The sequence below is a fragment of the Streptomyces sulfonofaciens genome (genome assembly GCF_014656295.1).
Lineage (GTDB): Bacteria > Actinomycetota > Actinomycetes > Streptomycetales > Streptomycetaceae > Streptomyces > Streptomyces sulfonofaciens.
In genome coordinates this window covers 228,572-343,914 of the sequence record NZ_BNCD01000002.1, presented here as the reverse complement: position 1 = coordinate 343,914, position 115,343 = coordinate 228,572, and the positions used below count along the sequence as shown (strand labels likewise).

The 115,343-nt window shown below is 73.1% G+C and carries 95 protein-coding genes and 4 pseudogenes (2 of these 99 running past the window's edge); 48 read left to right on the top strand and 51 right to left on the bottom strand.

The window, feature by feature from the left end; all coding sequences use genetic code 11:
* Positions 1-758, top strand: partial view of a phosphotriesterase family protein gene (locus tag IE313_RS04480; RefSeq protein WP_189929568.1) — the 3' portion only. The gene continues 190 nt to the left of window position 1, outside the view; the window shows 758 of its 948 coding nt (coding positions 191-948); the start codon falls outside the window, past its left edge; it ends in the stop codon at positions 756-758.
* Between the two features lie 138 nt (positions 759-896).
* Here IE313_RS04480 and IE313_RS04475 read toward each other — a convergent pair whose 3' ends face one another.
* The gene (locus IE313_RS04475) at positions 897-2,141 is read right to left on the bottom strand and encodes an ROK family protein (protein WP_189929567.1); all 1,245 of its coding nucleotides are present in this window, start codon (positions 2,139-2,141) and stop codon (positions 897-899) included.
* A 235-nt stretch (positions 2,142-2,376) separates the two neighbouring features.
* The gene (locus IE313_RS04470) at positions 2,377-3,060 is read right to left on the bottom strand and encodes an alpha-ketoglutarate-dependent dioxygenase AlkB family protein (RefSeq protein WP_189929566.1); all 684 of its coding nucleotides are present in this window, start codon (positions 3,058-3,060) and stop codon (positions 2,377-2,379) included.
* A gap of 231 nt (positions 3,061-3,291) precedes the next feature.
* On the opposite strand from IE313_RS04470, the gene IE313_RS04465 reads away from it, so the two are divergent.
* Positions 3,292-4,092, top strand: coding sequence for an ArsR/SmtB family transcription factor (locus tag IE313_RS04465; protein ID WP_189929565.1), 801 nt, complete (start codon positions 3,292-3,294; stop codon positions 4,090-4,092).
* A gap of 71 nt (positions 4,093-4,163) precedes the next feature.
* Here the strand turns inward: IE313_RS04465 and IE313_RS04460 are convergent, their stop codons facing one another.
* Together IE313_RS04460 and IE313_RS04455 are read right to left on the bottom strand one after the other, a co-directional pair.
* Positions 4,164-5,039 (bottom strand): class II fructose-bisphosphate aldolase, encoded by an 876-nt coding sequence (locus IE313_RS04460; RefSeq protein WP_189929564.1) that lies wholly within the window; start codon positions 5,037-5,039, stop codon positions 4,164-4,166.
* A 74-nt stretch (positions 5,040-5,113) separates the two neighbouring features.
* Complete coding sequence (locus tag IE313_RS04455) at positions 5,114-6,004, bottom strand: SIS domain-containing protein (protein ID WP_189929563.1); 891 nt, start codon at positions 6,002-6,004, stop codon at positions 5,114-5,116.
* 290 nt (positions 6,005-6,294) lie between these two features.
* Between IE313_RS04455 and IE313_RS04450 the strand changes: the two genes are divergently transcribed.
* The 3 genes from IE313_RS04450 (at position 6,295) to IE313_RS04440 (ending at position 9,560) form a co-directional block, all read left to right on the top strand.
* Entirely contained in the window at positions 6,295-7,077 is a 783-nt protein-coding gene (locus tag IE313_RS04450; RefSeq protein ID WP_189929562.1) for a DeoR/GlpR family DNA-binding transcription regulator, read from the top strand.
* A 303-nt stretch (positions 7,078-7,380) separates the two neighbouring features.
* Complete coding sequence (locus IE313_RS04445; RefSeq protein ID WP_229924371.1) at positions 7,381-8,640, top strand: MFS transporter; 1,260 nt, start codon at positions 7,381-7,383, stop codon at positions 8,638-8,640.
* Between the two features lie 191 nt (positions 8,641-8,831).
* Positions 8,832-9,560 (top strand): maleylpyruvate isomerase family mycothiol-dependent enzyme, encoded by a 729-nt coding sequence (locus tag IE313_RS04440; protein WP_189929560.1) that lies wholly within the window; start codon positions 8,832-8,834, stop codon positions 9,558-9,560.
* A 303-nt stretch (positions 9,561-9,863) separates the two neighbouring features.
* On the opposite strand, the gene IE313_RS04435 is transcribed toward IE313_RS04440, so the two are convergent.
* From IE313_RS04435 to IE313_RS04425, 3 genes are all read right to left on the bottom strand, one after another.
* Positions 9,864-10,529 (bottom strand): response regulator, encoded by a 666-nt coding sequence (locus tag IE313_RS04435; RefSeq protein ID WP_189929559.1) that lies wholly within the window; start codon positions 10,527-10,529, stop codon positions 9,864-9,866.
* Positions 10,526-11,899 carry a sensor histidine kinase gene (locus IE313_RS04430; protein ID WP_189929558.1) on the bottom strand — a complete coding sequence of 458 codons (1,374 nt, stop codon included), beginning with the start codon at positions 11,897-11,899 and terminating at the stop codon, positions 10,526-10,528. The genes IE313_RS04435 and IE313_RS04430 overlap by 4 nt, the downstream gene beginning before the upstream one ends.
* A gap of 406 nt (positions 11,900-12,305) precedes the next feature.
* Complete coding sequence (locus IE313_RS04425; RefSeq protein ID WP_189929557.1) at positions 12,306-13,040, bottom strand: TetR/AcrR family transcriptional regulator; 735 nt, start codon at positions 13,038-13,040, stop codon at positions 12,306-12,308.
* 504 nt (positions 13,041-13,544) lie between these two features.
* Between IE313_RS04425 and IE313_RS04420 the strand changes: the two genes are divergently transcribed.
* The gene (locus tag IE313_RS04420; protein WP_189929556.1) at positions 13,545-13,994 is read left to right on the top strand and encodes a nitroreductase family deazaflavin-dependent oxidoreductase; all 450 of its coding nucleotides are present in this window, start codon (positions 13,545-13,547) and stop codon (positions 13,992-13,994) included.
* 480 nt (positions 13,995-14,474) lie between these two features.
* On the opposite strand, the gene IE313_RS04415 is transcribed toward IE313_RS04420, so the two are convergent.
* Complete coding sequence (locus IE313_RS04415) at positions 14,475-15,677, bottom strand: geranylgeranyl reductase family protein (RefSeq protein WP_189929555.1); 1,203 nt, start codon at positions 15,675-15,677, stop codon at positions 14,475-14,477.
* Positions 15,678-15,998: 321 nt separating this feature from the next.
* Here IE313_RS04415 and IE313_RS04410 point away from each other — a divergent pair, with 321 nt between their 5' ends.
* A complete protein-coding gene (locus IE313_RS04410) occupies positions 15,999-17,354 on the top strand; it encodes a dipeptidase (protein WP_189929554.1) in 1,356 nt (451 codons plus the stop codon).
* 552 nt (positions 17,355-17,906) lie between these two features.
* Here IE313_RS04410 and IE313_RS04405 read toward each other — a convergent pair.
* From IE313_RS04405 to IE313_RS34965, 3 genes and pseudogenes are all read right to left on the bottom strand, one after another.
* Positions 17,907-18,944 (bottom strand): NUDIX hydrolase, encoded by a 1,038-nt coding sequence (locus tag IE313_RS04405; protein WP_189929553.1) that lies wholly within the window; start codon positions 18,942-18,944, stop codon positions 17,907-17,909.
* Between the two features lie 147 nt (positions 18,945-19,091).
* Positions 19,092-19,310 (bottom strand): holin, encoded by a 219-nt coding sequence (locus tag IE313_RS04400; protein WP_189929552.1) that lies wholly within the window; start codon positions 19,308-19,310, stop codon positions 19,092-19,094.
* Between the two features lie 454 nt (positions 19,311-19,764).
* A pseudogene (locus IE313_RS34965) lies at positions 19,765-20,316 on the bottom strand (glycoside hydrolase family 25 protein); the annotation flags it as partial.
* Between the two features lie 334 nt (positions 20,317-20,650).
* On the opposite strand from IE313_RS34965, the gene IE313_RS04390 reads away from it, so the two are divergent.
* The gene (locus IE313_RS04390) at positions 20,651-23,332 is read left to right on the top strand and encodes a hypothetical protein (protein WP_189929550.1); all 2,682 of its coding nucleotides are present in this window, start codon (positions 20,651-20,653) and stop codon (positions 23,330-23,332) included.
* Positions 23,333-23,797: 465 nt separating this feature from the next.
* Here IE313_RS04390 and IE313_RS04385 read toward each other — a convergent pair whose 3' ends face one another.
* The gene (locus tag IE313_RS04385; RefSeq protein ID WP_189929549.1) at positions 23,798-24,754 is read right to left on the bottom strand and encodes an ROK family protein; all 957 of its coding nucleotides are present in this window, start codon (positions 24,752-24,754) and stop codon (positions 23,798-23,800) included.
* Between the two features lie 134 nt (positions 24,755-24,888).
* Between IE313_RS04385 and IE313_RS04380 the strand changes: the two genes are divergently transcribed.
* Positions 24,889-25,935 (top strand): LacI family DNA-binding transcriptional regulator, encoded by a 1,047-nt coding sequence (locus IE313_RS04380; protein ID WP_189929548.1) that lies wholly within the window; start codon positions 24,889-24,891, stop codon positions 25,933-25,935.
* A gap of 189 nt (positions 25,936-26,124) precedes the next feature.
* Here IE313_RS04380 and IE313_RS04375 read toward each other — a convergent pair whose 3' ends face one another.
* The 8 genes from IE313_RS04375 to IE313_RS04340 all read right to left on the bottom strand — a co-directional run bounded on the left by IE313_RS04375 (position 26,125) and on the right by IE313_RS04340 (position 34,297).
* A complete protein-coding gene (locus IE313_RS04375) occupies positions 26,125-27,453 on the bottom strand; it encodes a DUF6986 family protein (protein WP_189929547.1) in 1,329 nt (442 codons plus the stop codon).
* Positions 27,454-27,620: 167 nt separating this feature from the next.
* Positions 27,621-28,583, bottom strand: coding sequence for an electron transfer flavoprotein subunit alpha/FixB family protein (locus IE313_RS04370; RefSeq protein ID WP_189929546.1), 963 nt, complete (start codon positions 28,581-28,583; stop codon positions 27,621-27,623).
* Positions 28,584-28,658: 75 nt separating this feature from the next.
* A complete protein-coding gene (locus IE313_RS04365; protein ID WP_189929545.1) occupies positions 28,659-29,444 on the bottom strand; it encodes an electron transfer flavoprotein subunit beta/FixA family protein in 786 nt (261 codons plus the stop codon).
* Positions 29,445-29,693: 249 nt separating this feature from the next.
* On the bottom strand, positions 29,694-30,209 hold the full coding sequence (locus tag IE313_RS04360) for a flavin reductase family protein (RefSeq protein ID WP_189929544.1): 516 nt from the start codon (positions 30,207-30,209) through the stop codon (positions 29,694-29,696).
* A gap of 211 nt (positions 30,210-30,420) precedes the next feature.
* Positions 30,421-30,774, bottom strand: a complete 354-nt coding sequence (locus IE313_RS04355) for a TlpA family protein disulfide reductase (protein ID WP_373316915.1) — start codon at positions 30,772-30,774, stop codon at positions 30,421-30,423.
* Positions 30,775-31,044: 270 nt separating this feature from the next.
* Entirely contained in the window at positions 31,045-32,115 is a 1,071-nt protein-coding gene (locus IE313_RS04350; RefSeq protein ID WP_189929543.1) for a threonine aldolase family protein, read from the bottom strand.
* Positions 32,112-32,861 (bottom strand): SDR family NAD(P)-dependent oxidoreductase, encoded by a 750-nt coding sequence (locus tag IE313_RS04345; RefSeq protein WP_189929542.1) that lies wholly within the window; start codon positions 32,859-32,861, stop codon positions 32,112-32,114. Before IE313_RS04345 ends, IE313_RS04350 begins: the two co-directional genes overlap by 4 nt.
* A 26-nt stretch (positions 32,862-32,887) precedes the next feature.
* Complete coding sequence (locus IE313_RS04340) at positions 32,888-34,297, bottom strand: DUF6421 family protein (protein ID WP_189929541.1); 1,410 nt, start codon at positions 34,295-34,297, stop codon at positions 32,888-32,890.
* Positions 34,298-34,763: 466 nt separating this feature from the next.
* On the opposite strand from IE313_RS04340, the gene IE313_RS04335 reads away from it, so the two are divergent.
* Positions 34,764-35,447: a glycerophosphodiester phosphodiesterase gene (locus IE313_RS04335; protein ID WP_189929540.1), complete on the top strand. Its 684-nt coding sequence runs from the start codon at positions 34,764-34,766 to the stop codon at positions 35,445-35,447.
* 269 nt (positions 35,448-35,716) lie between these two features.
* Here the strand turns inward: IE313_RS04335 and IE313_RS04330 are convergent, their stop codons facing one another.
* Positions 35,717-36,268 (bottom strand): GNAT family N-acetyltransferase, encoded by a 552-nt coding sequence (locus IE313_RS04330; protein ID WP_189929539.1) that lies wholly within the window; start codon positions 36,266-36,268, stop codon positions 35,717-35,719.
* A 220-nt stretch (positions 36,269-36,488) separates the two neighbouring features.
* Between IE313_RS04330 and IE313_RS04325 the strand changes: the two genes are divergently transcribed.
* From IE313_RS04325 to IE313_RS04305, 5 genes are all read left to right on the top strand, one after another.
* Entirely contained in the window at positions 36,489-36,875 is a 387-nt protein-coding gene (locus tag IE313_RS04325) for a VOC family protein (RefSeq protein ID WP_189929538.1), read from the top strand.
* A 420-nt stretch (positions 36,876-37,295) separates the two neighbouring features.
* Positions 37,296-37,874 (top strand): DUF5134 domain-containing protein, encoded by a 579-nt coding sequence (locus IE313_RS04320; RefSeq protein WP_189929537.1) that lies wholly within the window; start codon positions 37,296-37,298, stop codon positions 37,872-37,874.
* A 106-nt stretch (positions 37,875-37,980) separates the two neighbouring features.
* Complete coding sequence (locus IE313_RS04315) at positions 37,981-38,916, top strand: M56 family metallopeptidase (protein ID WP_189929536.1); 936 nt, start codon at positions 37,981-37,983, stop codon at positions 38,914-38,916.
* Positions 38,917-39,292: 376 nt separating this feature from the next.
* Positions 39,293-40,021, top strand: a complete 729-nt coding sequence (locus tag IE313_RS04310) for an HAD family hydrolase (protein WP_189929535.1) — start codon at positions 39,293-39,295, stop codon at positions 40,019-40,021.
* A 168-nt stretch (positions 40,022-40,189) separates the two neighbouring features.
* Complete coding sequence (locus IE313_RS04305) at positions 40,190-40,873, top strand: TetR/AcrR family transcriptional regulator (protein WP_189929534.1); 684 nt, start codon at positions 40,190-40,192, stop codon at positions 40,871-40,873.
* 151 nt (positions 40,874-41,024) lie between these two features.
* Here IE313_RS04305 and IE313_RS04300 read toward each other — a convergent pair whose 3' ends face one another.
* A complete protein-coding gene (locus tag IE313_RS04300) occupies positions 41,025-41,378 on the bottom strand; it encodes an ArsR/SmtB family transcription factor (protein ID WP_189929533.1) in 354 nt (117 codons plus the stop codon).
* Positions 41,379-41,558: 180 nt separating this feature from the next.
* Between IE313_RS04300 and IE313_RS04295 the strand changes: the two genes are divergently transcribed.
* From IE313_RS04295 to IE313_RS04270, 6 genes are all read left to right on the top strand, one after another.
* Positions 41,559-42,638, top strand: a complete 1,080-nt coding sequence (locus IE313_RS04295) for an NADH:flavin oxidoreductase/NADH oxidase (RefSeq protein WP_189929532.1) — start codon at positions 41,559-41,561, stop codon at positions 42,636-42,638.
* Between the two features lie 245 nt (positions 42,639-42,883).
* Complete coding sequence (gene mmuM, locus IE313_RS04290; protein ID WP_189929531.1) at positions 42,884-43,801, top strand: homocysteine S-methyltransferase; 918 nt, start codon at positions 42,884-42,886, stop codon at positions 43,799-43,801.
* 175 nt (positions 43,802-43,976) lie between these two features.
* Complete coding sequence (locus tag IE313_RS04285; RefSeq protein WP_189929530.1) at positions 43,977-45,062, top strand: WD40/YVTN/BNR-like repeat-containing protein; 1,086 nt, start codon at positions 43,977-43,979, stop codon at positions 45,060-45,062.
* Between the two features lie 115 nt (positions 45,063-45,177).
* The gene (locus IE313_RS04280) at positions 45,178-45,855 is read left to right on the top strand and encodes a uracil-DNA glycosylase (protein ID WP_189929529.1); all 678 of its coding nucleotides are present in this window, start codon (positions 45,178-45,180) and stop codon (positions 45,853-45,855) included.
* Entirely contained in the window at positions 45,852-46,871 is a 1,020-nt protein-coding gene (locus IE313_RS04275) for an N-acetylglucosamine kinase (RefSeq protein ID WP_189929528.1), read from the top strand. Before IE313_RS04280 ends, IE313_RS04275 begins: the two co-directional genes overlap by 4 nt.
* A 277-nt stretch (positions 46,872-47,148) precedes the next feature.
* The gene (locus tag IE313_RS04270) at positions 47,149-48,075 is read left to right on the top strand and encodes a sirohydrochlorin chelatase (protein ID WP_189929527.1); all 927 of its coding nucleotides are present in this window, start codon (positions 47,149-47,151) and stop codon (positions 48,073-48,075) included.
* Positions 48,076-48,317: 242 nt separating this feature from the next.
* Here the strand turns inward: IE313_RS04270 and IE313_RS04265 are convergent, their stop codons facing one another.
* Positions 48,318-49,355 (bottom strand): lactonase family protein, encoded by a 1,038-nt coding sequence (locus IE313_RS04265; RefSeq protein WP_229924369.1) that lies wholly within the window; start codon positions 49,353-49,355, stop codon positions 48,318-48,320.
* Between the two features lie 112 nt (positions 49,356-49,467).
* Here IE313_RS04265 and IE313_RS04260 point away from each other — a divergent pair, with 112 nt between their 5' ends.
* Positions 49,468-50,238, top strand: coding sequence for an HAD family hydrolase (locus tag IE313_RS04260; protein WP_189929525.1), 771 nt, complete (start codon positions 49,468-49,470; stop codon positions 50,236-50,238).
* Here the strand turns inward: IE313_RS04260 and IE313_RS04255 are convergent.
* Both IE313_RS04255 and IE313_RS04250 read right to left on the bottom strand, forming a co-directional pair.
* Positions 50,201-53,368: a glycoside hydrolase family 2 TIM barrel-domain containing protein gene (locus IE313_RS04255; protein WP_189929524.1), complete on the bottom strand. Its 3,168-nt coding sequence runs from the start codon at positions 53,366-53,368 to the stop codon at positions 50,201-50,203. The genes IE313_RS04260 and IE313_RS04255 overlap by 38 nt on opposite strands.
* Positions 53,369-53,515: 147 nt before the next feature.
* Positions 53,516-53,938 carry a YjbQ family protein gene (locus IE313_RS04250; RefSeq protein WP_189929523.1) on the bottom strand — a complete coding sequence of 141 codons (423 nt, stop codon included), beginning with the start codon at positions 53,936-53,938 and terminating at the stop codon, positions 53,516-53,518.
* 604 nt (positions 53,939-54,542) lie between these two features.
* Here IE313_RS04250 and IE313_RS04245 point away from each other — a divergent pair.
* Positions 54,543-55,595 (top strand): NAD(P)-binding domain-containing protein, encoded by a 1,053-nt coding sequence (locus IE313_RS04245; protein ID WP_189929822.1) that lies wholly within the window; start codon positions 54,543-54,545, stop codon positions 55,593-55,595.
* A 2-nt stretch (positions 55,596-55,597) separates the two neighbouring features.
* Here the strand turns inward: IE313_RS04245 and mltG are convergent, their stop codons facing one another.
* Together mltG and IE313_RS04235 are read right to left on the bottom strand one after the other, a co-directional pair.
* Positions 55,598-56,446, bottom strand: a complete 849-nt coding sequence (gene mltG / locus IE313_RS04240) for an endolytic transglycosylase MltG (protein WP_189929522.1) — start codon at positions 56,444-56,446, stop codon at positions 55,598-55,600.
* Between the two features lie 43 nt (positions 56,447-56,489).
* Positions 56,490-58,289, bottom strand: a complete 1,800-nt coding sequence (locus IE313_RS04235) for an ABC transporter ATP-binding protein (RefSeq protein WP_189929521.1) — start codon at positions 58,287-58,289, stop codon at positions 56,490-56,492.
* Between the two features lie 144 nt (positions 58,290-58,433).
* On the opposite strand from IE313_RS04235, the gene IE313_RS04230 reads away from it, so the two are divergent.
* On the top strand, positions 58,434-58,940 hold the full coding sequence (locus IE313_RS04230; RefSeq protein ID WP_189929520.1) for a MarR family winged helix-turn-helix transcriptional regulator: 507 nt from the start codon (positions 58,434-58,436) through the stop codon (positions 58,938-58,940).
* 274 nt (positions 58,941-59,214) lie between these two features.
* Here the strand turns inward: IE313_RS04230 and IE313_RS04225 are convergent, their stop codons facing one another.
* The gene (locus IE313_RS04225) at positions 59,215-59,955 is read right to left on the bottom strand and encodes a L,D-transpeptidase family protein (protein ID WP_229924404.1); all 741 of its coding nucleotides are present in this window, start codon (positions 59,953-59,955) and stop codon (positions 59,215-59,217) included.
* A gap of 313 nt (positions 59,956-60,268) precedes the next feature.
* Here IE313_RS04225 and IE313_RS04220 point away from each other — a divergent pair, with 313 nt between their 5' ends.
* Together IE313_RS04220 and IE313_RS04215 are read left to right on the top strand one after the other, a co-directional pair.
* Positions 60,269-62,194, top strand: a complete 1,926-nt coding sequence (locus tag IE313_RS04220) for an ABC transporter ATP-binding protein (protein ID WP_189929518.1) — start codon at positions 60,269-60,271, stop codon at positions 62,192-62,194.
* The gene (locus IE313_RS04215; RefSeq protein ID WP_189929517.1) at positions 62,191-63,978 is read left to right on the top strand and encodes an ABC transporter ATP-binding protein; all 1,788 of its coding nucleotides are present in this window, start codon (positions 62,191-62,193) and stop codon (positions 63,976-63,978) included. Before IE313_RS04220 ends, IE313_RS04215 begins: the two co-directional genes overlap by 4 nt.
* An 80-nt stretch (positions 63,979-64,058) precedes the next feature.
* Here IE313_RS04215 and IE313_RS04210 read toward each other — a convergent pair whose 3' ends face one another.
* On the bottom strand, positions 64,059-64,853 hold the full coding sequence (locus tag IE313_RS04210; RefSeq protein ID WP_189929516.1) for a metal-dependent hydrolase: 795 nt from the start codon (positions 64,851-64,853) through the stop codon (positions 64,059-64,061).
* A 145-nt stretch (positions 64,854-64,998) separates the two neighbouring features.
* On the opposite strand from IE313_RS04210, the gene IE313_RS04205 reads away from it, so the two are divergent.
* Positions 64,999-67,512, top strand: coding sequence for a DEAD/DEAH box helicase (locus tag IE313_RS04205; protein WP_189929515.1), 2,514 nt, complete (start codon positions 64,999-65,001; stop codon positions 67,510-67,512).
* Between the two features lie 73 nt (positions 67,513-67,585).
* Complete coding sequence (locus tag IE313_RS04200; RefSeq protein WP_189929514.1) at positions 67,586-68,452, top strand: acyl-CoA thioesterase; 867 nt, start codon at positions 67,586-67,588, stop codon at positions 68,450-68,452.
* Between the two features lie 33 nt (positions 68,453-68,485).
* Here IE313_RS04200 and IE313_RS04195 read toward each other — a convergent pair whose 3' ends face one another.
* Positions 68,486-69,466: a DUF6397 family protein gene (locus IE313_RS04195; RefSeq protein ID WP_229924368.1), complete on the bottom strand. Its 981-nt coding sequence runs from the start codon at positions 69,464-69,466 to the stop codon at positions 68,486-68,488.
* Positions 69,467-69,667: 201 nt separating this feature from the next.
* Positions 69,668-70,081: a roadblock/LC7 domain-containing protein gene (locus IE313_RS04190; protein ID WP_189929513.1), complete on the bottom strand. Its 414-nt coding sequence runs from the start codon at positions 70,079-70,081 to the stop codon at positions 69,668-69,670.
* Between the two features lie 433 nt (positions 70,082-70,514).
* On the opposite strand from IE313_RS04190, the gene IE313_RS04185 reads away from it, so the two are divergent.
* On the top strand, positions 70,515-71,114 hold the full coding sequence (locus IE313_RS04185; protein WP_189929512.1) for a class I SAM-dependent methyltransferase: 600 nt from the start codon (positions 70,515-70,517) through the stop codon (positions 71,112-71,114).
* Between the two features lie 155 nt (positions 71,115-71,269).
* Entirely contained in the window at positions 71,270-72,127 is an 858-nt protein-coding gene (locus IE313_RS04180) for a hypothetical protein (RefSeq protein WP_189929511.1), read from the top strand.
* A 132-nt stretch (positions 72,128-72,259) separates the two neighbouring features.
* Here IE313_RS04180 and IE313_RS04175 read toward each other — a convergent pair whose 3' ends face one another.
* Entirely contained in the window at positions 72,260-72,442 is a 183-nt protein-coding gene (locus IE313_RS04175; protein WP_189929510.1) for a tail-anchor membrane protein, read from the bottom strand.
* A 137-nt stretch (positions 72,443-72,579) separates the two neighbouring features.
* Positions 72,580-73,662 carry a fatty acid desaturase family protein gene (locus IE313_RS04170; RefSeq protein WP_189929509.1) on the bottom strand — a complete coding sequence of 361 codons (1,083 nt, stop codon included), beginning with the start codon at positions 73,660-73,662 and terminating at the stop codon, positions 72,580-72,582.
* 468 nt (positions 73,663-74,130) lie between these two features.
* Here IE313_RS04170 and IE313_RS04165 point away from each other — a divergent pair, with 468 nt between their 5' ends.
* Positions 74,131-74,289, top strand: a complete 159-nt coding sequence (locus IE313_RS04165) for a hypothetical protein (RefSeq protein ID WP_189929508.1) — start codon at positions 74,131-74,133, stop codon at positions 74,287-74,289.
* A gap of 790 nt (positions 74,290-75,079) precedes the next feature.
* On the opposite strand, the gene xylA is transcribed toward IE313_RS04165, so the two are convergent.
* Positions 75,080-76,246 carry a xylose isomerase gene (gene xylA, locus IE313_RS04160; RefSeq protein ID WP_189929507.1) on the bottom strand — a complete coding sequence of 389 codons (1,167 nt, stop codon included), beginning with the start codon at positions 76,244-76,246 and terminating at the stop codon, positions 75,080-75,082.
* 179 nt (positions 76,247-76,425) lie between these two features.
* On the opposite strand from xylA, the gene xylB reads away from it, so the two are divergent.
* From xylB to IE313_RS04135, 5 genes are all read left to right on the top strand, one after another.
* Positions 76,426-77,859, top strand: a complete 1,434-nt coding sequence (gene xylB, locus IE313_RS04155; protein ID WP_189929506.1) for a xylulokinase — start codon at positions 76,426-76,428, stop codon at positions 77,857-77,859.
* Between the two features lie 64 nt (positions 77,860-77,923).
* Positions 77,924-79,117 carry an ROK family transcriptional regulator gene (locus IE313_RS04150; RefSeq protein WP_189929505.1) on the top strand — a complete coding sequence of 398 codons (1,194 nt, stop codon included), beginning with the start codon at positions 77,924-77,926 and terminating at the stop codon, positions 79,115-79,117.
* 340 nt (positions 79,118-79,457) lie between these two features.
* Positions 79,458-80,951 carry an APC family permease gene (locus IE313_RS04145; protein ID WP_189929504.1) on the top strand — a complete coding sequence of 498 codons (1,494 nt, stop codon included), beginning with the start codon at positions 79,458-79,460 and terminating at the stop codon, positions 80,949-80,951.
* Positions 80,948-81,961 carry an acetamidase/formamidase family protein gene (locus IE313_RS04140; RefSeq protein ID WP_189929503.1) on the top strand — a complete coding sequence of 338 codons (1,014 nt, stop codon included), beginning with the start codon at positions 80,948-80,950 and terminating at the stop codon, positions 81,959-81,961. The genes IE313_RS04145 and IE313_RS04140 overlap by 4 nt, the downstream gene beginning before the upstream one ends.
* 337 nt (positions 81,962-82,298) lie before the next feature.
* A complete protein-coding gene (locus tag IE313_RS04135; RefSeq protein WP_189929502.1) occupies positions 82,299-82,913 on the top strand; it encodes an N-acetylmuramoyl-L-alanine amidase in 615 nt (204 codons plus the stop codon).
* Between the two features lie 104 nt (positions 82,914-83,017).
* Here the strand turns inward: IE313_RS04135 and IE313_RS04130 are convergent, their stop codons facing one another.
* The 11 genes and pseudogenes from IE313_RS04130 to IE313_RS34960 form a co-directional block, all read right to left on the bottom strand.
* Positions 83,018-83,212 (bottom strand): hypothetical protein, encoded by a 195-nt coding sequence (locus tag IE313_RS04130; RefSeq protein ID WP_189929501.1) that lies wholly within the window; start codon positions 83,210-83,212, stop codon positions 83,018-83,020.
* Positions 83,213-83,554: 342 nt separating this feature from the next.
* The gene (locus IE313_RS04125; protein WP_189929500.1) at positions 83,555-84,454 is read right to left on the bottom strand and encodes a phosphatidylinositol-specific phospholipase C/glycerophosphodiester phosphodiesterase family protein; all 900 of its coding nucleotides are present in this window, start codon (positions 84,452-84,454) and stop codon (positions 83,555-83,557) included.
* 262 nt (positions 84,455-84,716) lie between these two features.
* Complete coding sequence (locus tag IE313_RS04120; RefSeq protein WP_229924367.1) at positions 84,717-86,111, bottom strand: acyl-CoA dehydrogenase family protein; 1,395 nt, start codon at positions 86,109-86,111, stop codon at positions 84,717-84,719.
* Positions 86,108-86,887, bottom strand: a pseudogene (locus IE313_RS36310) (acyl-CoA dehydrogenase family protein); the annotation flags it as partial. The gene IE313_RS04120 and the pseudogene IE313_RS36310, both read right to left, overlap by 4 nt.
* 141 nt (positions 86,888-87,028) lie before the next feature.
* Positions 87,029-87,433 (bottom strand): annotated as a pseudogene (locus IE313_RS36305) (acyl-CoA dehydrogenase family protein); the annotation flags it as partial.
* Positions 87,430-88,431, bottom strand: a complete 1,002-nt coding sequence (locus IE313_RS04110; RefSeq protein ID WP_189929819.1) for an NADPH:quinone oxidoreductase family protein — start codon at positions 88,429-88,431, stop codon at positions 87,430-87,432. The gene IE313_RS04110 and the pseudogene IE313_RS36305, both read right to left, overlap by 4 nt.
* Before the next feature lie 308 nt (positions 88,432-88,739).
* The gene (locus tag IE313_RS04105; RefSeq protein ID WP_189929498.1) at positions 88,740-89,813 is read right to left on the bottom strand and encodes a LacI family DNA-binding transcriptional regulator; all 1,074 of its coding nucleotides are present in this window, start codon (positions 89,811-89,813) and stop codon (positions 88,740-88,742) included.
* Positions 89,814-89,932: 119 nt separating this feature from the next.
* A complete protein-coding gene (rhaS, locus tag IE313_RS04100) occupies positions 89,933-91,021 on the bottom strand; it encodes a rhamnose ABC transporter substrate-binding protein (protein ID WP_189929497.1) in 1,089 nt (362 codons plus the stop codon).
* The gene (locus IE313_RS04095; RefSeq protein WP_229924366.1) at positions 91,021-92,058 is read right to left on the bottom strand and encodes an ABC transporter permease; all 1,038 of its coding nucleotides are present in this window, start codon (positions 92,056-92,058) and stop codon (positions 91,021-91,023) included. Before IE313_RS04095 ends, rhaS begins: the two co-directional genes overlap by 1 nt.
* Positions 92,051-93,091 carry an ABC transporter permease gene (locus IE313_RS04090; RefSeq protein WP_189929496.1) on the bottom strand — a complete coding sequence of 347 codons (1,041 nt, stop codon included), beginning with the start codon at positions 93,089-93,091 and terminating at the stop codon, positions 92,051-92,053. Before IE313_RS04090 ends, IE313_RS04095 begins: the two co-directional genes overlap by 8 nt.
* Positions 93,088-94,791 carry a sugar ABC transporter ATP-binding protein gene (locus IE313_RS34960; protein ID WP_229924365.1) on the bottom strand — a complete coding sequence of 568 codons (1,704 nt, stop codon included), beginning with the start codon at positions 94,789-94,791 and terminating at the stop codon, positions 93,088-93,090. Before IE313_RS34960 ends, IE313_RS04090 begins: the two co-directional genes overlap by 4 nt.
* Positions 94,792-95,161: 370 nt before the next feature.
* Here IE313_RS34960 and rhaI point away from each other — a divergent pair, with 370 nt between their 5' ends.
* The 9 genes and pseudogenes from rhaI to IE313_RS04035 all read left to right on the top strand — a co-directional run bounded on the left by rhaI (position 95,162) and on the right by IE313_RS04035 (position 104,759).
* Positions 95,162-96,322 (top strand): L-rhamnose isomerase, encoded by a 1,161-nt coding sequence (gene rhaI / locus IE313_RS04075; RefSeq protein WP_189929495.1) that lies wholly within the window; start codon positions 95,162-95,164, stop codon positions 96,320-96,322.
* Between the two features lie 3 nt (positions 96,323-96,325).
* Positions 96,326-98,443 carry a bifunctional aldolase/short-chain dehydrogenase gene (locus tag IE313_RS04070; RefSeq protein WP_189929494.1) on the top strand — a complete coding sequence of 706 codons (2,118 nt, stop codon included), beginning with the start codon at positions 96,326-96,328 and terminating at the stop codon, positions 98,441-98,443.
* 91 nt (positions 98,444-98,534) lie between these two features.
* Positions 98,535-100,001, top strand: coding sequence for a rhamnulokinase (locus tag IE313_RS04065; protein ID WP_189929493.1), 1,467 nt, complete (start codon positions 98,535-98,537; stop codon positions 99,999-100,001).
* A gap of 93 nt (positions 100,002-100,094) precedes the next feature.
* Positions 100,095-100,850, top strand: coding sequence for a (Fe-S)-binding protein (locus IE313_RS04060; RefSeq protein ID WP_189929818.1), 756 nt, complete (start codon positions 100,095-100,097; stop codon positions 100,848-100,850).
* The gene (locus IE313_RS04055) at positions 100,847-102,397 is read left to right on the top strand and encodes a lactate utilization protein B (protein WP_189929492.1); all 1,551 of its coding nucleotides are present in this window, start codon (positions 100,847-100,849) and stop codon (positions 102,395-102,397) included. The genes IE313_RS04060 and IE313_RS04055 overlap by 4 nt, the downstream gene beginning before the upstream one ends.
* On the top strand, positions 102,394-103,041 hold the full coding sequence (locus IE313_RS04050; protein WP_189929491.1) for a LutC/YkgG family protein: 648 nt from the start codon (positions 102,394-102,396) through the stop codon (positions 103,039-103,041). The genes IE313_RS04055 and IE313_RS04050 overlap by 4 nt, the downstream gene beginning before the upstream one ends.
* Before the next feature lie 79 nt (positions 103,042-103,120).
* Positions 103,121-103,576, top strand: coding sequence for a hypothetical protein (locus IE313_RS04045; protein ID WP_189929490.1), 456 nt, complete (start codon positions 103,121-103,123; stop codon positions 103,574-103,576).
* Positions 103,577-103,579: 3 nt separating this feature from the next.
* A pseudogene (locus IE313_RS36300) lies at positions 103,580-103,765 on the top strand (molybdopterin cofactor-binding domain-containing protein); the annotation flags it as partial.
* A 478-nt stretch (positions 103,766-104,243) separates the two neighbouring features.
* Positions 104,244-104,759 carry a hypothetical protein gene (locus tag IE313_RS04035; protein WP_189929488.1) on the top strand — a complete coding sequence of 172 codons (516 nt, stop codon included), beginning with the start codon at positions 104,244-104,246 and terminating at the stop codon, positions 104,757-104,759.
* Positions 104,760-105,039: 280 nt separating this feature from the next.
* On the opposite strand, the gene IE313_RS04030 is transcribed toward IE313_RS04035, so the two are convergent.
* Positions 105,040-107,484 (bottom strand): FUSC family protein, encoded by a 2,445-nt coding sequence (locus tag IE313_RS04030; RefSeq protein ID WP_189929487.1) that lies wholly within the window; start codon positions 107,482-107,484, stop codon positions 105,040-105,042.
* 145 nt (positions 107,485-107,629) lie between these two features.
* Between IE313_RS04030 and nhaA the strand changes: the two genes are divergently transcribed.
* Together nhaA and IE313_RS04020 are read left to right on the top strand one after the other, a co-directional pair.
* Positions 107,630-109,555: a Na+/H+ antiporter NhaA gene (gene nhaA, locus IE313_RS04025; RefSeq protein ID WP_189929486.1), complete on the top strand. Its 1,926-nt coding sequence runs from the start codon at positions 107,630-107,632 to the stop codon at positions 109,553-109,555.
* Between the two features lie 178 nt (positions 109,556-109,733).
* The gene (locus IE313_RS04020) at positions 109,734-110,621 is read left to right on the top strand and encodes a TIGR03620 family F420-dependent LLM class oxidoreductase (RefSeq protein WP_189929485.1); all 888 of its coding nucleotides are present in this window, start codon (positions 109,734-109,736) and stop codon (positions 110,619-110,621) included.
* A gap of 202 nt (positions 110,622-110,823) precedes the next feature.
* Here the strand turns inward: IE313_RS04020 and IE313_RS04015 are convergent, their stop codons facing one another.
* The 4 genes from IE313_RS04015 to IE313_RS04000 form a co-directional block, all read right to left on the bottom strand.
* On the bottom strand, positions 110,824-112,005 hold the full coding sequence (locus tag IE313_RS04015) for a phosphodiester glycosidase family protein (RefSeq protein ID WP_189929817.1): 1,182 nt from the start codon (positions 112,003-112,005) through the stop codon (positions 110,824-110,826).
* A gap of 452 nt (positions 112,006-112,457) precedes the next feature.
* A complete protein-coding gene (locus IE313_RS04010; protein ID WP_189929484.1) occupies positions 112,458-113,441 on the bottom strand; it encodes an aldo/keto reductase in 984 nt (327 codons plus the stop codon).
* A gap of 5 nt (positions 113,442-113,446) precedes the next feature.
* The gene (locus IE313_RS04005; protein WP_189929483.1) at positions 113,447-113,860 is read right to left on the bottom strand and encodes a MerR family transcriptional regulator; all 414 of its coding nucleotides are present in this window, start codon (positions 113,858-113,860) and stop codon (positions 113,447-113,449) included.
* A 95-nt stretch (positions 113,861-113,955) separates the two neighbouring features.
* Positions 113,956-114,471: an Lrp/AsnC family transcriptional regulator gene (locus IE313_RS04000; protein ID WP_189929482.1), complete on the bottom strand. Its 516-nt coding sequence runs from the start codon at positions 114,469-114,471 to the stop codon at positions 113,956-113,958.
* Between the two features lie 123 nt (positions 114,472-114,594).
* Between IE313_RS04000 and IE313_RS03995 the strand changes: the two genes are divergently transcribed.
* On the top strand, positions 114,595-115,059 hold the full coding sequence (locus IE313_RS03995) for a DUF2000 domain-containing protein (RefSeq protein ID WP_229924363.1): 465 nt from the start codon (positions 114,595-114,597) through the stop codon (positions 115,057-115,059).
* 24 nt (positions 115,060-115,083) lie between these two features.
* On the opposite strand, the gene IE313_RS03990 is transcribed toward IE313_RS03995, so the two are convergent.
* Positions 115,084-115,343, bottom strand: partial view of a sensor histidine kinase gene (locus tag IE313_RS03990; protein WP_189929816.1) — the final stretch only. It continues 1,528 nt past the right edge of the window; only the last 260 of its 1,788 coding nucleotides appear in the window; its start codon lies off the right edge, out of view; the stop codon is at positions 115,084-115,086.

Below are 115,343 nucleotides of genomic sequence, written 5' to 3'. Positions count from 1 at the left end.
TGGGCGGCCGTGCGGTGGTGCAGTGGACACCGCACGGACTCGGCCGGCACGCTGGGGACCTGGCCTCGCTGGCGCACGGAACGGGCGTACGGATCGTGGCGGCGACCGGACTGCACCAGGCGGTGCACTACGCCCCCGACGCACTCGGCGCGCTGCGCCCCGGCGGCCGCCTCGCCGAGGTGTTCGCCCGGGAACTGACCGAGGGGATCGGGACATCGGGGGTGCGGGCCGGCCTGATCAAGGTCGCCGGCGGCTTCCACGCGCTGGACGGGCACGCACGCTGGACGATGCGCGCGGCGGCCGAGGCGCACCACGCCACCGGTGCCCCCATCGCCGTCCACCACGAACTGGGCACCGGGGTCCTGGACGTACTCGACCTGCTCTGCGGTGCCCTCGCCGTGCCACCACAGCGGGTGATCCTGGGGCATCTCAACCGCTGTCCGGACTTCGTCCTGCACCGCCAGGCCGCCGAGGCGGGCGCGTTCCTCGCCTTCGACGGGCCCTCGCGCGCCCATCACGCCACGGACTGGCGGATGCCGGAGGCGCTGCGCGCGCTCGCCGACGCGGGCTTCGGCGACCGGCTGCTGCTCGGCGGCGACACCACCACCGCTGCCGCCCGCTCGGTGAACGGCGGCCCCGGCATGCCGTACCTGCTGCGCAGGGTGAGGCCGCGGCTGTCGGCCGCGCTGGGCGAGGAACTGGTGGAGCGCATCTTCACCGAGAACCCGGGGCGCGCCTTCGCGGTGCGGTGGCGGTGAGCCGTCCGGGTTGCACGCCGCACGGCGCGGTCCTGTGCGGCACCGCTCCCGGTGGGATGCGGGGACGGCACGGCGGGGAGCGGCGCGACGAGAGGCGGTGCGGCGCGGGAACGGCTCGGCGCGGGAACGGCTCGGCGGTCAGTCAGTGGGTGGGGCGAGTGCGGTGAGCGGGTCGTCGAGTACCGGCTGCCACGCCAGTTCCGCCGCTCCCACCAGGCTGTTGTGGTCCAGCGTGCACGGCATGATCGGTACGCCGCCGCTGTTGCGGCTCCACAGGCTGCGCTCGGCGACCACCGCACGCAGCCGCTCCGGGTCGGCGGCGAGCAGCTCGCGGTGCAGGCCGCCGAGGATGATCCGGTCCGGGTTGAGGATGTTCACCAGGCCGGCGAGCCCGAGGCCCAGCCGGTCGATCAGCTCTCCGGCGGCGGCACGTACGCGCGGCTGCGCGTACTCCGCACGGAGCAGGGCCCTGGCCTGGTCGAGCAGTGAGGGTTCTGGTCCGGGTTCGCGGCCGGCGGCCGTGAGGAGGGCCAGCGGGTCGGCCTCCACGTCCAGGCAGCCGCGGCTGCCGCAGTGGCAGGGGCGGCCCTCGGGGTTGACGGTGAGGTGCCCCACCTCCAGGGCGAGACCGGAACTGCCGGTGTGCAGCCGCCCGTCGAGCACCAGCGCCCCGCCGACTCCCCGGTGCCCGGTGGCGACGCAGAGCAGGTCGCGTGCGCCGCGGCCCGCACCGTGCCGGTGCTCGGCGAGCGCGGCGAGGTTGACGTCGTTCCCGGCGAACGCGGGCCCGCCGAGGCCGGCCGCACGGACCTGCCGGGCGAAGATCTCCCGTACCGGGGCCCCCACCGGCCAGGCGACGTGGAGCGCGTTGAGCGCGGTGCCCTCGGGCTCGGCGACCGAGGACGGCACGGCCAGGCCCGCCCCGATGCAGCGGCGCCCGGTCTCCCGCAGCAGCCGTGCGCCGGCCGCCACCACCGCACCCAGCACCTGCGCCGGATCGGGGTCGATGATGTCGCAACCGGGCGAGGTGGCGACGATCCGGCCGCCGAGTCCGACGAGGGCCGCCCGGTAGCCGTCGGCGTGCACCTGGGCGGCCAGCGCGACGGGCCCCTGTTCCGCGACGTCGAGGCGGTGCGAGGGCCGGCCGTGCGTGCCGGCCGCGGCTGCGGGACGGGCGTCGACGCGGATCAGGCCGAGGGCCGCCAGCTCCGCGGCGACCGCACCGGCCGTGGCACGCGTGACGCCGAGCTCGGCGGTGAGGACGGCGCGGGTCGGGGCACGGCCGGTGTGCACCAGCTCGAGCGCGGGGCCGAGTGCGCCGCGCCCCCGCTCCAGCCTGGTCTGGGTGGGTCCCGTGGCGCGGGGGGCCGCCTTGCCGTCCATGTGAGCGAGTCTCCCATGATCAGTGTCCGCTGCCACCGCCCAGGGGCGGGACTCCGACACGGTACGGGATGGCGGCGGCCGACGGGGCGGGCCGGCGGAACGGGGCCTGCACGGCGGGCCTGCGGGCCGTCCGGCCCCGGTGGGCCTCCACGCCTCCCGGATCCCCGTGTCCCCTGTCCCTGCGTCCCTACGTCCCCGCGCGCCTGCGTCCCCGCGTCCCTGGTCCCCGCGTTCCTCAGGACACTGCCGGCAGTCCGCTGACCCGCAGCGTGATGTTGAGGCGTCCGTGCAGCCCCAGTGCGGGCGGGCCGGTGTCCGGCTCGATGCGCGGCACCCCGTGGTAGGCACCGCGCGCCGGACCGCCGAAGACGAACAGGTCCCCGCTGCGCAGCCGCACGTCCGTGTAGGGCCGCCCGCGGGAGGCCGTGTTGCCGAACCTAAAGACGCAGGTGTCGCCGAGGCTGATCGAGACCACCGGGGCGTCGGAGCGTTCGTCGCTGTCGCGGTGCATGCCCATCCTGGCGTCCGCGTCGTAGTAGTTGACGAGGGCGATGTCATACGGCTCCGTGCACGGCCCGGCCGCGTACGCCGTCCCGACCGCACGGCGTGCCAGCTCGCCGAGCTCCGCGGGGAACGGTTTGACGGGGGCGCCGTCGCCGTCCACCACGGTGCGGGCGTAGCCGTAGGGGTACCAGTGCCAGCCGAGGCAGACCTGGCGCGCGCTCATGGTGCCACCGCCCGGGGTGCGCACCGTGCGGAGACCGGCGGGTGGCCGCGCCCAGGCCCGGCAGGACTCCAGCAGTTCGCGCTGCCCGACGGCGTCGAGCAGTCCCGGGAGGTGCACCGCACCCGGGGCGACCTCCGCGCGGTCACGCGGGAAGAATTCACCGCCGTCCGCCGCAGGCGCTCCCCCGCGCATCGTCCCGCCTCTTCTCCGCTCTCCTCGTCTCCCCGCCCATTCTCGCACCGCAGCCGCCCAGCGGACCCACCAGACCCAGCGGACCCTCAGCGGGCTCGGCGGGCTGAGCGCGCCACCAGACCCAGCGGACTCGGCGGAGCGTTTGACAGGCAGCCAATCGGCTGCCTTAAATGGACAGGCAGCCAATTGGTTGCCTATCACAGCCGGGCAGAGCCCGGGACGGGATACGCGATGGACGACGTGTTCAAGGCTCTGGCCGACGTCAGCCGCCGCCGGCTGCTGGACAGTCTGAGGGACCGCAACGGCCAGAGCCTGCGCGAGCTGTGCGCCGGGCTCGACATGGCCCGGCAGTCCGTGAGCAAGCACCTGGCGGTCCTGGAGTCGGCGGGCCTGGTGACCACGGCGCGCCGCGGCAGGGAGAAGTTGCACTACCTCGACGCCGCACCGATCAACGCCGTCGCGGACCGCTGGATCAACCGGTACGACCGCGACCGGGCCGGCGCGCTCGCCGACCTGAAGACAGCACTGGAGCAGACGCCCATGGACACCGGAACCAACCCGTTCGTCTACACCACCTACATCCGCACCACTCCCGAGCGGCTGTGGCAGGCGCTCACCGAACCGGCGTTCACCCGGCGCTACTGGGGCCACGCCTTCGAGTCGGACTGGGAGAAGGGATCGCCCGTGGTCTGGGCCGGCGCCGGCGGCAGGATCTCCCACCCCGAGCAGATCGTGCTGGACGCCCAGCCAGGCCGCCGCCTCTCCTACACCTGGCACACCTTCACCCCCGAGTGGGCCGAGGCCTCCGGTCTGCCCCAGGACGTGCTCGACAGGATCGCCGGGGAGCGCCGCTCGAAGGTGACCTTCGAGATCGAGCCGGCCGGCGAGCTGGTGAAGCTGACGGTGGTGCACGACGACCTGGAGGCGGGCGGCACCCTGCGCGAGCTGATCAGCCAGGGCTGGCCCTCGGTGCTGTCGAGCCTCAAGACGCTCCTGGAGACGGGCGAGCCGCTGCCGGAGCCCGCGCGCTGAGCACCACCGCGCCTCCCGCGCCTCCCGCGCCTACCACGCCGGAGGGCCTGCCCACCCGACCGGTCGCAGCGCTATGACGCCGCGCTCACCACGCCGATCAGCCGTGTCACCGTCTCGGCCATCGCCGCACGTCCCGCGGTGAGGTAGGCCCTGGAGTCGACGGCTTCAGGGTGGGCGGTGAGGAACGCGCGCAAGGCGGTGGTCATCGCCAGGTTGAGCGCCGTACCGATGTTGACCTTCGCGATGCCGCCTGCGACGGCCGCGGCGAGTTCCGCGTCCGGCACCCCCGAGGAGCCGTGCAGGACCAGCGGGACGCCCGCCGCGGGGGCGATCCGGCGCAGCAGGCCGTGGTCGAGGGCCGCGGTGCGGTGCGTCATGGCGTGCGTGCTGCCGATCGCGACGGCCAGCGCGTCGACACCGGTACCGGCCACGAACGCCCTGGCCTCCTCCGGGTCGGTGCGGGCGCCGGGCGCGTGCGCGCTCAGCGGGGCCGCCGGGGCCGGCCGGCCGGGCACGGCCTTGCCGCCCACCTCGCCCAGCTCCGCCTCGATCCACAGCCCGTTGGCGTGCGCCCAGTCGGCGGCGGCGCGGGTCGCGGCGAGGTTCTCCTCGTACGGCAGCCGGGCCGCGTCGTACATCACGGAGCTGAAACCGGCGTCCGCGGCCTGCCGCAGCAGTTCGCCGCTCTGGACGTGGTCGAGGTGGAGCCCGACCGGCACCGACGCCTGTTCCCCGGCCGCCGCGGCCGCCCGGGCCAGCGGCAGCAGCCGCCCGTGCCTGAAGCCCACCGCGTTCTCGCTGACCTGGAGGATCACGGGGGCCCCCGCGGCCTCGGCACCGCCGATCACGGCCTCCACGTGTTCCAGCGTGATGACGTTGAACGCGGCGACGGCGGTACCGGCGGCCGCGGCACGGCTGACCAGCGTGCCGGATGCTGCGAGGGGCACGGCCCCTCCTTCCCTCGTTTTCCCTCGATCTTGCGGCGACGGGTGCGGCGGCCCGCGGCAGGGCCGCCGGGGCGTCAGGACGCGGGCGGCACCAGGATCACCGAGCGGGTGAGGTGGCGCGGACGGTCGGGGTCGAGGCCCCGGGCGGCGGCGACGGCAACCGCGAGGCGCTGGACACGCACCAGCTCGGCCAGTGGGTCGAGTTCGCCTGCGACCCACATGCCGCCGGTGGCGCGCACCTGCTCGGCCAGCCCGTCAGGGGCCCTGCCCAGCATCCAGGTGGCCGTGCCCCGGGTGGTGATGCTGATGGGGCCGTGGCGGTACTCCATCGCCGGGTACGCCTCGGTCCAGGACAGTGAGGCCTCCCGCATCTTCAGCCCCGCCTCGTTCGCGAGGCCCACGGTCCAGCCGCGGCCGAGGAAGGTGAACTGCGTGCAGTCGACGAGACCGTCCGGCAACGGCTCGCGCAGGGCGGTGCGCGCGTCGTCGACGACCGCTTCGCCGTACAGGCCCAGATGGGCGCGGAGCAGCGTCAGCGCGGTGGTGGCGAACCTGGTCTGGACGACGGAGCGCTCCTCGGCGAAGTCGAGCACGACCACCTCGTCGGCCGCCTCCATCACGGGGGTGCGGGGGTCGGCGGTGACCGCTGTGGTGCGGATGCGACCCTTGAGCGCCGTGAGGAGTTCGAGGACCTCGGTGGTGGTGCCGGACCGGGTCAGGGCGAGCACCCGGTCGTAGCGGCGGCCGGCCTGGAACTCCGACGCGGGAAAGGCGTCGGTCTCACCCTGCCCGGCACCCTCGCGCAGCGCCGCGATCGCCTGCGCCATGAAGTACGAGGTACCGCATCCGACGATCGCGACCCGCTCACCGGCGCCGGGCAGCGCGGCGGCCTGCCGGCCGGCGAGTTCGGCCGCGCGCGACCAGCACTCCGGCTGGCTGGTCAGCTCGTTCTCGACATGACTCATGCCACGCCTCCTCGGTGTGATTGTTTCTGCAAGATATAGGCACGTTACAAGCAGCATCAAGCATGCATCGGGCCGCCCTGCGCTAAGGTCACCGTCGTCGGACCCTGCGAAGCGGCCCTGCCCCGGTCCTGACCGGCGTCGGGTGGACCGGGTCGGCCCACCGGGTCGGCCCGACGGGCTTGCACCGCCGACGGTGCCGGCTGCCGATTCGACACGCCCGGACGATCCTGGACGAGCGCTTCGCGGACGCCAGGGACATGAGCGCCGGTGAGCGCGGAGGGAGGCACGCCATGTCGCGCGATGCCCGCTGGCAGGAGCTGCTGGAGCTGCTGGCGGCCCACGGCCGGCTCGACGTGGAGAAGGCGGCGGCCCGGCTCGGGGTCTCGTCCGCGACGATCCGGCGCGACTTCGACGGGCTGGCCGAGCAGCAGTTGCTGGTGCGCACCCGGGGCGGCGCTGTGGCGCATGGCGTGTCGTACGAGCTGCCGCTGCGCTACAAGACGGCACGGCGTGCCTCCGAGAAGCAGCGGATCGCCGAGGCGGTGGCCGCTCTCGTCGCACCGGGCGAGGCCGTGGGGCTGACCGGTGGCACCACCACCACCGAAGTGGCGCGCGCCCTCGCCGTACGCCCCGATCTCGGCTCCGGCTCACCCGCGCTGACCGTGGTGACCAATGCGCTCAACATCGCCAACGAGCTCGCGGTGCGCCCGCAGTTCAAGATCGTGGTGACCGGCGGGGTGGCCCGGGCCCAGTCGTACGAGCTGATCGGCCCGCTCGCGGACGGGGTGCTCGGCCAGATCACACTGGACGTCGCCGTCCTGGGCGTGGTCGGCTTCGATCCCGTGCACGGGGCCGCGGCGCACGACGAGGCGGAGGCCGCGATCAACCGCCTGCTGTGCGACCGGGCCCAGCGGGTGATCGTGGCGGCCGACTCCAGCAAGCTGGGCCACCGCGCCTTCGCCCGGATCTGCGGCACGGACCGGGTGCACACACTCATCACGGACGCCGCCGCACCGCCCGAGACGCTGGAGCGGTTCGAGGAGGCGGGCGTCGGCACGGTCGTGGCGGTGTGACCGGGCGCCGCGGGACGGCCGCGGCGCCGCGGGAGGGACGGGGAGGGGGCTGGGGAGGGCAGGGCAGGGGAAGAGCGTTTCCCGGCGGGACGGGACCGGTGGGACGACGCCGGGCGGCACGGGGGCAGACGGGACGGGAGCCGACGGGGAGGGGAGCGGGCAGGGACGGGAAGAGGCAGGGCGGCCAGGGATGGGGCGGATCCTCGGCGCAATTCCCTTGCCCACCCGGAGGCACGTCTCTAATCTGATTTTGTGCCGATAGTAAACAAAATCGGAAGCGCCGCGTCCCGTACCCCTGAGGCGGTGGCCCTGACGGGGCTGCGTGCCGCGGTGACCGTCTTCTTCGCGCTCGACGGGTTCGTCTTCGCGGGCTGGGTGGTGCGCATCCCGGCCGTCAAGGAGCAGACCGACGCGTCCGCGAGTGCGCTGGGGCTCGCCCTGCTGGGGGTCTCCGGAGGCGCGGTGGTGACGATGATGGTCACCGGCCGGCTCTGCCGGCGGTTCGGCAACCATCCGATGACCGTGGCCTGCGGTGCGCTGTTGTCCCTGAGCGTCGCCCTGCCGCCGCTGACGCACTCGGCACAGGCGCTGGGCGGGGTCCTCCTGCTGTTCGGCGCGGCGTTCGGCGGGCTCAACGTGGCGATGAACAGCGCCGCCGTGGATGTCGTCGCCGCCCTGCGGCGGCCCGTCATGCCGAGCTTCCACGCCGCGTTCAGCCTGGGCGGCATGCTCGGATCCGCCGTCGGCGGCCTGCTGGCGAGCCACCTCTCCGCAACCCGGCACCTGTTCGCCCTCACCGTGGTCGGCCTGCTGGTGACCGCGGCGGCAGGCCGCACCCTGCTGCGCCGTACGGCACCGGTCCCCACGCGGATCGCGCCGGCCGCTGCGCAAACGACCGCGCGGACCCCCGGCACGGACGCCGACCCGGCCGCCGGTACGGCCTCGGGCACGGCCGCCGCCGGTACGGCCCCCGCCACGGAGCCCGTCGCGGGGCGCCCTGCGCGCCGCCTCGACGCGGGGACCCGCGGCCTGGTGATCGTGTTCGGCCTGATCGGCCTGTGCACCGCCTACGGGGAGGGCGCGCTCGCCGACTGGGGCGCCCTGCACCTGCAACAGGACCTGGCCACGGACGCGGGCGTCGCCGCCACCGGATACGCGTCCTTCGCGCTGGCCATGAGCATCGGGCGGATCACCGGCACCACCCTGCTGGAACGCCTCGGCCGTACCCGCACGCTGGTGGCGGGCGGTGCCACGGCCGCCGTCGGAATGCTGCTCGGCTCCCTGGCACCAGCTCTGTGGGCGGCCCTGATCGGCTTCGGCATCACCGGCCTGGGACTGGCCAACATCTTCCCGGTCGCGATCGACCGGGCGGGCGCGCTCGCCGGGCCCAGCGGGGTGGCGGCCGCCTCCACACTCGGTTACGCCGGCATGCTGATGGGCCCGCCGGCGATCGGCTTCATGGCCGACTGGTTCTCCCTGCCCATCGCGCTCACGAGCGTGGCGGCACTGGCGGCACTGGCCGCCCTCGTCGGTCATGCCACCCGGCACGCCGCTCCGGCCTGAGCGCCCAGCCGCAGGCATCCGGCCGCCCGGGCCGTGCGGGCGCGGGCCCGCACGGCCCCGGCGGCCGCAGGAGCGGACTCCCGTCCCGGCCGCCCCAGGGCGCAGGCCCGGGTCCGCGGCATCGGACGCGCGCGAGCCGCCATGGTGCGGCACGCCGTGGTAGAGCCATCCCCGCGGGGCACAATCCCCGCATGGAGACAGCCGATCACATAGAGATCCTGGCCCGGCAGGGCACGGCCATGGCTCGGACGGCAGCCGATGCGGGCCTCGCGGCCACGGTGCCGACCTGCCCCGGTTGGCGGGTCGCCGACCTGCTGCGACACACCGGGCAGGTGCACCGCTGGGCCACGGCGTTCATCACCGGGGGACTCACCTCGCACCACCCCGCCCCGCCCGCGCCGGAAGCCGACGCGGACCTGCTCTCCTGGTTCGCCGACGGGCACGCGGCGCTCGTCGCCGCCCTCCGTGCCGCCCCCGCCGAGCTGGAGTGCTGGACGTTCCTGGCCGCGCCGTCCCCGCTCGCGTTCTGGGCCCGCAGACAGGCCCACGAGACCACGATCCACCGGGTGGACGCCGAGGCCGCCCGCGGCCGACGGGTCGAGGACATCGGCGCGGAACCGGCCGTCGACGGCATCGACGAACTGCTCTCCGGCTTCCACCGGCGGTCCCGGAGCAAGCTGCGCACGGACCGCCCCCGGGTGCTGCGGGTGCGGACCACGGACACCGGCGACCTCTGGACGGTACGGCTGTCCGCCGAGCCTCCGGTCACCGAGCGCGGCACCACGACCGACCCGGACTGCGAGCTGTCCGGCCCCGCCGCCCAGCTCTACCAGGCCCTGTGGAACCGCCTGCCCATCCCCTCCGTCGAGGGCGACCGGGCGCTGGCGGAGCTGTGGCAGGAGAGGTCCTGCATCATGTGACGGGTGCTCGGGCGCCCGGTGGCGGTGCCCGGGGCCGCGGAGCCGCGCTCCGTTCGCGGGACGGCCGTCTTCCGCTCGGCAGCCGGCTGCTGCTCGGGGCGGCCGGCCTCGGCTCCGCGGAACGGCGGCATCGGCTCCGCGGGTGAGGCGGCTGCGCGGCTGCGGGACGGACGCTCCGGCACTCCGGCACTGCCGGTCGGCGGCATCGGGGCGACCGCCGCGACTGGTACGGCCCGTGCGACCCGTGCGACTGCCAGATAGTTGCACGGTCTGCCCGGCAGGAGTGCGGTGGCGTGCCGATGGTCAGCCGAGCCACCCGGGCCGGACGAGGCCGGACTCGTACGCGAGCACGACGAGCTGGGCACGGTCGCGGGCGCCGAGCTTCACCATCGTCCGGCTGACGTGCGTCTTTGCGGTGAGTGGGCTGACCACCAGGCGGCGGGCGATCTCCTCGTTGGACAGGCCGATGCCCACCAGGGCCATCACCTCCCGTTCGCGCTCGGTGAGTTCGGCGAGCGCCCCGGCCGCGGCCGGCTCCTTGGAGCGCGCGGCGAACTCCGCGATCAGGCGGCGCGTCACACCGGGAGACAGGAGCGCGTCACCGTCCACCACGGCACGCACCGCCCGCAGCAGCTCCTCCGGCTCGGTGTCCTTCACCAGGAAGCCGGAGGCGCCCGACCTGATCGCCTCGAAGACGTACTCGTCCAGCTCGAAGGTGGTCAGGATGACCACCCTGACGTCCCCGAGCTCCGGATCCGCAGTGATCCCGCGCGTGGCGGCCAGCCCGTCGAGCAGCGGCATGCGGATGTCCATCAGCACGACGTCGGGGCGCAGCTCGCGCACCGCGCGCAACGCCTCCTCGCCGTCCGCGGCCTCCCCCACCACCCCGATGTCGCGCTGCGCGTCGAGCAGTGCCTTGAAACCTGCCCTGACCAGCAACTGGTCGTCGGCGAGCAGTACCCGGATCAACGGTCCTCCTTGAACGGCAGTGCGGCGGACACCCGGAAGCCGCCGTCCGCGCGCGGGCCCGCGTCGATCGTTCCGCCCAGGGCCGCGGCACGCTCCCGCATCCCGGCGAGACCGTTGCCCGTGCCGCCCGCGTCGGCGCCGGTGGCGGGACCGTCGTCGTCGATCCGCAGCCGCAGCCCACGCGTCCCGTACCAGATGTGCACGCGTGCCCGCCGCGATGCGGAGTGCCGCACCACGTTCGTCAGTGCCTCCTGGACGATGCGGAAGGCGGCGAGGTCGAGTCCCACAGGAAGCGGAGGGCGGGTGGCCGCAGCCGCAGTGGTCGCGGGGGCGGCGTACGGCTGGTCGCCGCCCCGCTGGTCGCCGCCGAGGAGGACGGCGCGGCCGGGGACGTCGTCCGGGGCCTCGTCGCCGACGTGGGTGTCCACAAGCACCGTGAGGCCCATGCCGGCCGCCTGGTCGACGAGTTCGCCGAGGCGGTCGAGCCCGGGCGCGGGCGCGCGCGGTGCGTCACCCGGTGTCCGGAGGGTGTCGAGCACCTGGCGCACCTCGCCCAACGCCTCCTTGCCGGCGGCCTTGATGGTGGTCAGCGCGGTACGGGCCTGCTCGGGATCCGCGTCGAGCAGCGCAAGGCCCACACCTGCCTGGACGTTGATCACGGAGATGCTGTGCGCGAGCACGTCGTGCAGCTCGCGGGCGATCCTGAGCCGCTCCTGGTCGGCCCGGCGCCTGGCGGCCTCGACCTGCTCGGCACGCTCCTTCGCCCACTGCTCGCGACGGACCCGGACGAGTTCGCAGACCGCGACGATGGCCAGCGCCCAGGCGGCGACACCGACCTCGGTGGGCCAGGCCGCGGCCCCGTCACCGGACGGTGGCAGATGCGGGTAGAGCCAGTGCGCGACGAGCAGATGCCCGGTCCACAGCAGCCCGATGGCCGCCCAGGCCGCCTTGCGGTGCCCGGTCACGACGGCGCTGAAGCAGCCCAGGGCCGCGATCAGGAACACGGGCCCGTACGGGTACCCCGCCCCGAGGTAGACGAGGGTGGCGAGGGAGGTGCCGAAGGCCACCAGGACCGGATGGTGCCACCGCCACAGCAGGAGCAGACCGCCGCCCGCCAGCAGGGCGGTGGCGAACGGGTCCAGCGCCTCCCGGGTCCCCTGGCCCCGCGCGGCGAGGTGGGAGCCGGCGATGACGAAGGCGGTGACCAGCAACGTGGAGACCCAGGGCCACCGGTCCGCGCCGGTCCCGTCCTCGTCGTCCCGCGCCCCGGCCCACGGCGGACTGTACCGCCACCGCGACGGCGGGCCGCCCCAGGCGAGGCCCTCACCCATGCGCCGGCCCGGGCGCGGGCGCCTGCGCTCTTCTGCCATGCCGCCACGCTAGACGCCGCGGGACGTGCGCGGCGTCCGTCGGACGGGGTGGTCGCGGGTACTCCGTGGGGAGTAGACGAGCGGGCCGATTCGGGGGTCCGGGGGGCCAGGGGGCTGGGTGGGTCCGGGGGGCGGGGGGCGGGGGGCGGGGAGCCGAACGGCCGGAGCGCCGGGGGGCCGGGCTCCGAGGGGTCGGGGGGTCGGGGGCGGGAGTCATTTACGTGACGGCCGGTTCCGCGACGGTCCGGCCCCGGGCACTCCTGCCCGGGGCCGGCGCCGTTCGTGCCGCTGCGTGCGCCCCTGCGTACGCCGACGCGGGCGGCGCGGGCCCGAGGCGGGGCCGGGGATGCCGCGGGGGCCCGGCGCAGAGCCCGGCGCGGGGGCCTGGCGCGGTGCGTGAGCCCGTTCAGGAAACCCGTGGTCCACGGCCCGCACTTCCACCCCACGGCCCCACGAGGCCGACCCCGTGCGCGAGCTGCCCCACGGCATGGGCGAAGAACACCTCCCGGTCCTCCACCACGCGGTTGAACTGCCCGAACAACTCGAACCCGATGAGCCCGAAGAGCTGCGCCCAGGCCGCGACCAGTGCCGTCACCACGCCGGGCGGCAGGTCCGGAGCCAGGTCCGCCGCCATCCGTGCCGCCTCGGCCCGGGCTTCCTCCGGCACCACGGGCACCGCGACCCCGCGCCCCCGCGAGGCGTCCCGGACCACGTCGATGAGCAGCAGCCCGACCCGTGAGGCCGGGGGCACCGTCGCCTTGGGCGCGACGTACCCCGGCACGGGCGTGCCGTAGATCAACGCGTACTCGTGCGGATGCCCCAGCGCCCACCACCGCGTCGCCGTACAGACCGCGATCCAGCGCTCCCGCGGATCCGCCCCCCTCTTCACGGATTCGGCGTCCGCCTTCTCCGCGGACGCTCCGATGCTGTCGTAGGCGTCGATGATGAGGGCGGTGAGGAGATCGTCACGGCTGGGGAAGTACCGGTAGAGCGCCGAGGAGACCATGCCGAGCTCCCGGGCCACCGCACGCAGCGACAGCCTTGCGGCGCCCTCCGCAGCCAACTGCCTGCGGGCCTCGTCCTTGATCGCCGCCGTGACCTCGCTCCGCGCCCGCGCCCGGGCCCCATTCGTCGCACTCATGGTGAGGAGTCTGCCACGCTCGCGTGAGCATTGCCCACAAACGAAAGCACTGCTCTACGACGAGATCAGCGCTCACGCGCAGGCGACCCCCGCACGCACCAAGGCCGCGCTCGCCACACCGCCACACCCGCCACACCGGCGCCCCGGTGCCCCGGTGCCCCGGCACACCGCCACCGCGGCGCGGTGGCCTTCACACTCGCCGTCGTGGCGAAGGGCGCGAAGACCGTCGAGCCGCGAGGCCGCCGACCCGTCCGGGGCGCGCAGTTTGGATCACCGCACACGTTTCAGATCACCGCACACGTTTGTGAGCACTGCTCTTGCCAGCAGCCCACCGTATCCGGCACACTGCTCCACAGAGCAGAGCGAGAGCACTGCTCACAAAAGAGATCGGCGCACTCGACCGAGATCAGCGCTCCGCCCCACGGCCGACCCCGTCCCCGTCCCCCTCACCAGCACCAGCACCAGCACCAGCACCACAGGTCACTCACCCCATGGAGGCAACCCATGTCCACGCCCCACTATCTCCGGCCTAAGCGTCTCGACAAGGCGATGAACGGACTGGTCGGCTGGCTGGCACGGCACGGCGTCAGCCTGGTCGGCGCCGCGGAGCTCTCCGTGCGGGGCCGCACCAGCGGCGAGTGGCGCCGCCTCCCGGTCAACCCGCTGCCCTACGACGGCGGGCCCTACCTGGTCTCGGCGCGCGGCGACTCCGAGTGGGTACGCAACATGCGGGCGGCAGGAGGCGGCCGGCTGCAGGTGGGGAGAAGTACGCGGGAGTTCACCGCCGCCGAGCTGACCGACGACGAGAAGCCGGCCGTGTTGCGGGCCTACCTGGCCAAGTGGGGCTGGCAGGTGGGCCGCTTCTTCGGCGGTGTCACCGCGGACTCCACCGACGCCGAGCTGCTGGCCGCCGCGCACCGGCACCCGGTGTTCCGCCTCGCGGTCACCACGTGACCGGGGCACCCGCCACGGGCGCGACCCACCGGCCCACCCGTCCGCCGACCATCCGGATCACCGGTGCGCCCGCCCATCCGCCGGCCCGTCCGCGCGGCCCCCCCTACGATCCCGCTGGCGGCGCTGCACGCCGATTGCCGTCCCTGGTGACATGCCTTGCTGCGGCCCGGCAACGGCGCCGGGTCCGGCGTCCGGCTTCCCGCGCCCCTCCTCGCCCCCGCGGGACGGCACACGCCTGGTGCCACAGGCCCGACCACGGACCACGCGCAGCGCACCTCACGCGCAGGACAACTCATGCGCAGCGCAGCTCACGCACAACGCACCTCACGCGCGACGCAGGCCACCCACAACGCGGGCACGCAGCGCAGGCCGCACACGACGCGAGCCACGCGCCGCCGCCGGTACAGCACACCGCCGGCCCACCGCACCGCCCGCACCGCACACCCGCCGCGGCGGCCCGAGGCGGCGGCCCGCCGCGCGCTAGCGGTCCATCGCGCTCAGCACGCGCCCCGCCATGGGGTGCGTGCGCACGATCTCCGCCAGTGACGTCGACCCCCGCGTCAGACGGGTGAACGCCTTCCAGGCGGGCCTGAAGCCGGTGATGGCGGCGTGGAACATACCGGGGCGGCGCTCGAAGACGCTCAACAGCCGCTTGCCGACGCTCATCTCGACGCCGAGACCGGCCTTGATCGCGAAGGTGTAGTTCAGGGCCTGGCGCCGCGCGTCCACGGCATCGGTGGCCTCGGCGATCCGCACCGCCCACTCCCCCGCCAGCCGTCCGGAGCGCAGCGCGAAGGAGATGCCCTCGCGCGTCCACGGCTCCAGCAGCCCCGCGGCGTCACCGCAGACGAGGACACGGCCGCGGGACAGCGGCGAGTCGTCGCTGCGGCAGCGGGTGAGGTGCCCGGACGAGATGCTCGGCTCGAAGCCCGCGAGCCCCAGACGGGCGATGAAGTCCTCCAGGTACCGCTTGGTCGCCGCGCCCTCGCCGCGGGCGGAGATCACCCCCACCGTCAGGGTGTCCCCCTTGGGGAACACCCAGCCGTAACTGCCGGGCATCGGACCCCAGTCGATCAGCACCCTCCCCGCCCAGTCCTCGGCGACCGGCTCGGGCACCGGGACCTCCACCTCCAGGCCCAGGTCCACCTGGTCGACCTTCACCCCGACGTGGGCTCCTATACGGCTCGCACTGCCGTCCGCCCCGACCACGGCCCGGGCGAGCAGCGTCTCCCCGCCCTGCAGGACGACCGCCACCGTGCGCCGGTCCGGCACCGCGGGCCCGTGCTGCTCCACCCGCGAGACGGTGGCGCCGGTGCGCAGCTCGGCACCGGCCTTCTGTGCGTGCATGACCAGTTGCTGGTCGAACTCGGGCCGGTTGACCAGGCCGAAGAGCATCTGCGAGGAGCGGCGGGTGCGGCTGTACCTGCCGTCGAGCGAGAACGTCACGGCCTGCACGCGGTCCCGCAGGGGCAGCTCGAAGCCGGGGGGCAGGGAGTCGCGGGAGGGGCCGATGATGCCCCCGCCGCACGTCTTGTAACGGGGCAGCTCGGCCTTCTCCAGCAGCAGCACTCGGCGCCCGGTGACGGCTGCCGCGTACGCGGCACTGGCTCCCGCGGGTCCCGCTCCCACCACGACGACGTCCCACACCTGCTGAGCGTCGTCCGAAGAGTTGTCGCTGCTCACGTTGGTCTACCGCTCCCGATCACGCTGCCTGGCACGTCTTTCCCCGGCATCCTACGGTGGCACCGTCCGCCGGCCCCGGTGGGAGGATCATCATCGTGTTCACCGGTGCGGTCGGCGCCGTCGGAGCACCGTACACACAGGCGCACGGCGGCAGCAGCGGGGCCGGGCGCCGTGTCCCGCCGGGGGCGCGGGCCGGTCGCCCGGACCCGGCCGTGGCCCCGGGCCGGCCGGGTCCGAGAATGGACCGGCCCACTGTCCGATCCCGTCCGTTCTTCCCCCCTCTTCTCCCTTCCCTTCCCCGCACCCACGAGGAGCGAGCCCATGCCGTCGCACACCATCGCCGAGACCGTCGCCTCCCTGCTGCCCCGGGCCAGGTCGGAGCTCGCGGAGCTGGTGGCCTTCAGGTCGGTGGCGGACTTCGACCAGTTCCCCAGGGGCGAGAGCGAGGCGGCGGCGTCCTGGGTCGCCGACGCGCTCGGCGCCGAGGGCTTCCAGGACGTCGCCGTGCTCGACACGCCGGACGGCACGCAGTCGGTCTACGGCTTCCTGCCCGGTCCCGAGGGTGCCCCGACGGTACTGCTGTACGCGCACTACGACGTGCAGCCGCCGCTGGACGAGGCGGCCTGGGCCACGCCCCCGTTCGAGCTGACCGAGCGCGACGGCCGCTGGTACGGGCGTGGCGCCGCCGACTGCAAGGGCGGCATCGTGATGCACCTGCTCGCGCTGCGCGCCCTGCGTGCGGCGGGCGGCGTCCCGGTGGGCGTGAAGGTGATCGTCGAGGGCTCGGAGGAGCAGGGCACGGGCGGTCTCGAACGGTACGCGGAGGCGCATCCGGAGTTGCTGGCGGCGGACGCCATCGTCATCGGCGACGCGGGCAACTTCCGTGTCGGTCTGCCGACGGTGACCACCGCGCTGCGCGGCATGACCCTGGTACGGGTCCAGGTGGACACCCTGGAGGGGAACCTGCACTCCGGACAGTTCGGCGGGGCGGCGCCCGATGCGCTGGCCGCGCTGATCCGCATCCTCGACTCGTTGCGCGCGCAGGACGGTTCCACGGCGGTCGACGGCCTGGACGGCGGCGGGGCCTGGGACGGCCTGCAGTACCCGGAGGACGCCTTCCGCCGGGACGCCAAGGTGCTCGACGGTGTGCGGCTGACCGGCTCCGGCTCCGTCGCCGACCGCATCTGGGCGCGGCCCTCTGTGACGGTGCTCGGCATCGACTGCCCGCCCGTCGTGGGGGCCACCCCGTCGGTGCAGGCGGGCGCCCGGGCCCTGGTCAGCCTGCGGGTGCCGCCGGGGGTGGAGGCGGCGGAGGCCACCGGGCTGCTGATGGCGCACTGCGAGGCCCGCGCTCCGTGGGGGGCGCGGGTGCGGTGCGAGCAGATCGGCCAGGGCCAGGCGTTCAGCGCCGCCACGCAGAGCCCCGCCTACGCGGCGATGGCGCGTGCCATGAGCGCGGCCTACCCGGGCCAGGAGATGCAGTACGCGGGCAACGGCGGTTCGATTCCGCTGTGCAGCACCCTCGCGGGTCTCTACCCCGAGGCGGAGATCCTGCTGATCGGCCTGAGCGAGCCGGAGGCGCAGATCCATGCCGTGAACGAGAGCGTGTCGCCGGAGGAGCTGCGGCGGCTCGCGATCGCCGAGGCCCTGTTCCTGCAGAACTACGCGGCCGGCTGAGCCGCTCCGCCGCGGCGGGGTGCCCGGCTGCGGTCCGGTGTGCTCCCAGCGGTCGGCGCACGGACGGTGTGGAGGTCGTCGACGTCCCTCGCCGCCGTCCGTGCGGCGGGCGCGGCCGGATGCCGTCCCCGAGCTGCGTGTACGGCGATGTGACAGGCGGCGGCGCCCCGGTGGCGCGGCGGGCGGGGCGCGAGCTGGGCCGGGCGGCCGGACGGCACGGCGTCCCCTCGTGACCGCGGCGGGACGGACGTCCCGGTGCATCCGACGGGACGTCCCCCTGGCGCATCCGACGGGCGGGGGCCGCCGGCCGCGCCGCAGCCCGGCGCCGAACCTCGTCGGACCTCGTCGGACCTCGTCGGACCGCCGTCGAACCGCCGTCACCGGCGAGGACCGGCACCGCCGCCCCACCGCGGCACGACGCATCCGGGCCGGGTACCGCAGCCCCGGACCGCCACTCCCCCGGCCCGCACCCGCATTCCCGAGCCGCACCCGCCGGCGCGGACCGCACCTGCAGCCCGGAGCCGTACCCGCTGCCCCGGCCGGGGCTGTGCCTCAGACCGGCACCCCGGCCTCCAGGTACACCGCCGCGCCCCGCTGCCGGGCGCGCAGCGCCCAGCGCAGCCGCTCGTAGCGCACCGGCGGGAGCAGGTCCGCGGCCTCCTCCTCGGTGACGAAGCGCCAGTCGCGCAGTTCGGGCCCGGGCAGCAGCACGCCGCGGGCGGCGCCGCTGTTCAGCCGTCCGCCGTCGAAGAGCAGCCGCAGGCCGCCGTACCCGGGGGGCACGGGCGACTCCCAGTCCACGACGAGCAGCCTGGGTACGTCGTCGAGCCGTATCCCGGTCTCCTCGGCGACCTCGCGCATTCCGGCGCGCGCGGGCGCCTCGCCGGGTTCGACGACCCCGCCGGGGAACTCCCAACCGGCCTTGTAGGTGGGGTCGACGAGCAGCACCCGGTCCTGCTCGTCGAAGAGCAGCACCCCGGAGGCGAGGGTCTCGGACGTGGGCTCGGGGGTCTGCACGATGTCGCAGACGGGCGCGGCTCCGGAGCGAACCGCGTCGGCGATGCGGACCGCGGCCTCGCGGGCGGTGAGTGCGCTGGTGTCGAGGAGGTACGCGTCGGCGGCGAGCCAGGTGGCCAGCGCGGTGCGGTACGGCTCGATGTGATCGTGCGCCCACTGGCGCACGCGTATCTCGTCGCCGGGCAGGGCACCTGGGGCTCCCCGTCCGGCGGCACGGGCCCGCAGGATCGTTTCGGCCGGTGCGAGCACGACATGGCGCACCGCGATCCTGCGGGCGGCGAGAGCGCCGAAGATCTCGTCACGGTACTCCTGGCGGAGCAGGGTCATGGGCACCACGAGGACGCCCCCCAGTTCGGCGAGGAGCGCGGCGGCGGTGTCCACCACGAGCCGTCGCCAGATGGGCAGGTCCTGGAAGTCGCTCACCTCGGCGAGGTGCTTGGGCGGCAGCAGACAGGACAGTCCGCCGTCGATGACCTCAGGGTCGAACAACGTGCTGTTCGGGATCAGATCGATCAGTTCGCGTGCGGTGGTGGTCTTGCCCGCACCGAACGCACCGTTGACCCAGACGATCACGGCTCCCCCTCTACTGTCGGCCCCCTGTGGCTTGCCCGCAACACCCTGCCACGGAAACCAGCCGCTGATCAGATCGCCCGCGCCGGGCCGCCAGGTGCCTCCTCCCTCTCCTGGCGGACACGATTCAGCGACCGGGACCGGGGTCGTTCAGGTCCCGGCCTCGCGGGGCGTGTGCTTGGCCTGCCAGCCGCTGAGGAACGTCAGTACGGGCGGCGCCGCGGCGAGGATGACCGATTGGAGCCACTCCGGCAGCGAGCCCAGCAGGTGCGCGTCGGCGACGCCCGCGTTCAGCACGGCGATGACGACGCCGACGGCCGACGAGGCGGCGGTGGCCGCCGTGACCTTCCTCTCGACGGGTGCCGCCACCTCAGTCCTCTTTCCAGACCATGGCCTTGAGGACGGCGGACTTCACGGTGACCGGGGTGTCCTGGAACGCCTTGACGCGGATCCGCATCTGCCGTCCCGAGCCGACGCGGCCGACGAGGGGCACGATGCCGTACGTGCCGCCCTCGGTGCCGATCAGCTCCGCGATCGGGTGGTCGGCCACGTACTTGCCGGAGGAGTCGACCTCCGACTGGCGCACCTGGAACTGCGTGCCGACCGGCACGCCGGTGAGCACCAGGCTGACCTGGCCGGTGTAGCGGGCGGCCCCGCGGACGAACACCGAGCCGTCGTTGGCGTGGCCGCCGGGTTCGTCGGTCCACTCCTTGGTGAACTCGATCGCGTCCCAGTCCTGTCCGGGCGCGAGAGTGAAGGGCTTGTCGATGCCGAGGTTCACGTACTGGGGCATGTCGTCCTCCGTGGATGATCCTGTGCCGGTGGCCCACTTCCGCAGGGCGGCTCTGCTCGCGAAGTTCCCGAGGTTGGTGTCGACCGGTGTACTGGTGTACTGGTGGAAGACCCACGGCGCCTCGACGCCGGGGCGGCCGGGGTTCTCGTTGTAGTCGGCGATCCACAGACCGTCCCCGGCGAACGCGGTGCTGTCGTGGTTGAGCCAGAAGTCGCGGTTGCAGTAGAGGCCCACGCGGTGCGACTTGCCCCGCAGACGCTGCACGGCCCGGATGAACGCGTCCTTCTCCGCCCCCGAGGCGCGCGTGCCCGAGGAGGTGTTCTCCCAGTCGACGAAGAGCAGGTCGCCCTTTATGGACAGGCACTTCTGCACGAAGTACTCGGCCTGGTCCTGGATGTGGCCCGGCCACAGGAAGTGGTAGAAGCCGACGACGCATCCCGCGTCGCGTGCTCTCTTCACCTGCGCGGCCTGCTTCGGGTTGATGTAGGAACGGCCCTCCGTGGCCTTCACTATGACGAAGTCGAGGCCACTCGTGGAGAATCCGGTCCCCTGGTAGTCACTGACGTCGATCCCTTTGATCACAGCGGCTCCCCTTACACGTTGGGCGGTACGGCGCCTGCCGTGACGCACACCCGGTGACCACCGCCGGTGCCGCCTGCCTCACCGTGCTCCGGCACGCCGTTGTCGTCCGACATCGGCGTGCCGCCCCACCAGCCACTTCGGCGCCGAGCGGAGCCGCAGGAGAGGTTCACCGCCGTTACTCCGGGTGTGTGCCCGCTTATCCGTGGGGGCCAAACTACCCCCCGCTCCGGCGGGTGGGGCACCATGTTCCTTCCATCGCGCGTTGTGGAGGGGCGAGTTGGTGCGGTCGGGGGCGGCAAGGGCGTGTGCCCGTCTCGTCGGCGCCCTGCTGGTCGTGGCAGCGGTCGCGGGCGCCGGGCTGTGGGCCCGTGCCCAGTGGGTGGCCGGGGCCGCTCCCGGGGCCGGCCAACTGCTGCGCACGGACCGCAACGACCTGCGCACCGGCGACCCCTGGTACACGGCGGGGGCGCCCTACCGGGTGTACCGGCCGCAAAGGCCGTTCAGCGGGACGACCACGGTCCGCGTCACCCCCGCCGACGACGGGTCCTGGTACGTCGCCACCGGCTACCGCCTGGTGCTGGACCCGGCGGACCGCGTCGCCGTGAAGCTGCGCGGTGACGTCTCGGCGTTCCGGTACGTCCTGCCGAACCTGCCGGGCGGGTATGCCGCCGCGCACGCTCTGGGCCCGGCGCTGCCGCCCGGGTCGTGCGTCGTCACGCAGGAACGCCCCGGGGCCGATGTCGTGGTGACCGCCTCCCGGCGGGCGCGCCTGTGGCCCGACACCCTGAAGACGCTCGACTACCGGCTGGGGCAGGACCCGACCGGCACCTACCGGAGCGCTACCTTCCGGGGCCGTCCGCCGCGTTGGACGTTCCAGGCCGACGTGCCGAGCGGCTGGAAGCTCGACGTGGCCGGACAGCCGACCCGGCAGACCGGCCGCGAGATCACCGCCGACCTCGCGGCCCGGGACGGCGTGACACGGGTCCGGCTGGTGCCGCCGATCGGTTCCGGACCGCGCAGCGCGGCGCCGGGCGCGACGGCCGAAGCACTGGCCCTGGCGACTGTCGGCGGCCTCGCCGCCACGGGCGCGCTCCTGGCGCGTGCCGGGTTTCTGACGGCCCTGCCCACGGCCACCCACCGCCGCTGGGGCGCCGCGTTCGCAGGCTCAGCGCTGGTCACCGCCCTGGCGGCCGCCGCGGTGCTCGCCGCCGCGTTCGCCGAGGCCCGGGCCGGCGACTCGGGATGGAACTGGATCTCCTGGTCCACCGGCGGGACGGTGTCCGCGCCGGCCCCGTACGTCGCCGGGCAGCAGGCCGTGCTCGCGCTCTTCTGGTTCGTCCTGCCCGTGGCGGTGCTCGCCGTGCTGCTGCGCCTGGCCGGCGGACGGCCGCCGGGTGCCCGGGAGCTCGCCGGGGCCGCACTCGCCGGGCCCGCCCTGCTCGGCGTGGAGAGCGCGGTGGCCGCGTTCGCGCCCTGGTCGCTGCTGGCGGAGTCGGTCGCCGCGGGTGCGGCGGCCGGCGTCTGGGGGCTGCTGCGCTCGGGTGTCCTCGGGCCCGCGGGCCGACGGTGGGCGGTGACCTGCGCAGCCGTCACCCTGGCGCTGGTGTCGGGTCTGAGCGCCCTGAGTCTGCTGCCGGGGCCGGGCGCGCGGTGGCTGCCGGGCGCGGACACCACGTGGACGGCGGCCGCCTGGCCCGCCGCACTGGCCGTGGCGGCGCCGTGGACGATCGTCGTGCTGCGCACCGTGCGCGCCCTGCACGGTGCCGCGCCCCGCAAGGCGGCGGCGTCCTGGCCGCTCGGCGTGGTGCTCGCGGCCCTGACCCTGCCCTGGAACGGCTCCGTGGACAGGTACCCGCAGAGCATCGGCGTGCTGGCCTGGCTGACCAACCTCCTGCCGGGGACCGCGGACATCACCGATGTCACCACGCTGGCACTGCCCTGGCAGACCGCCTGGGTCGGCGCCGTGGTCTGCCTGGTGTGCTGGCTGAGGCTGCAGGGCGGTCGGCCGCGGCAGTGGCCCAGGGGCGCCCGGCCGGCCTGCCTGGCGCTGGTCTGGCTGACCGCGACGGCGCCGGTCGTCGGCGCCGTGGACAGCCGCGTCGGCCACCACTACGCGCCGCTGGTCGCCGTGCTCGGCTGCCTGGCCCCGCTCTGGCTGGTCCCGGCCCGGCGGGAGGCGGGGGCGCGGCGGCTGCACGCCGTGTCCAGGGCGGCCCACGTCCGGCTGACGCAGACCCTGCTGCGGACCCAGCTCCTCGCCCGCAGCCGGCACCGCTTCTTCCGTGACTCGCTCATGTCCCTGGCGGACGGTTCGCTGGCGCCGTCCGCGTGGGACGCCCGGTGGCACTCGCTCAGCGAGACGTCGCCGTCCCAGCGCGCCGATCCGGCCGGACGCCTGCGGCGGCTGAAGAACACCGCGCTGGGGACGTCCGGCGGGTTCCCACCGTGGCGCAACGGCCTGGCGTGTGCCACGGCCGCCGCCCTCCTCTCGCTGCCCTGGACCGTCTCGGAGTTCTGGTCCAGCGGCGTCTTCGCCTCACTTCCGCAGACACTCACGGCGGCCGGTGGTGCGCCCGGGCTGTGGATCTCGGCCGGCTTCTGCTACGGCTACCTCCACCCGTGGCTGCGGGGCGTCGGACCGCTCGGCAGGTCCGGCTGCCTCTTCGCGGTGCTGTGGCCGCTGCAGGTGCTCCTGCTCCTGATCGACCTGACCGGCCCGCCCGGCGGGGTCGCCAGGGTCGTCTGCGTGCTGACCGCCCAGCACCTGCTGGTCGCCCTCGGGCTCGGCCTGTACTGGGAGGTGCGGATGGTGCGTGCCGCCGGACTGCCCTGGGGGCACATCCGCAATTTCCGCAGCCTGTCGTCCCTGGCCGTGCCCACCACCACGGTCCTGGTCGCCGCGGTCACCGCCGTCGCCACGGTCCTGGCCGGCTCGTGGGCGACCTCGCTCACCGATCAGCAGGACACGTCCCCGACGGTGGTCAACAACGCCCCCCAGTCCGGCCCCGGCCCCTGACGCCGCCCCGGGCGCGGTGACGCCGCGCCGGTCTCGGCGCAGTCCTCGCGGAGGTCGTCGCGGATGCCGATCCGAGTGGGGTCCTGAACGGGAGCGGCCAACGCCTTCTTCGCTACCGAGTCCGAGGCGTTCGAGCCCGTTCCGAGGCGTTCGAGCCCGTCATGACGGACTCGCCGTCACCTGGGCCCTCGCCTCGGGGCGGCCTGCGGAGCAGGCAGCGTGACGGCGCCCGCCGCCACCGCCGTGGTGCGCAGCAGGCCCCCTCCGGACACCGGTGGCGCCCCCTGTCGCGCCACGGTCCGACCGGCCTCGCGGTCCCGGAGCGATGACTGCGCCCTGGCCCCATCCTCGGTAATCGCTCATCCCGCCCGCACGAGGCCCGGATCCCGCCGCGAAGCCATCGGCGCACCACGGGTTTCGACGGGCTTTCGGGACGGACGCGTCCTCCCGGTCCGCCGCCGCGGCTCAGCCGACGCCGGCGGCGGTGGTGTCCGGTGCGGCGTGCAGTGCCGCCGCGGCCGCACCCACCAGCCCGGCGTCCGTCCCCATCAGTGCCGGTGCCACCGTCAGGCGCTGCACGAAGGACAGCGTGGCGTAGTCGCGCAGGGCCCGGCGCAGCGGCGCGAAGAGCACGTCCTGGGCCCGGGCCACCCCGCCGCCGATCACGGCGATGTCGATCTCGACCAGAGTGGCCGTGGCGGCGATCCCGGCGGCCAGTGCCTGGGCGGCACGCTCGAAGGACGCCACCGCGTGCGGATCGCCGGCCCGGGCGGCCGTGGCCACCGCGGCCGCGGAGGTGTCGCCGTCCGGGCCAGGGCGCCAGCCGGCCGCCAGAGCGCGCCGGGCGATGTTCGGGCCGCTCGCGATGCGCTCGACGCACCCGCGCGCCCCGCAGGGACACGGGTCGCCGTCCAGGTCGACGCTGATGTGGCCGATGTGCCCGGCGTTCCCCGTGGGTCCCGGGTGGAGCCGGCCGCCCAGCACCAGGCCGCCGCCGACGCCGGTGGAGACCACCATGCACAGGGCGTTGTCATGGCCGCGGGCCGCGCCCTGCCAGTGCTCGGCGGCGGTGATCGCGACGCCGTCGCCGATCAGTTCGACCGGCAGCCCGCCGGTGACCGCGCGCACCCGGTCCACGAGTGGGAAGTCCCGCCAGCCGGGCACGTTCACCGGGCTGACGGTGCCGGTCGTGGCGTCCACGGGGCCCGCGCTGCCGATGCCGATCGCCCGGGCCCCGGCCCACGACGGGGAACCCGCCAGGTCCCCGAGCACCTCCTCGACGGCGCCCATGACGGTGTCGCCGTCCTCCTGAGCAGGGGTGGGGCGCTGCGTGCGCTGCAGTATCCGGCCGTCGCCGTCCACCAAAGCTCCGGCGATCTTGGTGCCGCCGATGTCCAGCGCGGCGACGAGGTCGGTGTGCATCAGGTGAGGTCTCCAGGTGAAAGGGCAGGCCGGAGAATGGGTCGGACCAGTCTCTCCTGCATCTGACAACGTTGTCCAGGCCGTATGCTCGACGCCACATCCTCATACATTCATGAACGACAGGACAGATCACCGTGGGCGAGACCACCCGCAGAGCCGAGACCCGCTACGGCAACCGTCCGACGATGAAGGACGTAGCCGCACGGGCCGGAGTGGGCCTCAAGACGGTCTCCCGTGTGGTCAACGGCGAACCGGGCGTGACCGCGGACACCGAACGGCGCGTCCAGGAGGCCATCGACGCGCTGAACTTCCGGCGCAACGACTCGGCACGGGTGCTGCGCAAGGGACGCACCGCCAGCATCGGCCTGGTCCTGGAGGACCTCGCCGACCCGTTCTACGGACCGCTCAGCCGTGCCGTGGAGGAGGTCGCACGGGCCCATGGCGCCCTGCTGATCAACGGGTCGAGCGCCGAGGAACCGGAGCGTGAGCAGGAGCTCGCGCTCGCGCTGTGCGCCCGCCGGGTCGACGGACTGCTGGTCATCCCCGCCGGTGACGACCACCGCTATCTGGAGCCCGAGATGCGGGCGGGCGTCGCCACCGTCTTCGTGGACCGGCCCGCCGGGCGCATCGACGCGGACGCCGTGCTCTCGGACAGCTTCGGCGGCGCCAGGGACGGCGTGGCCCACCTGGTCGCTCAGGGGCACCGACGGATCGGCTTCATCGGCGACCAGCCCCGCATCCACACCGCGGCGGAGCGGCTGCGGGGCTACCGGGCCGCCATGGAGGACGCCGGCATCCCGATCGAGGACGCCTGGATGTCGCTCGGCCTCACCGACCCCGAGCGGGTCCGCCGGGCCGCCGAGGAGATGCTGTCGGGGCCGGACGCGGTCACCGCGGTCTTCGCGGGCAACAACCGGGTCACCGTCACGGTGGTGCGGGTGCTCTCCGGGCTCGCCGAACGCGGCCGCAGCGTCGCCCTCGTGGGCTTCGACGACTTCGAGCTCGCCGACCTGCTCCAGCCGGGGGTCACCGTCGTCGCCCAGGACGCGGCCCAGTTGGGCCGCACCGCGGCGGAGCGCCTGTTCAGCCGGCTCGACGGCCTCTCGCTCGACCCGGAGCGCATCGAGCTGCCGACGCGTCTGATCACCCGGGGTTCGGGCGAGATCCCGCCGGCGTTCTGACCACGTGTTCGGCCGCCCGTCCGTCAGGCGGGCGGGGTGGGCGCGGTGTCCGGGCCTGGTGGGGACGGCGCGTCGGCAGACGGGCGGGGACCAACTCCGGCGCACCCGGCGCGGGCCGGGCCGCGGGCCCGTCGTGGGCGGGGGCCCCGGTCCGGCCCCGACCGGCCCCGTCCGCCGACCGGTGCCGGGTCAGGCCGTCATGGGCCCGGGCGCCGCGGGTCCGGGCGCCGCGGGTCCGGGCGCCGCGGGTCCGGGCGCCGCGTACGCCTTGAGGTCGGCGCGGGTGAGTCCGGTGCGCCGGGCGACCTCGGCGGTGTCCAGGGCGCCGCAGTCGAGACCGCGGAGCAGATGGCCGGCGAGCGCCCGTGCCGTGGCGGGCTCGTCGAGCACGCCGCCGCCGGTCTGCTGGGCGTAGGCGACCAGCCGGCCGGCGGCCGGGGCGAAGCCTTCGCGGTAGAAGGCGAACACGGCGGCGTAGCGGGTGGGCAACTGGCCGGGGTGCATGTCCCAGCCCTGGTAGTAGGCACGGGCCAGGGCGCGGCGGGCGAGGCGGTAGTGCTGCCGCCAGGCGTCGTGCACGCGCGCGGTGGACCCGACGGGCAGCACGTTGCTGGAGCCGTCGCAGACGCGTACCCCGGTGCCGGCGGCCGCGACCTGCATCACGGCCTTGGCATGGTCGGCGGCCGGGTGGTCACCGGCCTGGTGGGCAGCGCTGACGCCGAGGGCGGCGCTGTAGTCGAAGGTGCCGTAGTGCAGTCCGGTGGCGCGGCCCCGGGCGGCCTCGATCATCCGGGCGACGGTGGCGGTGCCGTCGGCGGCGAGGATGGCCCGGCTGGTCTCGATCTGCACCTCGAAACCGATCCGCCCGGCCGGCAGCCCGTGCACCTCCTCGAAGGCGTCCAGGACCCTGGTGAAGGCGGCGACCTGCTCGGCGTAGCCCACCTTGGGCAGGGTCAGCACCAGGCCCGCGGGCAGCCCGCCCGCCGCCATCAGGCCGGTGAGGTAGATGTCGAGGGTGCGGATGCCGCGGTCGCGCACGGCGGCCTCCATGCCCTTGGTCCGGATGCCCGTGTAGGGGGCAGCGGTACCGTCGGCGGCCATCCGGGCGGTCAGCCGGGCAGCGCGGGCGGCCGCCTCGTCCTCCTCCGCGTCCGGGCGGGTGCCGTAGCCGTCCTCGAAGTCGATGCGGAGGTCTTCCACGGGTTCGCGCGCCAGCTTGGCGCGCACCCGGTCGTGGACGGGCTCCGCGAGGTCGTCGTGCAGACCGAGGACGGCGGCGAACGAGGCGGCGGTGGGCGCGTGTTCGTCGAGGGTGCGCAGGGCCTGCTCGCCCCAGGAGCGGGGGGTGTCCGCGGTGAGGGCGTCGGCGGGGACGTAGACGGTGTGGACCGGCTGGCGGGTCCCGGGGTCACCCGGGTAGCGGCGGGCCAGGTCCGCGTCGACGGGGGCGAGGAGGGTGCCGATGTCCGCACCGAGGCCCGCGGGGAGGGAGGTCGTCACGTTCTCCTGCGGGGCCATGGGGCGCCTCCTGCCGCTGGACGGTCCGCATACCGGATCAACAACCTGTTGAAGGAACGTAGTCGGCGGCGGTGATCCGCGTCAACGGCGGCAGAGCAGGTGCCGGGGCCGCGCGGTGGTGGTCTCCCGCTCGGCCCGGCCCGTCGCATCCCGGCCCGGGGGCCGTGTCAGCCCTTGCGGGTGGTGATCTCCTCGGTGAGCTGGGGGACGACCTGGAAGAGGTCGCCCACCACGCCGTAGTCCACGAGGTCGAAGATCGGGGCCTCGGCGTCCTTGTTGATCGCGACGATGGTCTTCGAGGTCTGCATGCCCGCCCGGTGCTGGATCGCGCCGGAGATGCCGGAGGCGATGTAGAGCTGCGGGGAGACCGACTTGCCGGTCTGGCCGACCTGGTGGGAGTGCGGGTACCAGCCGGCGTCGACGGCGGCCCGCGACGCGCCCACCGCGGCACCCAGGGAGTCGGCGAGCGCCTCGATGACCGAGAAGTTCTCCGACCCGTTCACCCCGCGGCCGCCGGAGACCACGATCGCGGCCTCGGTCAGCTCCGGGCGCCCGCTGGACTCGCGCGGGGTGCGCGAGACGACCTTGGTACCGGTGGCCGCGGCGCCGAAGGTCACGGCGAGCGGTTCGACGGCACCGGCGGCCGGCGCGGGCTCGACGGGTGCCGAGTTCGGCTTCACGGTGATGACGGGAGTGCCCCTGGTGATGCGGGACCTGGTGGTGAACGCCGCCGCGAAGACGGACTGGGTGGCGACCGGGCCCTCGTCGCCGCTCTCCAGGTCGATGGCGTCGGTGATGATGCCGGAGCCGACGCGCACCGCCAGGCGCGCGGCGATCTCCTTGGCCTCCGCGGAGGACGGCACCAGCACCGCGGCGGGCGTGACGGCCTCGTACGCGGCCTGCAGCGCGTCCACCTTCGGCACGACGAGGTAGTCGGCGAACTCGGGGGCCTCTGCGGTCAGGACCCGCACCGCGCCGTGCTCGGCGAGCACGGCGGCCGTGTCGCCGGCACCGGGGCCGAGCGCGACGGCGACCGGCTCGCCGATGCGGCGGGCCAGGGTCAGCAGTTCCAGGGTGGGCTTGCGGACGGCGCCGTCCACGTGGTCGACGTAGACGAGAACTTCAGCCATGGGATTGCTCTCCTGCGAGTACGAAGTGGCTCGGGCGGTGCGTGCGGCAGCGGGGCGCGGTGGCCGGGCCCGGCCTCAGATGAACTTCTGAGCGGCCAGGAACTCGGCCAGTTGCCTGCCGCCCTCGCCCTCGTCCTTGACGATCGTGCCGGCGGTGCGCGCGGGGCGCTGCTCGGCGGAGTCGACCTGCGTCCAGGCGCCCTTGAGGCCGACGTCGTCCCCGTCGATCTCCAGGTCCTCCAGGTCCAGGACCTCCACGGGCTTCTTCTTGGCGGCCATGATGCCCTTGAAGGAGGGGTAGCGGGCCTCGCCCGACTGGTCCGTCACCGACACCACCGCGGGCAGGGACGCCTCCAGTTGCTCGGAAGCGGCATCGCCGTCGCGGCGGCCCCGCACGGTGCCGTCCTCGACCGACACCTGCGACAGCAGAGTGACCTGCGGGACGCCCAGCCGCTCGGCGAGCATCGCGGGCAGCACGCCCATGGTGCCGTCGGTGGAGGCCATACCGCAGATCACCAGGTCGTACCCGGTGCGCTCGACGGCCTTCGCCAGCACCAGGGAGGTGCCCATGACATCGGTGCCGTGCAGGTCGTCGTCCGCCACGTGGACGGCCTTGTCGGCACCCATCGACAGCGCCTTGCGCAGCGCGTCCTTGGCGTCGTCGCCGCCGACGGTGAGCACGGTGATCTCGGCCTCGTCGGCCTCGTCGGCGATCTGCAGCGCCTGCTCCACCGCATACTCGTCCAGCTCCGACAGCAGCCCGTCGACATCGTCACGGTCGACGGTCAGGTCCTCGGCGAAGTGCCGGTCGCCGGTGGCGTCGGGCACGTACTTCACACAGACAACGATCCTCAAGCTCACGCCGGCTCTCCTACTGCGTCGTCAATCCTTCGGCTGCCTTCTGCAGGCAGCATAAGCGCCTGAAGCGGCAGATCCCGGTCGGGGCGACCGCGCCTCCGACCACGATATTACTCGCCAGTACATCCAAGGTGATTCCCCCTGAGCAAGCGCTTTGAACTGTGACGTTCGCAACGCTGCGTAGTCGAGGAGAGCCGTGACGCGGTGGGCGGTACCGCTGTTACGTCGGTGTTCGGCAGGTGCGCCCGTTGTTCAGTCGCGCAGCGTACGGAAGCCGCCCTCGTGGTACAGCAGCGGCCTGCCCCCGCCCGTGTGGTCGCCGGCGAGCGGCTCGGCGAGGACGATGTGGTGGTCGCCCGCGGGCACCCGGCCGGCGATCCGGCAGACCAGCCAGGCCGGCACGTCCGCGAGCACGGGCACGCCCTCGGGGCCCGCGCTCCACCGGGTGGGCGAGGCGAACCGGTCGGCACCGCTGCGCGCGAAGGTGGCGGCGAGCTCTCGCTGGTCCTCGCCCAGTATGTGCACGCCGACGTACTCGGCCGTGGAGATCACCGGCCAGCAGGAGGCGATCATGCTGATCCCGAAGGATATGAGCGGGGGCTCGGCGGAGACGGAGGTCAGCGAGGTGGCGGTGAAGCCGACCGGGCTCTCCCCCTGAGCGGTGATCACGGCGACCCCGGCCGCGTGGCGGCGGAAGACGGCACGGAGCAGGTCGGGTGCGTCGAGGGGGGTGCGCCGGGGCGTACCGAGATCGGACGAGGCCGTCATGGAGATGTCCTTCTGCCTGGGCGGGAGATGGCCGGATCCTTGGCTGCTCAGCCGGCCGGACAGCGGGCGCTTGCAGTGCGGGCGAGGTCCACGTGGACCCGCGCGTGCAGGTGGAGTTCTCTGGGCATGCGCTCAGGCTGTCGACCGGTCGTCGGTTCGGTCAAGTCCCCACGGGTGGCGGGCGATGGCGCGGGTGCGGCGGTGCGCTCGTTCACCGGACGCCCGCCGCGGGACCCACGGCGTCTGCGAGCGCCGCGATCACATCGGCACGGCGCGGCTGGCCCGCGGCACGGCGCACCACGCGGCCGGTGGCGTCGAGCACCAGGACGGTGGGCGTCCTGCGGATGTCCAGGGCACGGACCAGGGCGAGGTGCCCCTCGGCGTCCAGGTCGACGTGGGCGACACCGGGCACCATGGCGGCGACGTCGGCGAGCACGCGCCTGGTCGCCGCACAGGGGCGGCAGAAGGCGGAGGAGAACTGCACGAGGGTGGCCCGCTCCCCGGGCGCGCACCCCAGCTCTGCCGCGCCCAGCCGCTGTGCGTCGTCGTCTCCGCGCACGCCCACTCCCGCTCTCCCTCCGCTCGCCACCGGCGCACAGTGCAGCGCTCGGCGGCCGCCGAAGATTCCCGGCGGGGCGGAATCCCGCCGCCGTGCGGGCGGACCGCGGCCCACCGCCGGCCGCGGACCCCACGGGGGACCCTGCGCCGTGCAGGGCAGGGCTCGCCGCCAGGAACCCGGCTCGCCGCGGATCCGGCGCGGGCCCCCGGCTGCCGGCTGCGCCTCACGGTCCCGGTCCGTCGGCCCCGCGGCCCGGTCAGCCGGCCGCGGGGGTGGTCAGCGGGCCATCTCCTCCTTGAGTGCCGCCACGAACGCGTCGACGTCCTCCTCCGTGGTGTCGAAGGCGCACATCCAGCGCACGTCGCCCGCGGCCTCGTCCCAGAAGTAGAACCGGTAGCGCTTCTGCAGGCGCTCGCTCACGTCGTGCGGAAGCCTGGCGAAGACGGCGTTGGCCTGGACGGGATGGAGGATCTCGACGCCGTGCACCGTGCGCACTCCTTCGGCGAGCCGCTGGGCCATGGCGTTGGCGTGCCGGGCGTTGCGCAGCCACAGGTCCCTGGCGAGCAGCGCCTCGAGCTGGACGGAGACGAAGCGCATCTTGGAGGCCAGTTGCATCGACAGTTTGCGCAGGTGCTTCATGTGGCGCACCGCGTCCTGGTTGAGGACGACGACGGCCTCGCCGAACAGGGCGCCGTTCTTGGTGCCGCCGAACGAGAGGATGTCCACACCGGCGGCATTGGTGAAGGCCCGCATCGGCACGTCGAGCGCGGCCGCGGCGTTGGCGATGCGCGCTCCGTCCATGTGTACCAGCAGGCCAAGCTGGTGGGCGTGGTCGCAGACGGCCCTGATCTCCGCCGGGGTGTAGACGGTGCCCAGCTCGGTGTTCTGGGTGATCGAGACGACCTGGGGCATCGCGCGGTGCTCGTCGTCGAAGCCGAAGGCCTGCCGGTCGATCAGCTCGGGTGTCAGCTTGCCGTCCGGGGTGGGGACGGTGAGCAGCTTCAGTCCCGCGACGTGTTCGGGGGCGCCGCACTCGTCGGTGTGCACATGGGCCGTCTCGGCGCAGATGACGGCGCCCCAGCGGTCGGTGACCGCCTGGAGGGCGATGACGTTGGCGCCGGTGCCGTTGAAGACCGGGAACGCCTCGGCGGTGGCGCCGAAGTGGCTGCGGACGACCTGCTGGAGGTGGGTGGTGTAGTCGTCCTCGCCGTAGGAGATCTGGTGCCCGCCGTTGGCGACGGCGAGCGCGGCCAGCACCTCCGGGTGCGCGCCGGCGTAGTTGTCGCTGGCGAATCCGCGTATGTCCGGATCGTGCCTGCGCCGGGCATCGGTCCTGGGAGGGTTCACGGCTTCTCGGTCAGCCACAGGCGTTGTCCGTTCACTTCCGGGGCGGGCCTCTCCCAGATCCCGGCGATGGCGTCTGCCAGCTCCTTGACGTCGGTGAAGCCCGCGAACTTGGCTTGCGGCCGCTCGGCCCGCATCGCGTCGTGCACGAGTGCCTTCACCACCAGGATGGCAGCCGCTGCCCGCGGACCCTGCTCGCCCCCCGCCTTGCGGAAGTCGTCGGCGAGCGCCAGCGTCCATGCCTCGGCCGCGGCCTTCGCCGCGGCGTACGCGGCGTTGCCCGCGGTCGGCCTGCTCGCGCCCGCCGCGCTGACCAGGACGTAGCGACCGCGGTCGCTGCGGCGGAGCGGGCCGTTGAAGGCCAGCGAGGTCTGCTGGACGGTGCGGACCAGCAGCTTCTCCAGAAGGTCCCAGTCCGCGAGGTCGGTGGCCGCGAAGGTGGCGCTGCCGCGCCAGCCGCCGACCAGGTGGACGAGACCGTCGACGTGCCCGAAGTCCTTCTCGATCCGCTCCGCCCACTTCCGGGTGGCGGCGGGGTCGAGCAGGTCGACCGTGTCACCGGTGACGGTGGCGCCGCCGCGCACGGACTCCGCGGCGTCGACCGCCTCCGCCAGGCGCTCGGGATCGGCGTCGGCGCCCGCGACGACGGCGCCCGCCTCCGCGAGCCTGAGCAGCGCGGCCCGTCCCGCGGGTCCCGCCGCGCCCGCAACCGCGATCACCGCGCCGTCGAGTGGCCCGTTGCCGTCCATCGTCCTCACCTCCGGCCCCTGGCGGCTCACGCGGCCCTGCCCCGCACGGGCCCTGCCGCGTCCGCCGCCGTGATTCCCCTGGTCGAGGCGATCACCTTCCTGAGCTTCTTGGCAAGCGCCTCGTAGAACATGCTCAGGGGAAACTCGTCCGCGAGCACGTCGTCGACGAGCTTCCTCGGCGGCTGGCTCAGGTCGAGCGCCTCGGGGCCCCTGGCCCAGCGCGAGCCCGGGTGCGGGGCCAGGTAGCGGGACACCAGCTCGTAGCCGGCGAACCAGTGGACCAGCTTGGGGCGGTCGATGCCGTCCCGGTAGAGCCGCTCGATCTCGGCGCACAGCTCCTTGGTGACCTCCGGGGCCCGCTCCCAGTCGATCCTGAGGGTGTTGTCGGTCCAGCGCACCACGTCGTGCTGGTGCAGGTAGGCGAAGAGCAACTGGCCGCCGAGCCCGTCGTAGTTGCGGACCCGCTGGCCGGTGACGGGGAAGCGGAACATCCTGTCGAAGAGGACCGCGTACTGCACGTCGCGGCCCTGGGGGACGCCGTCGGCCTCCAGCGCTGTGGCCTCCCGGAAGGCGGTCAGATCGCAGCGCAGCTCCTCCAGGCCGTACATCCAGAACGGCTGGCGCTGCTTGATCATGAAGGGGTCGAAGGGCAGGTCGCCGTGGCTGTGGGTGCGGTCGTGGATCATGTCCCACAGCACGAAGGCCTGCTGGCAGCGGTCCTGATCGCCGATCATCTCGCGGATGTCGTCCGGCAGCCGCACCCCGAGGACGTCCACGGCCGCCTCGACCACGGTGCGGAAGCGGGCCGCCTCGCGGTCGCAGAAGATGCCGCCCCAGCCGAACCGCTCCGGCGCCTCGCGCACCGCGATGGTCTCCGGGAAGAGCACGGCGGAGTTGGTGTCGTAGCCGGCGGTGAAGTCCTCGAAGGTGATGCCGCAGAAAGCGGGGTTGTCGTAGCGCGTCCGCTCCAGCTCGGCGAGCCAGTCGGGCCACACCATGCGCACCACGACCGCTTCGAGGTTCCGGTCGGGATTGCCGTTCTGCGTGTACATGGGGAAGACGACGAGGTGCTGCAGCCCGTCCTCGCGCCGCGCCGCGGGCTGGAAGGCGAGCAGCGCATCGAGGAAGTCCGGAACCTGGAAACCGCCGTCGGCCCACCGGCGCAGATCGGTGACGAGGGCCTCGTGGTAGGCGGCGTCGTGCGGCAGGAGGGGCGCCAGGCGCTCGATGGCCGAGATGACGCGCCGGACGGCTTCCCGGGCGGCGGCCGGCGTGGGCGCGCCCTCGGCGTCGAAGTCGATGGAGCCGTCGGCGGACTGCCAGGGCCTGATGTCCTCCACGGCCTTCTTCAACAGCGGCCAGGCGGGATGCTCGACCACCCGCATTGCCGAAGGAATCCCCTCTGCCTCGCGAGCCCGCGCCAGCATTTCCGTCATGACCCCTCCTCCACAGGAGAACCTCTCGTCACACCACCGTATGCAGCCAGGGCCACTCCCCACAAGTCGGCCTCGGTAAATCATCCGGCGATCAGACGCTACAACGCATGTTTTTCCTGTTGCATAAATGTTTCACGGATACTTCTACGGAAAGGATGGGGGCGTTGGCTTGATGTCACCCAGGCGTCCCACCCTTCCGCCGCCCGTGCGTCAACCTGCCCGGGACACGCCCACGCGCGGGTGAAGCGATGTGCGTGTGGGAGGGGCGTGCAGGCCCCTGGAAAGGCCGTGCGGCCGGACTTCGGCCACTCCCGTTCGAGCGGTTCCCTCTCCCAGGGGGGCCATTAGGCTGCCAGCCTGGCCGCGTGGGCACGCTTCCCCTTCCCCCTGCTCCCAGCGCCACTCCGAGCCGGGGCCCCCGAACACCACGCGGGAGCCGAACCGTCTCGACGGAAGCGAGTGAACCTTGAACTTCCTCACCATCGGTCATCGCGGAGTCATGGGTGTCGCCCCCGAGAACACCCTGCGCTCCTTCATCGCCGCGCAGCACGCCGGCCTCGACGTCATCGAACTCGATCTCCACCTGAGCAAGGACGGCGCACTGGTCGTCATGCACGACGCGGAGGTGGACCGTACGACCGACGGCAAAGGGCGGATCGCCGAGAAGACGCTGGACGAGCTGCGCGCGCTGGACGCCGGCGGCGGCGAGCGCGTCCCGGTCTTCGAGGAGGTGCTGGACGCCGTCACCGCACCGCTCCAGGCCGAGATCAAGGACATCACCGCGGCCCGGGCGCTCGCCGAGGTGATGGTCCGGCGCGACCTGTGCGCACGGGTGGAGGTGCTGTCGTTCCAGGACGGCGCGCTCACCGAGATCAGACGCCTGGTCCCCGGCGTACGGACGACGCTCGTGGCCGACCACTACGGGACGGACGTGGTGGGCCGTGCGACGGCCGTCGGCGCCACCGCGCTGGCGCTGGACATCCGTCGGCTCACCCTGGAGGTCGTCGAGGAGGCCAGGAAGGCGGGGCTGAAGGTCTACGGCTGGGTCGTCAACACCCAGGAGCACCTGCGGCTGGTGCGCGCCCTGGAGCTGGACGGCGCGACCACCGACTACCCGGAGATCAAGCGCACCGCCCGCTTCACCGCCTGAACCGCCACCGCCCGCAGCGCCACCAGCGGTGCCTCCACCATCCGCACCGCCGACATCCGCACCGCCACCGCCTGCGCCGCCACCCGGTCGAGCGCCGCCCGCCCGACGGCCCGGCCCCGGGGGCGGCGCCCGGGTCCCGGGGCCGGCGTGAGGGGCTGACCAACGGCTCGCGGCTCGGCCGGAGACCACCGCGGTCACGGCGGTCACCGGCGGCACGTGCCCGCAACGGCGCCTTGCCCGGCGCGCGCACCGTGCCCGGCTCGCCCCGCTCAGACCAGCGGCTTGACCAGCAGTTCGAACTCCAGGTCCGGCCGCTGCGGGATCCCGAACCGCTCGTCACCGTAAGGGAAGGGGGTCGTCCTGCCCGTACGGCGGTAACCGCGCCGCTCGTACCAGGCGATCAGGTCCTCGCGGACCGAGATGACCGTCATCTGCATCTCCCGCGTGCCCCAGTCGGCCCGCGCGGTGCGCTCCGCCTCGGCGATGACCGTCTTGCCCAGGCCCGCGCCCTGAAGTTCCGGACGGACCGCGAACATGCCGAAGTAGGCGCGCTCACCACGGCGTTCCAGTTGGCAGCAGGCCACGATCACACCGTCCCGCTGCACCGCGATCAACCGGCTGCCGGGGTCCTCGATGACCTCCAGCACGCCCTGCGGGTCGGTGCGCTGCCCCTCCAGGATGTCGGCCTCCGTGGTCCAGCCCGTCCGGCTGGACTCCCCACGGTAGGCCGACTCGATGAGCGCCACCAGCGCGTCGACGTCGCTGCCGAGCGCGTCCCGGAAGACGAGCTCGCCGGGGGCGGGGGACGGTGCGGTTGCCATGGGGGGTTCTCCGATCTTCGCTGCTTCTCGCTGCTCTTCGCTGCTCTGCTGAGGCCCGGTGCCCGGTGCCCGGTACCTGCGGCGCGCGGAGGTGCGCGGTACGGCCCTCGGCGGGGCGGGGCGCGGAAGTGCCTTGCGCGCCGGGTCGGGCGCCGCATCCGGCTCCTGCACGGCCCGAGTGAGACTAACCCGGCGCCTTCGCGGCCCGTAAGGTCGGCCCATGGTGCACGTACTGAGCAGCAGGACCCTCCTCAGTCCTACCGACCCCGAGCGCTCCCGCGCCTTCTACGGTGAGCAGCTGGGCCTTGAGGTCTACCGCGAGTTCGGCACGGGCCCGGAGCGCGGCACCGTCTACTTCCTCGGCGGCGGTTTCCTGGAGCTGTCGGGCCGCTCCGAGCACCCGCCGTCGCCGGCCCTGCGGTTGTGGCTCCAGGTGGCGGACGCCGCGGCGGCCCACGACGAGCTCAGGGCACGCGGCGTCGAGATCCTTCGCGCGCCCCGGCAGGAGCCCTGGGGACTCGTCGAGATGTGGATCACGGACCCGGACGGCTGCAGGATCGTCCTCGTGGAAGTGCCCGGGGACCATCCCTTGCGGTACCGCCCCTGAGACCATCTCCCGCGCCGTCGCCCCTGAGACGCCGCCGGGCGGTTCCCGGGCACGGACGTCCGCGCCCGGTCGGGCTGAAGCCCTGCCCGGCTCCGTCCGCCACCCCTGCGTCGGCGTGCGCCCGCGGCGTGCTCGCGCGTACGCGTACGCGCGAGCACGCCGCGGGCGCACGCGAGGCGGATACGGGTGCGCACGTTTCTCGTACACGCCCGCATACACGTACGCGGGCGCGTGCGCCGGTGCGGGCCGCCGGTGCGCGTGCTGCGCGTCCGAGGTGGCCGCCGTCCGCCCGGCGGTGGACGCGGTGGCGATGTGCGGCGCACTCCCTCGGTGTCCTGCTCCCCCCGCACCTCCGTGCGCTCGGTTGTGCCGCCGGCCGCACGGGCATCGCTCCTGCGGACGGGGTCGAGGGGGTGCGCCGTGCACGGACCGGTGTCAGCGGCATGGCTCGTCGTGGCGGTGTGCGCGGGCAGCGGTGCCTACTGCCTGCTGCGGATGCGCAGCGCGGTACCGGGGCAGCGCCACACCGCGGGCGGGGACGCCCTGATGGGCCTGGGCATGGCGGCCATGGCCGTGCCCGCGGCCGTGCTGACGCCGCCGCGCCAGGCATGGCTCGCGTGCGCGGCCGTCTTCGCCGCCGCCGCCCTGCACGCGGCCTGGTCGGCCCGGCGCGACCACCGCCACCTGCACCATCTGATCGGCTCCTGCGCGATGGTCTACATGTCGGCGGTGATGGCCTCGATGCCGCCGATGCCGGACGCGCACACCGGCCACGGCGGCGCCGGCACACCCGCGCTGACCGGGCCGCTGCTGCTGTACTTCGCCGGGTACGCGCTGTGGGCCGGCGTCCGGCTGCTGCCCGCCGCGGCACCGGTCGCGGCGGTGCCGGTACGCGCCGGCAGCACTCCCGCACCGGCCTGGACGGACCGCCCCGAGCTGGCACGTGCCTGCCGGCTCTGTATGAGCGTGGGCATGCTGGCGATGCTGCTCGCGATGTGACGTCCGCGGCGGCCGGCACGGTGACTGGCGCGCCGGTGATCGTGGCGTACGTCACTTGCCCGGGCATCCCGTATCGCGGCGGGTCCCCCGCTCATAGGCTGACTTCATGATGGTCCCCGTGGCATTGCTGCTGCTCGGCGCGCTGATCGCCATCGTCGGACCGCGGTTGCTCGCCCGGGCCGACTGGCCGGAGCGCGAGCCCGTCGTGGCCCTGTGGGCCTGGCAGTGCGTGGTGGCCGCGGTCCTGCTGTGCTGTGTGCTCTCGATGACGCTGAGCGCGTCGGTCGCGTGGCAGGAGGTGCGGGGCCCGGTGTTCGCGCCCGCACCGCCCCCGGTCGTCGAGGCGTACGCCCTTAAGGCTTCCCGTCCCTGGGCTGCGGCGGTGGCGGTGCTGCTGGCCTGCGGCGGGCTGTGGACCGCGGCGATGCTGGTCCGTGAGGTCGGCCGGGCCCGGGCGAACAGGCGTCGCCGGGGGGCCGAACTCCTCGTGCGCGCACCTGCGCTGCCGGGTGAGGAGCCGGGTGCAGAGCGTCTGGTGGTGCTGGAGGGCGAGCGTCCCGATGCCTGGTGGCTGCCCGGCACCCCGCCCCGGCTCGTCGTCACCACGGCAGCGCTGCGGCGCCTGAAGGGGCGCCAGCTCGACGCGGTCGTCGCCCACGAGCAGGGCCACGCACAGGCGCGGCACGACTGGCTGCTGCACTGCTCGGGGGCGTTGGCGGAAGGGTTCCCGCAGGTCCCGGTGTTCGCCGCGTTCCGCAGGGAGATGCACCGGCTGGTCGAGCTGGCCGCGGACGACACCGCGTCCCGCCGCTTCGGCCGGCTCACGACCGCGCTGGCCCTGGTCGAGCTCAACGAGGACCGGGGGGTCTTCGGCCCCGGCGCCGTCCCCGAAGCCCACCTCCCCCAGCGGGTGCACCGCCTGCTGACGCCGCAGTCCCGCCTCCCCGCCGCCCACCGTCTGCGGCTCACCGCGGTCGCGGCACTGGTTCCGGTCGTACCCCTGCTGGTGGCGCTCTGGCCGGGGCTGCAGGCCCTGCGGTAGTCCTGCGGGGACTGCGGGCGTGCGGCAGCGGGCGCACGAGGGCTCGGCCGGGTGCCGTACGGCGGGAGTACACCGCAGGGGCCCCTCGGACCGGACGTCATCCCCTTGCCGCCCCGGCCACGCCTTCCCCGGCACCCACCAGGCCCGGACACCGTGCTGTCCGGATGCCGGGCCCGGCGTCCGGACAGCAGTGTGCGCCCAGCACCGCACGGGCGGCACCGGGGCGCCCGGCCGGGCGGGCCGGGACCCCCCGCACCGGCTCCCCGCAGCCGCTCCCGGTGTCCGAAGCCACCGAGGCCGCTCACACCACTCGCGATCACTCACTATCGCGCGTGGCCCCCTTGACCCGTGCCCCCGGGTGCCAAAGGATCTTGGCATGGTCACAGGCGTGCTGTTCGACTTCTCCGGGACCCTCTTCCGCGTCGAGCCGGTCGAGAGCTGGCTGCGCGCGGTGCTCGACGCCTGCGGGGTGCGCATGTCCGGGGCGGAGGTCCAGCGGACGGCGGCGGCGCTCGCGGCGGCCGGCGCGCTGCCCGGCGGCTCCACACCCCAGCGGGTGCCGGACGAACTGGCCGGCGCCTGGGCCGCCCGGGACAGCACCGCGGCCCTGCACCGCACGGCGTACACCGGCCTGTCCCGCCAGGTTCGGCTGCCGGACCCGGGCCTGCACGACGCCCTGTACGACCGCCACAAGACCCCCGAGGCCTGGCAGCCCTACCCGGACACCGCGCCGGTGCTCGCCGAGCTGCACGCGCGCGGGGTGGCGGTGGGCGTGGTCAGCAACATCGGCTGGGACCTGCGCCCGGTCTTCAGCGCACACGGACTCGCCCCGTACGTCGACGCGTACGTGCTGTCGTACGAGTACGGCATCCAGAAGCCCGACGCCCGCATCTTCGCCCTCGCCTGCAAGGAGTTGGGGCTGGCGCCCGAGGAGGTGCTGATGGTCGGGGACGACCGAGGGGCGGACGGCGGAGCGGCCGGGATCGGGTGCGGGGTCTTCTTCGTGGACCACCTGCCCCGGAGCGAGCGACCGGACGGCCTGCGGCCGGTCCTGAAGCTGGCCGGGGACGGAACCGGACGGCAGTCGGACACCCGCAGCCCCTGAGGCATATGCTTTCGGCATACCGCAGACCGGAATAAAGCCGTCTGCATGGACGATCCCCCGCGTCGCCCATGCAGACGGCAGCCTCGCACACCTGTCCCCCGAGAACGGCCCGGTGGCGCGACGTACTGAGTATATTGGCTGTGAGCCAGTCAACGCAGGAGTTACAGGATGTCCCCTCGAAGCGCATCGGTCAATGAAGAGTTGCGCCGGCGCTCGCGGGAGCGACTTCTGCAGGCTGCCGTGGAGTTGGTGAGCGAGCGCGGATACGACTCCACGACCCTGGCGGGAATCGCCGACCGTGCGGGGTCGGCGCGCGGCCTGGTCTCCTACTACTTCCCCGGCAAGCGCCAGCTCGTGCAGTCGGCGGTGCACCGGCTGATGCACCGCACCCTGGAGTCCGCCCTGGAGCGCGAGCCGCGCACCGACGACGGCCGGGAGCGGATGGCGCGGGCCATCGACGCGATCCTGGGCCTGGCCCAGGACCGTCCCGTGCTGATGCGCACGCACATGGCGGGCATCCTCCAGGCCGAGGGCTTCGTGCAGTGCCCGGAGCAGCAGAGGCTGGCCGAGCTGCTGCGCGAGACGGTCCAGCGGTACGGATCCGACACGGTGGACAGCGACTACCCGATGCTGAGGGCGCTGCTCATGGGCGCCGTCTTCGCGGCGCTCGTGCCGGGCGCCCCGATGCCGCTGCCGATGCTGCGCACCGAGTTGTTCCGGCGCTACCGGCTCGACTGGGAGCTCGGCTCACCGCCGAAGGAGCGGGCCCCCGGCGGTGCGGCCGCCGACGAGCCCGCGGACTTCTCCGCGTTCTTCGACCCGTGCCCGGCACCCGAGGAGCAGCCGGGCTGACCGGACGCCCGCGCCGCGCCCACCCGGATCCGCGCCCAGGAGGCGGACGGCCGGGGTGGCCGGAACCTCCGGGCGTGAGACCGCGCGCGCCAGGCGCCCGCGGGGCGCATACCGCGCCGACGAGTCGGCGGGCGCACCGGCCGACGGAGGGTCAGACATGCTCCAGGCGGTCCGCCTGGAGCCGGGCGGCGCCGAGCACGCTGTCCAGCAGGCCGGGGAAGAGGGCGTCCAGGTCGGCCCTGCGCAGGGCGTTCATCTTGGCGGTGCCGCGGTAGGCCTGCTGCACGACTCCGGACTCACGCAGCACACGGAAGTGGTGCGTCGTCGTGGACTTGGTGACGGGCAGGTCGAAGTACGAGCAGGGCAGCTCGCCGTCAGCGGCCGCCAGGTCGAGGACCACACTGAGCCGTACGGGGTCCGACAGCGCGTGCAGCACCGCCTCCAGGCGGACGGCGTCCCGGGCGGGGTGGGCGAGCGTGCGGCTGCCGAGGGCTGCGGTGGTCACGGCGGCTCCACTTCGTCGGGGGTGGACGGCGAACGCCGCTCCTCGACGGTCGCCCGGGCGCTCATTGTACGAGAGTCCTCGTAGTTTGACATGCGCCGTACTACGAGAGGTATCGTACATCGCGCTCCGGAGCCGTCCGGGGCCGTCCTTTCCTCCGTCCCGCGATCCGAGGAGTCCGCCGTGAGCGCCCTGTTCGAGCCCTGCACGTTGCGTTCGCTGACCGTTGCCAACCGCGTCTGGATGTCGCCCATGTGCCAGTACAGCGCCGCCGCCGAAGGACCGGAGCAGGGGGTGCCCACGGACTGGCACTTCCAGCACCTGGCGGCGCGGGCAGTCGGCGGTGCGGGCCTGATCTTCACCGAGGCGACCGCCGTCAGCCCCGAGGGCCGCATCAGCCCCTACGACCTGGGGCTGTGGAACGACGCCCAGACCGAGGCGTTCAAGCGGATCACCGCCTTCCTGAAGGACCAGGGCACGGTGCCCGCGATCCAACTCGCCCACGCGGGCCGCAAGGCCGCGACCGACGCACCCTGGAACGGCGGTGCGCCGCTCGGCCCGGACGAAGGCGGCTGGCAGCCGGTGGCGCCGAGTCCGCTGGCGTTCGACGAGGGGCACCCGGTGCCCACGGAACTGACCGCCGAGCGGATACGGGAGGTCACCGAACAGTTCGCCGCGGCCGCCCGGCGCGCCCTGGACGCCGGCTTCGAGGTCGTCGAGGTGCACGGGGCGCACGGCTACCTGGTCAACGAGTTCCTCTCGCCGTACTCCAACCACCGCACCGACGAGTACGGCGGCTCCTTCGAGAACAGGGCGCGCTTCGCGCTCGAGGTCGTGGACGCCGTGCGGGCCGTGTGGCCGAAGGACAAGCCGCTGTTCTTCCGGATCTCCGCCACCGACTGGCTGGAGGAGGGCGGTTGGACGGACGACGACACGGTCCGCCTCTCGGCCCTGCTCAAGGAGCACGGCGTGGACGTCCTGGACGTGTCGACCGGCGGCAACGTACCGGGCGCCCGCATTCCGGTCGGCCCCGGCTACCAGGTGCCCTTCGCGGCCCGGGTCAGGAACGAGGCCGGCCTGGCGGTCGCCGCGGTCGGAATGATCACTGACGCCGACCAGGCGGAGAAGATCGTCTCCGGCGGCGAGGCGGACGCGGTGCTGCTCGGCCGCGAACTGCTGCGCGATCCGTACTGGCCCCGGCACGCGGCCGAGGCACTCGGCGCCTCCGCGCACGTGCCCGACCAGTACCTGCGCTCCGTCTAGGCCGGGCCCCCGCGGCCTCCTCGTCGTCGGCGGTGGCGTCGTCCGCGGCGATTGCGTCGTCGTCCGCGAGCGATGGGGACGGCCGCGGACCGCGCGGAGGACCGGCCGGGTGGACCCCGCGGCCGCGCGGGCAGCCCTCCGGTGCGGCCGCGCACAGCGGCCGACCGCGAGGCGACCGGGGGCGGGGCCCCTCGCCGGCCGTCCGCGCCCTTCCCACCGTGCGGCGTTCGGCTAGCGTCGGTGGTGTGGACGGTGCAGGGACATTCGCAAACGCGCTCGCCGAAGGTGCTCTCGTGCTCGACGGCGGCCTGTCGAACCAGTTGGAGCACACGGGGCACGACCTGGGCGACGCCCTCTGGTCGGCAAGGCTGCTCGCGGATCGGCCCGAGGCGATCACGGCGGCCCACCGCGCGTACGCCGACGCGGGCGCCGACGTCGTGATCACGGCCAGCTACCAGGCCACCTTCGAGGGTTTCGGGCGCCGTGGCATCGACCGCGGCCGCGCCGCCGAGCTGCTGCGGCTGAGCGTGCGGCTGGCGCGGGACGCGGCCGGGGACGGGGACGGGGCACGGCGACCGCGCTGGGTGGCGGCCTCCGCGGGCCCGTACGGGGCGATGCTCGCCGACGGCTCCGAGTACCGCGGCCGCTACGGACTCGGCGTGCGGGAACTGGAGCGCTTCCATCGGCCCCGGCTGGAAGTGCTGGCCGAGGCGGCACCCGACGTGTTCGCCCTGGAGACGGTTCCGGACGTCGACGAGGCGCGGGCGCTGCTGCGTGCCGTACGCGGGCTCGGGGTCCCCGCCTGGCTGTCGTACAGCATCGCCGGGGGCGGCACACGGGCCGGGCAGCCGTTGGAGGAGGCCTTCGCGGTGGCGGCCGACGCGGAGGAGGTGGTGGCGGTCGGGGTGAACTGCTGCTCGCCCGAGGACGCCGACGCGGCGGTGCCCGTCGCGGCCCGCGTCACGGGAAAGCCTGTCGTGGTCTACCCGAACAGCGGTGAGCGCTGGGACCCGGCGGCCCGCGCCTGGCGGGGGCCGGCACTCTTCGCGCCGGGCCGGGCCGGCACCTGGCGCGACGCGGGCGCCCGGCTGATCGGCGGGTGCTGCCGGGTGGGGCCCGGTGCTATCGCGCAGGTGGCCGCCGAACTGGCCGGAACACCATGACGGCCAACCAGGCCCCCGGGCCCGTCCGGTCCCCTCCCCCGGCCGGGCCGACCCCTGTGACCTGCGGCTGCACGGTCGGCCCCGGGAGGCCGGCGCGCGTCACGGGGTAACTGTCAGTGGTGCGGTGCAGACTGTGCCGTGAGCTGAGACAGACGCATCCCCGGAGGTGGCCCAGATGACCGAGGTCCTGCTCGCGGTAGGCACCAGGAAAGGGCTCTTCGTCGCCCGCAGACGCGCCGGCACCTGGGAGTTCGACGAGGCCCCGTACTTCACCGCGCAGGCGGTCCACTCGGTCGCGATCGACACCCGGGGCCCGGTCCCCCGTCTGCTGGCCGGCGGCGACAGCTCGCACTGGGGCCCTTCCGTCTTCCACTCCGACGACCTCGGCAGGACGTGGACGGAGCCCGCGCGGCCCGCCGTCGCGTTCCCCGAGGACACCGGGGCGTCCCTGGAGCGGGTCTGGCAACTGCACCCGGCCGCCGCCGAGCCCGACGTGGTGTACGCGGGCACCGAACCCGCCGCGCTGTACCGCTCGGAGGACCGGGGCGAGACGTTCGAGCTGGTCCGTCCGCTGTGGGAGCACCCGACCCGCGGGCGGTGGACGCCCGGAGGCGGCGGCGAGGGCCTGCACACCGTGGTCACCGACCCCCGCGACCCCCGGTCGGTGACCGTGGCCGTCTCCGCCGCCGGCGTCTTCCGCACCCACGACGGCGGTGCGAGCTGGGCCCCGTCGAACAAGGGCGTCTCCGCGGTCTTCCTGCCGGACCCGAATCCGGAGTTCGGCCAGTGCGTCCACAAGATCGCCCAGGACGCGGGCGACCCGGACCGCCTCTACCTTCAGAACCACTGGGGCGTCTACCGCAGCGACGACGCGGGCGCCCGGTGGACCGACATCGGCGAGGGCCTGCCGTCCACGTTCGGCTTCGCCGTGGCCGCCCACCCGCACCGCCCCGGCACCGCCTACCTCTTCCCGATCAACGCCGACTCGGACCGCGTGCCGGCCGGGCGCCGCTGCCGGGTGCACCGCACCACCGACGCGGGCGGCACCTGGGAGCCCCTCTCCGCCGGCCTCCCCGAGGAGCAGCACTACGGCACCGTGCTCAGGGACGCCATGTGCACGGACGACTCCGACCCGGCCGGCGTGTACTTCGGCAACCGCAACGGCGAGGTGTACGCATCGGCCGACGACGGTGACAACTGGCGGCTGCTGGCCTCCCACCTGCCGGACGTGCTGTGCGTACGGGCTGCGGTGATCGGCTGACGGAGTGCCGTGCAGGCGGGCCCCGACGGGTTCCGGCGGTTGTCCCGGCCGACAAGTGCGGGCGCGCGGCCGCGAATTGATCGTATGCCGGGGCGCGGCAGTAGAGTGACGCTCCGTGGCACCACGACCCTTGCATGAAATCGTCGAAGAAGGCTGGGCGAAGGCTCTCGAACCAGTGGCGGGCCGGATCGCCGCCATGGGCGAGTTCCTGCGGGCGGAGATCGCCGCGGGACGCACCTATCTGCCTGCCGGGCAGCATGTCCTGCGGGCCTTCCAGCAGCCCTTCGACGACGTACGCGTCCTCATCGTCGGCCAGGACCCCTATCCCACCCCGGGTCATGCCGTAGGTCTCTCCTTCTCCGTCGCTCCCCAGGTCAGACCGCTGCCCGGCAGCCTGATCAACATCTTCCGGGAGCTCGGCACCGACCTCGGCATGCCCCAGCCGACCAGCGGCGACCTCACCCCCTGGACGGAGCAGGGCGTCCTGCTGCTCAACAGATCCCTGACGACCGCGCCCCGGCGCCCCGGCGCCCACCGGGGCAAGGGCTGGGAGGAGGTCACCGAGCAGGCCATCCGGGCGCTCGCGGGCCGCGGCAAGCCGCTGGTGTCGATCCTGTGGGGCCGCGACGCGCGCAATGCCCGCCCGCTCCTCGGCCCGCTGCCCGCAGTGGAGTCGGCCCATCCGTCACCGATGTCGGCCGACCGCGGTTTCTTCGGCTCGAAGCCGTTCAGCCGCACCAACGACCTGCTCATCGGCCAGGGCGCGGGCCCGGTGGACTGGCGGCTGCCGTGAGCGAGCCGGGCCGCCCGGCCGGGCCCGGCGCCGCGGACGCGGTGCTGGGCGTCGACTCGGGCGGCTCGGGCCTGCGTGCCGTACTCGCCACCCGACCCGGCGATGCCGCCGCGCCGCTCGCCTCGCGCACCCCGGTCCGCACCGGCCCCGGTGGCATCGACCCCGAGCACCTGATGCAGCAGTTGGTGCCGATGGTGCGGGAACTCATGGCGCGGGCGGGGGCCGAAGGGCTGGCGGCGGTCGCGGTCGGCGCCGCCGGAATGGCCACCCTCGGCGATGCGCTGCGAGCCGAGCTGCCCGCCGCGCTGGAGAGGGAGTTCGGCACCCGGAGGGTGGCGCTCGCCGCCGACGCCGTGACCGCGTACACCGGCGCCCTGGGTCCGCGCCCGGGTGCGGTGGTCGCCGCGGGCACCGGTCTGATCGCGCTCGGCACGGACCTGGTCGGCTGGCGCCGCGTCGACGGCTGGGGGCATCTGCTCGGCGACTGCGGTTCCGGGGCGTGGATCGGCCGCGCCGGTCTGGAGGCGGCATTGCGCGCGTTCGACGGCCGCCGGGGCGGCTCCCCGGCACTGCTGGAGCGCGCCCAGCGCGTGTTCGGGCCGGCGTCCGCCCTGCCCGGGCAGCTCTACCCCCGTTCCGACCGCCCCGCCGTGCTCGCCTCGTTCGCTCCCGAGGTGGCGGGCGCGGCCGGCACAGGCACCGGCGATGGGGTGGCGGCGGACATCCTGCGCGCGGCCGCCCGGCATATCGCCGAGGCCGCCGCGGCCGCCTGTCCGGCAACCGGCGCCCGCGACGTGGCCCTTACCGGTGGCCTCCTCCAGCTCGGCGAACCCCTGCTCGCCCCGCTCCGCGCAGAACTGGCCGCCCAGTTGCCCGACGCCCGCCAGGTCCCCGCGGCCGGCGACCCGCTCTCCGGCGCCGTCCGCATCGCCGTCGATCTGGCGCAGGACCGGCTCACGCTGCCCAGGGACGGCCGCATGCTGTACGTCGCACCGCAGGACACCCAGGCGCGGTGAGGTCCCGCGCTCGGCCACCCGTGCCGCGGGCCGCAACCCGGGGCGGCTCCCGGGCACCGGACGGCGGCACCCCGGAGGACGACAGGACGACTGCTTCACGGCTCCCCGCAGCCTTCGCGGAGGAAAGCGGATATAGCCCCCGTCACCCGTGGTTTCCCGTCCGCCCCGTCTTGATGTGCTCCGGGACCAACCCGCCGCACGGACAAAAACGGATATAAACCGCTCACCCACCCCTCCCCGAACAGAGATGCCCGGGAAACCAGTAGCATGCGGCGCCATGAGCTCCCCCACTGGGCCCGCTTCCGCCCTGCCTGTACGAATGCCGCCTCCCCGCCGGTCGGGGCGACACCGCCGTCCGGAGCCCGTCGTGGCTCCCGAGGGTGCACCCGCGCTCGTCCTCGCGGTGCCGGGGACACCCGGCGTGGACACCCGCAACCTCGCCGAGGAGATCGTGAGCATCGCGCGCTCCGAACTGCCCGGCCTGGACGGCCGCATCGGCTATCTGGACGGGGCGGGTGACGACCCGGAGTTCCCGGGCCTCGCCACCGTGCTCGCCCGGACCGTGGAGGAGCGCACGGCCCGCTACGAGCAGGCCAGGGCCGCCGGTTCCGACGTGCGCGAGCCCGAAGGCCCGGCCGCCGTGGTGGTGCCGCTGCTCGCGGGCCCCCACCCGGTGCTGCTCGACCGCATCCGCCAGGAGGTGGCGGCCAGCGGCGCACCGGCCGAGCTGACCGATGTGCTCGGCCCGCATCCGCTGCTCGCCGAGGCCCTGCACGTGCGCCTCTCCGAGGCCGGCCTCTCGCGTGCCGACCGGGCCCGGCTGTTCACCGTGGCCACCGCGGCGGACGGCATTATCCTCGCGTCCGTGGGCGGCGCCGAGGCCGTGCAGGCCGCGGGCATCACGGGCATGCTGCTGGCCGCACGGCTCGCCGTGCCGGTGATGGCCGCCGCTCTGGACGACGAGGGCGCCATCTCGGCCACCGCGGAGGAGCTGCGTTCGGCCGGTTCGGCTCAGTTGGCGCTCGCGCCGTACCTCATCGGTCCGGAGGTCGACCGCGCACTGCTGGACGCCGCGGCCAAGGAGGCGGGCTGCTCGGCGGCCGAGCCCCTGGGCGCGTACCCGGCGGTCGGCAAGCTGGCGTTGTCGCAGTACGCCTCGGTGATGGGCATCAAGCTGACACAGGAGGGCGTTCCGGGCCGCTGACCTGGGACGCACCGCCCGCTGTCGCACGGCCGTGCAGAGGGCCCGCTCCTGGGAGCGGGCCCTCTGGCGTGCAGCGGCCGTGCGCACCGCGCCGCCGGTGGACCGGCCACCGGCCGCACTCGGCGGGGCGCTGCGCAGCGGCCGCAACCGGCCTGCGTACGCCGCGGCGGCCGCAGCACGTCGCACCGGCCGTGTCAGGGCGTGTCCTGACGCATCGGACGTGCCCTACCCGCGCCGGGACGTCAGTCGAGGATCACGCAGGAGGCGGCGGGGGCCTCGATGGCGCCCGCCCGGGCCGGGATGCCGGTGTCCGCGTCGATCGTGAACCAGGTGACGTCCCCGGACCGTTCGTTCGCCGCGTACAGGTACCGGCCCGTGGGGTCGAGGGCCAGGTCGCGGGGCCAGCGGCCGCCGCAGGGCACGGTGGCGGTGACGGCGAAGCGGTCGCCGGCGGCGTCGAGCGCCAGTACCGAGATCACGTCCTCGCCGCGGGTGGCCGTCCAGGCGAACCGCCCGTCCGGCGCGACGACGATCTCGGACGGATAGGCGTCGCCGTCCGGCACGGAGGTGAGCACCGGGATCTCGGGCCCCGCCTGCAGCACGCCCTCCGCGGCGTTCCAGCGGCACACGGTCACCGTAGGGGCGAGTTCGTTGAGCACGTAGGCGCGGTGGCCGCGGGGGTGGAAGGCGAGGTGGCGGGGGCCGGAGCCGGGCCGCAGCGCCGTCTCGTGGTGCAGCTTGAGGTCGTTCACCGGGTCCAGCGTGCAGACGCGCACCGAGTCGGTACCGAGGTCGACGCTCACCGCCCAGCGGCCGCTCGGGTCGGCGAGCACCTGGTGGGCGTGCGGGCCCTGCTGGCGCTGCGGGTGCGGGCCGGAGCCCTCGTGCAGCAGGACGGACGCGAGCGCGCCGAGTCCCCCGTCGGGCCGCACCGGCACCGCGCTCACGCTGCCCGAGCCGTAGTTGGCGCTCAGCAGGTGCCCCGCGTAGCCGGCCAGGTGGGTGGGGCCGTCGCCGCCGACGGGCACCGGCGCACCGGCGGGCCTGAGGCCGTCGGCGGTCACGTGGAACGCGGCGAGCGCGCCGTTGTTCGTCTCGCTCACCGCGTAGAGGGTCTCGCCCGTGGGCGAGAGTGCGAGGTAGGACGGGTCGGGGACCGCGTCGGTGGCGCTCAGCACGGTCAGAGCACCGCTGTCCGGTTCCACGGCGGCCGTGAGCACGCCCCTGCCGCCGGCCGCGGTGAACGATCCGACATACGCCCGACTGCCGCCCTTGCCCACTTGCGTCCCCTCTCGGCTCCGTCCTGGTGCGGCCGACGGTAGCAGTCCGGCGTACAGGTACGGACCTGGCAGCCCATGTGGCTGCTCTGTCCGGCTTGGCATGCTGGGGTGCATGAGCAGCCCCGGCAACACCACATGCGGGACCCCCCGTCCGGCGACGCACGCGCCCGCCGCGCCGGCGGTCGTCTTCGATCTCGACGGCACGCTGGTGGACAGCGAGCCCCTCTACTACGAGGCGGGTCGCGGCACCCTGGCCGACCACGGCGTCACCGATTTCACCTGGGAGGACCACGAGAGCTACGTCGGAATCAGCACGCGCGAGACGGTCGCGCTCTGGAGGGAGCGGTACGGCATCGCGGCGTCCGTGGACGCGCTGCTCGCGGACCTGGAGCACCGCTACCTGCGCCTGGCACGCACCGGCACCACGGTCTATCCGCAGATGCGGGCCTTCGTCGACCGGTTGGACGAGGCGGGGGTGCCGATGGCGGTGGCGTCCGGGTCCTCGCGTGAGGCGATCGCGGCGGTGCTCTCGGGGGCGGGCCTCGCCGCCCTGCTGCCCGTCACCGTCTCCTCCGACGAGGTCGCTCAGGGCAAGCCCGCCCCGGACACCTTCCTGGAGGCGGCACGCCGGCTGGGCGCGGCCCCCGGGGACTGCGTGGTGGTGGAGGACGCCGCACCGGGCGCCGCGGCGGCGCGGGCTGCGGGTATGCGCTGCATCGCGGTGCCTTACGTGCCCGCCCAGGCCGACGATCCCGGCTTCGCCTCCGCGGGACTGCTGTTCCGCGCAGGCCAGCGCGAGTTCACGGCCGGGACCGCCTTCGCCTGGGTGATGGAAACGGCCGGCGTCAGCCCTCGCCGCGCCCCGGAAGTGCGCGGAGGCTGACCACCCGCAGGAAGCCGTCGGTCTCATGGGGGTGAGCGCTGGTCATGTCGAGCCGGAGCGCTGTGGTGGAGACCGGCTCGAAGGTGATCGTGGTGGGCTGCTCCGAGGCGGTGGCCCAGGTGATCACGGGGTGGTCCACGGGCACGTACTCCTTGCCGTTGAAGTGGCTGACCGTGATCGACCGCGGCCGGGCGTGCGTGCCGTCCGCCGTGAACACCGCTTCGACCGCGCCGGCCTCCCGGCGCTCCGGCCAGCTCAGCGACACCCAGGCGGTGGGGTGCGCCTTGCTGATCTCGGGCAGCAGCGCCGTCGCGGCCGCGGTCCAGGCGTTCGACCAGCCGGTGGCCGGGTCCCCGTCGAGCATCGCCGCGGGCAGGGTGTCGGGGGCTCCGGAGAAGCCGGCGTCGGCCTCCGGGCCGCTCGCGGCGGTCGGCGCGGGCGGGGCCTCGGGGGCGACCGGCGCGAGGGAGGCGGCGTAAGGGGCGTCCGCGCCCCGGCCGCCGCCGGCCGCGACCCGCACGGAGTCGGGGCGCAGTCCCTCCGCACGGGCCGTGACAGTGATCCCGCCCGCCTCACGGCCGGCCCGCACGATCGCGAGGGCCTTGCCGTGGAAGGCCCTGCGGGTGGCCGACCGGTAGTTCTCCGCGCTCTCCTGCCCGCCGTTGTCGGCGCCCGCCAGCCGGCCTCCGGCCACGGTGAACGTCAGCGCGTGGCCCGCGTCCGGCACGGTCACGCCCCGTGCGTCGGTGACCTCGGCCGTGACGAAGAAGAGCGCACGGCCGTCGGCCGCGACCTCCTCCCGGTCCGCGGTCAGCCGCAGCGCGGCCGGCCGCCCGGCGGTGCGCAGCACGTCACGGGCGACCTCCGTGCCGTTCCTGCGCGCCACCGCGACGAGTTTCCCGGGCGCGAAAGGCACCCGCCAGGTCAGGTGCAGCCGTCCGGCACTGCCGTTCGGACTCGTGTAGCTGCCGGGATAGGGGCCGGAGGTGACGGTCTTGTCGTCACCGGTCGCCTCGGTCGTCTCCAGGTACGCGGTCCCGTACGGGGTCGTCTTCCGGTCGAAGTGCCGGGTGCCGAGCGAGGTTCCGTTCAGGAAGAGCTCGACCTCCGCCACGTTGCTGTAGACCCACACGGTCACCTCGTCCTTCGTGCGGTGCCCGGTCCAGTCCATGGGCAGCAGGTGCACCATCGGCTCCTCGCTCCACTGGCTGCGGTAGAGGAAGAACTGGTCCTTGGGGAACCCGGCGGTGTCCACGGCGCCGAAGAAGGACGACTTCACCGGGAAGACGTCGTAGTACGGGGTCGGCTCGCCGAGGTAGTCGATGCCGGTCCACACGAACTGCCCGGCGAAGAACTCCCGGTCGCGGTCCTTCTTGAGGACGTACTCGCCGCTCATGGTCCATGTCTCTAGGTTGTTGTCGTAGGAGGAGGCACCGCGTCTGCCGGGCGTGTAGTCCTCACCGCTGTTCAGTTGGTCGGGACTGCCGTAGACGCCCCGGGTGGAGGTGCACGAGGAGGACTCGGACTCGAAGAAGAAGGTGCCGGGGTACTTGGCGTGCAGCGCGTCCACGGAGGCCGCGGTGTTGTAGTTGAGCCCGACGCCGTCCAGCATCCTCAGGATCTGGTCACGCGGCGAGCCGTCCGCCGGAACATCGCGGTACTTGTCCGAACCGATCACCACCGGCCGGGTGGCGTCGACGGACCTGACCGCCTCGATGAGCGCCTTGGCCATGGGTACCCCGGCGGCGCTGGTGCTGTCGGGGATCTCGTTGCCGATGGACCACATCACGACCGCGGGCGAGTTCTTCGCCGCGTGCACCATCTCGGTGATGTCGTCATGGCCGTGCTCGTCGAAGAACCGGCCGTAGTCATACCGGTTCTTGGGGGTCCGCCAGCAGTCGAAGGCCTCCACCATCAGCAGGACGCCCATCTCGTCGCAGAGGTCCACCAGTTGGGGCGCGGGCGGATTGTGCGAGGTACGCAGCGCGTTGACGCCCATCTGCCGCATCAGCGCCAACTGCCGGCGGGCCGCGTCGGGGTGGAAGGCGGAACCGAGCGCACCCTGGTCGTGGTGGAGGTTGACGCCGTGCAGCTTCATGCGCCGGCCGTTGAGCGCGAATCCGCGGTCGGGGTCGAAGGCGAAGTAGCGGATGCCGAACCGCGTACGGGTCTCGTCGCGCACGCGGCCGTCCACGCTGATGCTGGTGCGGAGGGTGTAGAGGGCGCCCTCAGGGGCTCTGGTGGACCAGAGGCGGGGGTCGTCGACCCGCAGGCCGAGCCGGGCGGTCGAGGGTGTGCCGGTCAGCGTCACCGTGGCGCGTGCGCTTGCCACGGCCGTGCCGGACGCGTCCTCCACCGTCGCGGCGACCTGGGCGGACACGGTGGACTCGGTACTGACGGCGACTGCCGCCACCCGTACCTCGGCATAACCGGCGGTGATCGTTTCGGCGAGCCCGGGCGTGGTGACGGTGACGCCGTGCCGGGTGAGGTGGACGGGGTCGGTGACCACCAGGCGCACATCGCGGTAGATGCCGCTGCCCGAGTACCAGCGGCTGCTCGGGACCTGGTTGCGCACCCGGACCGCCAGGGTGTTCGGCGTCGTGCCGTCGGTGCGGGCCAGGGAGGTGAGGTCCGCGGCGAATCCGGTGTAACCGTAGGGGTGGGTGGCGGTCTGCTCGCCGTTGAAGTGAACCTGCGCGTCCATGTAGACGCCGTCGAACTCCACGGTGAGCCGTCTGCCCGTGGCCGCCGGCGGGACGGTGAAGGTCTTCGTGTACCAGCCCAGGCCACCGGGGAGATAGCCGCTGCCGGCGGTGGTGTGGGCGTCGCTGCGCGGGTCGAGTTCGATGCTCCAGTCGTGCGGGAGGTCCACCTCGCGCCACAGCGGGTCGTCGGCATCGGGTCGGGCGGCGTCCTCGCCGGTGGTGTTGACCAGGGCGAAGCGCCAGCCCCGGCGGAGGTCGACGGTACGGGCCGATGCGGCGGCGAGCGGTTCCGGCGCCGCCGTGCCCGCGCCGTCCGGGGCTGCGGTCGCAGGCGCCGCGGGGGCGGGTGCCGACCGGAGGGCGATCGCACCCCCGACCGCGGCCGCGCCCGCCCTGCTCAGAGCCGTTCTTCGTGAGATCGCCATCTGTGCCTCCGGGGCCGTGGTCGTCGCGGCGATGCCCGGAAGGCGCCGCCGCGCTGGCCGAACGATGGCGAGTGTGTCGCCCTGTGTTTGCTTTGGTCAATGAACCAAACAAACCTTTACAGGGTGGCTCGAACTCGCGCCCCGCACTCAGCCGAGGAAGGTCAGCCGTACCGTCCGCCGGGGGTTGTCCCGATTGGTGTCGACCAGGCACACCGACTGCCAGGTGCCCAGCTCCAGGCTGCCGCCGAGGACGGGCAACGTGGCGTGCGGCGGCACGAACGCGGGCATGACGTGGTCCCTGCCGTGCCCGGGGCTGCCGTGCCGGTGCCGCCAGCGGTCGTCAGCCGGCAGCAGGTCGCGCAGGGCGGCCAGCAGGTCGTGGTCACTCCCCGCGCCCGTCTCGATCAGGGCGATCCCGGCGGTGGCGTGCGGCACGAACACATTGAGCAGGCCGTCCCGCCCTGGAGCCACCTCCTGGAGGTAGTCGTCGCAGGCGCGGGTGAGGTCGAGGACGGTCTCGTCGGATCCCGTGCTGAGGTCGAGGACACGGGTGCTGAAGGCATCGGACATGCTCCCATCCTGCCTTGGCACGCGGGTCCACCCGCGCACGTCGGCCTTCTTGCGGACGTCGGCCTGTCCGCGGGCGCCGGCCTGTACGCGGACCTTTGCCCGATCGCGGGCATGGGCTCTGAACGGGCCTGCCCGGGTGCCCGGGCCTGACGCGGGTCCCGCCGTTGCGGTACCGGGGGCCGCCGCCGGCCGGGTGGTACCGGGTGGCCGCCGCTCGCCGGAGGGAGGACCCGGGCTCTCCGAGCCGCGAGGGGCGAGGCGGCCGGGGTGGCGTGTCGTGCGGAGGGTGAGGAAGTTGGGGCGGCGTGGCGTGCGGGAGCGGCGGGGGACCGGGAGTCGGTGCGGGGGCCGGGGGCGGGACCGGGAACCGGGGCCGGGGTCGGCCGCGACGGGAAGACCCGAGGGGAAGACCCGACGACTCGCCGGAGTTAGTAGAAGCGTGAACGATTTTCTGGACGGTGGCGTGCACGGGGCCGTGGATCTCGACGGCTCCGGCCGGTCTGCGGGTGCCGCGAGCGCCGCGGCGGCCGGCGGTACCGACGGCGCGCGACACGCCCGTCAGAGGCCCGGCACCACCCGCACCGAAGCGGCCAGGGACGTCGATGTGCTGGTCGTCGGGGCGGGCCAGGCCGGGCTGTCCAGCGCCTACCACCTGCGCCGCACCGGCCTCGAACCGGGCCGCGGCTTCGTCGTGCTCGACCATGCCCCACGGCCCGGCGGCGCCTGGCAGTTCCGCTGGCCCACACTGACGTACGGCGTGGTGCACGGCATGCACTCCTTGCCCGGGATGGAACTGGCCGACGCCGATCCCACCCGGCCCTCGTCCGAGGTGATCGCCGAGTACTTCGACGCGTACGAGCGGGCCTTCGACCTGCCCGTGCTGCGCCCGGTGGACGTCCACGCGGTGCGCGAGGGCGATGACGGCCGCCTGCTGGTGGAGACCCCGGCGGGAAACTGGGCGACCCGCGCACTGGTCAATGCCACCGGCACCTGGGAGCGGCCCTTCTGGCCGCGCTATCCCGGCCAGCAGACCTTCCGCGGACGGCAACTGCACACGGCCCGGTACCGGGGCCCCGAGGAGTTCGCCGGGCTGCGGGTGATCGTGGTGGGCGGCGGGGCCTCGGGCACCCAGCACCTGATGGAGATCGCCCCGTACGCCGCCGCGACGACCTGGGTGACGCGCCGCCCTCCCGTCTTCCGCGAGGGTCCCTTCGACGAGAACAGGGGCCGGGAGGCCGTCGCGCTCGTCGACGAACGGGTCCGGCAGGGACTCCCCCCGCTGAGCGTGGTCTCGGTCACGGGGCTCCCGTCGACCGACGCGATCCGAAGGGCGCGCGCCGAGGGCGTACTGGACCGGCTGCCGATGTTCGACCGGATCACCCCCGACGGTGTGGAGTGGAGCGACGGACGCCGCGTCGACGCCGATGTCATCCTCTGGGCGACCGGTTTCCGTGCCGCCATCGACCATCTGGCGCCGCTCCGGCTGCGCGAGGCGGGCGGTGGGATCCGCCTGGACGGCACGCGGGTGGTCGCCGATCCGCGGGTCCACCTCGTCGGTTACGGTCCTTCGGCCAGCACCATCGGGGCCAACCGGGCGGGCCGGGCGGCCGTCCGGGACATCCGCAGGCTGCTCGCCGGGGAACCGGTCGCCGCCTGATCTCAGCTCGCCATCCGGGCCGCCCGGTGGTTGCGGTTGAACTCCGCGACGTTCCGCATCTGTTCCTCGTAACTCGATGTGAAGCGCGTGTCCCCCGGCTTGACGGTCACGAAGTAGAGCCAGTCGCCCGGCGTGGGGGCGACCGCAGCGCGCATCGCCTGGTCGCCGGGGTTGCCGATGGGCGTGGGCGGCAGGCCCATCCGGGTGTACGAGTTGTAGGGGCTGTCCAGCTTGGTGTCCTTCTCGGTGGTGTGCACCGTGGAGCGGTTCAGCGCGTAGTTGATGGTGGAGTCCATCTGGAGCGGCATTCCACGGGAGAGGCGGTTGTAGATGATCCGCGCCACCTTGCCCATGTCGTCCGGAGCGGCGGCCTCGGCCTGTACGACGCTGGCGATGATGACGGCCTGGTAGACGTTCAGCGCGTTGCCCTGAGCTCCGGCCGCCACACCACCGCCGCTGAACTTCTTGTTGGCGGTCTCCACCATCTCGGCCAGCAACCCACCGGGCGTGGTCTGCCCGGTGATCGGGTACGTGGCCGGGAAGAGGTAGCCCTCCGGGTTGCCCCGTGCCTCCTGCGGCAGTGCGAGATGCGCCGTCGCCAGTGACTTCTTGGTGGTGCCCGCGGGCGCGGCCAGGGCCTTGTCCACCGCCTCGTACACCTGACGGGCGCGCCAGCCCTCCGGGATCGTCAGCATCTGCGGCGGTTGTTCGTGCTCGTCGGGAAGCAGCGCGTTCACGATCACCGCGACGACCGCTGCCAGGGTGAGCGCGCAGGCGGCGCTCACCACGAGCCGGCCGCGCCGCGTCAGCCGGACGCTGCTCCGCCTCCGTCTCGGAGGTGTGGGTCTCATGGCGGCACGGTAACCCGCATACAGCGAGAAACCGGGCATATAGTCACTTCGCCTGCTCCAATCGTGCGTCCCTGCGGACCAGCGCCGCGTAGCGCCCGCCCGCCTCGAGCAACTCCTCGTGCGAACCGCGCTCGGCTGTCCGGCCGGCCTCCAGCACCACGATCTGGTCGGCGCCGCGGATGGTGGAGAGCCGGTGCGCGATGGTGATGGTGGTGCGGTCGGCCGACAGGGCGTCGATGGCCTCCTGCACCGCATGTTCCGTACGGGTGTCCAGCGCGCTGGTCGCCTCGTCGAGGATGAGCACGGGCGGATCGCGCAGGATGGTGCGGGCGATCGCCAGGCGCTGCTTCTCGCCACCGGAGAAGCGGTGACCGCGCTCACCCACGAGCGTGTCGTACCCCTGCGGCAGCGCGGCGATGTGCTCGTGGATCTGCGCGGCGCGGGCAGCCGCCACGAGTTCCTCGTCGGTGGCGTCGGGCTTGGCGAAACGGAGGTTGTCGGCCACGGACGCATGGAAGAGGTAGGTCTCCTGCGAGACGACGCCGACCGTGCGCGCCAGGCTCTCGAAGTCCATGTCGCGCACGTCGACACCGTCGATGGTGACGCGCCCGCCTGTCACGTCGTACAGCCGCGGCACCAGATAGCTCAGGGTCGACTTGCCCGATCCCGTCTGCCCGACGATGGCGAGACTGCCGCCCGCGGGAACGGTGAGGTCGATGCCCTCGAGCGTCGGCGGTGCCGTCTCCTCGTAGCGGAACTCGACGCCCTCGAAGCGGATCTCACCCTTCACCTCGCCCAGATGCACCGGGCTCGACGGCTCCTCGATGTCGATGGGCAGGTCGAGGTACTCGAAGATGCGCTGGAAGAGCGCGAGGGAGGTCTGTATCTGCACACCGGTGACCAGCAGGCTGACGGCCGGCCGGAAGAGGCCCTGCTGGAGCGAGACGAAGGCGACCAGCGTGCCGATCGAGACGGTCGGGCCGCCGAGCTGGAAGGCGAGGCCCGCCGCCCAGTAGATGACGGCGGGCATGGCGGCCATGACGATGGTGATGACCGCCATGCGCCAGCGGCCCGCCATGTTCGACCGGACCTCCAGATCGACCAGACCCTCCGACTCGATCTCGAAGGAACGCGTCAGCGAGTCGGCCCGGCCCATGGTGCGGCCGAGCAGGATGCCGCTGACGGAGAGGGACTCGGTGACGGTGGCCGCCATGGCCGCCATCTGCTTCTGCCGCTGAGTGGTGATCTTCTTGCGCTCCCTGCCGACCTTGCGGCTGATCCACACGAACACCGGCATCAGGAGCAGCGACACGACGGTGAGCCGCCAGTCGAGCGCGAGCATGGCCACGATCGTCGCGATGACGCTGGTGACGTTGGAGACCAGGGAGGTGGCGGTGGAGGTGACCGTGGCCTGCATGCCGCCGATGTCGTTGGCGATGCGCGACTGGACCTCGCCGGTGCGGGTGCGGGTGAAGAACGCCAGGGACATCCGCTGGAGTCGGCCGTAGACGGCGGTGCGCAGGTCGTGCATGACACGCTGGCCGACGGTGGTGGAGATCAGTGTCTGCAACACGCCGAAGACGCTGTTGATCAGGGCGCTGAGGATCATGCCCAGGGCGAGCAGGCTCAGCAGGCCGGTGCGGCCCTGCGGAATGGCGGTGTCCAGGATGGCCCTGAGCAGGAAGGGCGTGACGACCGACACCAGCGACGAGGCGCAGACGAGCAGGCCGACGACGGCGAGGCGGCCGCGGTAGGGGCGGAAGAGGCGGAGGATCCGGCGGGTCTGGCGGGGCTGGTCCGGATCGGCGGTGGGCGGCGTCCAGATGGTCCGGTCGGTGTGCATGGGCTCCTACGGTGGTCGGGAATCGGATGGAAGAGCACGGCGGTCGGCAGGGTGGGCACGGCGGGACACGCCTGGTGAGGCGTACAGAGCCTAGCTCACTGTTACCTATATTCACAATGAATAAGGTCCTGATATGGTTCCCGTATGAGCACCCCAGACGCCGACGGACTGCTCGCCGAGCAACTGCTGCGGCTGACCCGCCGTGTACACCGCATCCAGAAGCGCCATCTGGAGCGGTCCGGGCTCGGGATCACGCCGGCCCAGTCGCGGCTGCTGCGTGTTCTCGCGCAGTACGGAGCGCCGCCCAGCATGGCCGACCTCGCGCGCCGTCTCGAGGTGGTGCCCCGGGCCGTCACCACACTGGTGGACGGCTTGGAGGGTGGCGGCTCTGTGCGCCGCGTCCCCGACCCAGGGAACCGCCGGGTGATACGGATCGAGGTCACCGAGCACGGACGGCTGGCCCTCAAGGAACTGCGGCGTGCCCGCCGAGGGGCAGCGGAGGAGATCCTGGCCGCGCTGAGCACACGTCAGCGCGAGGTTCTCGGCGGACTGCTGTCCGCCCTGTTGGACGGCCCGGACGAGCCCTCTGCCCCTGTCGCGCCTTCCGGCCCCGCCGAGCAGACGGCGGTCGCGGGCGTCCCGCGGACGTAGGGGCGTACGGACGGGGGCGGAGCGACCGCCACCGGATTCGCATCCACACCGTTCGGGTCCGTGCCGGTCGGGGCCGCGCCCCTTGGGCCCGTGCCGCCCGGGGCCTTGCCGCCCGTGCGGCACGGATGCACAGCCTCAAGGATCGTGGGTCGTCGGCTCGATGGAGCCGGGACCTGCACGAGTGGGGCCGCCCGTACGTCCACGCGGCACCGGGCCGCCCCACCAGTGGGCGACCCGACGGGCGAGCCGACGGGCGAGCCGCGTAGGCAGCGGTTCAGGACTGCAGGTTCGCGGTGTCCCCCATGACCACGACCGGATGCCGGCCCGGGTCCAGCGTGCGCAGCAGGTACTCCATGGCCGACTTGGACACGCTCACGCATCCGGTCGTTCCGCTGCCGTGGTCCATGTGCAGCCAGATGCTGCCGCCCTTCGCATAGCCCTGGGGCCGCGTCGGATCATTGGGCGGGGTGCCCTTGACGCGGTTGTAGTCGATCGCGATCACGTAGTCGAAGTCGTGCTGGTACGTCTTGCCCCAGAAACTCGGGGCCTGGAACGCCGCGGACGAGGTGTACGGCAGCTTGGCACCGGGATCGGGCAGCACGCCGCCCGCGTCGCTGAGCGTGAAGACGCCCACCGGACTGCGTTTGTCGTCCACGTGATGCGGGCGCGCCCACCCTTTCCTGCCGTTGTGCCCGGACCAGGTACGGGTCTTGTGCCAGCCGTCGCTGCGCTTGCTGAACAGCGAGACGGTGGAGTCGGCGGAATCGGGCCCCTTGCCGTAGACGGCGACCACCTGACGGGATTCGGCAGGGATACGGCTTTGGAGTCGTTCACCCACATCGGGGATTCGGTCAAGGCCGGCGGACTGTGCGCGGGCGTGTTCGGTCTTGTCCGAGGACGCTCTGTTCTTCGGCGCGCTCGTGTCCTTCGCGTGCCCGCACGAGACGAGGGTCGCCAACAGCGCCCCGCAGGCCAGAGCGGCGAGAACCGGACGGACTGACCCGTTCGGCCGTATCGGCCCCGGGCTGCCGAGCGGCGCCTGATAGGGGTCGTGGCGTGGTGCGATGTCCGTAGGGCGCCTCACGAGCCATCGCCCGCCGCCTAAAAATCGATTGCCTTGTGCTGCCTCGTGCCGCGAGCCTGTCACGGTTTTCTTCCTCATCTCTTCGCCCGTTCCCGCACCCGTCCTGCCGGTCCGGCCCATGCAGGGGCTCGGACCCGCTCCGTACGCTTCATCGCCTCCACATTCCTTCCCTGCCTCCTTCCCAATCTTTCGGCACTCTTCCACCTGTCCGTCCTATTCCCAACTCAGCGAGAACCGGGGCGCCATGCAGATTCGAGACCTTCCCTACGCCGACCCGGGCGTACCCGACGCCCGCTCGGGCCCCCGTTTCCTGCTGTGGCTCGGCCGGAACCAGCTCGGTGGGCAACTGAGGTCCCTGACCTGGGGCCTGGTGACGTTCCTGTCCATCTCCACGCTTCCTTACCTCGTCGGGTTCGCCGTACAGGCCGTGGTGGACCGCAGCGGTGTACGGCTCGCCCTGACCGGCGGGCTCACCGCACTGTGCGGTATCGCGATCGCCACCGGCGACACCATGCTGCACCGCACCGCCATCACCAACTGGATCACCGCAGCCGCCCGCGTCCAGCAGCTCCTGGCCCGCCGCACCGCCCATCTGGGATCGGCCCTCACCCGGCGGGTCGCAGCCGGCGAGGTCGTGGCCGTCTCCACCGGCGACGTCGAGAAGATCGGCTGGTTCGTGGAGGCGCTGTCGCGCTTCACCGCCGCCGCGCTCACCGTGGTCGCCATCTGCGCGGGCCTGCTCGTCTACCAGCCCGCCCTTGGCGTGGTGGTCGCGATCGGGGTGCCCGTACTGGCACTGTCCGTCCTGCCGCTGCTGCCGCGCGCAGCCCGCAGGGCCGAACAGCAACGCACCAAGGCGGGGCGAGCCACGGAACTGGCCTCCGACACGGTCGCCGGGCTGCGGGTGCTGCGCGGCATCGGCGGCGAGCAGCTCTTCCTCGACCGCTACCGCCGCGCCTCCCAGGAGGTACGCAGGGCCGCCGTGCGCAGCGCCCGCATGTGGTCGCTGATCTCGATGGTCCAGGTGCTGCTGCCCGGCGCCCTACTGATCGCGGTCGTCTGGTACGGCGTGCACCTCGCCCGCGAGGGCCGGATCACCGTGGGCGAACTCGTCACCGTCTACAGCGCCGTCACCCTCCTCAATTTCCCGCTACGACACTTCGAGGAGATCGCCATGGCGTACTCCTTCTCACGACCTTCGGCCCGGCGTGCGGCCCGGGTTCTCTCGCTCGAACGGCCCACGGACGCCGGCGGGTCACGCGCCGCGGCACCGGGGTCGCGCACCGCGGCACCGCCCGGTGGCGACCTGTTCGACCCGGCGACGGGCCTGCTGGTGCCCGCGGGCCGGCTCACCGCCGTGGTGTGCGGCGACCCGGACGCGGCAGGCCGCCTCGCCGAACGGCTCGGTGGCCACGCTCCGAGCGACACCTCCCCCGGCGCCCCGAAGACCTCCTCCGCCCGGCTCGGTGAGGTCCCGCTGGACGAACTCCCGCTGGCAACCGCACGCACCGCCGTCCTCGTGCAGGACAAGGACCCAGTCCTGCTCTCGGGCACGCTGGGCGAGCTCTTCGACGTCCCCGCCTCAGGCGCGGTCACCGCCGAACAGGCCCTGACCGCCGCCCAGTGCTCCGACGTCCTGGACGCCCTCCTGCAGGGCGCACCCGACTCGACGGATCCCATGCGGTCCCACATCACGGAGCGCGGGCGCTCGCTGTCCGGCGGCCAGCGGCAGCGGCTGGCGCTGGCGAGGTCGCTGGTCACCGACCCGGAAGTACTGGTACTGGACGAGCCGACCTCTGCGGTCGACTCGCACACGGAGGCACGCATCGCGGACGGGCTGCGAAGCCTGCGGACGGGGCGGACGACGGTGGTGTTCACCTCGTCACCGCTGCTACTGGACCGGGCCGACCGGGTTGTCCTGGTCCATGACGGAAAGGTCTGCGCGACGGGCACCCACCGCGAACTACTGGCCACCGAAACCGCGTACCGATCCGTGGTGACCCGTGAACCCGACGGCGGAGAGTCCCACGCGGCTGCCGGCACCGATGAGCGGGGCCCGCACGCCGCCACGTCCGGGCTGCACACCACCGCAGGGCCTCCCGGCCCGCCGGACGCCCTGCCGGACTCACGTACACCGGACGAACTGCAAGACATCGAGGAGACCGCATGATCGGCGTGGCGCCACCGGCCTACGACCCTGCGGCACCGACCACCGCACACACCCTCCCCGTCGGCTCCCCGGCCACCGTCCGGGCCTACATCGGCGAGCTCTTCCGCCGTCACCGCCGGGCCTTCCTGATGCTCATCACCGCCAACGCGATCGCCGTCACCGCCTCCATGACCGGCCCCTACCTGCTGGGCGGCCTCGTGCAGGACGTGACGGACACCGCCGCCCTGCGCCAACTGCACCTGGAACGCACCATCCTGCTGTTCACGGCCGCCCTGGTGGTGCAGGCCTACTTCATACGGGAGGTACGGCTGCGCGGGGCGGTACTCGGCGAGCGGATGCTGGCGGACCTGCGCGAGGACTTCCTCGTACGGTCCGTGGGACTGCCGCCCGGTGTGCTGGAGCGGGCCGGTACGGGCGACCTGCTGTCCCGGATCACCACCGACGTCGACCGCCTCGCGAACGCCATGCGGGAGGCCGTGCCCCAACTGGCGATCGGTGTCGTATGGGCCGCCCTGCTGATCGGCGGGCTCGTCGTGACGGCGCCGGCACTCGCCCCGGCCGTACTGGTCGCTGTACCGCTGCTGGTGGCGGGCTGCCGCTGGTACTTCAGACGCGCACCGTCCGCCTACCGTTCGGAGGCAGCCGGCTACGCGGCCGTGGCCGCCACGCTCACCGAGACCGTCGACGCCGGCCGGACCGTGGAGGCCCATCGGCTCGGCCCCCGCCGCATCGAACTCTCCGACAGCCGCATCGCCCAGTGGACGGCGTGGGAGCGGTACACACTGTGGCTGCGGACGGTGCTCTTCCCCATCGTCAACGCCACACACGTGACCGTGCTGTGCTCGGTGCTCATGATCGGCGGCGTGTACGTCCTGCAGGGCTGGATCGGCGTGGGCCAACTGACGACCAGCGCACTGATCGCCCAGATGCTGGTCGACCCCGTGGGACTGATCCTGCGCTGGTACGACGAACTGCAGGTCGCCCAGGTCTCGCTGGCCCGCCTGGTGGGCGTACGGGAGATCAGCCCCGACGGGGGTGACGCCTGCCTCGCCCCCGACGGGCGGGCCGTGCACGCCGAGGCGGTGCACTTCGGGTACCGGCCGGGAGTCGATGTGCTGCGCCAGGTGTCGCTGCGGGTCGCCCCCGGTACGAGGCTGGCGCTGGTCGGCCCCTCCGGCGCGGGCAAGTCCACCCTGGGCCGGTTGCTCGCGGGGATCTACGCGCCGCGCGACGGACGCGTCACGCTGGGTGGCGCCGAGCTGTCCCGGATGCCCGCCGAGCGGGTCCGCGCCCATGTGGCCCTGGTCAACCAGGAACACCATGTGTTCGTCGGCTCCCTGCGCGACAACCTGCTGCTGGCCCGGCCGGGTGCCAAGGACAGCGAGCTGTGGGCGGCACTCGCCGCGGTGGACGCCCAGGCCTGGACGAGCGACCTCGAAGGCGGCCTGGACACCGAGGTCGGCTCGGGTGGGCTCGCACTCACGCCGGCCCAGGCCCAGCAGCTCGCACTGGCCAGACTGGTGCTCGCCGACCCGCACACCCTCGTCCTCGACGAGGCGACGTCGCTGCTCGACCCACGCGCGGCCCGGCACCTGGAACGCTCCCTGGCCAGGGTCCTGGACGGGCGCACCGTGGTGGCCATCGCGCATCGGTTGCACACCGCACACGACGCGGACCTGATCGCGGTCGTCGAGGACGGCCGCATCAGCGAGCTCGGCAGCCATGACGCGCTGGTGGCGGCGGACGGTGCGTACGCGGCGCTGTGGCGCTCCTGGCACGGATAGAGCGTGCGGGTCGGCGGGCACGGGTGATCGGTGTGATCCCGGCGTCCGTGGCCGTGCCGGCGCAGGGGCGGCCGCCGTCCTCAGATGAAGTTGAGCGCGGCGGCCGCCCCTACGCCGCCGAGCAGCATAAACGCCGGCATGAGGACCTTCAGCTCGACCCAGCTCCCGGCCCGGAAACGCATGACCTTGGGCGGTCCGAGCGGGTACCAGCGCTTGCGGCCCACGGGTATCGGCCAGAGTATCGGGCAGCCGGACACCGTCAGGGCGTCCCCGAGGTCGTGCACCAGAGCGCCCAGCACGATGGGCAGGCCGAGCCACAGGTACGTCTGCCCGGATCCTGCGAACAGCCAGTCCGAGCCGTTTCCCGGTTGGTCCAGGATCCCTGCGAGGATCCAGGCGCTGGTAGCGGCCAGCAACCACACCAGCACATCGCTGCTCGAACCGCGGGCGGCCCGCCACAGCAGCCCTTCGATGGCCAGCACCATATGGATGAAGAGGATCGCGAGCACCGCCCAGCGGCCGCCCGTGACCGCCAGCGCCGAGGTGCCGCCGCCGATCACCACCGCCCACAGCCAGGTGTGGGTGAGGGTGCGGTGTCCTCCGTTGCGTCTGGGGTCGCCCGTCATCCTGGTGGCCTTGTAGACGGCGTAGGAGAGCTTGTCGACGATCTCGCACACGCCCCGCGAGATCGGTCCGAAGGACCGGGAGATCGTCGCCGCCTTGTGGTCCAGGTCCGGGGCGAGGGCCGCCCCCGCACAGATCAGGGCACCCACGAGGAGGACCGGCCAGGGCATGGCGTGCCCCCCTGCGGCGGCCGCCGCGCCCACCCCCAGCCAGGCCGCCGCCCCGGACAATGAGTGTGCCGGTCCCATCATGGTTGCATCCCGCCCCGTTTTCCTTGTCCGTGTGTGGAGTTGTCCGCGATCGGTGACGTTTCGTCGGCGCCCCAGCGTAGCGTTTGCGATCTTCGCATGAGCTTCCGATTCCCTCTTCGAGCGGGTCGGCGGGCAAGATGGGGGTGTGACCCTTATCGATCAGCTCCCGAAGACCGCCGACCCCGACGCTCTCTACGAGACCTTCGAGTCGTGGGCCACCGAGCGCGGTCTCACGCTCTACCCGCACCAGGAAGAAGCGCTGATCGAGGTGGTCTCCGGTGCGAATGTGATCGTGGCGACCCCGACCGGGTCGGGAAAGAGCATGATCGCGGCAGGCGCGCACTTCGCCGCCCTCGCCCGTGACGAGGTCACCTTCTACACGGCTCCGATCAAGGCACTGGTGTCCGAGAAGTTCTTCGAGCTGTGCAAGCTCTTCGGCACCGAGAACGTGGGCATGCTGACCGGCGACGCCTCCGTGAACGCCGATGCGCCCGTGATCTGCTGCACGGCCGAGGTGCTCGCCTCCATCGCGCTGCGGGACGGCAGGCACGCCGACATCGGCCAGGTCGTGATGGACGAGTTCCACTTCTACGCGGAGGCCGACCGCGGCTGGGCCTGGCAGATCCCGCTGCTCGAATTGCCGCAGGCACAGTTCATCCTGATGTCGGCCACGCTCGGTGACGTGTCGATGTTCGAGAAGGACCTCACCCGCCGGACCGGCCGCCCGACGGCGGTGGTCCGCTCCGCCACCCGGCCGGTCCCGCTGTCGTACGAGTACCGGGTGACGCCGCTGACGGAGACGCTGACGGAGCTGCTGGAGACCCGGCAGGCGCCCGTCTACATCGTGCACTTCACGCAGGCGCAGGCCGTGGAGCGCGCCCAGGCGCTGATGAGCATCAACATGTGTACCCGCGAGGAGAAGGACCGCATCGCGGAGCTCATCGGCAACTTCCGCTTCACCACCAGGTTCGGCCGCAATCTGTCGCGCTACGTGCGGCACGGGATCGGTGTCCACCACGCGGGCATGCTGCCCAAGTACCGGCGGCTGGTGGAGAAGCTGGCACAGGCCGGGTTGCTGAAGGTGATCTGCGGGACGGACACCCTCGGCGTGGGGGTGAACGTGCCCATTCGCACGGTGTTGTTCACCGCTCTCACCAAGTACGACGGCAACCGGGTCCGGGTCCTGCGGGCCAGGGAGTTCCACCAGATCGCGGGGCGGGCCGGCCGCGCCGGCTTCGACACGGCCGGGCTCGTGGTGGCGCAGGCACCCGAGCACGTCGTCGAGAACGAGAAGGCGCTTGCGAAGGCGGGTGACGACCCCAAGAAGCGGCGCAAGGTGGTCCGCAAGAAGGCGCCGGAGGGCTTTGTGGGCTGGACGGAGAACACCTTCGAGAAACTGATCGGATCCGAGCCGGAACCGCTCACGTCCCGCTTCAGGGTCACCCACACCATGCTGCTGGCGGTGATCGCCCGCCCCGGCAACGCCTTCGAGGAGATGCGCCGGCTGCTGGAGGACAACCACGAGCCCCGCAAACAGCAGTTGCGGCACATCCGCCGGGCCATCGCGATCTACCGGTCCCTGCTGGACGGCGGCATCGTCGAGAAGCTGGACGCCCCGGACCCGGAGGGCAGGATCGTCAGGCTGACGGTCGACCTGCAGCAGGACTTCGCGCTCAACCAGCCGCTGTCGACATTCGCCCTCGCCGCGTTCGAGTTGCTGGATCCGGAGTCGCCGTCGTACGCGCTCGACATGGTCTCCGTGGTCGAGTCCACCCTCGACGATCCCCGGCAGATCCTGGCCGCCCAGCAGAACAAGGCGCGCGGCGAGGCGGTCGCCGCGATGAAAGCGGACGGCGTCGACTACGAGGAGCGCATGGAGCGGCTGCAGGACGTCTCCTACCCGAAGCCACTCGAAGAGCTCCTCCAACACGCCTACAACACCTACCGCAGGAGCCATCCCTGGGTGGGCGACCATCCGCTGTCGCCGAAGTCCGTCGTCCGTGACATGTACGAGCGGGCTCTGTCCTTCGGTGAGTTCGTCTCCTTCTACGAGCTGGCCAGGACCGAGGGCATCGTGTTGCGCTACCTCGCCAGCGCCTACAAGGCACTGGACCACACGGTTCCCGACGACCTGAAGTCGGACGATCTCCAGGACCTGATCGCCTGGCTGGGTGAGATGGTCCGCCAGGTCGACTCCAGCCTGCTCGACGAGTGGGAACAACTCGCGAATCCGGAGGAGATGACCGCAGAGGAGGCCCAGGAGAAGGCCGACCAGGTCAAGCCTGTCACCGCGAACGCCCGCGCCTTCCGGGTGCTGGTCCGCAATGCCATGTTCCGCCGGGTGGAGCTCGCCGCGCTCGACCATGTCGAGGAGCTGGGCGAGATGGACGCCGAGGGTGGCTGGGACGCCGATGCATGGGGCGAGGCGATGGACGCCTACTGGGACGAGTACGACACCCTCGGCACCGGCCCCGACGCGCGCGGTCCGAAGCTCCTCATGATCGAGGAGGAGCCGGAGAACGGGCTCTGGCGCGTCCGCCAGACCTTCGCCGACCCGAACGGCGATCATGACTGGGGCATCAGTGCGGAGATCGATCTCACCGCCTCCGATGCCGAGGGCCGGGCGGTGGTCCGTGTCACGGACGTCGGCCAGTTGTGAGAAACCGTCCTGCGCACCCGCCCCGTTCAAGCCGTCGCCCACATTCCGACCTGCACCCGGGAGAACAGCAGCCATGACGAATCCGGCGGAGCGACTTGTCGATCTGCTCGACCTGGAGCGGATCGAGGTCGACATCTTCCGCGGCCGCAGCCCCGAGGAGTCCCTGCAGCGGGTCTTCGGCGGGCAGGTCGCGGGCCAGGCACTGGTGGCGGCGGGCCGCACCACCGACGGCGAGCGCCCCGTGCACTCCCTGCACGCGTATTTCCTTCGTCCGGGCAGGCCGGGAGTGCCGATCGTGTACCTGGTGGAGCGGGTCCGCGACGGGCGGTCGTTCACGACCCGGCGGGTCACCGCCGTACAGCAGGGCCGCACGATCTTCACTCTCACCGCCTCCTTTCACAAGCCTGAGGAAGGAACTTTCGAACACCAGCTGCCGCTGCCGCGTGAGGTGCCGGGCCCGGAGGAGCTGCCCACGATCGGGCAGGAGATCCGGGAACACCTCGGCGCCCTGCCCGAGCAGTTGGAACGGATGGCCAGGCGCCAGCCCTTCGACATCCGCTATGTCGACCGGCTGCGCTGGACGCCGGAGGAGATCAAGGACGCCCCGCCGCGGAGCGCGGTGTGGATGCGTGCCGTGGGACCGCTGGGCGACGACCCGCTGGTGCACACCTGTGCACTCACCTATGCCAGCGATATGACCCTGCTTGACGCGGTGCGCATCCCTGTGGAACCGCTGTGGGGGCCTCGGGGCTTCGATATGGCGTCGCTCGACCACGCCATGTGGTTCCACCGGCCGTTCCGCGCGGACGAGTGGTTCCTCTACGACCAGGAGTCCCCGATCGCGATCGGCGGACGCGGTCTGGCGCGCGGCCGCATCTACGACCAGAAGGGCTGCCTGCTGGTGTCCGTCGTCCAGGAGGGACTTTTCAGGTCCGTCTGAAGTGCGGGACCGCGGGTGGGCGGCAGCCGTCGCTCACTCACGGCTCCGGCGAAGCCTGGCCAGTAGCCTCTTCGGGCGGGCTGGAGGGTCTTCGGGTACTGTCTCGGGCTGCCCGGCGCCGCCTTCCTGCGGGGTCGGCGACGCCGCTCCGTCCGGTTCGTCGCCGAGCGGGGCCGCCGGCTCCAGTCGCGGTGCGGGCCTGTCGTTTCTGGCTTCGGTGACCGCGATCGAGAGGCTGGAGCGCAGCCACTCGAGCTCCTCCGGGGCGTCCGCCTTGACCAGTTCGTCGACGACCCGCGACGCCGGCGAGCCCGCGGGGCTCTGATCGGGCCGCTCGGGCCTGAGCCAGGCCAGGTAGGCGCGCTCGTGCGGATCGTCGACCACGTCCGCGACCTCGTCCGCGTCAAGCAGGGAGGCGGTGATCGCAGCCTTGGCCCATGGATCCTCGACGAGCCGCAGGAGGAATCCCGCATGCCTGCCACGCCAGTTCCGGGCGCGCAGGTCGGTACCCGAGTCCAACTGCGAGCGGAGCGTCTCGGGCAGGCGTGCGCTCAGCAGGGCCTCGTTCTCCTTGGCGGCGGCGAAGTCGCGCAGCTCCTCGACCAGATACAGCCACACCACGGTGCGGTATCGGTTGAGGTAGAAGCGGACCGGGGTCACAAGACCCAGCCGGGCCAGCCGGGTGAAGCGTGCGGTGGTGATGCCCATTGTCCGGGCGCCCTCGGGAGCGCTGACGGTCGAGACGTCCGCGCGCAGGACTTCGGGAAAGCCCTCCATGGCGCGGATGCGGTCGATCTCCTCGCGTGTGACACGCCTGCGGGCCCGGGCGGCTCCGGGCGGCTCATGGGCGCGAGCAGCATCGCTGACGGTGCGGACGCGGCCCAGGTGGACGGCCAAGTCGAACTCGGCACGCCGCAGCCCGAGCTCGCGAGCAGCCCGGCTCCAGGTGAGCGATGCCGGCATGGCCGATGAGCCGGCTGCGGCAGCGGGCTTCGTGATGGTGTTGCCTGTCATGGCTGGTCTCCCCCGTGTGAGGCGATCGATCGGGGTGCGATCGATCCCGGGAAAACCGTAGCCCGATTGCCGTCAGGCTCGCCGAGCCTGTGGATAACTTCGTTGCTGCCTTGGTTTTCGCAGGTCAGGAGCGCCTTCGAGGCTCGTCTTCGATTCCGTCGGGGTCGCCTGCGGCTTCTTCGGAGGGTCCCCTGCCGGTCGTCAGCTCTCCGCGGCGGGAGCGTGCTCCGGCTGCCTGGCGTCCACTCCGAGGTGCTCCCCGACACGGTTGACGAGCAGCGTCATCTCGTAGGCGACCTGGCCCACGTCCGCCTCGGCGGTGCTCAGGACGCACAGGCAACTGCCGTCGCCCGCCGCCGTGACGAACAGCACCGCGTCATCGAACTCGATCATGGTCTGCCTGACCCGGCCCGCACGGAAGTGACGTCCCGAGCCCTTGGCCAGACTGTGCAGTCCCGATGAGACGGCGGCCAGATGCTCGGCGTCCTCGCGTTTCAGGCCGGTGCTCGCACCGGTGACGAGTCCGTCGTTCGACAGGACCATGGCGTGCTGCACGTGCTCGACGCGCTGCGTCAAGTCGTCCAGCAGCCAACCGAGCCCTTTGTTCTGAGGCATGTGCGGTCTCCCCGCTCGCGTGTCCTCCACCCGTTTCCCCCCGGCCGGAGGATCTGTCTGCCAGCCTTCACCACCCTCGGCTTCGGGGCAAGCGGGATGGAGGCATGGCGCACAAGATGACCGACGAGGATTGGCGGGCCTGCCTCTCACAGCACCCGTACCGCCACACTTCCGACCCTGTCAGAGGACGGCAACGCGCGGGGCGCATGGGTCCGGTTCCTGATGGACGGTGATGAGGTCGCCCTCACGACCGGCAGGGACCCCAGGGGATGCGGGTCCCTACCCGTGGCGGACGACCTTTGCGTGCCTGGGCCGTGACCGGCGCCGCCCCGGTCGTGGTCGTGGTGGCACGGGCCCGGATCCGGGACGGCCGACTTGTCGAACTGACCGCCGCCGCCACCCGGGAGCCGGGTCGTGCGAGACGATGCCGTCCATGAACGACGACCACGCACGCGTACGCGAGTTCTTCACGGCACGGGCCGCCGACTGGGACGCGAAGTTCCCCGACGACGGGCCCGCGTACCGGGCGGCAGCCGCCGAACTGGGACTGCGGCCCGGGGACCGGGTGCTGGACGCCGGATGCGGCACCGGCCGCGCCCTGCCGGCGCTGCGGGGTGAGGTCGGCGCTGACGGCGTCGTGCTCGGCGCCGACCTCACCCCAGCCATGCTCGACGAGGCCGTGCAGGCGGGACGCCACATCGAGGGGCAGTTGCTGCTCGCGGACGTGGCGAGGCTGCCCGTACGCACGCAGGCGCTCGATGCCGTGTTCGCGGCGGGCCTGGTGGCCCATCTGCCGCAGCCCGACGACAACCTCCGCGAACTGGCCCGGGTGGTGCGCCCCGGGGGGATCCTGGCCCTCTTCCACCCCATCGGACGCGCGGCCCTGGCAGCTCGTCAAGGACGCCGGGTCACCCCCTCCGACCTGCGGGCGGAGGGGAATCTGCGGCCACTGCTGGCGCGCTCCGGCTGGCGAATGACCTCGTACGTCGACACGGACGCCCGCTTCCTCGCCCTCGCCGTCCGACTCCGCTGAGCCCGGCACCTGCCACGCTCATCGCCGGTGTGTCCGACCGGTCGGACAACCGCGCCACACGGCGGACCCCGGGTAACTTTCCAGCTCACCCGCCCTCGACGAGCTGATCGCCGAAGGTTAAGGTGCGCCGACGGACGAAGCTTTGGGGAGGAATCATGGCCGTGACGGACGACGCAGCCGTCGCCGCCGAGGACGACGCGCTGTATGTGCTGACCGCGGTGTTGCTGACGCCCGCGCAGTTCCCGAGCGTGCTGGGCGACGACTATCCGGAGGCGTGTCAGGCGCTCGGTCTGCTTCCTGATGCCGAGGGGTACGGCCTGGTTCTCGGCCAGGACAGTGCGGGTGCGCGGTGGACGGTCGTGGTGGACGATGTGTCGCTCGTCGCGGTGGCGATCGCCTCCTGGGACTGCGGCATGGAGTACGACCTGTCCCCTGATGAGCGATCCGTCGTCACCGCGCTGCCCGGCTGGCCGCTGGCACTGGCGGTCTCCGCGCCGGGCGTGCCCGCGCCGCACGATCCCGAGCCGGACTCAGACAGCGTCGACCAGTCGCCCCTCACACCGCCTGACACCGAGGTCTGGGGCCCTGCGCAGCGGCGGCTCGGTGCCGACGAGATAGCGCTCCAGTGGGCTGCGTGGCGGGAGCAGATCGACGACGCGAACTTCGCGAACGGCGAAGGCGGTGGGGATGGTGGCAGCGAGGCGGACGAAGCTGCCGACAGCGCCGCGGGCGGCGAACGCAGGGCTCATGACGGGATCCAGCGGGTGCTGGCCGAGGCGCGTGCCTATGTGGACGCCCCGCCGCCGCTCGGGCGCGTTCGCTCGTCCTTCGCCCCCGGACGGGCCCGCACGCTGCGCGCCGACGGGCCCGGTTGGTCGATGGTGGCCAGGACGGACGACATCGCCTTCGTCCTGCTCGACGAGGAGCCCGGCGAGGTGCTCCCCGTGGGCCGCGGGCCGGAGCTGCCCGGGCTGCTGGAAGCCCTCGACAAGATGGCCGTACGTCCGTCCTGACCGGCGCCGACGTGCCTCGGTATCGGCCGCCCTACCCTCTGTGTCCGTGGGGAGGACGGACCGTTGCCGGGGCAGGCAGCCGGGGTGCGGCCCGGCCCCGCCGGCACGTGAGCGAGCCGTCCCAGACGGGCCTCAGCGACCCAGCTCCCGGCGGGAGACACGGCGCAGCCTGCGCCGCTGTCCCGGGTCCAGTGCCAGGTAGGCGGCGGTGGGCACGCCCAGCACGATCAGGAACGCGGCCCACCAGGGCAGCCAGATCAGCAGGAGAAGTCCGACCGCCACACCTCCTGCGGCGATCTTTGCCCTCTTCGACATGTGTGTCGCCTCCTCATGCGGCCGACGCCGCTCTCTGCCTGAGAAACGAGCTCGCGTCCCCGGCGGTTCCGCATCTCGACCCCGAGGCGCCTCTGAGCCGCATCCCCCATGCGTCCCCAAGCCCCTCCCCCTGCTTGTCACCGCGCATCGCCGCTCACGCCTGGCTCGACACCTCTGAGGGGTTCGCCCACCTCGTGCATGTGCCGCAGGGCCTGACGGTAGGAGTCGACGAGTCCGGTCTCGGTGTAGGGGATGCCGAGGCTGCGGCAGTGGTCGCGCACCATGGGCTGGGCCAGCTTCAGGTGGGGGCGGGGCATGCTGGGGAAAAGGTGGTGCTCGACCTGGTAGTTCAGACCGCCCAGGAACCAGTCGGTCAGCATGCCTCCGCGGATGTTGCGTGAGGTGAGTACCTGCCGCCGCAGATGGCCCCAGCGGTCCTTGCCGGGGTCGGGCATCTCCATGCCCTTGTGGTTGGGTGCGAAGGCCAGGCCCAGGTGAAGACCGAAGAGCGCCTGGTGGAGAGCGGCGAAGAGCAGCGCCTTGCCGAGCGGCAGCACGCTCAGCAGCAGTGCCGCGTAACCGACTGCGTGGGCCCCGAGGAGTACCGCCTCCACCCTGCGCTTGCCGGGTGACTGGATGCGCAGGCTCCGGATGCTGTGGACCTTGAGTGCCACTCCCTCCAGAAGGGTGAGCGGGAAGAACAGCCATGCCTGGTTGCGGGTGAGCCAGCGTCTGAAACCGATGCGCACGGCCGCCTGTCGGCGGGTGAACACCAGGACGTCCGCGGCGACGTCCGGATCCTTCTCGGTGTGGTTGGGGTTGGCGTGGTGGCGGTTGTGCTTCTCGTTCCACCAGGCGTAGCTCATGCCCAGGAGCAGGTTCCCGTGGACGAGCCCGATCACCCGGCTCAGCGTGCGGTCACCGGATATCTGGGCGTGCCCGGCATCGTGGCCGAGGAAGGCCGTCCTCGCGGAGAGGACCGCCAGAACGGGTGCCATGGTGAGCGTCCACCAGGAGTCGCCCATCAGGACGGCACCGATGACAGCAGCGGCAAGCATCAGGGTGTTGACGGCGATCGCGGCCGTGTACCACCCGACCCGGCGCTCAAGCAGCCCCTGGCCCCTGACCGCGCGCAGCAGGGGCGCGAACTCGCTTTCCGCGCCGCGGGAACGGGCGGCTTCCGGTGGGGGTGCGCCAAGGGCTGCGGCGGCCTGGGCCATGGTGCGTCTCCGGTCTCTGAGGTAGGTGCTGACCTCAGAAAACGTACGCACAGTGACCATTGGTGACCATGGCACTACCACCCCGGTCCAGCCGGTGTGCGCCCCCCGGCGGAGCAGGGGGCTGGCCACACCTGCGGCCCTGGGGCAAGCCCCAGGACATCTCGTGAGCCCCCCGCCCCCGCCCCTGTTGCGGTGTACTCTCGGCCGCCCAGTAGACGAGTTCGAGGAGTGGCCATCGTCCCGCCCCGCGCAACCGAGCCGTCCTCAAGAGCCGCTGAAGCGATCCGCTGCTCCGTCGTGTTCGTCCCCGCGGATTCACCTCGTTCGGGCTGCCTCGCCCTCTGGCGTACGGACGGGACGGAGCCGCCCGCCCTCGCTCGTGTCCGGAGCGGACCGCTGACGGGTCGGCGGCTGGCGCGGGCGGACACCGTCGGCGCCCTCTCGGTCCGGCCTGGCCGGGTCACCGCGGTGATCAGGGACGGGGACCTCACCGCGCACCGTTCTGCCGTTCTCATACAGCCCCTGAGCGACGAGCAGTGGGACAGGTTCCTGGGCGTGGCGGCGGAGAGCTCGGGGCACATCGCGGCTCTGCTGGAGCACGGCCGCGTCCGCGGTCGAGACCAGTGAGGGGACGGCCGCCGGCGAGCGGGCCGCGCAGGAAGGGGGCGGTGTTCCCGGGGTGGACGCCGCGGAGGCATACGCCTCGGCGAGCTTCCTTCCGCCGTTGCCCGCGTTCCCCCAGGTTCCCGCTGCACCGGGGACGCCGCCGTCCCCGGAGACCGGCCCCGGCACGGCGGCCGAGATCGCCGTTCAGGGCCTGGAATGCGTCGCCGCGCGCGCCGCAGACGAGGCTCACCGGCTGCTCGCGGCAGCCCTTTCGGCACGGTACGAGCAGTTGTCCGGCGAACTCGCCCCGGGGCAGGACGCCGTACGGATCCCGGCGGCGCTGCCGGCCCCCGCCCGCGGTTGCGATGCGGAGATCACGGCCCGCCTGGCCGCCGGCAGCGGCCGGGATCCGGACACCCTCGCGCGGGCGGTACGCGCCTGGCAACACGGCGGGGCCAGCGAGCTGCAGGCTCTCGAACAGCAGTGTCCCGAGCCCGGAGGCACACGCACGCGCGCGTACCGCACTCGGCACGGCATGGGACGAAGGCGAGCGCCCATGCCTGCACACGGCCGGGAACCGCTGGACCGCGAACGACGGGCGGGCACAGGTGCGCCTGGACCATGACGGCCGCTGGTGGCCGTACCGCGGGGAAGGGGGTCACTGGGTACCGGTGGGGCCGGCCACCCGGGGCCCGGCCGCGGCCCCTCGCGGCGCGGCTGATGGCCCTGAGGGGAACAGGCAGCAGGGCACGGCACCACCGCCCGGGGCTGCGGGAAGGTATCCGGCAGCCCCGGGTCCATGGCGTGCGCGTCAGTCGCGGGCCGCCAGCAGGTGGTCCATCGCGAGCTGGTCGAGGCGTTCGAAGGCCATGCCGCGCTTGGCGGCGGCCTCCACGTCGAACTCCTCGAAGGCGCTGCGGTCACCCAGCAGGCCGGACAGGCCGTCGGCCGCGGTGGGCTGGGCCAGCTCGTCCAGGCGCGAGGCGCGCAGGGCCTCCTGTACTTCCGGATCGGCGCGGAAGGCCGCGGCGCGCTCCTTGAGGATCAGGTAGTTGCGCATGCACCCGGCGGCCGACGCCCACACTCCGTCGAAGTCCTCGGTCCGCGGCGGCTTGAAGTCGAAGTGCCGCGGCCCCTCGTACCCGCCGCGCTCCAGGAGGTCCACGAGCCAGAAAGCGGCTCGCAGATCGCCCGCGCCGAAGCGCAGGTCCTGGTCGTACTTGATACCGGATTGGCCGTTCAGGTCGATGTGGTAAAGCTTGCCCGACCACAGTGCCTGCGCGATGCCGTGCGGGAAGTTCAGTCCCGCCATCTGCTCGTGGCCGACCTCCGGGTTGACGCCGTACAGCTCGGGCCGCTCCAGGCGCTCGATGAAGGCCAGCGCATGGCCGACGGTCGGCAGGAGGATGTCGCCACGCGGCTCGTTCGGCTTGGGCTCGATCGCGAAGCGGATGTCGTAACCCTGGGAGGTCACGTACTCACCCAGCAGGTCGAAGGCCTCCTTCATACGGTCCAGCGCGTCCCGCACGTCCTTCGCCCCACCGGACTCGGAGCCCTCACGGCCGCCCCAGGCGACGTAGGTCTTCGCGCCGAGCTCCGCCGCCAGGTCGATGTTCCTGATCGTCTTGCGGATGGCGTACCGGCGCACGTCGCGGTCGTTCGCCGTGAAGCCGCCGTCCTTGAACACGGGGTGCGTGAACAGGTTCGTGGTGGCCATCGGGACCACCATGCCGGTGGCGTCGAGCGCCTGCCTGAAGCGCTTGATGTGGGACTCGCGCTCGGTCTCCGACGCACCGAAGGGGATCAGGTCGTTGTCGTGGAACGTGACGCCGTGGGCACCGAGCTCGGACAGTCGCTGTACGGACTCGACCGGGTCGAGAGCGGGGCGGGTGGCGTCTCCGAAGGGGTCCCTCCCCTGCCAGCCGACGGTCCACAGGCCGAAGGTGAACCTGTCCTCGGGGGTGGGCTGAAAACTCATGACACGGCTCCTCGCTCGCGCTATTTCGTCATGGCACTTTACAAATTAGTATGCATGAGCAGCCCTGGGAAGCCGGGGAGCGCGAAACGGTCGGATCGCGGACCAAGGGCTCCTGGGATCCCGCGATCCGCGGGAACAGTTGTGACAGGTCCGGTACACGCCGCAGAACGGAGAGCCCGATGACAGCAGCCGATGGACCACTCGTCGTCGGAGTGGACAGTTCCACTCAGTCCACGAAGATCCTGGTCGTCGATGTCGCCACCGGACGCGTTGTGGCCAGTGGGCAGGCCGGGCACACCGTGTCCTCGGGTGCGGGCCGGGAGAGCGATCCGGAGCAGTGGTGGAGCGCCCTCGGCGAGGCGCTGCGCCAGTGCGGTGACGCGGCGCAGCAGGCAGCGGCGGTCTCGGTGGGCGGTCAGCAGCACGGACTGGTCACCCTGGACGCCCAGGGCAGGCCGGTCCGCCCGGCGCTCCTCTGGAACGACGTACGCTCGGCGCCCCAGGCGGACCGTCTGATCGAGGAGATGGGCGGCGCCAAGGTGTGGGCCGACCGCTTCGGAAGTGTGCCGGGGCCATCGTTCACCGTCACCAAGTGGGCCTGGCTCACCGAGCACGAACCCGAGGCCGCCCGGGCCACCGCCGCGGTGCGCCTCCCGCACGACTACCTGACCGAGCGTCTGACGGGCGCGGGCACCACCGACCGTGGGGACGCCTCCGGTACGGGCTGGTGGGCATCGTCCACCGAGGCGTACGACGACGACATCCTCGGCAGGGTCGGCCTCGACCCTGCGCTGCTGCCCCGTGTCGTGCGCCCAGGGGAGGTCGCCGGCACCACCCGCGACGGCAGCGACCTGCCGTTCGCCAAGGGCACGCTGGTGGCACCGGGCACCGGCGACAACGCGGCCGCCGCCCTGGGGCTCGGTCTGCGGCCCGGCACGCCCGTCCTCAGCCTCGGCACGTCCGGCACGGTGTACGCGGTGTCGCGGAGACGCCCCGCGGATCCCACCGGAACGGTGGCCGGCTTCGCCGACGCACGGGGCGACTGGCTGCCGCTCGCCTGCACGCTCAACTGCACGCTCGCCGTCGACCGGATCGCCGCCCTGCTCGGTCGCGACCGCGAGGCCGTGGAACAGGGCGGCGGCATCACGCTCCTGCCCTACCTCGACGGTGAGCGCACCCCGGCGCTGCCGGGCGCCTCGGGGCTGCTGCACGGGTTGCGGCACGAGACCACGGCCGGGCAACTGCTGCAGGCGGCCTACGACGGCGCGGTGCACTCGCTGCTGGGCGCCCTGGACCTGGTGCTCGACGCGGACGCGGACCGCTCGACCCCGCTGCTGCTGATCGGAGGCGGCGCACGGGGCAGGGCCTGGCAGCAGACCGTCCGCCGGCTGTCGGGACGGCCGGTGCAGATCCCGGAGGCCGGGGAACTGGTCGCCCTGGGTGCCGCCGCACAGGCTGCGGGTGTCCTCACCGGCGAGGATCCCGCGGCGGTCGCCCGACGGTGGGGAACGGCGCGGGGACCGGTGCTCGAGGCCGTCGAACGGGACGAGGCGACACTGGAGAGGATCAGCGGGGTACTGTCCGACGCCGCGCCCCTGCTCGACCGGGCGTGACCAGATCCGTGACCAGGCCCGCGGGGACCGCCGCGGGCCTCTCTCACAGAGGACCGACCACCGTATGACCGCACCCCTGCACGAGGCACGCTCCGGCACTCCCGACACCCAGCAGGGGATGCGCCGCAGGAACCTCTCACGTGTGATGCACACGATCGCCGCCGACGGTCCCATGTCGCGGGCCGCCGTCGCCTCGCGGATCAGGCTGACCCGGGCCGCTGTCTCCACCCTGGTGGACGAGCTGATCCGCGCGGGTCTGCTGGAGGAGCTCGGCCCGGAGCGCCCCGGACGGGTCGGACGTCCCGGTTCCGCGCTCGCCGTCAGCAGGAGCGGACCCGCGGGAGTCGGCGCCGAGGTGGGCGTCGACCACCTGGCGGCTTGTGTGGTCGATCTCCGCGGCGAGGTGCGGGCGCGGGCGGAGCGGCATGTCAGCAACAGAGGGCGCGCGCCCGAGCCGGTGGTCGACGACCTGGCGGCGCTGGTCCGGCAGGTCAGTGAGGAGGCGGACCGGGAGGGCCTGCGTCCGGCGGGCATCACCGTCGCCGTTCCCGGTCTGGTCGCACGGGACAGCCGTACCGTCGTCAGAGCGCCCAACCTGGACTGGCACGACACCGATCTCGGCGCACTGCTGCCCGCGAAGCCGCCGGTGACGGTGGACAACGAGGCCAATCTCGGTGCCCTCGCCGAACTCTGGCTGGGCGAGCGGGCCCCTGGTGACTTCGTCCACGTCTCAGCGGAGATCGGCATCGGCGCGGCTGTGGTGGTGGACGGGCGGCTCCTGCGCGGTACCCGGGGCTTCGCGGGAGAACTCGGCCATGTGCCGGTGCATCCCGAGGGGCCGCCTTGCGCCTGCGGCGGACAGGGCTGCCTGGAGCAGTTCGCGGGTGAGGTGGCCGTGCTGCGTGCTGCGGGGCTCGACCCGGGCGAAGGCCGTGTCGGGTTGCTCGCCGAGCGCGCGGTATCCGGCGATCGCCGGGTGAGGAGCGCGCTGCGCGAGGCGGGGACCGCGATGGGCATCGCGCTCACCGGCACGGTCAATCTGCTCGACCCGCAGACCGTGGTGCTCGGGGGCGCACTGTCGCGGCTGGCACCGTGGCTGCTGCCGTCGCTGGAGGCGGAGCTGGAGCGGCGCACCGCGGGGCCGGCATGCGAGATCGCCGTGTCGCAGCTCGGATCCGAGGGCCCGCTGCTGGGCGCGGCGCATTCCGTGGTGCGGGCGGTACTCGACGACCCGGCCGGGGTGGCCCACAGCGCATGAGCAACGCGGGCACCCGCACGGCGGCATGAAGGGCCCGCGCGAAGGCGCGAACGTGGGGGAACGCGGGCACCGCCGGGCCGTGCCGTCGCTCCGCTTCCCACTCGGCGGGCCTCTCCCCGCCCTTGCGTTGCGCACCGCTTCTACCACACGTGAACCCTCCGGCTCGTGGCCCGACCCTCAAACACCCGAACGAGGGACGGAGTTATGCACAATCCCTGCGTTCTCCCCAGATCCACACCGTGCTCTTCCGCCTCAACCTCCGTGGCTCGTACCGTAAGTGACGCGCGTAAATTCGCGCGGATGATCGAGTGTGTGCGGTGCGGCGGGAGGGGGAGGCGATATGCCGGAGAAGTCCGGCCAGGCGGGTCCGGGCCTGCGGCGTGAGGCCGTCGGACTGCGCGAGGTCCTGTTCCAGAGCATCACGGCGATGGCCCCGGCCGCGGCGGTCGCGGCCTCCGTCCCGTCCGGCGCGGCGTTCGCGGGCGGCGGTCTGCCCCTGTCGGTGCTGATCGCCCTCGTCGCCTGCCTGTTCACGGCGTCCTGTGTGGCCGACCTCGCGCGCCACATGCCGGCGGCGGGTTCGGTGGCGACGTACACGGCGCAGGGGCTGCATCCGGCCGTGGGCTTCCTGGTCGGCTGGGGCTATGTGTTCGTGCAGGCCCTGGTGCCTCCCCTGCTCCTGCTCCAGCTCGGCTTCACCACGGCTGGGACGCTGCACGACGAGTGGCCCTCGTATCCGGGCGACCTGTGGTGGCCCTGGGCGCTCGCGGGCGCCGTGATCATCGCTGCCGCCGGGTACTTCGGGGTGCGCGCCTCGGCACGGTTCGGCACGGTGCTCGGCGTCTTCGAGGTGGCCGTCCTGCTGGTCTTCGCCGTGCTGCTGATCGTGAAGGCCGGCGGGCACAACACCCTGTCGGTGTTCGGCACCGCGCACACCCCGGTGGACCACAAGGGCCTCAGCGGCGTGTTCGCCGGATCCGTCTACACGGTGCTGGCGTTCTCCGGCTTCGAGGCCGCCGCCCCGCTCGCCGAGGAGACGAAGGACCCGGGGCGCACCATGCACCGGGCAGTGCTGGGATCGGCTCTGGCGATCGGGCTCTTCTACGTCCTGACGACCTATGCGATGACCGTGTTCTTCGGCCCGGACCGGTTCGCCGGCTTCGGTACCTCCGGGGCGGCGTCCTGGGAAGGGGTGGCGCGGGCGTCGTTCGGGCTCTTCTGGGTGCTGGTGTTCCTCGCCGTGGTCAATTCCACGATCGCCAACGCCAACGCCAGCGCGAACGTCTCGACCCGTACCGCCTTCGCGTTGGGCCGCATCGGAGTCTTCCCGAGGCCGTTCGCCCATCTGCACCCCGTACGGCTCTCCCCCGTCGCCGGAGTCGCCGTGCAGTTCGCGGTGGCGGTGGCGGTGATGCTCGGCCTGGGGTTCGGCTATGACCCGCAGACCGCCTTCCTGCTGCTGGCGACCATGATCGTGACCGTCGTGATCGGGGTCTACATCGTCACCAACGCATCCTGCGCCGGTTACTTCCTGCGTCGCAGGCGCGCGGAGCTGCGTCCCGTGCGGCACCTGCTCTTCCCGCTGCTGGGCATTGTGGCCTTCGTACCCGCGCTGTGCACGGCCGCGGGGCTGCCCGTGTTCGACTTCGTGTCCGAGCTGACGGCGCCCGTGTCGTACGCCGGTCCCGTCGTGGGCCTGTGGCTGCTCGCCGGGGTCCTGGTACTGGCCGTCCTGGCCAAACGCCACCCGGGACGAATAGCCGAGACCGCCCGTGTCCACCTCGACGACGAACCCCTACCGGACCCCGGAAAGAGCGGAGCCCAGCTGCAATGAGCGACCCGAGGATTCTCACGGTGCGCCCCCGGCCTGACGAGTACGCCTGGACGTTCGGCGGAGCCCCACCGGTGGCCCGTATCACCCCGGGCACGGTTCTCGACCTGTTCACGGAGGACTGCTACGCCGGGCGGGTCCGGTCGGAGAAGGACCTGGTCTCCGAGGTGTGCGAGTTTCCGTTCCTGAATCCCCAGACCGGTCCGTTCCACGTCGAGGGCGCGCAGCCGGGCGACACGGTGGCAGTGCACTTCGTCTCGATCGAGCCTGCCCGTGACTGGGCGGCCTCGACGACGGTACCGCTGTTCGGGGCGCTCACATCGACGCACGCGACCGCCTCGTTGCAGGCACCGCTGCCCGAGCGGGTGTGGATCTGGCAGTTGGACCGGGAGCGGCGCACCGCCATGTTCTCCGCCCGCGATGGCGGTTTCACGAGGGAGCTGCCCATGGACCCGATGCACGGCACCGTGGGTGTGGCGCCGGCCAATCTGGAAGTGCGCTCGGCCCTGGTGCCCGACGCGCACGGCGGGAACATGGACACGCCGGAGATGCGCGCCGGAGTGACGTGTTACCTCGGCGTCAACGTGGAAGGAGCGCTGGTCAGTCTCGGCGACGGGCATGCGCGGCAGGGCGAGGGCGAAACCTGCGGAGTGGCCGTCGAGTGCGCCATGAACACGGTGGTCATCGTCGAGCTGCTCAAGGGTGTGGCGACCCCCTGGCCCCGTCTGGAGTCCGACACGCACATCATGTCCACCGGCTCCGCGCGCCCGCTGGAGGACGCCTTTCGGATATCCCAGCTCGATCTGGTGCAGTGGCTGGTGCGGGACTACGGGTTCAGTGAACTGGACGCCTACCAGTTCGCCTCCCAGACCGTGGAGTCGCCCCTCGCGAACGTCTGCGACACCAACTACACCTGCGTGGCGAAGCTCAGGAAGGAGTGGCTGCCGCCGAGTGAGACCTACCGCGGCGTCCATGCCCAGTTGCGGGAGACCGCCGGTGCCCTGACACGCTGACCCCGGCCGGACGCAGCCCGGGCCTCGCGACGACCGGACGTTCAGAGCCGGGCGTTCAGAAGGCGGGACCTCCAGGAGACGGGCAGCCGAAGGGCCCGACACCTGAGGCTCGGGCAGCCGGAAGGCTGGGGGCTCCTTCCGGACCCGGCCGTCACCGGGCCCCGCCTCCGCGAGCCACTGACCGATCCCCGTCCAAGACCGCACCTCCCCCGCTCCACCCGCTCCTGCTCCTGCTCCTGCTCCTGCTCCTGCTCCTGCTCCACCTTCTCCACCTGCTGCACCGTTCAGATCGCTCCTGTATCCGCTGTTCCCCCCCCCACCGAGAGGTAGATCAGCAATGGAACGAGCAAGACGCACCCTCAGCCGCCGCCGGCTGCTCCAGGGCGCCGCTCTCGCGGCGGTGCCCACCGCACTGCTCACGGCACAGCCGGCGCTCGCCGGCGCACAGGCGGTCGACTACCCGCTCGCCGAGTCACGCCCCGCCAGCACCTCGAACTACACGGCGGCCAACCGCCCCACCACGTACCCCATCGACCACGTGGTCATCCACGTCACGCAGGAGACGTGGGACGACGCCATCGGGATCTTCCAGGATCCGACGGCGAAGGTCTCTGCCCACTACGTGGTGCGTTCGAGGGACGGCCACATCGCCCAGTGCGTCCGCGAGCGCGACGTCGCCTGGCACGCCGGCAACTGGGACTACAACACGCGCAGCGTCGGCATCGAGCACGAGGGCTGGGTGGACCAGCCGCAGTACTTCACGGACGAGCTCTACGAGCAGTCGGCGCTGTTGACCGCGGCGGTCTGCGCGAAGTACCGCATACCCATCGACCGCGGCCACATCGTCGGCCACAGCGAGGTCCCGGGGGCGACCCACACGGATCCCGGCCCCTTCTGGGACTGGGTCAAGTACATGGACCTGGTCAACTCGGCCGCGCTCCGAGCACGCTGACGGCCTGGTCCCCCGGACGGCGGCCGGCCTGTCGGAGGCCGCCGTCCGGGGGGCGGGCCCAGGACGGCCGAGCCCGGGTCAGGGGCGGGCAGGGCGCGTCCGGCTCAGGGATCGAGGCGGCTGACGATGTCCGCCGTCGCGGTCAGCCCTTCCTGAATGGTCGGGGCCATACTCGTGCTGGACAGGTAGAACCCGAGCAGCGCGCACACCACGGCGTGCGACATCTTCAGCGCACCGTTGCGCACGAAGATCACGGCCAGGATCAGGAGCAGCAGCACAGCGGAGATGGAAATGGCCATCGTCACCCTCCACAGCCATGTCGACGCCCATGGCCTTCGGCCGTAAGTGTGGCGCAGCGCGGTGCCCGCCCGGGCGAGCGGCGTGTCCTCCGAACGTGTGTTGACTGCGGGTGACGACGCGGAGGGCACGCTCGGGCGCCGCGGACGCTTGTGCCAGGCCTCCGGTCAAGGTCGGTGGATACTCTCCCTCCGGCTCGGTGAAGCTCTCTCCGCCCCGTGCAGCGCGGTGAACACCACTCCGTGCAGCGCGGTGAAGCCCTGTCCGTCCGTGCAGCGCGGTGAAGCCCTATCCGTCCGTGCAGCGCGGTGAAGCCCTGTCCGTCCGTGCAGCGCGGTGAAGCCCTATCCGTCCAGCTCGGTCAAGCCCTCGGTCCGGCTCGGTGAGCGGGCGGTGAGGAATGCCTCCAGGCCGGCCAGATCATCGGTGTTCAGCAGATCGGTGCCGGCGGCCAGCAACTCGCGCCACAGGGCGTCGCGGGCCGGGCCCGCCGTGTCGGGGGTGCCCCAGAAGCGGACGCGCTGCCCGTGGGCATGGGCGGTGGAGACGATCCGGTGCAGCGCGGCTCGTTCCGTGGCGGGGAAAGGGCCGTCGCCCCGCCAGGTGAACGTCGCCGTCCAGTCCTCGCTGATCAGGGGGATGAACGAGGCCGGGGCGGGGGTCTGGAGGTCGGCGAGGCGTCCGTCGTAGAAGGCGTGCCGGACCTGCTGGGTCTCCATCGGGACACGTGCGGCGCGGTCGCCGGAGACGACGGCGGTGACCGGTCCACGGTGCACCGCACCATGGGAGAAGGAGGTGAAGATCTGCTGATGGCGCCGGAGGTGGCGGTCCAGTTCCAGATAGGTCGCCGCGCCCTCGGTCTTGATGTCGACGAGGAGTTGCAGGGGTGTGCGCCAGCCGTCGTACACCCAGCCGCGGTTCGCCTCGATACGGGCGAGGAGGGGGGCGAGATAGAGCGTTTCGAGAGTGCGGGTGGGGTCCAGATCGACGGGGTCGTGGGCCACGAGCAACTGCCCGTCCGCCAGGTAGACATCGGCCTCGACGCTGCCGAAGCGGTGGTCGAGCGCGTCGAACAGGGGGTGGGGATGGTCGTAGTCGTTGTGGGCATGGGCGTGGGCCAGCGGTCGGGGGCCGGGAACCCTGCCGTGCGCCCGGGCTGCCGCGGCCGGCCCGGCCGGGACCGTACCGCACACGAGGGCGGCACCGAGCGCGGCGAGGGCTTTGCGGCGTGTGGTGAGGGGCATGCACTGCCTCCGTGGAGATGCCGTAGCGGGACCCCAGCGAGTATGGGGGTCGGCGGGCCGGGGAGGCAGTGGTCCGGAGCGAGTTGGTGCGATGCTCGTCCCGTTCACCCCAGGGGAACGGCCGGGCTCCGGGGCGTGGCGGCCAACGGCCGGGAGGTTGGAGACCGGCGCACCGGGGCGGCGGGCCCAGCCGGTCCTGCGAGCACCGGCCCGCGCTCAGGGAGCCACGCCGAGGGCGCGGCGCCTGAGCGCGGCGCCGGCCTCAAGGCCCTGTCAGCCCGGCGAGCCGAGCCAGGGTTTCACGGTGGTGACCTGCCGTGCCGAGCGCGATGGAGTCGGCCTTGGCGCGCTTGAGGTAGAGATGCACGGGGTGTTCCCAGGTCATGCCGATGCCACCGTGCAGTTGGAGCGCCTCCTCGGCCGCGTGCACGGCGACGCCCGAGGCATAGGACTGCGCGAGGGAGGCGGCGAGCGTGGCCTCGGGGCTCCCGGTCGCCAGGGCGTCGGCGGCGTTCCTGGCAGCGGCCCGGGCATGGACGGTTTCCAGCCACAGCCGGGCGAGGCGGTGCTTCAGTGCCTGGAAGGAGCCCACGGGCCGGTTGAACTGGTACCGCTCGCGGGTGTACCCGACGGTTTCGGTCAGGCACCAGTCGGCGATGCCCAGTTGCTCGGAGGCGAGCAGTCCGGCGCCGGCGCGCAGGGCGCGTCCCAGAGCACTCCGGGCATCAGCGGCGAGCAGGCGGCCGTGCGCCGCGGTGAGGGTCACCTCGGCGAGCGGCCGTGTCCGGTCGAACGAGATCAGGGGGGTGATGGTGACGCCGTCCTGGCGGACGTCGACCGCGTGGAGCCCGGTGCCGGCGGGGACGAGCAGGACGTCGGCGGCCGCGGCGTCGGCGACGCCGGTGATCCGGCCGTGCAGGGTGCCGCCCTCCACCCGCACCCCCTGTCCGTGCCGCTCGTCGCGTCGCCCGGTGGGCCCCGGGTCCTCGTCCGGCGCCACCACCGCCGTGGCGAGGGGCAGGGCGAGGACCGCGACGGTGCGGCCGGTGGCCAGTGCGGTCAGCAGCTCGGGCGGGGCCGCGCCGTCTATATCCTCGCCGTCCGCGGACGCGTGCGGCCGTGCGCGGGAGGCGGCCGCCGCAGGGGCCGCTCCGGTTGCGGGCGGTGCGTCGTCGTCGCCCGCGGTGCAGCCGAGGAGTGCCTCCGTGGCGAGGACGGCACTGGTCAGGTAGGGGACGGGGGCGAGGGCACGGCCGAGTTCCTCCAGGACGACCGCGGTCTCGCGGTGGGTGGCGCCCTGCCCGCCGAGGTGTTCGGGTACCAGCAGGCCCGCCAGGCCCATGTCCACCGCAAGGGCCTTCCACAGCCCCGGGTCGTGGGGTGTGTCGGACTCGCTGCGGGCGAGCACGGCGGCGGCGTCGCAGTGGTCGGCGAGAAGTCGGCGTACGACGGCGCGCAGCGCCTCCTCCTCCTCGGAGTAGAGCAGGTCGGGTACCGGATCCGCCTCCACAGGCCGGGCGTCGGCGGTGCCGCGGTCGTTTCCCGGACCGGCGTCCGTTCCGCCGGCCGACAGGGGTGGTGCGGCCCGGTCGGGGACCGTACCGCCGCCTTCGCCGCGCCGCGGGCCGCCGGTCGTCGTCTCACGTGGCGTGCTCATCGGGCGAGGTCCTTCCAGGCGACGTCCTTGTCGGTGCGCGGCTCGGCAGGAAGGCCCAGGACGCGCTCGGCGATGATGTTCAGCAGGATCTCGCTGGTCCCGCCCTCGATGCTGTTGCCCTTGGCGCGCAGATAGCGGTAACCCGCCTCGCGGCCGGTGAAGTCGACCAGTTCGGGACGGCGCATCGTCCAGTCGTCGTACAGCAGTCCCTCCTGGCCGAGGAGCTCCACCTCCAGGGCGCTGATCTCCTGGTTCAGCCGGGCGAAGGCCAGCTTCATACCGGACCCCTCGGGGCCCGGCTGGCCGGCGGCGAGTTGCTGGCGCAGCCGCTCACCGGTCAGGCGGGCCACCTCGGCCTCGGCCCACAGGGTCAGCAGCCGCTGATGGAGGTCGTGGGTGCGCAGCTCGGGGCGTTCGCGCCAGGTGTTGACGAGCGGGCCGATCATGCCTCCCTCGCGCGGCACCCGGGAGCCTCCGATGGACACGCGCTCGTTCATCAGGGTGGTCTGTGCGACCTTCCAGCCCTCGCCGACCGGGCCGAGCCGGTGGGCGTCGGGGATCCGGACGTCGGTCAGGAAGACCTCGTTGAACTCGGCCTCGCCGGTGATCTGCCGCAGCGGGCGCACCTCGACCCCGGGAGCGGTCATGTCGCAGATGAAGTACGTGATGCCGCGGTGCTTGGGAACACCGGGGTCGGTGCGGGCGACGAGGATCGCCCAGCGGGCGAGGTGGGCGCTGGAGGTCCACACCTTCTGCCCGTTCACGATCCATCCGCCGTCCCCGGTGTCCGGGCCCGCGCACTCCTCCGCGCCACGGGAGCCCCCGCCGGCGGGACCGGCACCCTCCCCGCCGAGAACGGCACCGGCACCATCGCCGGCGCCGCCGCCTGTACCGACACCGGCACCCTCATCGGTCCCGTCCGCCACACGGACCGCCCGGGTGCCGAGTGCCGCGAGGTCGGATCCGGCGCCCGGCTCGCTGAACAGTTGGCACCACACCTCCTCACCGGTCCACAGCGGACGCAGGAAGCGCTTCTTCTGCTCCTCGCTGCCGAAGGCGAGGATCGTCGGTGCGGCCATGCCGAGGCCGATGCCGATGCGGCGCGGGTCGTTGTCGGGGGCGCCCGCGGCCGTCAGCTCGGCGTCGACCACGGCCTGCAGGGCACGCGGGGCACCGAGCCCGCCCAGCCCCTCGGGGTAGTGCACCCAAGCGAGACCGGCGTCGAAGCGGGCCCGCAGGAACGTCGCGCGGTCGGCCGTGGCGGGCGGGCAGGTGGCCAGCAGTTCCCGTGTACGGCGGCGCAGTTCGGCTGCGTCGATCATGCCCCCGCTCCGTCCGCCGCACCGGTCCCGTTCCCGGACGGGAGTCCGGGCAGCACGCACACGCGCCCCGTGGTCGTCCCGTCCGCGACCCGCTGGACCGCGTCCACCGCGGCCGCCAGCGGCACCCGATCGCTGACCAGCGGTTTGATCGCACCCTTTTCGGCCAGCGCGGTGAGCTGGCCGTGGCACTCCAGGATCGTCTGCGGGGCCCTGGCCGCGTACAGGCCCCAGTGCAGGCCGAGGATGGAGTAGTTCTTCACCAGGGCGTGTCCCAGGGCGGGGCTCGGGATGGAGCCGCTGCTGAAGCCGACCACCACGATCCGGCCCTCGAAGGCCACGCACTTCGTGGACCAGGTGTACGCATCGCCGCCGACGGGGTCGTAGACCACATCGGCACCACGGCCTTCCGTCGCCTGCTTCACCGTCGCGACCACGTCGTCCGAGTGCCGGTCGATCACCAGGTCGCAGCCGAGGGCACGGGCCGTCTCGGCCTTCGCCGGGCCGCCGACGACACCGATGACCCGCGCGCCCGCCGCCTTTCCGAGCTGGACGGCTGCGCTGCCTACGCCGCCGGCGGCCGCGTGCACGAGCAGCGTCTCGCCCGGGCGCAGCCGCGCCCTGCGGTGCAGCCCGAACCATCCCGTCTGGTACGCGATGTGCAGCGCTGCGGCCTCTGCGTCGTCGAGCGCGTCGGGCGCCGGCAGCAGCGCGGCGGCATCCGCGAGGGCGTACTCGGCGAAGCCGCCGTGCGGCAGGGCGCAGGTGGTGAGGACGCGGCGGCCGTCCTCGGCGGTCGCGCAGATCTCCACTCCGGGTGTGAACGGCAACGGCGGACGCACCTGGTACTGGCCGCGGCAGAGCAGGGCGTCGGGGAAGTTGACGCTCGCGGCGCGGACCTTCAGCAGGACCTGGCCCTCGCCCGGCTCGGGCCGGACCGACTCCTCCAGGCGCATCACCTCGCGCGGTTCGCCGGTCTGGTGCACGTGCCATGCCTGCATCGGGGGCATGTGGGGCATAGAGGGGCCTCCACGGGAGGGTCGTCGAACCTGACTGCCCGACATACTAAGCGGTCGCTTGCCCATCCGGAAGCCGCCTCGCGGCCCCGCCACGCCGCGCCCGGGGCCGTCCGCCGCCCGCCACCCATCAGGTTCCGTCCACCCGCACAGGCCCCCGGCCGCCACGCACTCACGGGCTCGCGGGGCGACGGGCCACGGGGCCACGGGGCCACGGGACGACCTGGCCCCCGGCCCCGTCATGCGGCCATGCGGCCGCGCAGCCGCCCCGCGAAGCCTCCGGCACCAAGCTCTCACCGCCGCCGCAGGCTGGACCTGCGCACCACCAGTTCCGGCTGGAGGACGACACGCCGGTGCGTGTGCCCGGCCGTGTCCGCTGCGCCCGCGCCTCCGCCGGCGCCCGTGCCCGTTCCACCGCCCGCGCCCCCGCCCGTCTCCGTCTCCGTCTCCTCCAGGAGGAGTTCCGCGGCCATCGCTCCCATGGTGACCGCGGGCTGGCGCACCGAGGTGAGCGGTACCGCGGCCGCAGCGGCGAACTCGATGTCGTCGTAGCCGACGATGGCCACCTCCTCCGGCACCGGGACCCCGGCCGCGAACATCGCCTGGAGGACGCCGAGCGCCAGCAGGTCGTTGGCGCAGAAGACGGCGGTGGGCCGGTCGGCGAGGCCGAGCAGCCGGGCGCCCGCGTCGCGGCCCGCCGCGACGTCGAGGCGTTCGGTGGGCAGTTCGTGCAGCGTCTGTGCGGGCAGTCCGGCCTCGGCCAGGGCGCGCAGCGCGCCTTCCCGGCGGTCCCTCACCTGGTTGAGTCCCGGCGGGCCGCTGACGTACGCGATGCGCCGGTGGCCCGCGTCGACGAGGTGCCGTACGGCGAGCGCGCCGCCCGCGACGTCGTCCACGGAGACGGAGCACTCGGTGGTGCCCTCCGCGACCCGGTCGACGAGCACGAACGGGATCTTGTGGCGTCGGAACGCGGCGATGTTGCGGCCGCTCGCGTCGGTCGGGGTGAGCAGCACGCCGCGGACCCGCTGCTCGGCGAAGAGCGAGAGGTAGTCGGCCTCCTCGGTGGGGTCCTGGGCGCTGTTGCAGACCATCACGCCGAGGCCCGCCTCGCGCGCGGCGCGCTCGGCGCCGCGCGCGACGTCCACGAAGAACGGGTTGCCCATGTCGAGCACCAGCAGGGCCATGATGCGGCTGTGCCCGGCCCGTAGCTGGCGCGCGGACTCGCTGCGGACATACCCCAGGCGGTCGATGACGGACTGCACCCGGCGCCGAGTCTCCTCTGACACCAGGTCGGGACGGTTGATCACATTGGATACCGTGCCCACCGACACCCCGGCGTCCCGGGCCACGTCCTTGATGCCGACCATGTTTCGTCCCTGCTCCGTCCTGCCGTCGGGTGCCCGGGCTCGGGCGGGGCGCGGGCCGGGTGGGTGTCAGCGTATGCGCCCCGCGCCGTGCGGACGGACCGCCACCGGGCAGCGCCGTGTCAGAACCTGTAGCGGTCGATGTTCCCGGCGTCGAACACGGTGGGCTTGCCGAGGTCGATCACGCCCTTGGCACCGACGGTGAAGGTGCCCATGCCGCCGGCCTTCAGCGTCTCGCCCCGGGCCCCGGTGATCTGCCCGGAGGCCAGCGCCACGGCGGCGTGCGCGGCGAGAGCGCCCAGCTTGGCGGGGTCCCACAGCTCGAATGCCTTGACGGTGCCGTTCTTCACGTACTGCCGCATGTCGTTGGGTGTGCCGAGGCCGGTGAGCCGGACCTTGCCCTTGTACTTGGAGCCGGACAGGTACTGGGCGGCGGCCTTGATGCCGACCGTCGTCGGCGAGACGATCCCGGCGAGCTTCGGGTGCTCCTGGAGCAGGCCCTGGGTCTGCTGGAAGGACTGCTGGGCGTCGTCGTTGCCGTAGGCGGTCTTCACCAGCTTCACGTTCTTGTACTCGGGCTTCTTCAGCTCGTCCTTCATGTACTTGATCCAGGTGTTCTGGTTGGTCGCGGTCTGCGCGGCGGACAGGATCGCGATCTCGCCCTTGTAGCCGATCTGCTTGGCGATCTGCTGGATCTGGCTGCGGCCGATCTCCTCGGCGCCGGCCTGCGAGATGAAGACGTTGCGGCAGTCCGGATTGGTGTCGGAGTCGTAGGTGACGACCTTGATGCCGTTCTTCATGGCCTGCTTCAGGGCGGTGCACAGCGCGCCGGGGTCCTGCGCGGACACGGCCATCGCGTCGACCTGCTGCTGGGTGAGGATGTTGACGTAGGAGACCTGGCCGGAGGTGTCGGTCGCGCTGCTCGGACCGGACTCCTTGTACGTCGAGCCCAGTTGCCCGAGGGCCTTCTGGCCGCCCTTGTCGGCGACGGTGAAGTACGGGTTGTTGACCTGCTTGGGCAGGAAGGCGACCTTCAGGCCCTTCTTGGTGGGCGCGTTCGGGTCGGCCTTGGCGCCGGAGGCCGCGCCCTTGCCGCCGCTGTCGTGGTCGACCGAGTCCTTGGTGGTGCCGCCGCACGCCGTGGCGGCCAGGGCGAGCGAGGTGATCGCGGCGAGCGTGAGGCCGGCGCGGCGCAGTGCGGGAGAGAACATCAGCGGTCCCTTTCGGACGGGCCTGGGGAAGTTTGCGGGGCAGGAGGGACGGGGAGCGCGACGGGGCGCGCGGCGATCTGCCGGGCGACGCGCGGTCCGAGGACGGAGATGACCAGCAGCACACCGGTGACCACGGTCTGGGACTGGGCGGAGACGTTCAGCAGGCTCATGGCGTTCTGCAGCCCGCCGAGCAGGAAGACCCCGGCGACGGCGCCCCCGAGGGTGCCCCGCCCGCCGTCGAAGTCGATGCCGCCGAGCAGCACGGCGGCGACGACGGAGAGTTCGAGGCCGGTGGCGTTGTCGTAGCGGGCGCTGGCGTAGTGCAGCGCCCAGAAGACACCGGTGAGGGCGGACATCAGGCCGGTGGCGGTGAAGAGCCACAGCTTGTGCCGCCTGACGCGGATACCGGCGAACCGCGCGGCCTCCTCGTTGGCCCCGACGGCGAAGAGCGAGCGGCCGAAGGGCGTGGCGTGCAGCACCACCACGGCGACGGCGAGCAGCACCAGGAACGGCAGGAAGGCGTACGGGACGAAGGTCGAGCCGATCCGGCCCGCGGCGAAGTCGAGGTACGGCGCGGGGAAGTCGGTGACCGCGTTGGAGCCGAGCACGATCTGCGCGATGCCCCGGTAGGCGGCCAGCGTGCCGATGGTCACGGCGAGCGAGGGCAGGCCGAGCCGGGTCACCAGCAGGCCGTTGACGAGGCCGCAGACCACGCCGAGCAGCAGGCAGATCGGGATGATCGTCTCGATGGCCATCCCCGCGTTCCACAGGGCCCCCATGACGGCGCCGCTGAGCCCGGCCGTCGACGCCACCGACAGGTCTATCTCGCCCGCGACCACCAGCAGCGTCATCGGCAGTGCGATCAGGGCGATGGGCAGGGTGTTGCCGATCAGGAACGACAGGTTGAGCGCGTTACCGAAGCCGTCGACGAAGCCGAAGGAGAGCAGGAGCAGCACGAGGAGCAGGACGCCGACGACACCGTCCCAGCGCAGGGCGCCGGCGCGCCGCGCGGCACGTTTCGGGGAGCTGTCAGCCATGGCGGGCGTTCCTCTTCTTCAGGGCCGCGGCCAGGCGCAGGGCGACCACCCGGTCCACGGCGATGGCGAGCACCAGCAGGACACCGTTGATGGCGAGCACCCACACGGAGCTGACGCCGAGCGCGGGCAGCACGCTGTTCACGGAGGTCAGCAGCAGGGCGCCGAGGGCCGCGCCGTAGACACTGCCCGCGCCGCCGGTGAACGCGACGCCGCCCACCACGACGGCGCTGACGACGGTGAGTTCGTAGCCGTTGCCGGTGGCGGAGTCGACGTTGCCGAAGCGGGCGAGGTACAGCGCGCCGGCGAGTCCGGAGAGCGCGCCGCAGGCGGTGTAGGCGGCGAGGATCCGGCGCCGCACCGGGATTCCGGCGAGCCGCGCGGCCTCGGGGTTGGAGCCCAGTGCGTACAGCTCGCGGCCGCCGCCGAAGTGGCGCAGGTAGTAGGCGACGGCGACCACCACCGCGAGGGCGATCAGCGCCAGGTAGGGCAGCGCGCCCAGGCCGCCGGATCCGAAGTCGGTGAAGGGGCCCGGCAGGTCGGAGGCGGTGATCTGCCGGGAGCCGACCCAGATCGAGTCCACGCCGCGGATCACGTACAGCGTGCCCAGGGTGACCACGAGCGCGGGCACCTGGCCGAGGCTGACGAGGGCTCCGTTGAGCAGTCCGCAGCCGATGCCGAGCGCCACCGCGAGCAGCAGTGCCAGGAAGGAGTCGCCGCCGCCCTGGAGGTAGTCTCCGGCGGCGAACGCGCTGATGCCGAGGGTGGAGCCGACCGAGAGGTCGACGTTGCGCGAGATCACCACCAGCGCCTGTCCGGTGGCGACCAGCACCAGGATGGTGGCGTTCAGCAGCAGGTCCTTGACGCCCTGTTCGGACAGGAACTGGCTGTTGCCCGCCTGGGTGATCGCGATCATCACCAGGAAGACCAGGAGGATCGCGACTTCCCGTATCCGGAATACCCGGTCGACGAGCCGGGTGGCGCCGCCGCGTGCCTCGCCGGTGGCGGGCGCGGGGGGCTGCTGGGTCAGGGTCATGCCGCCCTCCCTGTGGTACCCCGGCCGGTCGCCGCCGCCATCACGGACTCCTCGGTGGCCCCGGCTCGGGGGATCTCGGCGGTCAGCCGGCCCTCGTGCATGACCAGCACCCGGTCGGCCATGCCGAGGACCTCGGGCAGGTCGGAGGAGATCATCAGGACCGCCACCCCGTCGGCGGCGAGCCGGGAGAGCAGCCGGTGCACCTCGGCCTTGGTACCGACGTCGATACCGCGGGTGGGTTCGTCGACGATCAGCACCTTCGGTGTGGTCGCCAGCCACTTGGCGAGGACCACCTTCTGCTGGTTGCCGCCGGACAGGGTGCCGACGGCGTCGGCCAGCGCGGCGTACTTGACCTGGAGCCTGACGGCCCAGTCCAGTGCCCGGCTGCGCTCCGCGCGCCGGTCCATCAGGCCGCCGCGCACCGTGCCGCCGAGGCCGGTCAGGGCGGTCAGGTTGACGTTCCGCTCGATGGACATGCCCATCACCAGGCCCTGGGCCCTGCGGTCCTCGGGGACGAGGGCCAGCCCGGCCGCCATCGCGATGCTGGGTGCGCCGTTGGTGAGCGGCCTGCCGTCCACGTGCACAGAACCCGCATCCCAGCGGTCGACGCCGAAGACGGCACGTGCCACCTCGCTGCGGCCGGCCCCGACGAGACCGGCGAGCCCGACGATCTCCCCGTGCCGCACCGTGAAGGAGACGTCGGTGAAGACCCCTTCCCGGGTCAGCTGCCGCACGTCCAGCGCGACCTCGCCGATCGGGGTGTCCTGCTTGGGGTACAGCTCGTCGAGGTCGCGGCCGACCATCCGGCGCACCAGGTCGTCCTCGGTGAGGCCGCGCCCACCCGGGGCACCGGCACCGTCCGCGGCGTCCGCGGGACCGGCGGCGCCCCCGGATCCGGCCGGGCGGTCAGACCCCCCTGAACCACCGGAACCCCCTGTACTCCCTGAACCCCCGGAAGCGCCGGAACCTCCGGACTCCGGAGCCCGACGGCCCTGCGGATCACCGAGCAGGTCACTGGCGACCAGTGCGCCGTCGCGCAGGGTCGTCACCCGCTGGCAGAGCCGGAAGATCTCCTCCAGCCGGTGCGAGATGAACAGCACGGCCGCCCCCTGTTCGCGCAGGGTGCGCACCACGCCGAAGAGCCTGGCGACCTCGCTGCCGGTGAGCGCGGCGGTCGGCTCGTCCATGATCAGGACCCGGGCGTCGGAGGAGAGCGCCTTGGCGATCTCGACGAGCTGCTGGTCGGCGATGGACAGGCCGCGCGCCGGCTGCTGCGGGTCCAGGTCCACGCCGAGGCGCGCGAAGAGGGCCGCCGCGGCGGTGCGCGCGGCCCTGTGGTCGACCCGGCCGAGCGAACGGCGCGGCTGGCGGCCCATGAAGACGTTCTCGGCCACCGACAGGTCGGGGAAGAGGGTGGGTTCCTGGTAGATCACGGCCACCCCGGCGTCACGCGCGTCCGCCGGGCCGTGCAGGACTACGGGGCGGCCGTCCAGGAGCACCGTGCCGGTGTCCGGGCGGTGCACTCCCGCCAGGGTCTTGATGAGCGTCGACTTGCCCGCGCCGTTCTCCCCCGCCAGGGCGTGCGCCTCGCCGGCGTACAGCCGCAGGGACACGTCCCTGAGCGCACGCACCGCGCCGAAGGACTTGCTCACCCCCTCCAGCGCGAGCACCGGCACGGCGTCCGGCTCCGATCGGGTCATGCTGCGACTCCCACTCGACGAGCGATGTACGGGGCGGCCGTGCCGCCGGGCGTGCCCCCGGCCGCGCCGGGGTGCCCGGATCCGGCAGGCCCCGGCAGGACCTGGCACAGGATCTGCCGGGGCCCGGCACAGGACCCGACGCAGCCTGCTAGGAACCGCTCAAGCGGCCTCCGGCCGTGGCCCGCTGTCATGAAATGATTCAATCAAGTTCCGGGGAAGCTAGTCCCGAACAGATTTCCCGTCAAGGGTGGGTGCGTCGGCCCCACAGCCCTCACCATGAACGATCCGGGGACGCCGGGGCCTTGACGTCAGACGTAATCGGCGCCAAAGTTCGTTGACATTGGATTGAATCGTTTTCAGAGGTGGCCACATGCCCGATCTTGCGACCGTGAAAGCGGCGCTCGCAGCCCAGCGCATCGAGACGCCGTCCTGGGCCTACGGGAACTCCGGCACCCGCTTCAAGGTGTTTGCCCAACCAGGCGTCCCCCGCACCCCGCGGGAGAAGCTGGACGACGCCGCCCGGGTCCATGAGCACACGGGCGTGGCGCCGACCGTGGCCCTGCACATCCCGTGGGACCGCGTCGACGACTACGCCGCCCTGGCCGCCTACGCCAGGGAACGGGGCCTCGGTCTCGGTGCGATCAACTCCAACGTCTTCCAGGACGACGACTACAAGCTGGGCTCCGTCACCAACCCAGACCCCGCGGTCCGCCGCAAGGCTCTCGGTCACCTGCTGGAGTGCGTCGACATCATGGACGCCACCGGCTCGCGCGATCTGAAGCTCTGGTTCTCGGACGGTACGAACTACCCGGGCCAGGACGACCTGCACGCCCGTCAGGACCGGCTCGCCGAGGCGCTGGCCGCGGTGTACGAGCGGCTCGGCGACGACCAGCGGATGCTGCTGGAGTACAAGTTCTTCGAGCCCGCCTTCTACGCCACCGACGTGCCGGACTGGGGCACGGCCTACGCGCACTGCCTGAAGCTCGGCCCGAAGGCGCAGGTCGTGGTGGACACCGGACACCACGCGCCGGGCACCAACATCGAGTTCATCGTGGCGCTGCTGCTCCGCGAGCGGAAGCTCGGCGGCTTCGACTTCAACTCCCGCTTCTACGCGGACGACGACCTGATGGTGGGCGCCGCCGACCCCTTCCAACTGTTCCGGATCATGTACGAGGTGGTGCGCGGCGGAGGACTCGGCGACGAGATCGCGTTCATGCTCGACCAGTGCCACAACATCGAGGCCAAGATCCCGGCGATCATCCGCTCGGTGATGAACGTCCAGGAGGCGACCGCGAAGGCGCTGCTGGTGGACGCCAAGGCCCTGCGGGACGCGCAGCTCGCCGGCGATGTGCTCGGCGCGAACGCCGTCCTGATGGACGCGTTCAACACGGACGTCCGCCCGCTGCTCGCCGAGGTCCGCACGGAGGCCGGGCTGCACCCCGACCCGATGGCGGCCTACCGGGCGTCGGGCTGGCAGGAACACATCGTCGCGGACCGCGTCGGCGGCACGCAGGCCGGATGGGGAGCGTAGGCAATGACCCGGGAAGTCAAGGACACCAAGGGCACCGAGGACACCGCCGGGGCGGCGCGTACGGCGTCGGGCACGCGGGAACCGGCCGGGCACCCCCGGGTGGCCGAGCTGCTGGCCCGCTCCCACCGGCTCGGCGCCGACCCGCGCAACACCAACTACGCCGGGGGCAACGCCTCCGCCAAGGGCACCGTGACCGATCCGGTGACCGGCGGCGACACCGAGCTGATGTGGGTCAAGGGCTCGGGCGGCGACCTGGGCACCCTCACCGAGCGGGGCCTGGCCGTGCTCCGCCTCGACCGGTTGCGGGCGCTGAAGGACGTCTACCCGGGAGTGGAGCGCGAGGACGAGATGGTCGCCGCGTTCGACTACTGCCTGCACGGCAGGGGCGGAGCGGCGCCGTCCATCGACACCGCGATGCACGGCCTCGTCGACGCCCCGCACGTGGACCATCTGCACCCGGACTCGGGGATCGCGCTCGCCTGCGCCGCGGACGGCGAGAAACTCACCGCCGAGTGCTTCGGCCGGACGGTGGTGTGGGTGCCCTGGCGCCGCCCGGGCTTCCAGCTCGGCCTGGACATCGCGGCCGTGCACGACGCCCACCCCGAGGCCATCGGCTGTGTGCTCGGCGGCCACGGCATCACCGCCTGGGGCAGCACGTCGGAGGAGTGCGAGCGCAACGCCCTCACCATCATCCGCACCGCGGAGCGCTTCCTCGCGGAGCGCGGCAGGCCCGAGCCGTTCGGCCCCGTCCTGGACGGATACGAGCCGCTGCCCGAGCCGGAGCGCAGGCGCCGTGCGGCCGCGCTCGCGCCGGTGATCCGCCGCCTCGCCTCGCAGGACCGCCCGCAGGTCGGCCACTTCACCGACAGCGACGAGGTCCTCGACTTCCTCTCCCGGGCCGAGCATCCGCGGCTGGCCGCCCTCGGCACCTCCTGCCCGGACCACTTCCTGCGCACCAAGGTCCGCCCGCTGGTGCTCGACCTGCCGCCGGCCGCTCCGCTGGAGGAGGCGATCGGGCGCCTGAGGGAGCTGCACACGGCCTACCGCGAGGAGTACGCCGCCTACTACACCCGGCACGCGGAGCCCGACTCGCCCCCGATGCGCGGCGCGGACCCGGCGATCGTGCTGGTGCCGGGCGTGGGCATGTTCAGCTTCGGCAAGGACAAGCAGACCGCCCGGGTGGCCGGCGAGTTCTACGTGAACGCCATCCACGTGATGCACGGCGCCGAGGCGGTGTCGACGTACGCGCCGATCGAGGAGGCCGAGAAGTTCCGCATCGAGTACTGGGCGCTGGAGGAGGCCAAGCTGCGCAGGATGCCCGCGCCGAAGCCGCTGGCCACCCGGATCGCCCTGGTGACCGGCGCCGGCTCCGGCATCGGCCGGGCGATCGCCCGGCGGCTGGCCGCGGAGGGCGCGTGCGTGGTGGTCGCCGACGTGAACGGCGAGAGCGCCGCCACGGTCGCCGACGAACTGGGCGGCCCCGACACCGCGGTGGCCGTCACCGCCGACGTCACCAGCGAGGAGCAGATCACGGCAGCCGTCCGGTCGGCCGTGCTCGCCTTCGGCGGGCTCGACCTGGTGGTGAACAACGCCGGCATCTCGGTCTCCAAGCCCCTGCTGGAGACCACGGCCGACGACTGGGACCTGCAGCACGCCATCATGGCGCGCGGCTCCTTCCTGGTCTCCCGCGAGGCCGCCCGGGTGATGACCGAGCAGGGCCTCGGCGGCGACATCGTCTACATCGCCTCCAAGAACGCGGTCTTCGCCGGGCCCAACAACATCGCCTACTCCGCCACCAAGGCGGACCAGGCCCACCAGGTCCGGTTGCTCGCCGCCGAGCTGGGCGAGCACGGGATCCGCGTCAACGGCGTCAACCCGGACGCGGTGGTGCGCGGCTCGGGCATCTTCGCCGGCGGGTGGGGTGCCAAGCGTGCCGCGGTGTACGGGGTGCCGGAGGAGAAGCTGGGCGAGTTCTACGCCCAGCGCACCCTGCTCAAGCAGGAGGTGCTGCCCGAGCACGTCGCGGGCGCGGTCTTCGCGCTGACCGGTGGCGACCTGTCGCACACCACCGGCCTGCACATCCCGGTGGACGCGGGCGTCGCGGCCGCCTTCCTGCGGTGAGCAGGCCGCACGGGCGCCTGCGGGCCGGTCAGGCCGGTCAGGCCGGTCAGGCCGGTCAGGCCGGTCAGGCGCGGGAGGTGAGGAGGCGGCGATGAGTTCCTTCGTCTGCGCCGCGGTCGACCTGGGCGCCTCCAGCGGCCGGGTGATGGCCGGCCGGGTGAGCGCGCCGAAACAGGGCGCGCCCGGCGACCTCGCCCTCACCGAGGCGCACCGCTTCCCCAATCGGCCGCTGCGGCTGCCGGAGGGACTGCGCTGGGACGTCCTCGGGCTGTACGGCGGGGTACTGGACGGGCTGCGGGCCGTGGGGCCCGTCGACTCGGTGGGCATCGATAGCTGGGCCGTGGACTACGGCCTGCTGGACGCCGACGGCCGGCTGCTCGGCAATCCGGTGCACTACCGCGACAGCCGCACCGACGGGGTGGCCGAGCGAGTGTGGCGGACGGTGCCCGCCGGTGAGCTGTACGCCGCGACGGGTCTGCAGCACGTCCCCTTCAACACGCTCTACCAACTGGTGGCCGCCCGTGGTACGGCCCAGTTCGCCGCCGCCCGCAGGCTGCTGCTGATCCCCGACCTGATCACCTACTGGCTGACCGGCGAGGAGGGCACCGAGCTGACCAACGCCTCCACCACCCAACTGATCGACCCGCGCACCCGCGACTGGTCGTACCGAACGGCGGACCGCCTCGGCATCGACCTCGCTCTCTTCGCGCCGCTGCGGCAGCCCGGCGAGGCGGCAGGGCGGCTGCTGCCGGAGGTGCTGGCCGAGGCGGGGCTGGCGTCCCCGGTGCCGGTCACCGCCGTCGGCTCGCACGACACGGCGTCCGCGGTGGCGGCGGTGCCCGCGGCGGACGGTGCGGCCTTCGCGTACGTCTGCACCGGCACCTGGTCCCTGGCGGGCCTGGAACTCGACGCGCCGGTGCTCACCGAGGAGAGCCGCGCGGCCAACTTCACCAACGAGCTGGGCCTGGACGGCACCGTGCGCTACCTGCGCAACATCATGGGCCTGTGGCTGCTCCAGGAGTGCCTGCGGGAGTGGGGCGACCCGCCGCTCCAGCCGCTGCTGCGCGAGGCGGCGGCACTGCCGGCGCTGCGCTGGGTGGTGGACGCGGGCGATCCGGAGTTCCTCGCGCCCGGCGGCATGGAGCAGCGCATCGCGGCCGCCTGCCGCCGGCGCGGCGGACCCGCGCCGGGCACCCGCGCCGAGGTGACCCGCTGCATCCTGGACTCGCTCGCACTCGCCCACCGGCGTGCGATCGAGGAGGCCCAGCGCCTCGCGGGCCGGCACGTGGACGTGGTGCACATCGTCGGCGGCGGCGCACGCAACGCCCTGCTGTGCCGGCTCACGGCCGACGCCCTCGGCCTGCCGGTGGTGGCGGGCCCCGCGGAGGCGGCCGCGTTCGGCAACGTGCTCGTCCAGGCGCGGGCCCGCGGCCTGGTCGGCGACCTGCCCGGGATGCGCGCCCTGCTGGCCACCACCCAGCCGCTCACCCGCTACGAGCCCTGCGCGGACCGCGGTGCGTGGGACCGGGTGGCCCGGGAGGACCTCACGGCACGGTGAGGGGCCCGGGCGTGCGGCCGACCCACCGCTACCCGTCCCCCGGGGCGACGCGTAGTCTGCACCCATCCGATGACCGACGAGGAGGAACCCGCGATGCGTGTCGCCCTGTTCCTGACGTGCGTCAACGACACGCTCTATCCGGACACCGGGCGCGCTGTGGTCAAACTCCTGACCAGACTGGGCGTCGAGGTGGATTTCCCGATGGCGCAGACCTGCTGCGGGCAGGCGCACTACAACACCGGCTATCGCCACCAGGCCGAGCCACTGGCCCGCCATTTCTCCGATGTCTTCAAGGACTACGAGGCGATCGTGACCCCGTCCGGGTCCTGCGCGGCCATGGTGCGTGAGCTGTATCCGCGGCTCGGCGACCGGGCCCGCGCGGAGGGCCGCGGCACGGCACTCGCCGAGCAGCTCGCACCGATCGTGCCCAGGACCCACGAACTCACCGAGTTCCTGGTCGACGTGCTGGGCGTGACCGATGTGGGCGCCTACTTCCCGCACACGGTCACCTACCACCCCACCTGCCACGGGCTGCGCGCGCTGGGGCTCGGCGACCGGCCGCGCCGGCTGCTGTCGGCGGTCCGCGGACTCGATCTGGTGGAGCTGCCCGGTGCGGAGGAGTGCTGCGGTTTCGGCGGCACCTTCGCCGTGAAGAACTCCGATGTCTCCGCGGCCATGGGTACGGACAAGGTGCGAAACGCCGAGTCCACCGGCGCCGAGGTGCTGTGCGCGGCCGACAACTCCTGCCTGATGCACATCGGCGGCACCATGGCCCGGCTGCGGACGACCGTCCGGCCCGTCCACATCGCCGAGATCCTCGCGAGCACGGAAGAGGAGCCCCTGACATGAGCGGCACCTTCATCGGAATGCCGGCGTTCTCCCCGCCCACCCTCCCTGCGTTCTCCCCGCCCACCCTCCCTGCGTTCCCGACCGCCGCGAAAGAGGCCGTCCGCAATCCGACGCTGCGGCGCAACCTGCGGTACGCCACGCACACGATCCGCGCCAAGCGTGCCGCCGCCGTGTCCGAGCTGGACGACTGGGCGGCGCTGCGCGAGGCGGGACGGCAGATCAAGGACCACACGCTGCGCCACCTCGACCGCTACCTCCTGCAACTGGAGGAGTCGGTGACCGCGGCCGGCGGCGTGGTGCACTGGGCGGCCGACGCGGACGAGGCGAACCGCATCGTCACGGGCCTGGTGAAGGCGACCGGCGAGAGCGAGGTCGTCAAGGTGAAGTCCATGGCCACCCAGGAGATCGGACTCAACGAGGCCCTCGCCGCCGAAGGCATCCACGCCTACGAGACCGACCTCGCCGAACTCATCGTCCAGCTCGGCAGGGACCGCCCCTCGCACATCCTCGTCCCCGCGATCCACCGCAACCGGGGCGAGATCAGGGACATCTTCACCCACGAGATGAGCGAATGGGGCCGACCGGCCCCCGAAGGGCTGAGCGACACGCCCGCCGAGCTGGCCGAGGCCGCCCGGCTGCACCTGCGGGAGAAGTTCCTGCGCGCCAAGGTCGGCATCTCCGGCGCCAACTTCATGGTCGCCGAGACCGGCACGCTCGCCGTCTTCGAGTCCGAGGGCAACGGCCGGATGTGCCTGACCCTCCCCGAGACCCTGATCTCGGTGGTCGGCATCGAGAAACTGGTGCCGACCTGGCGTGACCTGGAGGTCTTCCTGCAGACCCTGCCGCGCTCGTCGACGGCCGAGCGGATGAACCCCTACACGTCCATGTGGACCGGCACCACGGACGACGACGGGCCGCGGACCTTCCACCTGGTGCTGCTCGACAACGGCCGCACCGACACCCTCGCCGACCGGGTCGGCCGCCAGGCCCTGCGCTGCATCCGCTGCTCGGCCTGCCTGAACGTCTGCCCGGTGTACGAGCGCGCCGGCGGCCATGCGTACGGATCCGTGTACCCGGGGCCGATCGGCGCGATCCTCAGCCCGCAGTTGCGCGGCACCGCGTCGGACATCGACGCCTCGCTGCCGTACGCGTCCTCGCTGTGCGGGGCCTGTTACGAGGTGTGCCCGGTCGCCATCGACATCCCCGAGGTGCTGGTGCACCTGCGGGAGCGCGTCGTCGAAGGAGGGCCCGCGGTCCGGCAGGGCGCCAAGGTGACCCTGCGGCCGGCCCGCGGCCACGCCGCGGAGCGCGCCGCCATGCGCGCCGCACGCTGGACCTTCCGCCATCCGGGTGCGCTGCGCGCCGGCCAGCGCCTGGCGTCCGGTACCCGGCGCCTCGTGCCGCGCACCCTGCCGGGCCCGGGACGTGCCTGGAGCGCCACCCGTGATCTGCCGAAGCTGCCGCCCGAGCCGTTCCGCGAGTGGTGGCGGCGCACCCACCGACCGGGCGGACAGGCCCCGGCCGACCGCCAGGAGGACCAGCGGTGAGCAGCAGGGACGTGATCCTGGGGCGGGTGCGCAGGGCGCTCGCCGACGTACCGGACGACGACACCCCCTACGAGGTGGCCGTGCAGCGCGGCTACCGGCGAGCGCACGGTGAGCGCTCCATCGGCGAGACCGTTGACCTGCTCGCCGAGAACCTGGCGGACTACCGCGCTCTGGTGCACCGCACGGACGCGGCCCGACTGCCCGGCCTGCTGGCGCGCCTGCTGGCGGGGCGGGGAGCGCGGTCGGTGCTGGTGCCGCCCGGCCTGCCGGCCGACTGGCTGGCCGGGGAGCTGCCCACCAGGGTGGCGGACGACGCGGAACTCACACCGCACCAGCTCGACCGGGTGGACAGCGTGATCACGGGCTGCGCGGTGGCGATCGCCGAGACCGGCACCATCGTGCTCGACGCAGGGCCCGACCAGGGCCGCCGCCGGATCACGCTCGTCCCCGACCACCACATCTGCGTGGTGCGGGTGCCCGGCCAGGTCGTCTCGTCCGTCCCTGAGGCCCTCGGACGGCTCGACCCGGCGCGCCCCCTCACCTGGATCTCGGGCCCCTCCGCGACCAGCGACATCGAACTCGACCGGGTGGAGGGCGTGCACGGGCCCCGCACCCTCGAGGTGGTGCTGACGAGCGAGGACTGAGGGCGGCCCGGCCGGGCTCGGCGCAGCGGCTGCTCGGTCCAGACGGTCTTGCCGCCGTCCGTGCGGCGCATGCCCCACCGTGTGGTGCTGTGGGCTGCGTCCAGGGCGACACCCTGCGCACCGTCGGCCAAGGCGGCGCGACCGGCTCGAAGAACATCCAGAACGGCGGCGTCCGGCTCCGCCGGGCCGCCGCGACCGCCCGGTCAGCTACGACGTCCTGCAGCGGGACGAGACCCGGCTCGTCAGGACCTTCGAGACGACCGGGCCCGCCTCGGCCACCCCGGCGAGCCCGCTGACGTACCGGCTGCCGCGCACCACCGCGCTGCGCTCGCTGGGCGGATTCTCGAACGGTTTCGCCAACGAGTCGTTCTTCGACGAGCCGGCCCACGCGGGCGGGCACGATCCACTCGAACTGCGCATCTCCTCGCTCACCGACCCGCGGGCGGTCGCGGTCTGCGAGGCGCTGCGCCCGGCCTGGCAGGGCCGCCCCCGGGGCGGCAACGGCTCCGGTGCAGGCGTGGCCTTCCAGCAGTAGAGGGTGGTCAACGCCTACGTCGCCGCCTACGCCGAGGTGGCCGTCGACCTGACGAGCGGACGGGTCCGCGTCCCGCGGGTCGTCGCCCACGACTGCGGACTGATCGCCAATCCGAACGGGCTGCGCAACCGGATCGAGGGCAATGTGGTCCAGGGCGTCAGCCGCGCCCTGCAGGAGGAGGTCGTGTACACCGACGACCGCATCACGTCGGTGGTCTGGCAGACCGGCGGCTATCACCCGGGCAGGCAGTACGAGGTGATCCGGTTCAACGGTTCAACGAGGTCCCCGAGATCGAGACGATCCTCCTCGACCAGCCCGACCAGCCTCCGCTGGGCGCCGGCGAACCCGCCCTCGGCGCCATGGGCGGGGCCATCGGCAACGCACTCTTCGCGGCCACGGGCAAGCGCCTGCGGACCCTGCCGTTCACTTCGGACCGGGTGAAGGCGGCGCTGGAGGAGTGAGAACGGCTCGGCAGGGGTCACGACGGCACGCGACGGGCGGCGACAGCACCGGACGGGCGGCGACGGGCGGGCAGCGGCGGGGCGGGCCCGGGACCGGGTCCGCCGGCCGTGAGAGCATCTGCCCGGCACGGCGCGCCTCTGCGCCGCGCGGGCGCCGCACTGCTACACCTCTCGGAGCGGCGGCCCAGGTCTTGGGAGGTGGCGCCGTGGCCGACAGCGCGCCGGTGCCCGCGCCCCCGCTCCGCGCGGAGCCCTTGCAGCGGCTGCTCTTCGCCGGGGTGTACGGCACGGTCCTGGCCAGTGCGACGGCGTCCGCCCTCGGCCATGAAAGCGGCCCGGCCGACCCGGGCTACGACGCGCTGTGGGTCCTGCTCACGGCCCTGGCCGCGGCGGCGGCGCACGGGTTCGCGCACGCCCTCGCGCACCGCACCGCCCACGGCGGGACCGCCACGCTGAGCACCGTGCGCTCGGTGGTGCAGGAGTGGCCGCTGCTCGCCGCGGTGGTGCCGACCCTCGCCGCGCTGGCGGGATCCTACTGGGGCTGGTGGAGCGAGAACGGCGGCATCGACGCGGCGCTGGGCATCAACACGGCAGCCTTGTTCGGCTGGGGCCTGTGGTCGGCCAGGCTGGCCGACCGCAACTGGTTCGCCTCGTGCCGTGCGGGAGCGGTCGACATGCTGCTCGGGCTGCTCATCGTGCTGGCGAACGCACTCAGCAAGTGAACCGCGCTGCCACCGGCCGGGAAGCCGTCCCGACGTCGGATCCGGTACCGATCCGGGCACAGGTCGCGGGGCACCGGACCGTGGGACCGCCCACGGGCACCGGACCGTGGCCACCGCACACGGATACCAGGCCAGTGCGCGCCGGGCAGCGGGCAGCGGACAGCGACGCCAGGTCGCGGCCCTCGGTGCGCGGACCGTCGGTGCGCGGGCCTTCGAGGCCCCAGGCACCGTTGGCCGCGGACACCGGCGCCGCCCACCGGACCGCCGCCGTCCCGTGGGCTCACGCCCGCTTCGAGCGCGTCGGACGGCGGCGCGGCGCCGGACGGCGCCCCCCGGTGGCCACCCGGTGCTGGTACTCAGCGACGGCCCCGGCGGGCCCTGCCATCGAGGACTGCAACCGGCGCGCCACATCGAGGTGGTCGGCGGTCCAGAGGATCTTGACGGCGGTCCGTGCCGCCTCGTCGGCCCGCGCGGCCGCACCACCGCCGGGGCGGACGAGGTCGTGGCGCACCGCCTCCCCCACACCGCCCGCGACGGACCGCTCCGCGGGCAGCGGGCCGGGCACCGGGCCGTATCCGGCCAGCGCGTGGGCCGTCCGCTGGTACCAGTCGGCGACCGGCGCACCGCCGCGCAGCAGCGCGTCACGGGCGGTGGCGCGGCCCGCGCCGGGACCGGCGTCACGGGACCAGAGCCCGAGAATCGCATCGGCGGTCAGCCGGAGCACGGCGACCGCGGTGAGCAGCGCCGTCACGTCCGCCAGCGGCAGGTGCTTGGTGCCGCGCTCGGCCAGAAAGCCGCGGAAGGCGTCGTCCAGCCGCCGGGCCGCCGCCGCGGCGTGCCGCCGCCGGCGGTCCACTGCCCGCGCGTCGGCCTGCTGCGCGTCGCACCTCGCCGCGGCGTAGTCGACGGTGCCACTCAGATAGCGGGCGCTCGCCGAGAACGCCTCCGCCAGCACCCGGCCCAGCTCGGACGCGGCGCCACGCGGCCAGAACAGCGCACCGGCCAGCACGCTCACTCCGCAGCCGATGGCGACGTCCTGGGCGCGGACCAGACCGGTCTGCCAGCCCTGCGGCGCGACGATGCCGAACAGGATGAGCAGCGTGGCGGTGAAACCCGCCTGGCCCGCGGCGAAGGAGATGACGGCCGGTGCGAGGCCGGTGAACACCACCGCCGGGGGCAGCAGCAGCCAGGCCCCGACGGGGCTGCCGCCCAGGGTGGCGACCAGCCCGCCACCGACGACGATCCCCACGACGGTACCGGCCAGAGCCCGCACCGCGTTCTCACCGGTGAGCACCGCATTGGACCTGAGCACCGCCAGCGCGCCGAACACCACCCAGAACGCGTGCTGGACCCGGGCCAGTTGCGCCACCGTGACGGCCAGGCCCAGGGCGACCGCACCGCGGACGCTGTTGTGCAGCCATACCGAGTGCGGTTCGGCACGGGATCCGGCCCGCTCCTCCAGCGAGCTCAGCGCGGAAGGCACCCCCGGGGGCCGGCGGCCGAGCAGCCGCTGCCACCAGGTGCGGCGGGCGGCGGCCACGGTGAGTTCGACGGTCGTGGCGATGGCGGCGACGGCGTAGCCCATCTCGTGGGCACGGAAACCCGGTTCGAGCGAGTCGGCGAGCCCGCTGACCGCCGCCCGTGCGCGGTCGCCCGCGGCGACGGCCGACGACCGCGGCAGAAGGGCGGACACCACGCTGTCCCGCATGGCCGCCCGCGCCTCGTCCAGCCGCCGGGCGGCGGCCCGGACGGCCTGCGGGCCGCCGCCCGCCTCCAGGTGGTGGGCGCCCGCCTCCAGCAGGTCGGCGGCGGCCCGCTGGACCCCGGCCGCGGCAGGGGCTACGGGGCTCGGCCGGGGTCCGACGGGGGTCCGCTCCAGGATCGCCGCGAGCCACACCACCTGGTCGACCAGCCGCACCAGCGTCCGCGCCTGCATGGTCAGTCCCGTGGGCCGGTAAGGCGTGCCGAGGAAGGCGGTGCGCAGCTCGCTGACGGCGTCGGTCGCCTCGCGGGCGAGCCGGTCCCGTTCGGCGCGGTGGTCCGGATCCGTGCGGCCCCGCCGGAAGGCGTTGCCGTTCCGCGGGGCGCCGGCACCGCGAGCCGCGTCACCGCCCGCAGCGGCGCGGCCGTCCGCCGCGCGGGCCGCACGTCCGTGCTCCGCCTCCGCGCGCAGCCTGAGCGCCAGCAGTGCACAGGCGTGCGCGGTCGCCGGCCTGAGCGGCTCGCGCTCCGGTGCCGGCCACAGAAGACCGACCGCGAGCACCGTGGCGGCGCCGGCCAGCGTCCAGCCCGCCAACCGGGCCGGCACGGAGGCCGCGGTCGCGGACAGGGACACCGAGATGATGAAGCCGGCGAGCAGGGCGGTGGAGGCGGTGGCGAGTGCCGAGCTGGCCACGCCCGCGAAGAGCACGGCGAACCCGACGGCGAGCGTGGTCAGCGCCGCGAGCCACACCGTGGACGACACCAGGGTGCCGAGGCAGACCAGGACCGCCCCGGCGACCACCAGCGCGGCCTGCTGGGCGACCCGCTGGCGGACCGGCCCGCCGAAGTCCACGAACAGCAGGCCCGTGACCGAGCACAGTGCCGCGAAGACGGCCGTGGTGGGGTTGCCGATGACGAGGTCGGCCAGCGCGAAGACGCCGGGCGCCACGATCCCCGCACGGCACGACCTGCGCAGCGCGGCAAGATCGGGATCCCGCTTTCGCAGCAGCTCCGGGAAGTCCACTCGGTCCCCTGCTCAGAGCCGCGGTCCGCACGGCCATGTTGCTCCCTGCCGTACGAATCGCCGATCGATTACGGTACGGCTCAGGCGACGGTACTGCCTACCGGGCGGTCGGCCGAGTCATCCACGCCGGGAAGAGGGACCAGCGATGAGCCGCCCGCATGACAGGGACGATTCATCGTCCTCCCCGCCACCGCCCGCCTCGCCGTCGGCGCCTTCCTACTCCTCGTACAGCGTCTGGACCAGGAACCTGACGACCCCGCTGCGGGAGTTCCTGCGCACCGAGGTCGGCAGCGCGGTGGTGCTCGTCCTGGCCACGGTGGGCGCCGTGGCCTGGGCCAACGCGGCGCCGGGCGCCTACGCCGCGTTCTGGGGCAGCGACCTCGTCATCCGGGTGGGCGGTCACGGGCTCTCCCAGGACCTGCGGCACTGGGTGAACGACGGCCTGATGACGTTCTTCTTCTTCGTCGTGGGCCTGGAGGCGCGCCGCGAGCTCGACATGGGCGACCTGCGCGAGCGCCGCCAGGTCGTGGTGCCGCTGCTGGCCGGTCTCAGCGGCATGCTGGTCCCCGTCGGGATCTACCTCGCTCTCAACGCCGGGCACTCCACCGCACACGGCTGGGGCGCGGCGATGTCCACGGACACCGCGTTCGCCCTGGGCCTCCTGTCGCTCTTCGGGTCCCGCTTCCCCCGGGTGCTGCGGACCTTCATCCTGAGCGTGACCGTCGTCGACGACCTGGTGGCGCTCTGCGTGATCACGGTGGCCTACAGCGGCTCGGTCTCGCGGACCGCGCTGCTGGTCGGCGTGGGGGTGCTCGTAGTCGTCCTGGTGCTGCACACCGCCGGGGTGCGGCGCGGCCCCGTGGACGCGGTGCTGGGCGGCACCGCCTGGGTCGCGTTCTTCCTCTCCGGCGTCGAGGCGGTCGTCGTCGGGCTGGTCATGGGGCTGCTCACCTACGCGTATCCGGCGGTGCGCAGCGATCTGGAGCGGGCCAGCGACCTCTTCAGGGAGTTCCGCGAGCAGCCGACGCCGGAGCTGGAGCGCTCGGCACGCAGGGGCCTGGCCGAGGCGCTCTCCCCGAACGAACGGCTGCAGCGGCTCTACCACCCGTGGACGAGCTATGTGATCGTGCCGCTCTTCGCGCTCGCCAACGCCGGCGTGACGATCGGCACCGATCTGCTCTCCCGCGCCGTCGGCTCACCCGTCACCTGGGGCATCCTGCTCGCCTACACGCTCGGCAAGCCGTGCGGCATCGCGGGCTCCTCGTGGCTGGCATTCAAGCTCAGCAAGGGCCGGCTGCGCCCGAGTGCCGGCTGGGCCGCGGTCACGGCCGGCGGCACCATCGCGGGCGTCGGCTTCACCGTGTCCCTGCTGATCGCGACCCTGGCCTTCCACGGCGAGCAGCTCGCGGAAGCCAAACTCGGAGTGCTCGCCGCGGTCCTGTGCGCCCTGCCGACCACCTGGACGGTGGCACTCGTCGTCTCGGCCCTCCCACCGCGCTGGCGGGCCCGCGCCCTGTACGGCACCGCACAGGGCTTCGTCGACCTGGCCGAGCCGGTCGACCCGGAGCGCGACCGGGTACGCGGGCCCCACGACGCACCGGTGACGCTGGTGGAGTACGGCGACTTCGAGTGCCCGTACTGCGGCCAGGCCGAGCCGATCATCAGGGACCTGCTGGCGAGCTTCGGCGACGAGGTGCGCTACGTGTGGCGGCACCTGCCGCTCAGCGATGTGCACCCGCACGCCCGGCTCGCCGCGGAGGCCACGGAGGCGGCGGCGGAGCAGGGCGCGTTCTGGGAGATGCACGACCGCCTCCTGGACCACCAGGGGGAGCTGGAAAGGCGCCATCTGATCCGCTACGCCGAGGAGATGGGACTCGACACGGAACGGTTCCGCCGTGCGCTGCGGAGCAGGGCCGGGGCGGTGCGCATCGCGCAGGACATGGAGAGCGCCGACCTGAGCGGGGTGTCGGGCACCCCGACGTTCTTCGTCAACGGCCGCCGCCACCACGGCCCGTACGACGTCGACAGCCTCTCTGCCGCGGTGGAGGCGGCGGTGGCATCGGCCAGGTAGCGGGGCGCGGGGCATTCGATCGGGTGACGCGGGCGCAGGTGCCGGCATGTGCCGGCCGCGGCCGCGCGGTGATCGGCGAGGATGGGCGGCGGCCGCTTTCGACCCCTGGCGGCGTGACGCCCGAAGTGCGCGCCGATGAGGAGGAATAACTGTGACCGGTGCGCTCGCTGGTCGTTCCATGAGTTCTGACACGCATCAGTTGTTCGGCCGCATCGGCATCTGGAGTCCCTCGCTGAAGATCGCGGACGCCGACCCGGCACAGCGCGGCGCCGTCACCGACGCGGTCGCCGAGCTGGACGAGCTGGGGTACGGCACCGTCTGGGTGGGCGGCAACCCCACGATGGCCGACGCCGCGGCCATCGTGGACGCCGCCCCGCGCATCACCGTGGCCACCGGCATCCTCAGTATCTGGGAGCACGCGGCGCAGGACGTCGCCGCACAGGTGGCGCAGGTCGAGGAGCGCGCCCCGGGCAGGTTCGTCCTCGGTCTCGGCGTCAGCCACAGTGTGCTGGCGCCGCAGTACGCCAAGCCGTACTCGCACATGGTGGCCTACCTGGACGCGCTCGACGCGGCGGAGCGTCCCGTGCCGCAGGAGCGGCGGGTGCTTGCCGCGCTCGGCCCGCGGATGCTCGCGCTCTCCGCCGAGCGGTCCCGCGGCGCCCATCCGTACCTGGTCACCGCGGAACACGTGGGGCAGGCCCGTGAGACGCTCGGCCCCGACGCGCTGCTGGCCCCGGAGCTCAAGGTCGTCCTGGAGCCCGACCTGGAGAAGGCCAGGGCCATCGCGCGCCAGACGCTGGCGATGTACCTGCGGATGCCCAACTACACCAGCAATCTGCTCCGGCTGGGCTTCGAGGAGCACGACTTCGGCGACGGCGGCAGCAACCGCCTCCTGGACGCGCTCTTCGCCCTGGGCGGTGTCGAGCAGGCCAAGGCCCGTGTCGACGCGTTCATCGCCGCGGGCGCAGACCACGTCGCCCTCCAGGCGCTGGCCGGGGACGGCCGGGGAGCGGCCCTGCCGCTGCCCGAGTGGCGCGAGCTGTCCGCCGCCCTCTCCCTGCGCTGAGGTCCCCGCCCCCCGCCGGGGTCCCGGGCAGCCACCGGCCGCCGGGGGCCCTGGCACGTCAGGGCGGCACTCCGGCGGCACGGACCGCGGCGGACCGGAACGGAGTCGCGGCCCGGTCGGCACGGACCGCGACGGAGCGCCGCCCGGCTCCGCTGCGGAGCGTCGCCGGGTCCGCTGCGGACCGTGCCGCCCCAGCGACCCGTCAGGGCCGGGAGAACACGCCTATCCCGTTGGGCACCGGGCGCTCCGCGCCGCCGCCCGGGTGGTTGCGGACCGTCACCCGGGAGGCGCCGGGATCGCGGGTGACCAGGGTGGTGGACCCTCCGCCGTCGAGGTTGACCGCGTCGTCGGCGCCGAAGCCGCGCATGACCGAGGCCAGCTCACCGATCGTCAGGCCCGCGCTGGTCTCGGCGGTGCCGTCCAGGGCGAGGAGGTAGAGCAGGCGGCCGTGGGCGCCGACACCGGCAGCCGTACGGGTGGCGGCGGTGACGGTGTCGAGTCCGGCGAGCGGGCTGCCGTCGCGCAGCACGGGGAAGCCGCCGACGGCGAACGTCAGCGGGGTGCGGCCCTGCGCCGCGAGGTGGTGGGAGATCCGGACGTGCGTCCCCGGGGCCAGCGCGCGCAGTGCGTCGGCGCCCGCCTCACGGCCGACCAGGACCACCGACCCCGGCGCTATCGCGCCCGAGCCCGGCGTGCCGGAGGCCGCGACGACCCGGCCGGCGCGCACCGTCACCTCGTAGGTGTCGGTGCTGCACGGCGCCCCGCGCACGGTGTCGGTGCCGCAGACGGCGCGGGCCCGGGAGACGCTGCCCCAGTCCGGGGTGTACGCGCCCACGCCGTTCTCCGGCACCGCGTACTGGTTCAGGCCGCTCAGCGGCAGCGTGCCGTTCCCGGTGAGCACCGCGCCCCTCAGGACCAGGCTGTCCAGGCGGCCCCTGCGGTCGGCACCCACCCCGATGACGTCCTTGGTGGAGGTGCCGGGCGGCAGCGCGGGCCCGAACCGCTGGCCGTCCGGCACGGCGGCCTTGAGCTGGTGTCCTGCGGCGATGGCGGGGCCGTCGGAGGAACCGGTGGGCTGCACACCGGAATGCGTCTCCGAGATGTTGAAGAAGTCGCCGTTCACGCCCGCCACCGCTCCCTGTGCGTCGGCGAGTTCGGACACCGGCTCGCGGTCGGTGGCCGAGGCGCCGTGCAACAGGTCGACGCCCACGTGCGGATTGCGCAGGTCGACGGTGATCAGATGGCCGTTGACCTGACCGTGCGAGGCGGTGAGGCCGATGTCCTGGTACACCACACCGGGCGCGATGCCGGTGCTGCGCGCGGTGTCGACCGCCACGCCCTGTGCGGCCGCCGCCGACCCGGCGCCCGCCACCCCGCCCGCCATGAGGACGCCGCAGGCGGCGAGCGCGGTCGCCGCCGAACGGACACGTCTGGATTCCCGGACAGATCGCTGTGCCACAGTCCCACCCCTGAAGTCTCGCCACCGGTCGCATCACTGCGTCTCGGGGGGACTTCAGCACGGCCGGGCGCCGCGGGGAAGAGGGCGACGGCGTGTGTTGGGGCCGCCGTCGCGGTGTGTTCACCCGGCGCCGCCCGCCGTTCAGCCGCGGCCGTCCCGGCACGTCCGGATCAGGGCGGGGTCCCGGCCTGCCGGCCGGCGCCGCGACGGGTACCGCCAGGGCCTGTCGTTCGGATCAGGCCGGGTTCGCGGCCCTGCCACGCGCGTCTGCGGCGTTGCCGCCGGTCCCGACGCCCCGCGTCGACTCCCTCCTGCGCCCTGCAGCCGCACGCACCGGACCCCGCTCCCCGATCCGGCCCGATCCGAACCCCAAGACGCTAGCGATTGGTGGTGGCAAGGCCCTGTTCGGTGTTGCGCGCCCCGCTGACCGCCCTGGGCGGTACCGCCTCGTGCAGTGCGGCGAGTTCGCCGTCGGTGAGGACGAGGTCGGCGGCCGCGGCGTTCTCCTCCAGGTAGGCGCGCCGTTTGGTGCCGGGGATGGGCACGGCGCCCTGGGCCGCCACCCACGCCAGCGCGATCTGCGCCGCTGTCGCACCGCGGGCCGCGGCGATCGACCTGACCTCGTCGACCAGGCGGAGGTTGGCCTCGATGCTCTGCGGCGAGAACCGGGGGAGGCCGCGGCGGGCGTCGTCCGGGGCGAGGTCGTCGACCGTCGTGATCGCGCCGGAGAGGAAGCCGCGTCCCATCGGCGAGAACGCCACCAGGCCGATGCCCAGCTCGTCCAGCGTGGCCTTGATCCCGTTGCCGAGCAGGTCCTGGGTGAACAGTGAGAGCTCCGACTGGAGTGCGCTGATCGGATGCACGGCGTGGGCGCGCCGGACGGTGTCGGCGGCGGCCTCCGACAGGCCGAGGTAGCGGACCTTGCCGGCCGTGACCAGCTCCCCCATGGCGCCGACCGTCTCCTCTATGGGCGTGGCCGGGTCGACGCGGTGCAGGTAGTAGAGGTCGATGACGTCGGTGCCGAGGTGGCGCAGCGAGCGGTCCGCGGCCCGGTGCACGTACGCGGGCCTGCCGTTGAGGCCGTGCGGTGTGCCGTCGTCGTCGAACTCGGTGCCGAACTTCGTCGCCAGCACGATCTCGTCGCGGCGGTGGCCGAGGGCCCGGGAGATCAGCTTCTCGTTCTCGAAGGGACCGTACGCCTCCGCGGTGTCGATGAGGGTGATTCCCAGGTCCAGCGCCCGGTTGAGGGTGGCCGTCGACTCCCGCTCGTCGCCTTCGCCGTAGAACGCACTCATGCCCATGGCACCGAATCCCTGCACCGGTACCCTCAGCCCCTGGCTCCCCAGCTCGGTCGTCTTCATGAGGTTCACGCCTTCTGTGTGCCGGCCGTCCGCCGGTATGCCTCGATCTTCCTGTCGATCGCCGCCAGGTGCCGCCGGGTCTGCTCCATCTCGTGCACCACCTTGTTCCGGTGCTCCTCCAGCAGGCTCAGACGCTCCTTCTCGGTGCCCTCCTCGCGGGCCAGCGCCGCGTACCTGCGGATGTCCGCGATCGGCATGCCCGTGCCGCGCAGCATCACGAGACCCGACAGCCAGGCCAGGTCGCGCGTGCCGTACCGGCGCTGCCCCGAGGAGGAGCGGGGCGTGCGGGTGAGGGTCAGACCGGCACGCTCGTAGTAGCGCACGGTGTCGACGCTCAGACCGCAGGCGGCCGCGGCCTCGCCGATGGGCAGGCCCTCGTCGGGGACGTCGGGCACGTCGGGCAGGATCAGATCGTCCATGCACACCAGCCTGCTCCCTGGAGTGCGCTCCAGGTCAAACGGGCCGCGCCCGCCGGGGCACGACGGCGCCTGCGGGGCTCATGGGCGGTGCGCGGTCACCGGGTGCGTTCGCGCGGCCGGGGCCGGGCCGCGCGGGCCCGGTCGCGGTCGCCGCCCGCGGGTTCGATACGGCGGGTCCTGACGTGTTCGTAGACCAGCGTGGTCTGCACGTCCGCGACCTCGCGGCGCTCGGTGAGACGGTCGATGACGAAGGCGTACACGCCGTTCACATCGGGGACGGCGATGTGCAGCAGGAAGTCGTGGGCGCCGGAGGTGACGAAGAGGCCGATGGTCTCCGGCAGTTGCGCGGCCCACTCGCGGAACCCCTCGATGACGGGCCGGGCCGGCGGCCGGATGCGCACGGAGATCAGGGCCTGCACCGGACGGCCGGCCGCGTCCAGGTCCAGGGCCGCGTGGTAGCCGGTGATGACGCCGTGCTCGCGCAGCAGCCGGACGCGCTCCAGCGAGGTCGAGGGGGAGACGCCGGTCTTGGCGGCCAGGTCGCGGTTGGTCTGCCGTGCATCGTTCTGCAGTTCCCGCAGCAGGGCACGGTCCAGTGCATCAAGTTCCATGACCGCCACGATATGCCGTACGAAGTTCGCCGACGGATGACCGATGCCAGAGGTCTGCCTAGCGTATCCGGGCAGAGCGGGACACACGGATGTTGCGCCCGCCCGTGCCACAAGGAGTTTGCGGTGTCCACTCCCCACCTGTCCGACCAGGACGTTCGTACCGATCTTTCGACCCGGCAGACCAGGCTCAAATGGGTCATCGTCGTCGACGAGGGGCTTCCTGCCGGACGCGTGGTGAACGCGGCGGCCTGCATGGCCGCGGCCGTCGGGAAGGCCCTTCCCGACCTGCTCGGGCGCGCGGGCGAGGACGCCGACGGCGTCCGGCACCCGGGCCTGCCCTGGACTGGCTGCTCGGTGCTGGCCGCCGATGCGGCGACCGTGCGGGCGGTGCGCGCCAAGGCGGCCGGGTACGACGAGCTCCTGATCGTCGACATGCCGGAGCCCGCCCAGACCGCCCGGGTCTACGACGCCTATCTCGCGGAGCTGGCCGGCACCGCGGCAGGGGACCTGGCGTACTGCGCGGTCAGCCTGGTGGGGCCCCGCAACCGCATCAACCGACTCGTCGGAGGGCTGGGTCTGCTGCGCTGACGGGCGCAGGCCGCGGGCCCGGTGTCAGCCGCCGTCGGCCGCGGGCCGCGGCGGCGCCGCGCGGGAGGGCAGGCGCAGCCGGAAGGCGGAGCCCGCGCCGGGCTCGCTCTCGGCGGTCACGGTGCCGCCGTGCGCGGTCACGAGCTGGCGGACGATCGCCAGGCCGAGCCCGCTGCCGCCGGTGCGCCTGCTGCGGGACTTCTCGGCCCGCCAGAACCGGTCGAAGACGTGCGGCAGGTCCTCGGGGGCGATTCCGCTGCCGGTGTCCGCCACCTCGAAGACGA

Bases quoted from the DNA above. Each gene is read 5' to 3' on its own strand.
- IE313_RS04475 (WP_189929567.1), bottom strand. From the start codon at position 2,141: ATGGACGGCAAGGCGGCCCCCCGCGCCACGGGACCCACCCAGACCAGG.
- IE313_RS04470 (WP_189929566.1), bottom strand. From the start codon at position 3,060: ATGCGCGGGGGAGCGCCTGCGGCGGACGGCGGTGAATTCTTCCCGCGT.
- IE313_RS04465 (WP_189929565.1), top strand. From the start codon at position 3,292: ATGGACGACGTGTTCAAGGCTCTGGCCGACGTCAGCCGCCGCCGGCTG.
- IE313_RS04455 (WP_189929563.1), bottom strand. From the start codon at position 6,004: ATGAGTCATGTCGAGAACGAGCTGACCAGCCAGCCGGAGTGCTGGTCG.
- IE313_RS04450 (WP_189929562.1), top strand. From the start codon at position 6,295: ATGTCGCGCGATGCCCGCTGGCAGGAGCTGCTGGAGCTGCTGGCGGCC.
- IE313_RS04440 (WP_189929560.1), top strand. From the start codon at position 8,832: ATGGAGACAGCCGATCACATAGAGATCCTGGCCCGGCAGGGCACGGCC.
- IE313_RS04430 (WP_189929558.1), bottom strand. From the start codon at position 11,899: ATGGCAGAAGAGCGCAGGCGCCCGCGCCCGGGCCGGCGCATGGGTGAG.
- IE313_RS04425 (WP_189929557.1), bottom strand. From the start codon at position 13,040: ATGAGTGCGACGAATGGGGCCCGGGCGCGGGCGCGGAGCGAGGTCACG.
- IE313_RS04420 (WP_189929556.1), top strand. From the start codon at position 13,545: ATGTCCACGCCCCACTATCTCCGGCCTAAGCGTCTCGACAAGGCGATG.
- IE313_RS04410 (WP_189929554.1), top strand. From the start codon at position 15,999: ATGCCGTCGCACACCATCGCCGAGACCGTCGCCTCCCTGCTGCCCCGG.
- IE313_RS04385 (WP_189929549.1), bottom strand. From the start codon at position 24,754: ATGCACACCGACCTCGTCGCCGCGCTGGACATCGGCGGCACCAAGATC.
- IE313_RS04375 (WP_189929547.1), bottom strand. From the start codon at position 27,453: ATGGCCCCGCAGGAGAACGTGACGACCTCCCTCCCCGCGGGCCTCGGT.
- IE313_RS04370 (WP_189929546.1), bottom strand. From the start codon at position 28,583: ATGGCTGAAGTTCTCGTCTACGTCGACCACGTGGACGGCGCCGTCCGC.
- IE313_RS04360 (WP_189929544.1), bottom strand. From the start codon at position 30,209: ATGACGGCCTCGTCCGATCTCGGTACGCCCCGGCGCACCCCCCTCGAC.
- IE313_RS04345 (WP_189929542.1), bottom strand. From the start codon at position 32,861: ATGGACGGCAACGGGCCACTCGACGGCGCGGTGATCGCGGTTGCGGGC.
- IE313_RS04340 (WP_189929541.1), bottom strand. From the start codon at position 34,297: ATGACGGAAATGCTGGCGCGGGCTCGCGAGGCAGAGGGGATTCCTTCG.
- IE313_RS04330 (WP_189929539.1), bottom strand. From the start codon at position 36,268: ATGGCAACCGCACCGTCCCCCGCCCCCGGCGAGCTCGTCTTCCGGGAC.
- IE313_RS04325 (WP_189929538.1), top strand. From the start codon at position 36,489: ATGGTGCACGTACTGAGCAGCAGGACCCTCCTCAGTCCTACCGACCCC.
- IE313_RS04315 (WP_189929536.1), top strand. From the start codon at position 37,981: ATGATGGTCCCCGTGGCATTGCTGCTGCTCGGCGCGCTGATCGCCATC.
- IE313_RS04310 (WP_189929535.1), top strand. From the start codon at position 39,293: ATGGTCACAGGCGTGCTGTTCGACTTCTCCGGGACCCTCTTCCGCGTC.
- IE313_RS04305 (WP_189929534.1), top strand. From the start codon at position 40,190: ATGTCCCCTCGAAGCGCATCGGTCAATGAAGAGTTGCGCCGGCGCTCG.
- IE313_RS04285 (WP_189929530.1), top strand. From the start codon at position 43,977: ATGACCGAGGTCCTGCTCGCGGTAGGCACCAGGAAAGGGCTCTTCGTC.
- IE313_RS04270 (WP_189929527.1), top strand. From the start codon at position 47,149: ATGAGCTCCCCCACTGGGCCCGCTTCCGCCCTGCCTGTACGAATGCCG.
- IE313_RS04260 (WP_189929525.1), top strand. From the start codon at position 49,468: ATGAGCAGCCCCGGCAACACCACATGCGGGACCCCCCGTCCGGCGACG.
- IE313_RS04255 (WP_189929524.1), bottom strand. From the start codon at position 53,368: ATGGCGATCTCACGAAGAACGGCTCTGAGCAGGGCGGGCGCGGCCGCG.
- IE313_RS04250 (WP_189929523.1), bottom strand. From the start codon at position 53,938: ATGTCCGATGCCTTCAGCACCCGTGTCCTCGACCTCAGCACGGGATCC.
- mltG (WP_189929522.1), bottom strand. From the start codon at position 56,446: ATGAGACCCACACCTCCGAGACGGAGGCGGAGCAGCGTCCGGCTGACG.
- IE313_RS04235 (WP_189929521.1), bottom strand. From the start codon at position 58,289: ATGCACACCGACCGGACCATCTGGACGCCGCCCACCGCCGATCCGGAC.
- IE313_RS04230 (WP_189929520.1), top strand. From the start codon at position 58,434: ATGAGCACCCCAGACGCCGACGGACTGCTCGCCGAGCAACTGCTGCGG.
- IE313_RS04220 (WP_189929518.1), top strand. From the start codon at position 60,269: ATGCAGATTCGAGACCTTCCCTACGCCGACCCGGGCGTACCCGACGCC.
- IE313_RS04215 (WP_189929517.1), top strand. From the start codon at position 62,191: ATGATCGGCGTGGCGCCACCGGCCTACGACCCTGCGGCACCGACCACC.
- IE313_RS04210 (WP_189929516.1), bottom strand. From the start codon at position 64,853: ATGATGGGACCGGCACACTCATTGTCCGGGGCGGCGGCCTGGCTGGGG.
- IE313_RS04200 (WP_189929514.1), top strand. From the start codon at position 67,586: ATGACGAATCCGGCGGAGCGACTTGTCGATCTGCTCGACCTGGAGCGG.
- IE313_RS04195 (WP_229924368.1), bottom strand. From the start codon at position 69,466: ATGACAGGCAACACCATCACGAAGCCCGCTGCCGCAGCCGGCTCATCG.
- IE313_RS04190 (WP_189929513.1), bottom strand. From the start codon at position 70,081: ATGCCTCAGAACAAAGGGCTCGGTTGGCTGCTGGACGACTTGACGCAG.
- IE313_RS04185 (WP_189929512.1), top strand. From the start codon at position 70,515: ATGAACGACGACCACGCACGCGTACGCGAGTTCTTCACGGCACGGGCC.
- IE313_RS04180 (WP_189929511.1), top strand. From the start codon at position 71,270: ATGGCCGTGACGGACGACGCAGCCGTCGCCGCCGAGGACGACGCGCTG.
- IE313_RS04175 (WP_189929510.1), bottom strand. From the start codon at position 72,442: ATGTCGAAGAGGGCAAAGATCGCCGCAGGAGGTGTGGCGGTCGGACTT.
- IE313_RS04170 (WP_189929509.1), bottom strand. From the start codon at position 73,662: ATGGCCCAGGCCGCCGCAGCCCTTGGCGCACCCCCACCGGAAGCCGCC.
- xylA (WP_189929507.1), bottom strand. From the start codon at position 76,246: ATGAGTTTTCAGCCCACCCCCGAGGACAGGTTCACCTTCGGCCTGTGG.
- xylB (WP_189929506.1), top strand. From the start codon at position 76,426: ATGACAGCAGCCGATGGACCACTCGTCGTCGGAGTGGACAGTTCCACT.
- IE313_RS04150 (WP_189929505.1), top strand. From the start codon at position 77,924: ATGACCGCACCCCTGCACGAGGCACGCTCCGGCACTCCCGACACCCAG.
- IE313_RS04145 (WP_189929504.1), top strand. From the start codon at position 79,458: ATGCCGGAGAAGTCCGGCCAGGCGGGTCCGGGCCTGCGGCGTGAGGCC.
- IE313_RS04140 (WP_189929503.1), top strand. From the start codon at position 80,948: ATGAGCGACCCGAGGATTCTCACGGTGCGCCCCCGGCCTGACGAGTAC.
- IE313_RS04135 (WP_189929502.1), top strand. From the start codon at position 82,299: ATGGAACGAGCAAGACGCACCCTCAGCCGCCGCCGGCTGCTCCAGGGC.
- IE313_RS04130 (WP_189929501.1), bottom strand. From the start codon at position 83,212: ATGGCCATTTCCATCTCCGCTGTGCTGCTGCTCCTGATCCTGGCCGTG.
- IE313_RS04125 (WP_189929500.1), bottom strand. From the start codon at position 84,454: ATGCCCCTCACCACACGCCGCAAAGCCCTCGCCGCGCTCGGTGCCGCC.
- IE313_RS04120 (WP_229924367.1), bottom strand. From the start codon at position 86,111: ATGAGCACGCCACGTGAGACGACGACCGGCGGCCCGCGGCGCGGCGAA.
- IE313_RS04110 (WP_189929819.1), bottom strand. From the start codon at position 88,431: ATGCAGGCATGGCACGTGCACCAGACCGGCGAACCGCGCGAGGTGATG.
- IE313_RS04105 (WP_189929498.1), bottom strand. From the start codon at position 89,813: ATGGTCGGCATCAAGGACGTGGCCCGGGACGCCGGGGTGTCGGTGGGC.
- rhaS (WP_189929497.1), bottom strand. From the start codon at position 91,021: ATGTTCTCTCCCGCACTGCGCCGCGCCGGCCTCACGCTCGCCGCGATC.
- IE313_RS04095 (WP_229924366.1), bottom strand. From the start codon at position 92,058: ATGGCTGACAGCTCCCCGAAACGTGCCGCGCGGCGCGCCGGCGCCCTG.
- IE313_RS04090 (WP_189929496.1), bottom strand. From the start codon at position 93,091: ATGACCCTGACCCAGCAGCCCCCCGCGCCCGCCACCGGCGAGGCACGC.
- IE313_RS34960 (WP_229924365.1), bottom strand. From the start codon at position 94,791: ATGACCCGATCGGAGCCGGACGCCGTGCCGGTGCTCGCGCTGGAGGGG.
- rhaI (WP_189929495.1), top strand. From the start codon at position 95,162: ATGCCCGATCTTGCGACCGTGAAAGCGGCGCTCGCAGCCCAGCGCATC.
- IE313_RS04070 (WP_189929494.1), top strand. From the start codon at position 96,326: ATGACCCGGGAAGTCAAGGACACCAAGGGCACCGAGGACACCGCCGGG.
- IE313_RS04065 (WP_189929493.1), top strand. From the start codon at position 98,535: ATGAGTTCCTTCGTCTGCGCCGCGGTCGACCTGGGCGCCTCCAGCGGC.
- IE313_RS04060 (WP_189929818.1), top strand. From the start codon at position 100,095: ATGCGTGTCGCCCTGTTCCTGACGTGCGTCAACGACACGCTCTATCCG.
- IE313_RS04055 (WP_189929492.1), top strand. From the start codon at position 100,847: ATGAGCGGCACCTTCATCGGAATGCCGGCGTTCTCCCCGCCCACCCTC.
- nhaA (WP_189929486.1), top strand. From the start codon at position 107,630: ATGAGCCGCCCGCATGACAGGGACGATTCATCGTCCTCCCCGCCACCG.
- IE313_RS04020 (WP_189929485.1), top strand. From the start codon at position 109,734: ATGAGTTCTGACACGCATCAGTTGTTCGGCCGCATCGGCATCTGGAGT.
- IE313_RS04015 (WP_189929817.1), bottom strand. From the start codon at position 112,005: ATGGCGGGCGGGGTGGCGGGCGCCGGGTCGGCGGCGGCCGCACAGGGC.
- IE313_RS04010 (WP_189929484.1), bottom strand. From the start codon at position 113,441: ATGAAGACGACCGAGCTGGGGAGCCAGGGGCTGAGGGTACCGGTGCAG.
- IE313_RS04005 (WP_189929483.1), bottom strand. From the start codon at position 113,860: ATGGACGATCTGATCCTGCCCGACGTGCCCGACGTCCCCGACGAGGGC.
- IE313_RS04000 (WP_189929482.1), bottom strand. From the start codon at position 114,471: ATGGAACTTGATGCACTGGACCGTGCCCTGCTGCGGGAACTGCAGAAC.